At 42.2% G+C, this 115,343-nt stretch carries 110 protein-coding genes, 1 tRNA gene, 1 CRISPR repeat array and 1 riboswitch (2 of these 113 only partly in view); of the genes, 38 read left to right on the top strand and 73 right to left on the bottom strand.

Going from position 1 to position 115,343, the window contains the following annotated elements; all coding sequences use genetic code 11:
- A protein-coding gene (locus tag QTA56_RS01990; RefSeq protein ID WP_267979276.1) for an autotransporter assembly complex protein TamA crosses the window boundary here: on the bottom strand, window positions 1-1,774 show its 5' portion. It extends 950 nt beyond the left edge of the window; only the first 1,774 of its 2,724 coding nucleotides appear in the window; it begins with the start codon at window positions 1,772-1,774; its stop codon lies off the left edge, out of view.
- 163 nt (window positions 1,775-1,937) lie between these two features.
- Here QTA56_RS01990 and QTA56_RS01985 point away from each other — a divergent pair, with 163 nt between their 5' ends.
- Both QTA56_RS01985 and coq7 read left to right on the top strand, forming a co-directional pair.
- Window positions 1,938-3,260, top strand: coding sequence for an MFS transporter (locus QTA56_RS01985; RefSeq protein ID WP_267979275.1), 1,323 nt, complete (start codon window positions 1,938-1,940; stop codon window positions 3,258-3,260).
- 3 nt (window positions 3,261-3,263) lie between these two features.
- Window positions 3,264-3,899 carry a 2-polyprenyl-3-methyl-6-methoxy-1,4-benzoquinone monooxygenase gene (gene coq7 / locus QTA56_RS01980; protein ID WP_267979274.1) on the top strand — a complete coding sequence of 212 codons (636 nt, stop codon included), beginning with the start codon at window positions 3,264-3,266 and terminating at the stop codon, window positions 3,897-3,899.
- Window positions 3,900-3,944: 45 nt separating this feature from the next.
- Here the strand turns inward: coq7 and QTA56_RS01975 are convergent, their stop codons facing one another.
- The 7 genes from QTA56_RS01975 to QTA56_RS01945 form a co-directional block, all read right to left on the bottom strand.
- On the bottom strand, window positions 3,945-4,496 hold the full coding sequence (locus QTA56_RS01975; protein ID WP_267979273.1) for a DUF2799 domain-containing protein: 552 nt from the start codon (window positions 4,494-4,496) through the stop codon (window positions 3,945-3,947).
- 41 nt (window positions 4,497-4,537) lie between these two features.
- On the bottom strand, window positions 4,538-4,972 hold the full coding sequence (locus tag QTA56_RS01970) for a 2-amino-4-hydroxy-6-hydroxymethyldihydropteridine diphosphokinase (protein WP_267979272.1): 435 nt from the start codon (window positions 4,970-4,972) through the stop codon (window positions 4,538-4,540).
- Entirely contained in the window at window positions 4,929-5,309 is a 381-nt protein-coding gene (folB, locus tag QTA56_RS01965) for a dihydroneopterin aldolase (RefSeq protein WP_267979271.1), read from the bottom strand. The genes QTA56_RS01970 and folB overlap by 44 nt, the downstream gene beginning before the upstream one ends.
- A gap of 28 nt (window positions 5,310-5,337) precedes the next feature.
- The gene (locus QTA56_RS01960) at window positions 5,338-6,636 is read right to left on the bottom strand and encodes an ABC1 kinase family protein (protein WP_267979270.1); all 1,299 of its coding nucleotides are present in this window, start codon (window positions 6,634-6,636) and stop codon (window positions 5,338-5,340) included.
- A gap of 57 nt (window positions 6,637-6,693) precedes the next feature.
- Window positions 6,694-7,422, bottom strand: coding sequence for a HesA/MoeB/ThiF family protein (locus QTA56_RS01955; RefSeq protein ID WP_411956078.1), 729 nt, complete (start codon window positions 7,420-7,422; stop codon window positions 6,694-6,696).
- Between the two features lie 277 nt (window positions 7,423-7,699).
- Window positions 7,700-8,808: a CRISPR direct-repeat array (repeat unit 28 nt; unit sequence GTTCATGACGGCATACGTCATTTAGAAA).
- Between the two features lie 268 nt (window positions 8,809-9,076).
- Window positions 9,077-10,108, bottom strand: a complete 1,032-nt coding sequence (locus QTA56_RS01950) for a lipase secretion chaperone (protein WP_267979268.1) — start codon at window positions 10,106-10,108, stop codon at window positions 9,077-9,079.
- Between the two features lie 84 nt (window positions 10,109-10,192).
- Window positions 10,193-11,209, bottom strand: coding sequence for a lipase family alpha/beta hydrolase (locus QTA56_RS01945; protein ID WP_267979267.1), 1,017 nt, complete (start codon window positions 11,207-11,209; stop codon window positions 10,193-10,195).
- 279 nt (window positions 11,210-11,488) lie between these two features.
- On the opposite strand from QTA56_RS01945, the gene QTA56_RS01940 reads away from it, so the two are divergent.
- Window positions 11,489-12,505, top strand: a complete 1,017-nt coding sequence (locus tag QTA56_RS01940; protein ID WP_267979266.1) for an AraC family transcriptional regulator — start codon at window positions 11,489-11,491, stop codon at window positions 12,503-12,505.
- 118 nt (window positions 12,506-12,623) lie between these two features.
- On the opposite strand, the gene QTA56_RS01935 is transcribed toward QTA56_RS01940, so the two are convergent.
- Window positions 12,624-13,394 (bottom strand): 3-hydroxyacyl-CoA dehydrogenase, encoded by a 771-nt coding sequence (locus QTA56_RS01935; RefSeq protein WP_267979265.1) that lies wholly within the window; start codon window positions 13,392-13,394, stop codon window positions 12,624-12,626.
- Between the two features lie 90 nt (window positions 13,395-13,484).
- On the opposite strand from QTA56_RS01935, the gene QTA56_RS01930 reads away from it, so the two are divergent.
- On the top strand, window positions 13,485-14,588 hold the full coding sequence (locus tag QTA56_RS01930) for an AraC family transcriptional regulator (RefSeq protein ID WP_267979264.1): 1,104 nt from the start codon (window positions 13,485-13,487) through the stop codon (window positions 14,586-14,588).
- A 12-nt stretch (window positions 14,589-14,600) separates the two neighbouring features.
- On the opposite strand, the gene QTA56_RS01925 is transcribed toward QTA56_RS01930, so the two are convergent.
- A complete protein-coding gene (locus tag QTA56_RS01925; RefSeq protein ID WP_267979263.1) occupies window positions 14,601-15,194 on the bottom strand; it encodes a TetR/AcrR family transcriptional regulator in 594 nt (197 codons plus the stop codon).
- A 118-nt stretch (window positions 15,195-15,312) separates the two neighbouring features.
- Here QTA56_RS01925 and QTA56_RS01920 point away from each other — a divergent pair, with 118 nt between their 5' ends.
- Window positions 15,313-16,188, top strand: a complete 876-nt coding sequence (locus QTA56_RS01920; protein ID WP_267979262.1) for an alpha/beta fold hydrolase — start codon at window positions 15,313-15,315, stop codon at window positions 16,186-16,188.
- Here the strand turns inward: QTA56_RS01920 and prmC are convergent.
- Both prmC and prfA read right to left on the bottom strand, forming a co-directional pair.
- Window positions 16,185-16,997: a peptide chain release factor N(5)-glutamine methyltransferase gene (prmC, locus tag QTA56_RS01915; RefSeq protein WP_267979261.1), complete on the bottom strand. Its 813-nt coding sequence runs from the start codon at window positions 16,995-16,997 to the stop codon at window positions 16,185-16,187. The genes QTA56_RS01920 and prmC overlap by 4 nt on opposite strands.
- A complete protein-coding gene (gene prfA, locus QTA56_RS01910) occupies window positions 16,997-18,085 on the bottom strand; it encodes a peptide chain release factor 1 (RefSeq protein WP_267979260.1) in 1,089 nt (362 codons plus the stop codon). The genes prmC and prfA overlap by 1 nt, the downstream gene beginning before the upstream one ends.
- A gap of 246 nt (window positions 18,086-18,331) precedes the next feature.
- Between prfA and yiaA the strand changes: the two genes are divergently transcribed.
- The 7 genes from yiaA to QTA56_RS01875 all read left to right on the top strand — a co-directional run bounded on the left by yiaA (window position 18,332) and on the right by QTA56_RS01875 (window position 24,037).
- The gene (gene yiaA, locus QTA56_RS01905) at window positions 18,332-18,796 is read left to right on the top strand and encodes an inner membrane protein YiaA (protein ID WP_267979259.1); all 465 of its coding nucleotides are present in this window, start codon (window positions 18,332-18,334) and stop codon (window positions 18,794-18,796) included.
- 235 nt (window positions 18,797-19,031) lie between these two features.
- Window positions 19,032-19,460: a hypothetical protein gene (locus tag QTA56_RS01900; protein WP_267979258.1), complete on the top strand. Its 429-nt coding sequence runs from the start codon at window positions 19,032-19,034 to the stop codon at window positions 19,458-19,460.
- Window positions 19,461-19,918: 458 nt separating this feature from the next.
- On the top strand, window positions 19,919-20,857 hold the full coding sequence (locus tag QTA56_RS01895; protein WP_267979257.1) for an ABC transporter permease: 939 nt from the start codon (window positions 19,919-19,921) through the stop codon (window positions 20,855-20,857).
- Window positions 20,857-21,732 (top strand): ABC transporter ATP-binding protein, encoded by an 876-nt coding sequence (locus tag QTA56_RS01890; RefSeq protein ID WP_411956073.1) that lies wholly within the window; start codon window positions 20,857-20,859, stop codon window positions 21,730-21,732. The genes QTA56_RS01895 and QTA56_RS01890 overlap by 1 nt, the downstream gene beginning before the upstream one ends.
- Window positions 21,733-21,807: 75 nt before the next feature.
- A complete protein-coding gene (locus QTA56_RS01885; protein WP_267979256.1) occupies window positions 21,808-22,809 on the top strand; it encodes an isopenicillin N synthase family dioxygenase in 1,002 nt (333 codons plus the stop codon).
- On the top strand, window positions 22,809-23,696 hold the full coding sequence (locus QTA56_RS01880) for a hypothetical protein (RefSeq protein WP_267979255.1): 888 nt from the start codon (window positions 22,809-22,811) through the stop codon (window positions 23,694-23,696). The genes QTA56_RS01885 and QTA56_RS01880 overlap by 1 nt, the downstream gene beginning before the upstream one ends.
- A gap of 11 nt (window positions 23,697-23,707) precedes the next feature.
- Entirely contained in the window at window positions 23,708-24,037 is a 330-nt protein-coding gene (locus tag QTA56_RS01875; RefSeq protein ID WP_267979254.1) for a DMT family transporter, read from the top strand.
- 55 nt (window positions 24,038-24,092) lie between these two features.
- On the opposite strand, the gene QTA56_RS01870 is transcribed toward QTA56_RS01875, so the two are convergent.
- From QTA56_RS01870 to QTA56_RS01835, 8 genes are all read right to left on the bottom strand, one after another.
- The gene (locus tag QTA56_RS01870) at window positions 24,093-25,124 is read right to left on the bottom strand and encodes an ABC transporter substrate-binding protein (RefSeq protein ID WP_267979253.1); all 1,032 of its coding nucleotides are present in this window, start codon (window positions 25,122-25,124) and stop codon (window positions 24,093-24,095) included.
- 97 nt (window positions 25,125-25,221) lie between these two features.
- Window positions 25,222-25,659, bottom strand: coding sequence for a CopG family ribbon-helix-helix protein (locus tag QTA56_RS01865; protein WP_267979252.1), 438 nt, complete (start codon window positions 25,657-25,659; stop codon window positions 25,222-25,224).
- 573 nt (window positions 25,660-26,232) lie between these two features.
- Entirely contained in the window at window positions 26,233-29,838 is a 3,606-nt protein-coding gene (gene uca, locus QTA56_RS01860; RefSeq protein ID WP_267979251.1) for an urea carboxylase, read from the bottom strand.
- Window positions 29,831-30,490 (bottom strand): urea amidolyase associated protein UAAP2, encoded by a 660-nt coding sequence (locus QTA56_RS01855; protein ID WP_267979250.1) that lies wholly within the window; start codon window positions 30,488-30,490, stop codon window positions 29,831-29,833. The genes uca and QTA56_RS01855 overlap by 8 nt, the downstream gene beginning before the upstream one ends.
- A gap of 16 nt (window positions 30,491-30,506) precedes the next feature.
- Window positions 30,507-31,244 carry an urea amidolyase associated protein UAAP1 gene (locus QTA56_RS01850; protein ID WP_267979249.1) on the bottom strand — a complete coding sequence of 246 codons (738 nt, stop codon included), beginning with the start codon at window positions 31,242-31,244 and terminating at the stop codon, window positions 30,507-30,509.
- Window positions 31,245-31,292: 48 nt separating this feature from the next.
- Window positions 31,293-31,389: riboswitch (guanidine-I (ykkC/yxkD leader) on the bottom strand.
- Between the two features lie 527 nt (window positions 31,390-31,916).
- Window positions 31,917-33,173: a serine hydroxymethyltransferase gene (gene glyA, locus QTA56_RS01845; RefSeq protein ID WP_267979248.1), complete on the bottom strand. Its 1,257-nt coding sequence runs from the start codon at window positions 33,171-33,173 to the stop codon at window positions 31,917-31,919.
- Window positions 33,174-33,367: 194 nt separating this feature from the next.
- Window positions 33,368-33,943 (bottom strand): hypothetical protein, encoded by a 576-nt coding sequence (locus QTA56_RS01840; RefSeq protein ID WP_267979247.1) that lies wholly within the window; start codon window positions 33,941-33,943, stop codon window positions 33,368-33,370.
- A gap of 114 nt (window positions 33,944-34,057) precedes the next feature.
- Window positions 34,058-34,591 (bottom strand): Mpo1 family 2-hydroxy fatty acid dioxygenase, encoded by a 534-nt coding sequence (locus tag QTA56_RS01835; protein WP_267979246.1) that lies wholly within the window; start codon window positions 34,589-34,591, stop codon window positions 34,058-34,060.
- 106 nt (window positions 34,592-34,697) lie between these two features.
- On the opposite strand from QTA56_RS01835, the gene QTA56_RS01830 reads away from it, so the two are divergent.
- Together QTA56_RS01830 and QTA56_RS01825 are read left to right on the top strand one after the other, a co-directional pair.
- The gene (locus tag QTA56_RS01830; RefSeq protein WP_267979245.1) at window positions 34,698-35,402 is read left to right on the top strand and encodes a Crp/Fnr family transcriptional regulator; all 705 of its coding nucleotides are present in this window, start codon (window positions 34,698-34,700) and stop codon (window positions 35,400-35,402) included.
- A 223-nt stretch (window positions 35,403-35,625) separates the two neighbouring features.
- Window positions 35,626-35,910 (top strand): hypothetical protein, encoded by a 285-nt coding sequence (locus QTA56_RS01825; RefSeq protein ID WP_267979244.1) that lies wholly within the window; start codon window positions 35,626-35,628, stop codon window positions 35,908-35,910.
- Window positions 35,911-35,965: 55 nt separating this feature from the next.
- Here QTA56_RS01825 and QTA56_RS01820 read toward each other — a convergent pair whose 3' ends face one another.
- On the bottom strand, window positions 35,966-36,430 hold the full coding sequence (locus tag QTA56_RS01820) for a hypothetical protein (protein WP_267979243.1): 465 nt from the start codon (window positions 36,428-36,430) through the stop codon (window positions 35,966-35,968).
- 94 nt (window positions 36,431-36,524) lie between these two features.
- Here QTA56_RS01820 and QTA56_RS01815 point away from each other — a divergent pair, with 94 nt between their 5' ends.
- The 4 genes from QTA56_RS01815 (at window position 36,525) to dapC (ending at window position 42,206) form a co-directional block, all read left to right on the top strand.
- On the top strand, window positions 36,525-36,914 hold the full coding sequence (locus QTA56_RS01815) for a tautomerase family protein (RefSeq protein ID WP_267979242.1): 390 nt from the start codon (window positions 36,525-36,527) through the stop codon (window positions 36,912-36,914).
- Between the two features lie 120 nt (window positions 36,915-37,034).
- Complete coding sequence (gene purT, locus QTA56_RS01810; protein ID WP_267980017.1) at window positions 37,035-38,252, top strand: formate-dependent phosphoribosylglycinamide formyltransferase; 1,218 nt, start codon at window positions 37,035-37,037, stop codon at window positions 38,250-38,252.
- Between the two features lie 57 nt (window positions 38,253-38,309).
- Window positions 38,310-40,973, top strand: a complete 2,664-nt coding sequence (glnD, locus tag QTA56_RS01805) for a [protein-PII] uridylyltransferase (RefSeq protein ID WP_267979241.1) — start codon at window positions 38,310-38,312, stop codon at window positions 40,971-40,973.
- Between the two features lie 63 nt (window positions 40,974-41,036).
- Window positions 41,037-42,206 (top strand): succinyldiaminopimelate transaminase, encoded by a 1,170-nt coding sequence (gene dapC, locus QTA56_RS01800; protein ID WP_267979240.1) that lies wholly within the window; start codon window positions 41,037-41,039, stop codon window positions 42,204-42,206.
- 139 nt (window positions 42,207-42,345) lie between these two features.
- Here dapC and QTA56_RS01795 read toward each other — a convergent pair whose 3' ends face one another.
- Window positions 42,346-42,717 carry a DUF4345 domain-containing protein gene (locus tag QTA56_RS01795; protein WP_267979239.1) on the bottom strand — a complete coding sequence of 124 codons (372 nt, stop codon included), beginning with the start codon at window positions 42,715-42,717 and terminating at the stop codon, window positions 42,346-42,348.
- Window positions 42,718-42,960: 243 nt separating this feature from the next.
- Between QTA56_RS01795 and QTA56_RS01790 the strand changes: the two genes are divergently transcribed.
- Together QTA56_RS01790 and QTA56_RS01785 are read left to right on the top strand one after the other, a co-directional pair.
- Window positions 42,961-44,151: an efflux RND transporter periplasmic adaptor subunit gene (locus QTA56_RS01790; RefSeq protein WP_267979238.1), complete on the top strand. Its 1,191-nt coding sequence runs from the start codon at window positions 42,961-42,963 to the stop codon at window positions 44,149-44,151.
- A 1-nt stretch (window position 44,152) separates the two neighbouring features.
- The gene (locus QTA56_RS01785) at window positions 44,153-47,305 is read left to right on the top strand and encodes an efflux RND transporter permease subunit (RefSeq protein ID WP_267979237.1); all 3,153 of its coding nucleotides are present in this window, start codon (window positions 44,153-44,155) and stop codon (window positions 47,303-47,305) included.
- Between the two features lie 60 nt (window positions 47,306-47,365).
- Here the strand turns inward: QTA56_RS01785 and QTA56_RS01780 are convergent, their stop codons facing one another.
- The 3 genes from QTA56_RS01780 to msrB form a co-directional block, all read right to left on the bottom strand.
- On the bottom strand, window positions 47,366-47,818 hold the full coding sequence (locus tag QTA56_RS01780; RefSeq protein WP_267979236.1) for a hypothetical protein: 453 nt from the start codon (window positions 47,816-47,818) through the stop codon (window positions 47,366-47,368).
- A gap of 198 nt (window positions 47,819-48,016) precedes the next feature.
- Window positions 48,017-48,502 carry a glutathione peroxidase gene (locus QTA56_RS01775; RefSeq protein ID WP_267979235.1) on the bottom strand — a complete coding sequence of 162 codons (486 nt, stop codon included), beginning with the start codon at window positions 48,500-48,502 and terminating at the stop codon, window positions 48,017-48,019.
- The gene (gene msrB, locus QTA56_RS01770; protein ID WP_267979234.1) at window positions 48,499-48,918 is read right to left on the bottom strand and encodes a peptide-methionine (R)-S-oxide reductase MsrB; all 420 of its coding nucleotides are present in this window, start codon (window positions 48,916-48,918) and stop codon (window positions 48,499-48,501) included. Before msrB ends, QTA56_RS01775 begins: the two co-directional genes overlap by 4 nt.
- Before the next feature lie 247 nt (window positions 48,919-49,165).
- Between msrB and QTA56_RS01765 the strand changes: the two genes are divergently transcribed.
- Together QTA56_RS01765 and QTA56_RS01760 are read left to right on the top strand one after the other, a co-directional pair.
- On the top strand, window positions 49,166-50,596 hold the full coding sequence (locus QTA56_RS01765) for a pyridoxal phosphate-dependent aminotransferase (RefSeq protein WP_267979233.1): 1,431 nt from the start codon (window positions 49,166-49,168) through the stop codon (window positions 50,594-50,596).
- A 316-nt stretch (window positions 50,597-50,912) separates the two neighbouring features.
- Window positions 50,913-52,037, top strand: a complete 1,125-nt coding sequence (locus QTA56_RS01760; protein ID WP_267979232.1) for a linear amide C-N hydrolase — start codon at window positions 50,913-50,915, stop codon at window positions 52,035-52,037.
- A 68-nt stretch (window positions 52,038-52,105) separates the two neighbouring features.
- On the opposite strand, the gene QTA56_RS01755 is transcribed toward QTA56_RS01760, so the two are convergent.
- The 13 genes from QTA56_RS01755 to QTA56_RS01695 form a co-directional block, all read right to left on the bottom strand.
- Entirely contained in the window at window positions 52,106-54,529 is a 2,424-nt protein-coding gene (locus QTA56_RS01755) for a glucose/quinate/shikimate family membrane-bound PQQ-dependent dehydrogenase (RefSeq protein WP_267979231.1), read from the bottom strand.
- Between the two features lie 15 nt (window positions 54,530-54,544).
- Window positions 54,545-55,873, bottom strand: a complete 1,329-nt coding sequence (locus QTA56_RS01750; RefSeq protein WP_267979230.1) for a carbohydrate porin — start codon at window positions 55,871-55,873, stop codon at window positions 54,545-54,547.
- 18 nt (window positions 55,874-55,891) lie between these two features.
- Window positions 55,892-57,352 (bottom strand): right-handed parallel beta-helix repeat-containing protein, encoded by a 1,461-nt coding sequence (locus QTA56_RS01745; protein ID WP_267979229.1) that lies wholly within the window; start codon window positions 57,350-57,352, stop codon window positions 55,892-55,894.
- 17 nt (window positions 57,353-57,369) lie between these two features.
- Window positions 57,370-58,215 carry a type I 3-dehydroquinate dehydratase gene (gene aroD, locus QTA56_RS01740; protein ID WP_267979228.1) on the bottom strand — a complete coding sequence of 282 codons (846 nt, stop codon included), beginning with the start codon at window positions 58,213-58,215 and terminating at the stop codon, window positions 57,370-57,372.
- 158 nt (window positions 58,216-58,373) lie between these two features.
- Window positions 58,374-59,003, bottom strand: coding sequence for a protocatechuate 3,4-dioxygenase subunit alpha (gene pcaG, locus QTA56_RS01735; RefSeq protein WP_267979227.1), 630 nt, complete (start codon window positions 59,001-59,003; stop codon window positions 58,374-58,376).
- A 14-nt stretch (window positions 59,004-59,017) separates the two neighbouring features.
- On the bottom strand, window positions 59,018-59,743 hold the full coding sequence (gene pcaH / locus QTA56_RS01730; protein ID WP_267979226.1) for a protocatechuate 3,4-dioxygenase subunit beta: 726 nt from the start codon (window positions 59,741-59,743) through the stop codon (window positions 59,018-59,020).
- 10 nt (window positions 59,744-59,753) lie between these two features.
- Window positions 59,754-60,167, bottom strand: coding sequence for a 4-carboxymuconolactone decarboxylase (pcaC, locus tag QTA56_RS01725; protein WP_267979225.1), 414 nt, complete (start codon window positions 60,165-60,167; stop codon window positions 59,754-59,756).
- 15 nt (window positions 60,168-60,182) lie between these two features.
- A complete protein-coding gene (pcaK, locus tag QTA56_RS01720) occupies window positions 60,183-61,556 on the bottom strand; it encodes a 4-hydroxybenzoate transporter PcaK (protein WP_267979224.1) in 1,374 nt (457 codons plus the stop codon).
- A 41-nt stretch (window positions 61,557-61,597) separates the two neighbouring features.
- The gene (gene pcaD / locus QTA56_RS01715; RefSeq protein WP_267980015.1) at window positions 61,598-62,383 is read right to left on the bottom strand and encodes a 3-oxoadipate enol-lactonase; all 786 of its coding nucleotides are present in this window, start codon (window positions 62,381-62,383) and stop codon (window positions 61,598-61,600) included.
- Complete coding sequence (locus QTA56_RS01710) at window positions 62,383-63,738, bottom strand: 3-carboxy-cis,cis-muconate cycloisomerase (RefSeq protein ID WP_267979223.1); 1,356 nt, start codon at window positions 63,736-63,738, stop codon at window positions 62,383-62,385. The genes pcaD and QTA56_RS01710 overlap by 1 nt, the downstream gene beginning before the upstream one ends.
- A gap of 8 nt (window positions 63,739-63,746) precedes the next feature.
- Window positions 63,747-64,961, bottom strand: coding sequence for a 3-oxoadipyl-CoA thiolase (gene pcaF, locus QTA56_RS01705; RefSeq protein ID WP_267980013.1), 1,215 nt, complete (start codon window positions 64,959-64,961; stop codon window positions 63,747-63,749).
- A gap of 17 nt (window positions 64,962-64,978) precedes the next feature.
- Entirely contained in the window at window positions 64,979-65,632 is a 654-nt protein-coding gene (locus QTA56_RS01700) for a 3-oxoacid CoA-transferase subunit B (protein WP_267979222.1), read from the bottom strand.
- 2 nt (window positions 65,633-65,634) lie between these two features.
- Window positions 65,635-66,318, bottom strand: coding sequence for a 3-oxoacid CoA-transferase subunit A (locus QTA56_RS01695; protein WP_267979221.1), 684 nt, complete (start codon window positions 66,316-66,318; stop codon window positions 65,635-65,637).
- Window positions 66,319-66,566: 248 nt separating this feature from the next.
- On the opposite strand from QTA56_RS01695, the gene pcaU reads away from it, so the two are divergent.
- Window positions 66,567-67,391, top strand: a complete 825-nt coding sequence (gene pcaU / locus QTA56_RS01690; RefSeq protein ID WP_267980012.1) for an IclR family transcriptional regulator PcaU — start codon at window positions 66,567-66,569, stop codon at window positions 67,389-67,391.
- 196 nt (window positions 67,392-67,587) lie between these two features.
- On the opposite strand, the gene QTA56_RS01685 is transcribed toward pcaU, so the two are convergent.
- From QTA56_RS01685 to QTA56_RS01675, 3 genes are all read right to left on the bottom strand, one after another.
- The gene (locus tag QTA56_RS01685) at window positions 67,588-68,655 is read right to left on the bottom strand and encodes an amidohydrolase family protein (RefSeq protein ID WP_267979220.1); all 1,068 of its coding nucleotides are present in this window, start codon (window positions 68,653-68,655) and stop codon (window positions 67,588-67,590) included.
- 245 nt (window positions 68,656-68,900) lie between these two features.
- The gene (locus QTA56_RS01680) at window positions 68,901-69,113 is read right to left on the bottom strand and encodes a hypothetical protein (RefSeq protein WP_267979219.1); all 213 of its coding nucleotides are present in this window, start codon (window positions 69,111-69,113) and stop codon (window positions 68,901-68,903) included.
- A 574-nt stretch (window positions 69,114-69,687) separates the two neighbouring features.
- The gene (locus QTA56_RS01675) at window positions 69,688-70,953 is read right to left on the bottom strand and encodes a KGG domain-containing protein (protein ID WP_267979218.1); all 1,266 of its coding nucleotides are present in this window, start codon (window positions 70,951-70,953) and stop codon (window positions 69,688-69,690) included.
- Window positions 70,954-71,662: 709 nt separating this feature from the next.
- On the opposite strand from QTA56_RS01675, the gene QTA56_RS01670 reads away from it, so the two are divergent.
- Both QTA56_RS01670 and QTA56_RS01665 read left to right on the top strand, forming a co-directional pair.
- Window positions 71,663-72,541, top strand: a complete 879-nt coding sequence (locus QTA56_RS01670) for an SDR family oxidoreductase (protein ID WP_267979217.1) — start codon at window positions 71,663-71,665, stop codon at window positions 72,539-72,541.
- Between the two features lie 51 nt (window positions 72,542-72,592).
- The gene (locus QTA56_RS01665) at window positions 72,593-73,561 is read left to right on the top strand and encodes a N5-glutamine methyltransferase family protein (RefSeq protein ID WP_267979216.1); all 969 of its coding nucleotides are present in this window, start codon (window positions 72,593-72,595) and stop codon (window positions 73,559-73,561) included.
- A 51-nt stretch (window positions 73,562-73,612) separates the two neighbouring features.
- Here the strand turns inward: QTA56_RS01665 and katE are convergent, their stop codons facing one another.
- Entirely contained in the window at window positions 73,613-75,793 is a 2,181-nt protein-coding gene (gene katE, locus QTA56_RS01660) for a catalase HPII (RefSeq protein WP_267980011.1), read from the bottom strand.
- A gap of 8 nt (window positions 75,794-75,801) precedes the next feature.
- A complete protein-coding gene (locus QTA56_RS01655) occupies window positions 75,802-77,214 on the bottom strand; it encodes an iron-containing redox enzyme family protein (protein ID WP_267979215.1) in 1,413 nt (470 codons plus the stop codon).
- Window positions 77,215-77,448: 234 nt separating this feature from the next.
- Between QTA56_RS01655 and QTA56_RS01650 the strand changes: the two genes are divergently transcribed.
- From QTA56_RS01650 to QTA56_RS01635, 4 genes are all read left to right on the top strand, one after another.
- A complete protein-coding gene (locus QTA56_RS01650) occupies window positions 77,449-77,925 on the top strand; it encodes a CinA family protein (protein WP_267979214.1) in 477 nt (158 codons plus the stop codon).
- Between the two features lie 240 nt (window positions 77,926-78,165).
- On the top strand, window positions 78,166-78,327 hold the full coding sequence (locus QTA56_RS01645) for a hypothetical protein (RefSeq protein ID WP_267979213.1): 162 nt from the start codon (window positions 78,166-78,168) through the stop codon (window positions 78,325-78,327).
- Window positions 78,328-78,422: 95 nt separating this feature from the next.
- A complete protein-coding gene (locus QTA56_RS01640; RefSeq protein ID WP_267979212.1) occupies window positions 78,423-78,743 on the top strand; it encodes a hypothetical protein in 321 nt (106 codons plus the stop codon).
- Window positions 78,744-78,841: 98 nt separating this feature from the next.
- Window positions 78,842-79,519: a DUF421 domain-containing protein gene (locus QTA56_RS01635; protein ID WP_267979211.1), complete on the top strand. Its 678-nt coding sequence runs from the start codon at window positions 78,842-78,844 to the stop codon at window positions 79,517-79,519.
- A gap of 190 nt (window positions 79,520-79,709) precedes the next feature.
- On the opposite strand, the gene QTA56_RS01630 is transcribed toward QTA56_RS01635, so the two are convergent.
- From QTA56_RS01630 to QTA56_RS01610, 5 genes are all read right to left on the bottom strand, one after another.
- Window positions 79,710-79,937, bottom strand: coding sequence for a hypothetical protein (locus QTA56_RS01630; RefSeq protein ID WP_267979210.1), 228 nt, complete (start codon window positions 79,935-79,937; stop codon window positions 79,710-79,712).
- A gap of 54 nt (window positions 79,938-79,991) precedes the next feature.
- Window positions 79,992-80,423, bottom strand: a complete 432-nt coding sequence (locus QTA56_RS01625) for a hypothetical protein (protein WP_267979209.1) — start codon at window positions 80,421-80,423, stop codon at window positions 79,992-79,994.
- A gap of 309 nt (window positions 80,424-80,732) precedes the next feature.
- Window positions 80,733-81,032: a hypothetical protein gene (locus tag QTA56_RS01620; protein WP_267979208.1), complete on the bottom strand. Its 300-nt coding sequence runs from the start codon at window positions 81,030-81,032 to the stop codon at window positions 80,733-80,735.
- Window positions 81,033-81,091: 59 nt separating this feature from the next.
- A complete protein-coding gene (locus QTA56_RS01615; protein ID WP_267979207.1) occupies window positions 81,092-81,325 on the bottom strand; it encodes a hypothetical protein in 234 nt (77 codons plus the stop codon).
- Window positions 81,326-81,656: 331 nt separating this feature from the next.
- Entirely contained in the window at window positions 81,657-81,806 is a 150-nt protein-coding gene (locus QTA56_RS01610) for a hypothetical protein (protein WP_267979206.1), read from the bottom strand.
- 284 nt (window positions 81,807-82,090) lie between these two features.
- Here QTA56_RS01610 and QTA56_RS01605 point away from each other — a divergent pair, with 284 nt between their 5' ends.
- Together QTA56_RS01605 and QTA56_RS01600 are read left to right on the top strand one after the other, a co-directional pair.
- Window positions 82,091-82,276 (top strand): hypothetical protein, encoded by a 186-nt coding sequence (locus QTA56_RS01605; protein ID WP_267979205.1) that lies wholly within the window; start codon window positions 82,091-82,093, stop codon window positions 82,274-82,276.
- A gap of 269 nt (window positions 82,277-82,545) precedes the next feature.
- Window positions 82,546-83,013, top strand: coding sequence for a hypothetical protein (locus QTA56_RS01600; RefSeq protein ID WP_267979204.1), 468 nt, complete (start codon window positions 82,546-82,548; stop codon window positions 83,011-83,013).
- 138 nt (window positions 83,014-83,151) lie between these two features.
- On the opposite strand, the gene QTA56_RS01595 is transcribed toward QTA56_RS01600, so the two are convergent.
- Complete coding sequence (locus QTA56_RS01595; protein ID WP_267979203.1) at window positions 83,152-83,382, bottom strand: hypothetical protein; 231 nt, start codon at window positions 83,380-83,382, stop codon at window positions 83,152-83,154.
- A 175-nt stretch (window positions 83,383-83,557) separates the two neighbouring features.
- Window positions 83,558-84,091, bottom strand: a complete 534-nt coding sequence (locus QTA56_RS01590) for a glycine zipper domain-containing protein (protein WP_267979202.1) — start codon at window positions 84,089-84,091, stop codon at window positions 83,558-83,560.
- 518 nt (window positions 84,092-84,609) lie between these two features.
- On the opposite strand from QTA56_RS01590, the gene QTA56_RS01585 reads away from it, so the two are divergent.
- Window positions 84,610-85,488, top strand: coding sequence for an IS982 family transposase (locus QTA56_RS01585; protein WP_267979201.1), 879 nt, complete (start codon window positions 84,610-84,612; stop codon window positions 85,486-85,488).
- 31 nt (window positions 85,489-85,519) lie between these two features.
- Here QTA56_RS01585 and QTA56_RS01580 read toward each other — a convergent pair whose 3' ends face one another.
- Entirely contained in the window at window positions 85,520-86,536 is a 1,017-nt protein-coding gene (locus tag QTA56_RS01580) for an AraC family transcriptional regulator (protein ID WP_267979200.1), read from the bottom strand.
- Window positions 86,537-86,650: 114 nt separating this feature from the next.
- Here QTA56_RS01580 and QTA56_RS01575 point away from each other — a divergent pair, with 114 nt between their 5' ends.
- From QTA56_RS01575 to QTA56_RS01565, 3 genes are all read left to right on the top strand, one after another.
- Window positions 86,651-88,138, top strand: a complete 1,488-nt coding sequence (locus tag QTA56_RS01575) for a flavin-containing monooxygenase (protein WP_267979199.1) — start codon at window positions 86,651-86,653, stop codon at window positions 88,136-88,138.
- A 44-nt stretch (window positions 88,139-88,182) separates the two neighbouring features.
- Window positions 88,183-89,025 (top strand): SDR family NAD(P)-dependent oxidoreductase, encoded by an 843-nt coding sequence (locus QTA56_RS01570; protein ID WP_267979198.1) that lies wholly within the window; start codon window positions 88,183-88,185, stop codon window positions 89,023-89,025.
- Window positions 89,026-89,101: 76 nt separating this feature from the next.
- Complete coding sequence (locus QTA56_RS01565; protein WP_267979197.1) at window positions 89,102-89,989, top strand: alpha/beta hydrolase; 888 nt, start codon at window positions 89,102-89,104, stop codon at window positions 89,987-89,989.
- Between the two features lie 10 nt (window positions 89,990-89,999).
- Here the strand turns inward: QTA56_RS01565 and QTA56_RS01560 are convergent, their stop codons facing one another.
- The 10 genes from QTA56_RS01560 to QTA56_RS01515 form a co-directional block, all read right to left on the bottom strand.
- Complete coding sequence (locus tag QTA56_RS01560; protein ID WP_267979196.1) at window positions 90,000-91,700, bottom strand: NAD-dependent malic enzyme; 1,701 nt, start codon at window positions 91,698-91,700, stop codon at window positions 90,000-90,002.
- 317 nt (window positions 91,701-92,017) lie between these two features.
- Window positions 92,018-92,404, bottom strand: coding sequence for a carboxymuconolactone decarboxylase family protein (locus QTA56_RS01555; protein ID WP_267979195.1), 387 nt, complete (start codon window positions 92,402-92,404; stop codon window positions 92,018-92,020).
- Window positions 92,405-93,856 carry an NAD-dependent succinate-semialdehyde dehydrogenase gene (locus QTA56_RS01550; RefSeq protein WP_267979194.1) on the bottom strand — a complete coding sequence of 484 codons (1,452 nt, stop codon included), beginning with the start codon at window positions 93,854-93,856 and terminating at the stop codon, window positions 92,405-92,407.
- Window positions 93,857-94,065: 209 nt separating this feature from the next.
- The gene (locus QTA56_RS01545; protein ID WP_267979193.1) at window positions 94,066-95,238 is read right to left on the bottom strand and encodes a hypothetical protein; all 1,173 of its coding nucleotides are present in this window, start codon (window positions 95,236-95,238) and stop codon (window positions 94,066-94,068) included.
- Window positions 95,239-95,263: 25 nt separating this feature from the next.
- The gene (locus QTA56_RS01540) at window positions 95,264-96,664 is read right to left on the bottom strand and encodes a purine-cytosine permease family protein (RefSeq protein ID WP_267979192.1); all 1,401 of its coding nucleotides are present in this window, start codon (window positions 96,662-96,664) and stop codon (window positions 95,264-95,266) included.
- A 318-nt stretch (window positions 96,665-96,982) separates the two neighbouring features.
- The gene (tgnC, locus tag QTA56_RS01535; protein WP_267979191.1) at window positions 96,983-98,452 is read right to left on the bottom strand and encodes a (Z)-2-((N-methylformamido)methylene)-5-hydroxybutyrolactone dehydrogenase; all 1,470 of its coding nucleotides are present in this window, start codon (window positions 98,450-98,452) and stop codon (window positions 96,983-96,985) included.
- A 10-nt stretch (window positions 98,453-98,462) separates the two neighbouring features.
- Window positions 98,463-99,500: a flavin-dependent trigonelline monooxygenase oxygenase component gene (gene tgnB, locus QTA56_RS01530; RefSeq protein WP_267979190.1), complete on the bottom strand. Its 1,038-nt coding sequence runs from the start codon at window positions 99,498-99,500 to the stop codon at window positions 98,463-98,465.
- A 2-nt stretch (window positions 99,501-99,502) separates the two neighbouring features.
- Window positions 99,503-100,435: a flavin-dependent trigonelline monooxygenase reductase component gene (tgnA, locus tag QTA56_RS01525; RefSeq protein WP_267979189.1), complete on the bottom strand. Its 933-nt coding sequence runs from the start codon at window positions 100,433-100,435 to the stop codon at window positions 99,503-99,505.
- Window positions 100,436-100,465: 30 nt separating this feature from the next.
- Complete coding sequence (locus QTA56_RS01520) at window positions 100,466-101,257, bottom strand: alpha/beta fold hydrolase (RefSeq protein WP_267979188.1); 792 nt, start codon at window positions 101,255-101,257, stop codon at window positions 100,466-100,468.
- On the bottom strand, window positions 101,226-101,828 hold the full coding sequence (locus tag QTA56_RS01515) for an amino acid synthesis family protein (RefSeq protein ID WP_267979187.1): 603 nt from the start codon (window positions 101,826-101,828) through the stop codon (window positions 101,226-101,228). The genes QTA56_RS01520 and QTA56_RS01515 overlap by 32 nt, the downstream gene beginning before the upstream one ends.
- A 151-nt stretch (window positions 101,829-101,979) precedes the next feature.
- On the opposite strand from QTA56_RS01515, the gene QTA56_RS01510 reads away from it, so the two are divergent.
- On the top strand, window positions 101,980-102,645 hold the full coding sequence (locus QTA56_RS01510; RefSeq protein ID WP_267979186.1) for a GntR family transcriptional regulator: 666 nt from the start codon (window positions 101,980-101,982) through the stop codon (window positions 102,643-102,645).
- A 56-nt stretch (window positions 102,646-102,701) separates the two neighbouring features.
- Window positions 102,702-102,989, top strand: coding sequence for a DUF1330 domain-containing protein (locus tag QTA56_RS01505; protein WP_267979185.1), 288 nt, complete (start codon window positions 102,702-102,704; stop codon window positions 102,987-102,989).
- A 98-nt stretch (window positions 102,990-103,087) separates the two neighbouring features.
- Here the strand turns inward: QTA56_RS01505 and QTA56_RS01500 are convergent, their stop codons facing one another.
- From QTA56_RS01500 to QTA56_RS01475, 6 genes are all read right to left on the bottom strand, one after another.
- Entirely contained in the window at window positions 103,088-103,540 is a 453-nt protein-coding gene (locus tag QTA56_RS01500) for a hypothetical protein (RefSeq protein WP_267979184.1), read from the bottom strand.
- A 336-nt stretch (window positions 103,541-103,876) separates the two neighbouring features.
- Complete coding sequence (locus QTA56_RS01495) at window positions 103,877-104,233, bottom strand: hypothetical protein (protein WP_267979183.1); 357 nt, start codon at window positions 104,231-104,233, stop codon at window positions 103,877-103,879.
- Window positions 104,234-104,459: 226 nt separating this feature from the next.
- The gene (locus tag QTA56_RS01490; protein WP_267979182.1) at window positions 104,460-104,681 is read right to left on the bottom strand and encodes a cold-shock protein; all 222 of its coding nucleotides are present in this window, start codon (window positions 104,679-104,681) and stop codon (window positions 104,460-104,462) included.
- Between the two features lie 198 nt (window positions 104,682-104,879).
- Entirely contained in the window at window positions 104,880-105,113 is a 234-nt protein-coding gene (locus tag QTA56_RS01485; RefSeq protein ID WP_267979181.1) for a transposase, read from the bottom strand.
- A 173-nt stretch (window positions 105,114-105,286) separates the two neighbouring features.
- Window positions 105,287-105,363, bottom strand: a tRNA-Met gene (locus tag QTA56_RS01480).
- 185 nt (window positions 105,364-105,548) lie between these two features.
- Window positions 105,549-105,770: a hypothetical protein gene (locus QTA56_RS01475; RefSeq protein WP_267979180.1), complete on the bottom strand. Its 222-nt coding sequence runs from the start codon at window positions 105,768-105,770 to the stop codon at window positions 105,549-105,551.
- A 286-nt stretch (window positions 105,771-106,056) separates the two neighbouring features.
- Here QTA56_RS01475 and QTA56_RS01470 point away from each other — a divergent pair, with 286 nt between their 5' ends.
- A complete protein-coding gene (locus QTA56_RS01470; RefSeq protein ID WP_267979179.1) occupies window positions 106,057-106,512 on the top strand; it encodes a hypothetical protein in 456 nt (151 codons plus the stop codon).
- Window positions 106,513-106,815: 303 nt separating this feature from the next.
- Here QTA56_RS01470 and QTA56_RS01465 read toward each other — a convergent pair whose 3' ends face one another.
- The 6 genes from QTA56_RS01465 to QTA56_RS01440 all read right to left on the bottom strand — a co-directional run.
- On the bottom strand, window positions 106,816-107,151 hold the full coding sequence (locus tag QTA56_RS01465) for a DUF3325 domain-containing protein (protein ID WP_267979178.1): 336 nt from the start codon (window positions 107,149-107,151) through the stop codon (window positions 106,816-106,818).
- A complete protein-coding gene (locus tag QTA56_RS01460) occupies window positions 107,151-108,830 on the bottom strand; it encodes a PepSY-associated TM helix domain-containing protein (protein ID WP_267979177.1) in 1,680 nt (559 codons plus the stop codon). The genes QTA56_RS01465 and QTA56_RS01460 overlap by 1 nt, the downstream gene beginning before the upstream one ends.
- 7 nt (window positions 108,831-108,837) lie before the next feature.
- Window positions 108,838-109,197, bottom strand: a complete 360-nt coding sequence (locus QTA56_RS01455) for a DUF3649 domain-containing protein (protein WP_267979176.1) — start codon at window positions 109,195-109,197, stop codon at window positions 108,838-108,840.
- A 68-nt stretch (window positions 109,198-109,265) separates the two neighbouring features.
- Window positions 109,266-112,127 carry a TonB-dependent receptor domain-containing protein gene (locus QTA56_RS01450; protein WP_326498141.1) on the bottom strand — a complete coding sequence of 954 codons (2,862 nt, stop codon included), beginning with the start codon at window positions 112,125-112,127 and terminating at the stop codon, window positions 109,266-109,268.
- A 199-nt stretch (window positions 112,128-112,326) separates the two neighbouring features.
- Complete coding sequence (locus tag QTA56_RS01445; RefSeq protein WP_267979174.1) at window positions 112,327-113,727, bottom strand: efflux transporter outer membrane subunit; 1,401 nt, start codon at window positions 113,725-113,727, stop codon at window positions 112,327-112,329.
- A gap of 9 nt (window positions 113,728-113,736) precedes the next feature.
- Window positions 113,737-115,343: the 3' portion of an efflux RND transporter permease subunit gene (locus QTA56_RS01440; RefSeq protein WP_267979173.1), read on the bottom strand. It continues 1,501 nt past the right edge of the window; only the last 1,607 of its 3,108 coding nucleotides appear in the window; the start codon falls outside the window, past its right edge; the stop codon is at window positions 113,737-113,739.

Below are 115,343 nucleotides of genomic sequence, written 5' to 3'. Positions count from 1 at the left end.
GAATACGCGCACCTGTATCAGTACCATAACCGACACCCGTTTCCAGACTGTTTAATTTATCCGCATTCAGTGTCACCACGATTGGAATTTTTTTCTCGATTCGGGTTTGCTCCTCAAGCTTCTGGCGCTCCTCATCTTCATCGTCATGATCATGTGAAAGCGGTGCTGCGCGGGCAAGTGAATAGGCCTGTGCAGACTCGCCACCAGAGAATACGGTCTCATCGACCACATTTTGTGTGATCTCCTGTGCAGAGGTAATTTTCTGGCGTGCCAGATCAGCCTTTTGCTGGCTATTCATCAATTGCGACTGCTGAATTTTCTGCTGGTCCACCAATACCTGTAAGTCAGGCGCCAATTCCAAAGGAGGTTGAATCGGGTCTGGCTTGATGGTGTCAACAAGGGTGTAATTGAAATAACGGGTATTGGTCAGGTTATTTGCCAAGGCATTGACACGCCAGAATGCATAGTCATCACCCTCTTTCCACGGAGCCAAACTATCAAGCACTTTTTGGGTCAGCGGCAGTGGCTTGCTTGGGTCACTCATACGGTATTCGACTTTTTTCAGCTTATAACGCTCACCCGTCTCATATTTCAGGTTGATCTCTGCTGTTTTATCAGGCTGCGTAATCTTGACATCATGCAAACGCCAGTAGGCATCAAAGAAACCGTTATCATTGGCTGCACTGACAATTTTTGTTTTGGTTTCTTCGTACTTGCCATGATTAAAGATATCGCCCTCATCCTGTTCTGGAATTAAACGAATCACTTGCAGTTGAGGTAATCTTTCACCCGCTCCCGAAAATTCAATATTTTGCTCTTTAATCAGGATAGGCTCATTTGGTGTGACAATCACCCTGACCCTGCTGTCACTCAGCCGTTCAAACTTATATACCGCATTATAATAACCAACCGCCTGTGCAGCCTGATTGGTCAGAGCCCTTAACTGGGGTAAAGCCACATTGAAGTCTTCAAAGGCCTCTTGAGTAAAGCTGGATAGTTTGGCCTTGATATTGGTGGCAAGTACAGGAGGTGCACCCGTCACATCAGCAGTGATACGTGGGGTTTTCTCCGCATTAAGCAGGTTTTCAGGATGGAACCGATTCCATATCTTTCTAAAAAATCCGACTTTTTCCTGTGATGGGTCAGGCTGGGTCTGGAACTCAGGCAGCGTTCGTCCTGCTTCATTGGCCTCAACCACAATTTTACTGTCGGTCTGGATGTCCTGCATCAATTTGTCAATGTTGACAGGTGCCTTGGTGACTTCCGTGAGTTCAGTTTGTGAAACATCATTGACCAGCACATCAGGCGTTTTTGCCGCATTGTCACGGGAATTCTGGGCTTCGTTTTTCGCCTCTTCAGCAACACGGAAAATTTCATCTGCCATGCCCTGATCAACTGTCATGCTGGGCAAATCTTCCAGATTGTCTTCCAGTTGGATCGGTTTTAATTCTTCAATCTGGTTTGCGGCCTGTTCCTGCTGTTTTAACGCAGCCAAACTGTCTTGTTCTGGTGCCGAAACGGTCTGAAGTTCACTGTCCAATTGTGGCTGAGGTGGTGTGTTTTCAGCAACTGTTTTTGCCTCAAGCTGTGTGGTTGAGGATTCCAGCGCTTCATTTTTAGCCAGCTCCGTGATTTGTTCCTGAGCACAAGCAACTGATATACAATAACTAATCAGAAAACCACCACAAATAAGTTTAGGAAAGCCCTGCATTTTAAAAATTAAATGCATAGAATGACTCAGTGCAGACGGTTTAAACTTTGCTTGAGATGGCATGTGGAACTCTAAACTTATTTTTTAATGTGTCGTTTTTTGTGGATAAAAATTTATTCAAATCTTTGATTTTCATCCAATCAAACATTGAAAAATATCATACATGCATTTCAGCGCATTTTTACAGTTCCTCACATTTTTTTATAAAACACAATGAAGTGAACACATGATGAAACAAGATGACCGCTTAATGACATCTCGTCGGTTTGCACCGATGTTTTTCACTCAATTTTTTGGTGCGCTCAACGACAATGTTTATAAGCAGGCGCTCCTCTTGGTGATTACCTATGGCTGGATTCAACAACAGTCTGCACCCATCAGCACACTCAACAATTTAGCCGCTTTACTGTTTATATTGCCCTACTTTTTTTTCTCGGCCACCGCAGGACAGATTGCCGATAAATACGAGCGTTCTCAACTAATCCGCTTTATCAAGATTCTTGAAATTGTGATTATGCTGATTGGCAGCGCAGGGTTCTTACTGGGTAATTTATGGCTACTGTTATTCGCCTTATTCCTGATGGGAACACATTCCACCTGTTTTGGGCCAATCAAGTATGCCATTCTGCCTGAAATCCTTAAACCACAGGAGTTGATGTCGGGAAATGCGTTGTTCCAGTCGGGTACATCTATCGCCATTTTGGTGGGCATGATTCTGGGCGGTGCGGTGATTGCCTCATCTGAGGGTAATTTGCTGTGGATTAGCATTACAGTGGTAACCATTGCCTGCTTAGGCTATTTATCCAGCCGTTTTATTCTACCGCAAAAAGTGGCCGAGCCTGACCTTAAAATTGACTGGAATTTTTTTCGTACCAGCTTCCAAACCTTGAAATATGTCAAAGGCATCCCTGTGATTTTTATGATTCTGCTTGGCAATTCATGGTACTGGTTTTATGGGGCGACTTATCTCACCCAGATTCCCCAACTTACCCAACAAAATCTACACGCGTCAGAAAATGTGGTTAGCTTATTACTTACCTTTTTCTCCGTCGGCATCGGTGTAGGTTCCTTGCTATGCCGAAAGATTGGTGGGCGTGAGATTAATATTAAAATGGTGCCTTATGGTGCGATTGGCTTAACCCTGTTTGCGCTTTATCTGGCTGCAAGCCTTACTTTTGTGCCTGAACGCACAGGCGAACTGCTTTCATTAAAAGATATGTTTACAGGTGGGATGATATATTACCATGTCATGCTTGCCGTGACTTTACTGGGAATTAGCGGGGGTTTTTATATCGTTCCACTTTATGCCATGATGCAAGCCTATTCACCACGTTCACACCGTGCCCGTGTGGTGGCTGCAAATAACATTTTAAATGCAGTGTTCATGGTCTCTTCTGCAATTTTCTCAATTTTAGTCTTAAGTATTTTAAAAATTGATATTAAAATCTTGTTTATCATCACCGCCATTTTAAGTGCGATTTTCTCAGTTTGGTTATTAAAACGACTTAAACCACTTTTAGCAGATACTTCGAATACTTTAGAGGATTAATCTATGCGTCATTACACGGGTTTCGATAAACTGATCAACTCATTTGACCAGGCACTGCGTAGTTTGGTTCCAGGTGCGACAAGTTCCCAACGTACAAACCCTGCTGCCGATGAACCATCACAGTTATGTGTCAGTGATGCCCGTCATGTCGCAGGTTTAATGCGTGTCAATCATAGTGGTGAAGTCTGTGCGCAGGCGCTTTATCATGGTCAGGCACTGACAGCAAAACTTCCCCACGTACGTCAGGAAATGCAGCAAGCGGCAATTGAGGAGCAGGATCATTTGGCTTGGTGTGAAGATCGTTTAAAAGAGTTGGATAGTCATACCAGCGTACTTAATCCAATCTGGTATGGTCTCTCCTATGGCATGGGTGCCATTGCAGGCATTGCTGGAGACAAATATAGTCTCGGCTTTGTCGCTGAAACGGAACGTCAGGTCAGCCAGCATTTACAGGAACATTTGCAACAACTGCCTGAACATGATGAACGCTCACGTAAAATATTGGAGCAAATGAATGAAGATGAACTGCATCATCGTGATACCGCCTTACAGGCTGGCGGCGTGGACTTACCCGTGCCAGTCAAAATCACCATGACCGCAATTTCAAAATTGATGACAAAAACCAGTTATTATTTATAAGAAATTAAGGGAGTCATATCAAATGGCTCCCGCTTATATCAACGATTAACGTAATCCATGCTCTGCCTTAAACCGTTCCAGATTCCTAACCGCATCCTGATAACGGGATTGCACAGCGCTACTATTTAAACGTAAATCATAGAGACGTTTTTTGTAGTCATCTCGATCTTTTACCGATAAATCTTTACGTTCTAATTCTTTGAGATAATAGTTTAAATCACTTTGCGAACGGTTAAATTCTGAATTCGCCTGATAATAATCATTGGCAAACTGATAATAACTTCGCAAGGACTCACGCTTTTCCAAAGGACAAACCCGAAAATCACCACGCCCCTCCAATGCCTCATTGAAAATGGTTTCAGGTCGGCAATAATAGCTTAAACCTTTCTGGTAGCCTTTTTCATACAGGCCTTGATTTGGAATAATATTGGCTTTTTGGCAAGAGGAATAATACTGGTCCAAACGTGATTCCCGCCCAGCCGCACCATCTTTTTCGCCAACATTTAACCAGTTTGCAGTTTTACATTGTTCAACGCTCATGGCAGCACAGCCAGAAAGCAAGACCATCAAAATAGAAAGTGGTAAAATAATTTTCATACAACTATTCCTATTATTATCAATTTATTTACAGCAAAACATTACATTGTAATGACAGGATAATGAATCTGCTGATCATAAATTAAATCAGCTTGCTGCCATAAATCATAGAGTGGAATTTTGACATCTAGGGCCAATGGTAACTTTTTTGGATTGAATTGCATATCCGTTAAGTTTGTGCCCCATGCAATCACATCGATATCCAGACTAATATGATGCGATGGGCGAACACGTCCCGACTGTGTCTCTAATCGTTTTAAAGTCTCGATAATGTCATCAACCGATAAAGTGCTTCGTAATAGACAGGCTGAATTCCAGTAATCCGCCCCAATTCCATCCCGACATGGAATCTGGTAAATCGGTGAAAATTCCACATGCCCCAATTCTGCAAGTTGAGCATAGGCAAAGGTGAAATTTTGCTGCTGCTGAACATTACTCGCCAGTGCGAGCGCAAAAATCGTTTCTGTTGCGTTCAAAGCGAATTCCTACTGCATTGGCTTGGGCAATTATGGCGGGTTTACGAATGGTAATGCTAATCGATTCAATAGATGGAAATGTAGAAAATAGACAATTCAATACTAATTGGGCAGCGTGCTCAATTAGTTTGGGTTTGGCTTGCTGAATCACTTGTGACGCAAGCTCACAGATTTGGGCGTAGTTGAGTGTATCGTCCAACTCATCTGAACATGCAGCCTGAGTCAGGTCATTATGAATGGTTAAATCCAGCATTAAAGGTTGGATGATCTGACGTTCCCAGTTGAAACAACCGATTACGGTATCGACCTTTAGTCCCTCAATAATAATGGCATCCATAATGACCTTAATAAACCGATAAATAAGATTAATGCTTTAACAATGAAGCAGGTTCAATATTGTGAACCATTTTCAAACGTTGGTCAGCATAAATATCGGTATATGGCGCGAGAACACGCATGAAACGATCAAAATATAACATTTGCTTGAATAACAAGGCAAAGTCACGCGGGAACTTGATACCGTGACGCTCCCCCACGCCAATCATATCCATCATAATGTCATTCAGGTCGGCTGGATTAGAGCTTAGAATTTCCTGCGGGTCTGCCAAGAGCACACCACTAAACAGGCGTTCCAAGTCATCGGCAAGTACCTGAGTATCAATTTTCTGGTGAGTCATGCCCATTTTCAGCATGTTTTCAGCCATTGCCGTATAGTTGGTATGTTGTAGCGCGTCCATAAATGCCATACATGCACTCCAGACCTCTGGTTTTAACTGACCTACAATACCGAAGTCAATAAAGCCAATGCGACCATCTTCAAGTAACATCAGGTTTCCAGCATGTAAATCGGCATGGAAGCTCTTGCACAACATTAGACTTCCAAACCATGTATTCATCGCGGTAATCAGCACTTGGGTTGGGTCTTTTGCGTATTTTTTTACCACATCAAAGTCGGTTAATGAGACCCCATAAAGACGTTGCATGGTCAACACACGACGGGTCGAAAACTGATGATAAACCTTTGGCGCTGTGGCAGCCTGATTACCCGAAACATTCAGATATTGAATGAAGTCATCCAGATTTTGCGCTTCTTCAATAAAGTCCACTTCCCGTACCATACGGGTTTTAATCTCATCAACGATCTCAGAAAGTGATGCGAACTTGATTTTAGGTACAGCACGCTCAAGCAATTTAGTTGCCCAATGCACCACATTTAAGTCGGTATATAGAATGGTTTCCACACCAGGCTTTTGGACTTTGAGCACCACATCTTCGCCTGTAACCAGTTTTGCGGCATGCACCTGCGCGATTGATGCTGAAGCAAGCGGCTTTTCATCAATAAAACTAAAAATTTCATTGAGGTTCCGCCCCTCAAACTCCTCATTCAATACGCCCTGAATATAACTGAAAGGCAAAGTCGGAGTCTGGTCTAGGCAACCTTGAAACTCCTCAACGTATTCACGAGGAAATAAAGATGGTGTGCTGGCAATGAATTGTCCCAGCTTAATGTAAGTTGAACCCAATGATTCAAAGGTTTCACGCATCAATTTAGCATTGCTTGGTTTTTCTGTTGCATATTTGACACCTGCCTGTGCCGCAACAATCACGGTTTCACCTATACGCCCAATGGAACGCAGTCCATCAAATAAAATATTTCTTTTCATAATCTTTCATTGCCTCATAGATGGCGTTAGTTTAGCAAATTTTGCTTAATTTACTGATCAAGTTGCCTGACAAATCGGACAATTTACATCTTTTTCAAACTGTAGAATACGTTGTGAAAGGTTTAAACCATTCCAAAGTAACAATTTTTGCCTGAGTGGCGTTAAACCAAGCCCTAAAAACAGTAATGCGTGATGAGCCTGTAATGCTGCAATTGTGACAGGTGTAGTTGCCAAAACACCAGAGTCTGCACAGCGTAGATTTTCATTGGCATGTTGCTCTTTTGGGAACAGGCACTCATAACATGCTGAATCTGATTCAACCATAAATAATTGCCCCTCAAAGCCAATGGCCGAAGCACTAATCAAGGGAACTTGATGTTTTTTGCATACCGCATTGACTAAATATCGCGTGCTAAAGTTATCACAGCCATCTAAAACGACATCTTGGTGCTGTACCAATTCATCAGCATTGCTTTCATCAAAACGACTATTTTGATAGTTCACCTGTATATGAGGATTAATTTTTTGAAGATGTTTGGCTAAGACTTCTGCCTTATAATGACCTAAATCATTTGAAGTAAATGCGATCTGTCTTTGCAAATTGCTGATTTCGATGGTATCCGCATCGACAATGGTAATTTTACCCACACCTGCCCGCGCCAGCAGTTCCGCACTGGTACAGCCGATTCCACCAGCCCCGATAATCAGCACATTGGCAAGCTTGAGTTTTTCTTGCGCCTCGATATCCCAACCCTCCAATAAAATTTGTCGACTGTAGAGATGCATTTCATCATTACTGAGTTCAAATTCATTTTCTGGATGTTGTGACACGTGGCTTGCTTCTGTATAGCTCAATCATATTACTGATTTTAAGTGGATGTATGTTTTCAGGAAAGTAATAAATTTTATTTTGACAAAAACCTCTTTTTAGCCCAATATTTTTCATATTCTTTAACAGTTAAATAAAATCAATAAGTTAGCAGATAGGCTAAAAACTTTGGGTATTTATTCAAATGTTATTTTAAGCTTATGTTTTAACCTATTTTATTTGTTAAGTTTTATTGTTCATGACGGCATACGTCATTTAGAAAATTAGGCCCCTCAATATCAACGTCAACACAAGGTTCATGACGGCATACGTCATTTAGAAAATAAATATTGGTTGACAAAATGAAGATTTAGCGTTCATGACGGCATACGTCATTTAGAAATGCAATTTACCTACTGCTGTCTCAATTGAATCGTTCATGACGGCATACGTCATTTAGAAATCTAAGTCGTGTACAGGCATCTTGCGCATACAGTTCATGACGGCATACGTCATTTAGAAACAAGTGCTTTAGCTTCATTCGAGCGCGCAACTGTTCATGACGGCATACGTCATTTAGAAAGATGGATTTAAGCGCAATTGAACAGGGGATAAGTTCATGACGGCATACGTCATTTAGAAACAGGATGGTGGACTTAGATCATCTACTTGCCCGTTCATGACGGCATACGTCATTTAGAAAATTTGACTCGTATGTGAGTTGTCTTTGCTGTGCGTTCATGACGGCATACGTCATTTAGAAAAGTGATAGCCCATGACTTGACCGATGCCCCATGTTCATGACGGCATACGTCATTTAGAAAATCATTTGATACAGCTTGTGACAACTGCCATCGTTCATGACGGCATACGTCATTTAGAAATTATAAGCCTCTTCACCCTCACGTGCGACCATGTTCATGACGGCATACGTCATTTAGAAAACCATCGCTGGCATTGTAGGTTGCATATGCATGTTCATGACGGCATACGTCATTTAGAAAGTTAAAATTCCTAGCAGCTACATCAACAATTGGTTCATGACGGCATACGTCATTTAGAAAGCAAACCCAAGTCCCGTGCCTTGCGTGGCTTGGTTCATGACGGCATACGTCATTTAGAAAGCTGCCTGTTATGGATAAAACAGCATACAAATGTTCATGACGGCATACGTCATTTAGAAAAGCACCATCTTTTGGATATTTAAGAGCTATCTGTTCATGACGGCATACGTCATTTAGAAATAAATGTTTGTAAAGCAAAGCATTAATTATGTGTTCATGACGGCATACGTCATTTAGAAATCTCTGATTACAATTAAACTTTTGTTCTATCAGTTCATGACGGCATACGTCATTTAGAAAAATATCATCACGATGATATTAAATCATATGAAATTTATGACGACACACTTTACCTAGAAACCAAACATACAGCTATTCAAGTTACTAAGTCCCTAACTCAACCAAGGAGATACATGATGAAAAACTTAATTAAAGTCATCCTTATCGTGTTTATTTTAATGTTGTTAAAATCTGATAGTGATATGAACCAAGATCACGATGACGGGGAAAATCCACCTAATAAATCGTCATAACTTATGCTTCATGTCACCATGATATTTATATACTTTTATTTACGATCATGCATCATTTCAAAGGATTGTGCTCTTAGTAAATCTTCTTTATTATCAAAAGAACGGCTACGAAGCTCATTAATGGCCTGCTGCTTACTAGCATCATTTGCATCACTTTTTAGAATGTCATCACGGGCAGCCAAATAGCCAGTCACCTGCTTCTGCCAAACAACTTCTTCCTGATCCACTTTTTCCAAACGGTCTGCCGCTTCAGGCCCCAACAAACTCTCGCGCATTGCCCGAATCTCCTGTGCAGTTCCACCCTTTTCCTGAATATCCTTGGTCAACTGCTGCAACTCAGCAAATTGCATTGACACCCGCACCCCATCACCCAACGTAGGTGGAAGTTGATCAATCAGTTTGGCAATTTCATTGGCTTTTTGCTGGGCTGTTAAAGACTTATTGTTATGAATACGCATCTGTTCAATATTAAACTGGTTCAGATTTCTTTCATTCCCGAACAAGGCATTGATCTCTGCTGGCTTAAAAAACTGTTGCTGTAACCTGTACATCTGATCAATAATTTTTTGATATTCCTCTATATCACCATTTTTAAAATTGCCACGGGGTTTCAGGTTCTGTAAGGCATGTACATAAGCCACATATTGATCCAGCAGATAAGTGGCATAGCCTGAGGCAGTTTCAGGTAAGGTTGCTGTTAAATACTGGCGGATGTCTGTAATCAATTGAGATTCTGTTTTTTCGCCGAGACTGGAAAAGAAGTAATCAAAACAGCTACGAATTCCCACTGTTAAAATGAGTTTCCCATTCGAATCAACCTGGATTGGGCAGTCAATTTCTGTACCCTGCAAAGACGGCGCAAGTGCTGGCATTTTCCCATTTATATATCCCGCCTCTCCATTTTTCAGGGAATTACTTTCAGAAAATACCTGAGTGGGTTGATTCACCTCATGTGGCTGATTTTGGGTTTCAGGCTTAAATACCCAATAAATTAAGGCAATTAGAATCAATAAAACCGTAATAGAAATAAATATAATGTTTTTATTATTTAAAAATTTACCGTTCATAATTCCTTACTCTATTTATCATTCATATTTGAAATATTTTTTATAAGTCAGGGAAGTAAATCCATTACTTCCCTGTTATCTAAATTAAAGTCCCTGATTTTTCAAACGGTTTGCATGGGTGCGGTATGGTGTGACTGGATTTTGTAAAAACCCAACCAATCCGAGCACCTGATTCACTTCATCCAGATGGTTGAATGCATAGTTGTCACGGATGACTGTACCCAAATGGCTAGAACAACGTGGCACCAGACCATCATTCTCACTTGGAATTAATAAAGAGGTCGCAACTAACCCATAATCAATCGGGTCCAGAACATTGGTGAGCACACCTGTTCCACTCCATGAGTAATAGCGAGTTCCATTAACCAGTTCTGTACCCGAACCACAGGCTGTTGTTGGTACACCTGCTGGAAAACGCTGGTTAAAATTAGCAGAGCCACGGGTAGTTAGAGAATTCAATCCTGCCAGAGCATCCTGATCATAATAATGACCTGAACCGATTCCAACCAGTGAGAAGAAAGCATTTACTCCTGCCGCGATAACGGGTGCAAGTGCTGGTCCAACTGGAGACTGAGTAATTGAATAGACAACATCAGCGACATCTGAACCTTTGGTTGGCCCACCCACCGCTGTTACCGAAGCAATTTTATTGGGTAACAAGGCGGCAACATAACGAACCGATTGCGAACCATGACTATGACCAATCAGGTTAATTTTCTGCGCACCTGTAATGGCCAATACTTGTTTTGCCTGAAGTAGCAACTGTTCACCACGTACTTCAGAAGAGTTAAAGGAAGCCTGCTGTGCAACAAATACATTTGCTCCATTTTCAACCAGGTCTTCTGTAATACCGTTCCAGTATTGCAAAGGACCCACCGCAGAAAAACCCGCCATCCCATGTGCCAGTAGAATTGGATATTTGGTTTTTGCATAGCTGGATGTCACATTTGTACTACCGCCGACTGAACAAGAATTCACATTACAGTTCTGCCATGATGCCTTGGGTGCCAGAAAGTCAAACAAACCTGCATGTACCACAGATCCGCTACTCAGCAGCATGCCCGCCATTAACGTCATTGCATTTAAATATTTTTTCTTCACGTTTTTGCTCCTAGCATTTTTCATTTTTATGACCACACATCAGTCTTTAAGCTTTGTATGTGGAATCATTCCGAACATACAAATGACTGGCAAAATTATACTCCTTTAAAAAATTGTGTAATTTTTAGACTAAAACAAACCATGCCAAAATCATAACAATACGCGCCAAAATTAAGATTTCCTAAAAAAAATCCGATGAATGTACATTTCCAAATTGCGAGCGCTGCATTATTTTCTGAAACAATTGGATCAGTTTTAAAATGGAATTTGCTTAAAACTATGAGTATCCCCCGCCATCAGCAGCATTTTATTAGTAGTTCCTATGCCCACCTGCTCAGTGAGGTCGTGTCACGCTGGAATATATCGACTGAAGAACTCTTTTGGGGAACGGGCGTTGAAATCGACAAGCTACATGACCTAAGTTATAAAATCAGTCTTGGCTCGTTCAAGAAAGTCATTGCACGTACCATTGAACTCACTCAGGAGGATGGGATTGGTTTTTATGCGGGTACCCAGTTAAAAATTAGTTCCCACGGTTTACTTGGTTTTACCGTTGCCATATCAAAAAATGTGCTGGATGCCATTGAGACCATTAATCAGTTTGTCCGTCTACAATGCTCATTTGTGGAGCTTAACTTCAAGGTTGAGCAGGACCTGTCCTATTATGGAATCACCTATGACAGCTCCATTCTAGATTTTAATGATATTTCAGACACCCAGGTGTATGAGTTTAGTTGTGTCTTCTTTTTAACTGGTTTTATCCATCTGGTGAGGTTGTTCTTTCCAGACTTTAAGCCAAGTATTGATTTGCAGTGTAAATGTCCAGATTACTTTTCCCGCTTCAGTGATATTCTGGCTTCAACTTTTGAAGAAATACGTTATGAACAGCCACATACACGGTTGATTGCCCCTGCCCGATTTCTTGAAATGCCATTGAGTATGGCTGATCCACTGACTTCTGAGAAATTTAAGCTACTCTGTCAGAAAGAGCTGGATGACCTTGATGCGACACAGGATATTTTATACCGTGTTAAACATCTGATTAATGATGAAAATGAGGGTCTACAGAATATTGATCAGGTTGCACAAAAGCTAAACCTCACCAAACGGACCTTACAGCGAATGTTGCAGGAAAAGGCCGTAAGCTTTCAATCACTTTATGATGAGGTTCGCAGGGAAAAAGCCCGAAAGTTAATGCTCAACCCTTTTATCACCAAAGATGAGGTTGCCAAAAAACTGGGATACTCATCCCTGTCGAGTTTTAATCGAGCAGTTAAACGCTGGGAAAATGAATAATTGCTGGTGGTACGTTTTATTTAATTGGTGACGAAGTCAAAGCCAAACTTTAGAACGCATCGCAATAAAAAAGCGATGGTTTATTCCATCGCTTTTCTACTTTTCACAATCTTAAATCTTATTTAGCAGCCATACGAATTGCACCATCCAGACGAATCACTTCACCATTCAGATATGAATTTTCAGCAATGTGTGCAACTAAACGCGCAAATTCTTCAGGACGACCCAAACGTGATGGATAAGGCACCATTTGACCTAAAGCATCCTGTACATTTTGCGGTAAGCCTTTGAGCATTGGTGTTTCCATAATCCCAGGTGCAATAGTCAATACACGAATTGCATGGCGTGCCAGTTCACGGGCAATCGGTAAGGTCATGGCAACCACCGCACCTTTTGATGCCGAATAAGCCGCCTGACCAATCTGACCATCAAAAGCCGCCACGGAAGCCGTATTGACAATCACACCACGGTCTTCATCGTCTGCTGCAACCGTATTCTTGCTCATGGCATCGGCAGCAAAACGTAGCATGTTAAATGTTCCTGTGACATTGATATGCAGGGTTTTAGAGAACATGGCCAAATCATGCACACTTTCTTTACCAATGACTTTTGCAGATGGGCCAATGCCTGCACAGTTGACCAAACCATGTAAACTGCCATGCTTGGCAACGACATCTTTAAAGAATTGCTCTGCTGCTTGTTCATCAGTCACATCCAGCTTTACAAACTCAGCCTTTTCACCCAATGCCTGTGCCTGTTGTTCCCCTGCTTCAACATTCATATCAACCAGCGTAACTGATGCGCCTTTTTCAACTAAATATTCTGCGGTTGCTGCTCCCAAACCAGAGCCACCGCCTGTAATAACAAAATGTTTTCCTTGAATTTTCATGTAAATTTCCTGTTAAATGAACGATAAATTTTTATAAGTGAGAGTAAAGGCAAGCTTTTTCCGATACAATTCCAAAAAGTAGCAAATTTGATGCGACTTTTGAGCATTCATCCTATTTATTCTTCCCAACTTCATTTGCGTATGATCCAGAATCAAAATCCAGACCATAACTCTACCAAAGACACGATCTCAAATGCCTTGATTCGTGAAGCGTTGAGTGTTGCCGCAAGTCGGGGTTTAAATATTGTCCATATTGCAAATAAGGCTGGAATTTCAGCAGAACTGTTGACCTCAACCAAAGCACGCGTTCCTGTGGCCCAGTGCGCACAATTATGGGTTGAGCTTGCAGAAAGCATGAATGATGAGTTTCTGGGAATGGATACTCATCCCATGCGCCGTGGCAGTTATAAGCTCTTGGCAAAACTGGCGTTCAACACTGAAACCTTACAACAGGCGATTGAGGAAATCCTCAGATTTTTAGCTTTGGTTTTAGATGACATTCAGGGTGAACTGGTTCAGCAAGGTTCAAAGGCTTTTTTGATCCTGCATGACCGTGAACATCCAAAACGTATGTTTAGTTATGCCACGTTCTTAATGCTGGTCCATAGCCTGATGTGCTGGCTGAGTGACCAGCGTATCCATTTTCAGAAAATGACGTTTAAATGCCATCAACCTGTAGAAATACAGGATTATCGGGTGCGTTTTTGTGAAAATATCCAGTTTAATGCTGAACTCAATAGAATTGAGTTTGATGCGCATTATCTCAAGCATAAAATTAAGAAAGATAAACAGGCATTGAATGATTTTCTCAAGCATACGCCTTATAACCTGATCGTTCGTTTTAAGAATGAAAATTCCTTAAGCCTACAAATTCGTCGTCAACTGTTATTACAACCGCCGTCTGACTGGGCTGAGCTAAAAGATATTGCCCAGCAGTTGAATATGTCAACCGCAACCATTCAGCGCCGCCTAAAACAGGAGGGGGTCAGTTATCAGCAACTTAAAAATGATATTCGCTGTGATATTGCCATTGAGCGTTTAAGCAAAACCAATGATTCCATTCAAAATATCAGTGATGATCTCAGCTTTCATGACCCAAGTGCATTTCACCGTGCCTTTAAAAAATGGACAGGTGTCAGTCCAGGGGTTTATCGTGCCAAGACACTTAAGAAAACTGTGATGGGTTCCTTATAATAAAAACCAGACTCATTCATTCACAGTTTCAGCCAACATCCGAGCCAATAGCATTTCCAAACCTAGCTCAAAAATTTCATCATAGTGTGCAGCAGTCCAGTACGGCATTGCCTGTACCAATAGTGGATATCGTTCCGCATATTCATCAGCTTTGATAGGATGAACAGCCGAACTCCCCAAGCCATAGCCTTTTGCCTCATCAATTCCCACACCAATTAAGTAATAATTAAGAATTCTTAGAAAATAACTTGCCTGTTGCATGGGCAAGTTGGCATTGTTAAAAATCCTGAGAATCTGGTGCATGAAACGACTGCCAATATCAGTATTCAGTTGATGAGTTGCCAAAATCGGAAAGAAATTGGGATATGTTTTTGCCAATGCCCGCCACTGTTGTGCCACTGAAATAAGTTGCTGCTTTACATTCAACTCTTCATTTTCAAATTGAATGGTTGAAATCAAGGTATCCACAATTTCATCAAAAATCTGGTCTTTATTCTTGAGATGGTAATAGATACTCATCGCTTCACAATTTAATTTTTCGGCCAGCTTTCGCAAACTAAATTTCTCTATTCCAAGCTCCTCAATCATTTCGATTGAAGTTTTCACAATAATTGCTTTCGACAAAGTTCCTTTTGTCTTTACTTTCTGATGAGCAGCATTTGACATGAATATGATTGCCTTGTAAATTCACCTTACAGTGTAAGTTTAATAAAAAGAGACTAAAATGTATCACACTCTACAAAGTTGGCATAAGTCTGGAAAATATTTTTCTTTTAAGAATTTCAATATTTTCTATCAATATTCAGACAAGCCAGCAGCAACTACCCTTTTTCTTATTCATGGTTATCCCACAAGTTCATTTGACTGGGCAAAAATTTGGGATCAACTTTCTGAAAACTATCAGCTTGTAGCGATTGATCTATTAGGTTTAGGATATTCTGATAAACCAGCTTCTTATCCATATTCTGTACAAGACCACGCAGATCAGTGTATTGCCTTAATTCAGCATCTAAAGCTGGAGAATATCCACTTGATCGGACATGATCTGGGCGTGGGTGTTATTCAGGAATTACTGGATCGACAACAGAAAATGCTTTTAGAATGTTCAATCCAGTCAGCAATTTTTATGAATGGTAGCTTGTTTGCAGAAGTCTATCGTCCACGTTTGATCCAGAAACTAATGGCTTCTTTTTTAGGGCATTTGATTGTGCCCATGATTTCATTATCAGTCTTTTCAAAGTCCATGACACAAATGTTTGATCAAAAGCATCAGCCTAGCCCAACTGAACTCAAACAATGGTATGAACTGTTAAATTTTAATCAGGGGAAAAAATGTGTGGTGAGCTTAAATCAATCCATTTTTGCAAGGTTCAAGCATCGTGATCGACTGGTCAATGCATTGATCAACAGCACCATTCCAATGCTATTAATTAATGGCAAGAATGATCCTAACTCGGGTCAACACATGGCTGCACGCTATAAAGAATTGATTCCCAATCCACAGGTCATTGAAATCGAGGACTGCGGCCACTGGACACCGTGGGAACAACCGACCATTGTAGCAAATGAAATTATGCAGTTTTTAACACACCGCGCTTAAAGCTGTGCAAGTGTAACCCGATCATTGCCACCATAATCCTGAATGGTCTGTATTTGGCTAAAACCATACTGCTCAAAGATGTCACGGACTGCCTGCCCCTGATCATAACCATGTTCGAGGGCAATCCAGCCATTTGGCTTTAACCAGTCTTTGCCTTGACTAATAATCGTTTCAATATCCGCCAAACCATGATTGGCTGCAATCAACGCCCGTTCAGGTTCAGATTTCAGCTTTTGCATATGAAGATCATCAGGATCAATATAAGGTGGATTGGAGACAATCAAGTCAAACTTTTGTTGATCCAAGGCTTCAAACCAAGCCCCACAGGCAAAATGAACCTGAGATAATCCATGCTTTAACGCATTTTCTTTGGCAACATCCAGCGTTGGTTGATAAATATCGGTTGCAGTGACCTGCCATTGCGGGCGCTCACTGGCAAGCGCCAATGCAATTGCGCCTGTGCCTGTGCCTAGATCAACAATAGTGGCATCTTGAACAAGCGGAAGATTTAAAACCGTTTCCACCAGAATTTCAGTATCAGGACGTGGCACCAAAGTGTCATGGGTGACTTTTAAATCCAGCGTCCAGAATGGTTGTGACCCTGTGACATAGGCCAAAGGCTCACCCTGCTCAATTCGGGCCAACCCATCCAAATAAGTTTGCTGCTGAATTTCTGTCAATTCCTGTTCAGGCCTAAATTTAAGCTCCAAAACACTGACACCTATAATATGCTCAAGCAGCCAAGCAGCTTCCTGACGTTCATAGCTATCAATTTCGCCTTTCATCTCTAAAGCCTGAGCAATATTCATTAGCCACCATTTTCCTGTGCCAGCATTGCCAATTGATCTGCCTGATATTCACGATGCAGGCTGTCGAGCAATTCAGTTAAATCACCTTCCATAATCGCATCCAGTTTATACAGAGTCAGGTTAATACGGTGATCGGTCATCCGTCCTTGCGGATAGTTATAAGTACGAATACGCTCAGAACGATCACCCGAACCCACCAGATCACGACGCATTTCAGAGGTTGCTGCATCAGCCGCCGCACGTTTTGCATTTTCTAAACGTGATACTAACAGCGCCATCGCTTTGGCTTTGTTCTTATGCTGGGAACGTTCTTCCTGACACTCCACCACCACACCTGATGGAATGTGGGTAATACGCACCGCAGAATCAGTTTTGTTAATGTGCTGACCACCCGCACCTGATGCACGATAAGTATCAATACGTAAATCAGCAGGATTGATGTCCACTGTGGTATCCACATCAACTTCTGGCAAAATGGCAACTGTACATGCCGAAGTATGTACACGACCCTGTGATTCGGTTGCAGGTACACGCTGTACACGGTGTGCGCCACTTTCGAATTTCAGGCGACCATAGACACCCTCGCCATCAACACGGCAGATCACTTCCTTATACCCGCCATGCTCACCTTCATTTTCTGAAAGCACTTCGATACGCCAGCCTTGATTCTCGGCATATTTGCTATACATACGGAACAGGTCACCTGAGAAAATTGCAGCTTCATCACCGCCTGTTCCCGCACGAATTTCCAGGTACGCCGCATTGGCATCATTTGGATCTTTTGGAATCATCAACACATTCAGTTGATCTTCCAGATCCACCAGAAGCTCTTTATTGGCCTTGATTTCTTCTTCTGCCATGTCCTTGAAATCTGGATCAGATTTCATCATCTCGGCTGTTTCAATATCTTCCTCAGCCTGACGATATTTACCCCAAACCTCAGTGATTTCAGTCAGGTCATTATGTTCACGGGACAGTTTACGAAAACGTTTATTGTCCGAAATCACTTCTACATCAGCGAGTAATGCAGTCAGCTCTTCATGACGATCACAAAGTTGATCCAGTCTTAAGCGGAGTGATGCTTTCATGGGCGAAATATCTCAAAATTCAGGTTTGTGCGAATGCAACATATACCGCACAATTAACATTAAAAAATTGCGCATAGTGTACAGATTCTGGGGCTTAAAAGACATAGAGAAACGGGCTAACTTACCCATTCGCCATCATTTCATCATAAATTGTTCAGTTTTGGTTGTGGACACTTGTTCTCGGATTTATGCTCCGATATAAATAATTAGGGACAAATAGAAAGATAAAACAACAGGATAATAGGTATGAATAATTTTATTAATCGTCCAACCTCCGCATTTATTGCGGCAAGTTGGGTTGCTTTACTTGCTGGAGCGGTCGGATTCATGATTGGGCTATGGAATGCCAATATACCATTACACGAAAAAGGCTATTATTTTGTTATCTTGCTATATGGACTATTTTCGGCAGCATCTTTGCAGAAAACAGTACGTGATAAACTGGAGGATATTCCTGTGACTGCCATTTATTATGGACTGTGCTGGGTCTCTATGGCGGTGTGTATCGTATTATTATTGATCAGTCTATGGAATGCTGACATGCTGATGAGCGAAAAAGGCTTTTATATCATGTCTTTTATGATGAGTTTATTCGGTGTAGTTGCCACGCAAAAGAATATCCGTGACTTAAATTATCTACGCCTGCAAACTGAATTAAACCCTCGCCCGTTAAAACTAGAGGACTCATCAAGAGATGAACAGCAAGATTAAATTTAGCTTAAGGAAGTTCGATCAGGGAGCTTCCTTTATGCGGTGACGATATTTACTATCACTATGTTTTATCATCAGTATTTCTCATTTAAATTTATTCACCGAAACAAAACGCTACAATCCAGACACCAAATCGTAATAATTCAGGAAGCCATCTCCACAATTTTCTTCTCAAACTTTGTTACATTTGCCTCAATTACAAAAGATGTCCTATCACTAGGAACATGGAGTCAAAATGAAAGCGAATATTTGGTTATTGGGTGCGATTTTAGCAAGCTCAACTTTAGTGACCACAGCACATGCTGATAATGCTACACGTGTTGCTGCGACGTCTGCACTAGGAAGTGTGGTGGGTACTGCAATTGGTAAAGAGATCGGTGGCAACAATGGTGCCATGATTGGGTCCGCACTTGGCGGTGCTGGTGGAGCGGCCGCGGCAAGTAGCAAACGTACCCGTACTGAAGCTGCAATTGGTGGTGGTTTAGGTGGCGTGGGCGGCTATACTGTTGGTAAGAATGTAGGTGGTACAACAGGCGGTTATATTGGTGCGGCTGCGGGTGCCGCAGGTGGTTCAGCTCTAGGTCGTAAAGTCGGTCAGGACCGCGACTATGACAATTACCAGTCTAAAAAATACAAGAAAAAAAGAAAGCATCGTCATCACTGATATTTTACAAAAGCGCCTTTGGGCGCTTTTTTACGATTAAAATTTCTAAAAGCATTGGATTTTAATGCATTTAATCAATTTCATAATGTTTCTTTTTATACAGATACAATAAGCGCCGAGTGCATCACCCAAGTTTGCAGGTGGAGCATTACGTGCTTTTTTTCTGTGCATGTATAGGTTGTTGATAAAGATTTGAGCTACCCTGCTCCATAACCTGCCATATAAATATCTTTATGATCAGGTTGATGTTTCCACTATGAAAATTTTTCATTTATCGGATTAATTTTTAAATTAAATAAAAATCAAATAGATAAATAATTAAATCTCAATAAATTGATGAAGCTTTCTCATCAGCCATCCTTTAAATAAGTCACTTTATCCTAGTCTCAGGAATGGCATCAAAATTGCTTAAAGTATTACGTTTTTAAGAAATCGTATTACTCGATAGGTACAAACCTATGCATGATTCAGTATTGTCAAAAAAGAAAAAACTTTTGTTAGGTTTGGGGTCTTTCCTGATTCCCATCCTAATCTGGAGTTGCGTCAGTTACCTGCCCTTTATCTGGCATCCACAGGTACAAATTACCGATTCTGGCAGTGTGTCTTATTTGCAGGTCGGTACACGCATTGAAAAAGATGCCTTTTATCGTGAAGCACAGCAGGCAGTCGATGCAGGCAAAACACCGCCAAATGGGATTCTGGTCAATCCAATTTATCTGCCTGCACCGCATGAAGTCGCTAAAGCACTGGTCACGTCATTTACCACACCACCGCAGCAGCCCGATGCTCCGTGGTTACATCAAAGCCTGTGGCATAGTATCAAGATTGTTTTTATCGCTTTCTTTATTTCTTCATTGATTGGTATTCCACTGGGTATTTTGTCTGGCTTTTCTGCCACGATTTCCCGATTGACTGAACCTTTTGTCGAGTTTTTCCGTTATTTGCCTGCGCCTGCATTTGGCGCATTGGCAGTTGCCATTTTGGGCATTAATGATGCACCTAAAATTGCCATTATCGTGATCGGTACCTTATTCCAGCAAATCCTGATTATTGCCAATACCACCCGCATGGTGGATCGTGGCCTGATTGAAGCGGGCTATACACTGGGCACCAATAAAGCCAAAAGTCTGTTCCATGTAGTGATTCCTGCGGCACTGCCTGATATTTACCGTGATTTACGGGTGTTATTGGGCTGGGCGTGGACTTATTTAATCGTATCAGAATTGATCGGGGCCACTTCGGGGATTACATGGTTTATCACCCAGCAGGCTCGTTACCAAAATTTTGAGAATGTTTATGCTGCTATTCTAATTATTGGGGTGATTGGTTTAGTCACCGATGTGATCTTAATGAAAATCGGTGAACGTCTATTTAAATGGAAAGCAGGAGCAAAATAATGGAAACTCAATTTGATGCAGGTCGTTACTTTGAACACATTTATGCCCGTCCTGTGATTCTGGAAGCAAAGCAACTGACACAGGTCTTTTATCATGGCAAAGAGCAACGCACCATTCTCAATCAACTGGATTTAAAAATTCATAAGCGTGAATTTGTCTGTGTGATTGGCCCGTCAGGTTGTGGTAAATCGACTTTTAGCCGTGTAGTGGCAGGTCTTGATCCGTATCATAGCGGAGAGATTTTGGTCGATGGTCAAGCCATTACAGGCACAAGTCCAGAACGTGGCATGGTGTTTCAGGGTTATACCCTGTTTCCGTGGAAAACAGTCAAGCAAAATGTCATGTTTGGGCCTTTGATGAAAGGCATCAGTACCACCCGTGCCGAAGAGATGGCGAGAGAATGGATCAATATCATTGGGCTGGAAAAATATGAAAACCAGTATCCGCACCAACTGTCAGGCGGGATGAAACAACGGGTTGCAATCGCCCGCGCCTTGGTCAATGAACCCAAGATTTTATTGATGGATGAACCGTTTGGTGCACTTGACCCGCATACCCGCCAGAAGATGCAACGGCATTTGATGGATTTATGGCAAAACATTGATATCACCATTATTTTTGTGACCCATGACATGGATGAAGCGATTTTACTGGCTGATCGTATTGTGGCGCTCAAGGCCAATCCTGGCGAAATCAAGGAAATTATTGAAGTGGATTTGCCACGTCCACGCGGTACTGAACTGATGAATACCCCTGAGTTTCAACGCCTGAGAAACAAGGTGGATCAACTGGTGCATGCTCAGGAAGATGAGCTTGATCCTGCCCTGACCCATTTACCAAAAATTCCGCGTATGACGCAGGTCGATGCTGAATAAAGATTTTGTATAACCTTTGGGACGACCCAAAGCGTTTTATTTATGTGCTGGACGACCAGCTAAATGGTGTGACGCATGAAACAGGATTATGTTTTACCCTTGGTCGATATTTCAAAATTGACCAGTCCACAGCTTGAGGAACGATTACAGGTCGCACAGGAACTGGATCAGGCCTGCCGTGAAGTCGGTTTTTTATATATTCGTGGTGATCAGTTACAACCTACGCTCTTTCAGCAACTGGTACAAACCGCACAGCGCTATTTCGCTCAGGATGAAGCGAAAAAAATGCAAAACTATATTGGCCTGTCTGAAAACCACAGTGGCTATGTGCCGATTGGTGAAGAACGTTTTAAAAGCAATACCTACGATTTAAAAGAAACCTATGATGTCAATTATGATTATCAGGCAAGCGAAAATCGTCGCCCCTTGGTCGGCCCAACGCAGTGGCCCGATGATGCAGAATTTAAACAAAATGTCCTGAGCTATTATCAGCATATCAAGGATGTTGGACATCAACTTTTTCATGCCTTTGCATTGGCTCTGGGGCTGGAAGAACAATTTTTTGATGCACATTTGCAATATGCTCCCAGTCAGCTCAGGCTGATTCATTATCCTTATAATCCTGATGCTGAAGATGCCATGGGCATTGGCGCACATACGGATTATGAATGTTTTACCCTGTTATTTCCGACTGCACCTGGCTTGCAGGTACTCAATAAACAAGGTGAATGGACCGATATTCCACTGGTTGAAAATACCATGATCATGAATATTGGTGACATGATGGAGATTTTATCCAATGGGCATTATATCGCCACCAAACATCGGGTCAAACGGGTCAAGCAAGAACGTTATTCATTCCCCTTATTTTTCTCCTGTGATTATGATTATCTGATCCAGCCTGTGATGAAAAATGAAGCTCCCAAATATAAGCCATTAAAAGGTGGTGAACATTTATTTAACCAGACTGCCCAGATTTTCCAGTATTTAAAACAACGGATTGATCAGGGTGAATTGGTGCTGGAAAATGCCATGCCCCTAGATTCTTTTGGTCTGGCTGAATCTGGAGAAAAATAATGGATTTAAATGAATTATTGCAGCAGTTAAATCCAACTGATCTACAGCAAGTCAGTTTACCCCACTATTTACTCGGTAGTTTTAGGCGTAAAAGTATCAGTTTTTATAATGGACTGACTGATGAAAACACCATTGTTTACTGGTTTCAGTCTCGAACATTTACCCTTGATTTGCGCCTATCAGATGCCCACTCTACCCCCATCACCGAAAAACAAGGCTGGATTGGTGACACGGTTTGGGATCATGCACAGCAGTTACTGTCATGGGAGGTTCAACAAAGCTACCAACCACGGATTCAGTGGCCAGAACCTGCCACATTACATGCCGTGGGTAATTGCTTGTTGGAGTTCTCTCCATCCAATGCCTATGTAGAAGATTGGCGACAATTGTCACATACAGGGCCATTGCTCGGTTTACGCTTGTATCAGGTACAACATCTGGGTAATGGTGAACTGTATGCAATGGATGGCGGATTGATTGTGGCAGGAGAACATATTGCCTATGCACAATCCCGACTGCCACAGATTCAGGACAAACTTACAGACTTCTCCAGACTCGATCAGGCATTGGCACAACATGTCATAAATGAAGCAGAAATTGAAAGCTATGAGGTTTCTTTGGCATTAAATGGTCAGGAAATTCAATATAGTACGCAAAGCCAGCGTGTCGGTGAGCCTATGCAACTGACTGGTTTTGAATTGAATGATCAGGGCATTATTACGCAAATTCGCCAAATTCATGGGGAAGATTATCGCTGTTATTTTCAGCTTGACCTGTACCAGCCTGAGTTTCAGTTTGTTCGTCAATCAATTAGCTCTGATGCAAGCCAGCACTGGTTACAGCAGGAACAGGATCATTTGCTTAAAAATGCTCAAGTGGTTGAATAAAGGAGCCTGATTTGCCTTATTTATATTTGGTGATTGCAATTATTGCGGAAGTGATCGCCACTTCTGCACTCAAAGCCTCAAATGGATTTAGCGTTCCACTGCCCTCACTCATTACAGTGGTGGGCTATGCGATTTCCTTGTATTTTTTATCCTTAACCCTAAAATTTATTCCAGTCGGTATTGCCTATGCGATCTGGTCGGGTGCTGGGATTATTCTTATTTCCAGTATTGGCTGGTTTTTCTTTAAGCAGTCTCTGGATCTGGCGGCATTTATTGGTTTAAGTATGATGATTGCAGGCATTATCGTGATTAATGTCTTTTCAAAAAGTACTCATCTTTAAATTTTTGCATAAAAAATGCTTCATCCTTGAAGCATTTTTTATATCAGTCCTTTGATTATTTCAATTCATTCACCAAATCAGGATAAATCAGACCATCGACATCAATTGCGGTTTTATAGATGCCATTGTTTACATTAAACTGATTTACATGATAAGAAGACCCATAGACCGAATCAAAACTGTCATTTTTCACAAAGGCTTTTTTATTGCCCGCCAAATCAAGTAAATGAGTGCCACCCACAAATTGTTCATACTGGGCAGGATCGACCCCGACCCGATTGGACATAATCTTGACCGCATCGGCATGTGTGGCAGGATCATTAATATATTTGACCGTTTTATCCCAGACCTGAATCAGCTTTTTCCATTCCTCTTTATGGGCGGATAAGTGGCTCATATTCACAGATACACCATCATAGATCAGACCTGGCTTATCTTTGGAACTATAGATGATCTTTGAGCCTGCTACAGATTTTAAGGCCTGATTTGCCACAGGTTGCCACACGGCGATTGCAGATACTTCTGGGCTGGCAAATACCTGTGGTAATTCATTGGTGACAGAATTGACCAGTTTAATATCGGTTAATGGAATGTTGGCATCGGTTAAAGCAGTCGAAAGAAGCAAATGATCCACCAACCCTTTTTCGGTTGCCACCGATTTACCTTTTAAATCCGTCACTGAGTTGATACCTGGCTTGGCAATAATCACGTCATTGCCTGCGGAATAATCAGTGACCATGATCATCATGCCTTTAGTTCCACCTGATGCTGTCACCAGATTATCGCCATTGGTGGTCAGTACCGCATCGAGTTGATTGGCAGCAAAGGCATTCAGTGAAGCAGAATAGTCAAACCATTTAAATTCAACATTAAGCCCTGCATCTTTGAGCCAGCCTTTTTCAATCGCCACTTGCCAAGCCACAAAACCAGGCCAGTCGCTATAGCCAATGGTGATCGGTGTACCTGTTGTGGTATTTTTTGACTCTTCTTTCTGGCTGGCCGTCGGTACTTTGGCTGAATTATCGCAACCCGCTACAGCAAAACTCAATAGAACAGAAAGAGATAAGGATGTCATTGCATGTTTCATTACAGAACCCCCGAATAGAATGCAATCAAGATATGGATGATGATTTAGAACCTGAACTTTAAAATTGCGTATTTCATCTTGCTGTGTGTATTTCTCCCTAATCATTCTGCTGGAGCGGTGGCATCACGGCATCCATTAGTTCCAGATGACCCTTGATGACACCTTTCAGTGCAATAAATTGCTGGCTGATCTGTTTTAGATCATTGCTTTTACCTTGCAGTAACATCACTTCCAGAATCTTTTCAGCATCAAGCTGCACACTCAGCGAGCTAATCACCTGTTCCAGATATTGATGTTGCAGATCACCAATCTGTAGACGGATATTTGCCGTGCGACGCTGGTATAACAGCGTCAGTGTGCCGACCATCACGGTATTCTCAGTGGTGTACTGGTGAATCAAATGATGATTGATCATGTCCACAATCGCCTGTGAACGGCTTTCATAGTGTTCTTCCACGATCTTCTGGTCTAGGGCTTCCACTGTATTTTCAGGAACAGTGATGCTGATCCGTGAAAGCTTGGGTTTACTGTTCATGCTCAACCTACTATTTCTTGAGATTGCTGGGTGTTTGCTTGATATATAGACCTGCTCTTACTGTCAGCAGATTAACTAAAAATAACTGGAGCATTTTTAAGTACTGGTTCATGTTTGAATTGTTTTTCATAGCAACCTCAGTATTACTAATTTTTTAATTCGTAATATTTAATGCAGTATCTGTGCCAGTTTTTTATTCAATTAATAAGAGTCTTTTAACCATATCTACTATCGTGGAGGCGACATGGATGCCGCCCGTTTGGCTGTGGTATCAGGGAAGTAGCATCAGCCAAACAAAGGGGTTTTGTTACTTTTGCCCAGTCAAAAGTAAGGCATTGCCTATACAAAAAGCTTTGGATTATTAAAACCTTATGAGGCTGTACTGCATTGCATCACTAATTTTAAAAGTTATTTATAAAAATCAATTTTTAAAACCATACAATTTGAATCCCTCATAAATCCATCTAATAGAATTAAAAACGAATATAAAAACTTAGAGAAAGCACCAAAAATATGAACATAAAAAAAGCCCCATGTTTCAAGATGGAGCTTTTCTGCATCATTACGGAGAGCTTATAAAACAGGAGCTAAGGTAAACAACACCTGTCCTGTTTTAACCGTTTGTGCTTTATCAATCAGAATCTGATCGACCTGCATTTTTGCTGGCGCAACAATTGGGATTTCAATTTTCATGGCTTCAATCACAGCCAAAGTTTGTCCCTCTTCGATGACATCGCCAACAGCACACTCAATTTTCCAGACCGAACCTGGCATGTGCGACTCCACCACCATTCCCCCATTCGGTATGTTAATTTCTGAATCCTCAATAATCGTATCCAGATCTTCAGAAACGTACTCCGCCAAGCCTGCTTCATGCCATCTTTGGCGTTCTGCTTCAAAATTGCTTTGCTGTACCTGTTTAAATGCCTGAATGCTGTCCTGATTCTCCTGAAGAAAAGCATTGTACTCCTTGAGATTCAGCACACCCTCTTCAATTTTCAGTTGCAAGCGACCTGCCTTGAAGTCCTCACGCATTGCTATCAATTCCGATTCAGACACCTCATAAAACTTGATCTGGTCAAAGAATCGAAGTAACCACGGTTGATGTGGCTCAAAATTTGGATTTTGGCGATAGCGACTCCATACTTGGGTCGTCCGTCCGACAAACTGATACCCCCCTGGCCCCTCCATGCCATAGACACACATATAGGCGCCACCAATACCGACGGCATTTTCAGGTGTCCATGTCCGTGCAGGGTTATATTTGGTTGTGACCAAACGATGTCGTGGGTCTAACGGCGTGGCAACAGGTGCACCCAAATACACATCACCCAAACCCATCACCAGATAAGAGGTACTATAAACAATATCCTTAACCGCCTGCTTGGATGGCAGTCCATTGATACGACGGATAAATTCAATATTGTCTGGACACCATGGTGCATCAGGTCGTACCAGTTGCGTATATTTTTCGGTTGCCAATTGCGTTTGTGAATCTTCCCAAGCGAGGGGTAAATACACAGTTCGGGATGGCACCTGCATATTTTCAATATCAGGCAGTTCGGCTTCTGCCACCTGTAATAAGCGCAATAAATCCAATTGATCCAAAACAGTCGAATCAAAATGAATCTGGAGCGAACGGATGCCTGGGGTCAGGTCAATAATGCCCTGAATATTTTGTGATTTTAGCCATTGCATCAAGGCATGAATACGGAAACGCAGATTTAAGTCCAGTACCAGATCGCCATATTCCACCAACAGATATTGGTTACCTGCTGGGCGATAAGTCACGTTTGGTTTATCTGCACCTTGTTGTAGCGTTGCCAATACCGCATTTTTCAATGTAATCGGTTCAGCCTGAATCTTTGCAGAGAAATCAACCTGATTGGTCGTTTCACTCTGCAACGCAGCCTGATAACGTTGTTCCAGTTGCTGTGCCTGATGATAACTGACTGGAATAAATTGAACCTTGTCACCTGCTTTCAGTTGCCCGAGTTTCCACAATTCCGAATGAATCACCACCGCAGGACAAACAAAACCACCCAGACTTGGGCCATCTGGCCCCAGAATAATCGGCATGTCGCCTGTAAAATCAATTGCGCCAATCGCATAGGCATTGTCATGAATATTGGATGGATGTAAGCCAGCTTCGCCACCGTCAATTCGTGCCCATTCAGGTTTTGGCCCCACCAGACGAATCCCCGTACGGCTGGAGTTAAAATGAATTTCCCATTCCTGTGCAAAGAACATGGAAATATCCTGAGCAGTAAAGAAATCAGGCGCGCCATGTGGGCCATACATCACTGCAATTTGCCATGTCTGGGTAAAATCAGGAATTTGTGCGGGTTCTAATGTGGTGGTTTCGGTAGAGTGATAAGCAGAAATCGGCAACATATCACCAATCAACAGATTACGTCCTGCATGTCCACCAAACTGTCCCAAAGTAAAGGTGGCTTGACTGCCCAAATAGTCAGGTAATTTTAGACCATTTTTAATGCCGATATAGCTGCGACATCCTGTGATAATGCGCCCGCATTTCAGCACTTGTCCCTTACGGATATTAATGGTTGTCCACATTGGCACATCGACACCATCCAGTGTTGCCTGCATGTGACCGCCTGTTAAGGCAATTTGACTATCACAATGAAATTTCAGTGTTGGCCCTTGCAAGGTACATTCCAGACCAGCGGTATTGAATGGATTGCCCAACAATTGGTTGGCAACATTCAGGCTTAAGGCATCCATTGCCCCTGATGGCGGCACGCCCACATCCCAATAACCCAAACGCCCAGTCACATCCTGCACAGCCGTTTGAATACCTGCCTGCAATACTTCAACTTTTTCAGTTTTCCATTCAAAGCTATTCAGGAAACGTGTGGTTTGTGTGCCTGCATGAAAAACGTCACAGCCCACGATATTCTGTAAATATTCCAGATTGGTTTCAATGCCTGCAATTTCCGTATTGCTTAGGCTATTTTGTATCGCTGTAATTGCTGATTCACGGTCATCTGCGGTAACAATAATCTTGGCAATCATGGGATCATAAAATGAGGAAACATTGGAACCTGTTTCTACCCAAGTTTCTACCCGTGAATGTGCATCAAACTGCACATTGGTCAGCAAACCTGCACTTGGCTGGAAATTCTTGATCGGGTCTTCGGCATATAAACGTACCTGAATCGAATGTCCTTTAGGTTCAGATAGTTGCGTTGGTACAACCCAGTCACCACTGGCCAGCGTCACCATCCATTCGACCAAATCCACGCCAAACACTTGTTCCGTGACACCATGCTCAACTTGCAGACGGGTATTCACCTCAAGAAAATAGAATTGCTGGGTATCGGTATCCATCACAAATTCAACCGTACCCGCAGAACGGTAGTGCACCGATTGCATCAACTGAATGGCAACCTGTTGAATATAGCTACGTTGTTCTGCATTGAGATGTGGCGCAGGCGTTTCCTCAATCACTTTCTGATTACGACGTTGCACTGAACAATCACGCTCACCCAATGCGAGGACTTTGCCCTGACCATCGCCAAAAATCTGTACTTCGATATGACGGGCATTTTGTACAAATTTTTCTAAATATAAGCCTGCATCTTTAAAATTGGCTTGTGCCAGATAGGAAACGGTTTGATAGGCTTCCTGCAATTCTGTTTCATTCCAGACCAGACGCATCCCGATCCCACCACCACCTGCGGTACTTTTCAGCATCACAGGATAACCAATACGACTGGCTTCAGCGATTGCTTCCGCTTCATCCTTAAGCAGTTGACTCCCTGGCAATAACGGCACGTTGTTTTGAATCGCCAATTCACGAGCGGTATGTTTTAAGCCAAAATCTCGCATCTGTTGCGAAGTTGGACCAATAAAGACGATTCCCTGTTGCTCGCATAAATCACAAAAAGCTGCATTTTCCGAAAGAAATCCATAACCTGGATGAATCGCCTGTGCGCCTGTTTGTTTGGCAACCTCAAGAATTTTATCAATATTTAAATAGCTTTGCTGTGCAGCAGAATCGCCAATAAAGACTGCTTCATCGGCCAGTGTGACGTGCAAGGAATCCCGATCCGCTTCGGAATACACTGCCACCGATTGAATGCCTAATTTTTTCAGGGTACGAATGATACGACAGGCAATTGCGCCACGATTGGCAATCAGAACTTTATTAAACATGGCTCAACTCCTCCGCTTCACGGACAATTAATTGAATAGGCGTTGGGTTGTAGGCATTACATGGGTTATTCAATTGCGGGCAGTTGGAAATCAGGACAATTAAATCCATTTCAGCCTGAATTTCCACAAATTTTCCTGCGGCAGATAAACCATCATCAAACATTAAATGTCCTGCTGGTGTCACAGGCACATTCATAAAGAAATTAATGTTTGGTCCTATATGACGTACATTCAACTGATGTTTATGGGCAATCGGATGCTTGGCAAGCGCATACATGAAATTATTACGACAACTGTGCATCGGGTATTTATCATGGGCATAACGCACGGTATTGCTTTCACAGGAACATGCACCGCCTAAAGTATCGTGTCGCCCACAATTATCCTCAACAATGGTGGCAATTGGACGAGCAAAATTACTATATAAAGTCGTACCTTGCTCCAGATAAATTTGCTGGTTTTGGGTCAGGGTATCGGTTGCGCTATAACGCTCATCAGGATTTTCTGCACTGATAAATAAGGTATCCACCGCCTGATTGCCCTCTAAATCAACGATACGAAACAGTTGCCCTTTTTTGACTTCACACATCCATGCTTCGCCTGCTGGACACACTTGATCTAAAACCGTGTTTTGAAATTGTAATGTTGTCATGATTATTTCCTCAAAATTAAATAGATAAAGCGTAATAGCGCGCATTATTGGCAAAACCACGCTGATTTTGAGGGCATGAATCACGACACACATCGGATTCAGCTAAGGGATTGGCCTTGAATAAACGGAGTTGAACATCGGCAGGTTGATAACTTTCAGAGGTGTCCAGCGCATGTGGTGCAGCCGATAAGAATACTAGACAATCCATTTCGAAACGCAACTCTATACTTTGCTGGGTTTTATCCTCCTGTACATAGGACAATTTGCCTGCCTCATCAGGAATAACCTTAGAAAAGAGATTCACACAAGCGGTTAAATCAGCCTGTTTTAAACCAAACTTGGCAAACTCAACCAACAAGCCATTCAGGCCACTTTGATACATATCATTGCGGGCATCCTGAAAGCTTTGAATGCCAAATTGCTGTTGAATTTGTGCAGGCGTACTTGGACTGCAAAACACATCATTCCAGCCATGATCATCCTGAACAATCGACGCCATGACTCGTCCCAAGTCGGAATACAGTACATGCCCCGTCGATAAAAATGCAGTGTGTTGTGCCTTTAAACTGTCAGGCATATTGAAGCGTTCCAGCTTATCTTCGGCATTGACACAATAGAACGAAACATTGGCATTTGCACCCAGTGCCTCAAATTGCAACACTGCCCCATGCTGAATCCGACCTGACCAGTGATGGCCACCGAGCAATTTTTCTTGCCAAAGCACTTGATTATTATGATAAATAGATGGACGCATAACAAAACCCCTTAAGGATGATTTGACCTCGTTATGGCAAAATGCCGATCCTCCCGGGCTTTTATCCCTCCGTGTAGTTCTGTCGAACCGTTCTCTCTCGGTCCAGTCATGTGCAAAACACATCGGAACCCTAGACAACTTTTGATCTATTTAAGTAAAAGCAAAAGACATGCCATTTTAGTAATACGATTTTTTGGAAAAGTATTACTCAATATAAGTTCGATATAAAATTCTCAATGAATTACGATACGCGGAAACGTCATCCGCAATTGTTTGAGACAGGACTCAATTAATAGAATGTTGTTTTTGCGATTCATTAAGTTAGCTGATAGTAGTCAACGAGTTTTGCGGATGACAATGGTTTTGCTTACTTTTGCCGAAACAAAAGTAAGTCCAGCTGAAAGCTTATGCTGAAATTAGATGAGAACTCGGCAAGATTCCATCAAGATATCTTTTAATATGTTAGAAAAATATTTAAATCGTGTTCAGATTACTTAAATAGCAACAAAATAATGCAAGGAAATAGAACAATGGTTTAAGTGGCACTTTTTTAAGGCAAACTGCCATAAAATGCTTCATTGGATTTTGATGAGTTCATCAATTGTCAGGTATAAAAAAAACACCTCAAACCTAAATTTGAGGTGTTTTTAGAATTTTATTTAGTGAAGCAAATTACGCAGCATAAACAGGGAATTTAGCGCAAACTGCTTCAACTTTCGCTTTTACATCAGCAATCACTTGTTCATTACCTTTACTGTCGATAATGTCAGCGATCCAACCTGCAAGATCACGAACTTCTGCTTCACCAAAACCACGAGTCGTCACCGCTGGTGTACCAATACGGATACCAGAAGTCACGAATGGCGAACGTGGATCATTTGGCACCGCATTTTTGTTGACAGTGATATGCGCAGCACCTAACCATGCATCAGCATCTTTACCTGTCACATCTTCTTGCTTGATCAAAGACAACAAGAATAGATGGTTGTCTGTACCACCAGATACAACATCATAACCACGTGAAATAAAGACTTCCGCCATTGCCTGAGCATTCTTCACCACTTGTTGTTGATAAGTCTTAAACTCATCAGACATGGCTTCTTTAAAGCAGATTGCTTTCGCTGCAATCGCATGCATTAAAGGACCACCCTGATTACCAGGGAAAACAGCAGATTGAAGTTTTTTCTCGATTTCTTCGTTTGCTTTAGCAAGGATTAAACCAGAACGTGGACCACGCAGTGTTTTGTGTGTCGTAGTGGTCGTAACATCTGCGATTTGAACTGGGTTAGGGTAAACACCAGCAGCAACCAGACCAGCAACGTGCGCCATATCAACAAACAGGTAAGCACCTACTTTGTCTGCGATATCACGGAAACGCTGCCAATCAACAACACGGCTATAAGCAGAGAAACCTGCAACGATCATGCGTGGTTTGTGCTCTAAAGCCAAACGTTCAACTTCTTCATAATCAATTTCGCCCGTTTCTGGGTTTAAACCATACTGGACTGCATTATAGGTTTTACCAGAAAAGCTGACTTTCGCACCGTGAGTCAAGTGACCACCGTGTGCCAAGCTCATACCCAAAACGGTATCGCCTGGGTTAAGCAGCGCTAAGTAAACAGCAGAGTTTGCCTGAGAACCCGCATGTGGCTGAACGTTTGCATAATCTGCACCAAACAATGCTTTGGCACGGTCAATTGCAAGCTGTTCTACGACATCAACATATTCACAACCGCCATAGTAGCGTTTGCCAGGATAGCCTTCTGCATATTTGTTGGTCAGTTTTGATCCTTGTGCTTCCATCACTGCTGGGGAGCAATAATTTTCAGATGCAATTAACTCAATGTGCGCTTCTTGGCGTTCGCCTTCAGAAGCAATTGCCTGAGCGATTTCTGGATCAAATTCAGCAATAGAGATATTGGCAAACATTAGCGGGGGTCCTATAAATTAGGGCTTTTAAGCCGTGCTAAAGATTGGTGCGTATTGTAGCACGAAGTTTGCCATTGCACAGATTGATATTTATTTAATTCTTCGTGAATTTTATTCACGTTGAGTATGCGACAAACAAGCCAACCCTCTATAAATGTTCAGAATCTGGATGGACTGGAAAAAGTGATTTTAGATCATTCAGAAGTAAGCAATTTCAACAATTGTTTAGTCACATGCGCCCTTGCCTTTTTTTGTTTAAAAATAGTGGGAATATGCAACAGAAAAAAGGAGTAACGATATTTTTTATGATCACGTAGGTTTTCATTTAAATAATGATAAAGATCAGACGCAGCTTCCTGATGAAATGCCCATAAAGATTGTTGTCTATACATCACTACATAATAGGCATCATTCGGCCAATTCAGTTCATACTTCTGCTTATAACCACAACTTTCACAAATAACACCTCCTTTGGTTATAGAGGAGTATCTGGTTCTCCAGACGCTCTCACCATAATTTTCAGGTAAATCCTGAATTTGCTCTAGATTCCCTGATAAATTTGGATAATAAAGTGCAGCATTCCAGTATCCTCCACAACTATCCTGAAAACGCTGATACTCAAAAGCTGGATGCTGTTGAAAATAACCCACATCTTTTTTAAGTTGAATGTGTGCCAATTTGGCAAACTCAAAACTTGCTTTGTGCTGGCAATCTGGGCATTTAACATCTAACTGTTGAGGCAATGACCAATATTCATAAATTCCTGTCATTTATTTTAAATTCTAAGTGATCTATTTTCAGAGCAACAATCCTACTCAATTTTTCAATAAAAAAGCCGAAACCTGATTGATTTCGACTTTTTTATTTTCATGCCATTCCGATCTTTAAGAAACGGTATGGGCTTTCATATCCATTTCCGCACGTTTCATTTGTGCTTCTTTTAAAATACGTTGATGTAATGGTTTACGCAAACCTAGTAAGAATACAAACTCAGCCAACACAAACAATGGACCAATCGCCAGACCAATCAGGTCATCCACAAAAGCTGGTTTTTTCTTTTCAAAATAATGGCCAACAAATTGGAATACCCAGCCGACCACAAAAATACCAATACTTGCGCCCAACCAACTCCACATTGGTAAGGCGGCAATATTCACTGCAAGTGGATAGACCAGTGCAAATAAAATCAGCATGAGTACACCAAACAGCTTATCAAGCGAAATATAGTAAATGGTACTTAAAACAATCAGAACCATTGCCAGTGTCACTGAAAAGCCTGATATTTCCACCCCAGCGCGGGCGGTTAAACATAAAATTGAAAAAACAATTAAGGGAATCCCCACAAAATGGGTCACAATATTGTTTCGATCTAAATGATAGGCAGCATATTGGCTGAGTAGACGTTCCAGATTTGTCATTTCTCATTCCTCATATAATTCGTTTATGCTGTTAATCTATAAGAAATATCACAATGAAGTTGTCATATAGCTGACAAATGGATTTATTTTTAGCAAAGGAAATTGAGTGTTAGACGCAGCCTACATCAGACAATTACAGCAAAATTCCTGGTTTCATCATTTAGCTGAACCGTTCCAGCAATTTATTATCCAGCATGGAAAAAAGCATACTATTGAAAAGAATGCAGCCGTCTTTAACGCCCAAGACCCTTTTGATGGTGTATATGGTGTACTTGAGGGCTCAATTAGTCTGGGCTATATTGATGTCAATGGTAACGAAGCGATTGCGGCGATTGCAGAACCCATCATGTGGTTTGGTGAAATTTCTCTGATTGACAAGCAACCCCGTTCTCATGATGCGATTGCTCTAAAGAAAAGTGTGGTCTTACAGATTCCTGCCCAGCAACTCACTGAACTATTAGAGCACTCCCCTTATTATTGGTATTATTTTGCCTTGCTCACCAGCCAAAAACTACGCTATGTGTTTTTAGAGCAAATTGCCATTCAAACCCAAAGTATTACCCAGCGTTTAGCCCAACGCCTGTTATTTATTTTAGAGGGATACGGCAACCGTTCCTTTATACAGGATTTAAATATTCAAATCTCGCAAGATCAGCTTGCCAATATGCTGACAGTGTCCAGACAGACCGTAAATCAGGAACTGAACCTATTTGAAAAACAAGGTGTCATTCAGCTTGGCTTTAAAAAGATTGAGGTGGTTGATTTGGAAAAGTTACGTAAGTTGGCATCAATGGGTTATTTAAAAGAATGACAAAGATCAATCGTGATTTATTCCAGTTATTATTTTAAGAGATTTAAAAATGCACTATATCTGCATTATCGTTCTAAACTTAAGCGCAAATTAAAATATAAACTCCCACTATAAAACGACACCTAGCACTCAAAATATTTCACAAAATCATTCTGCTTTTTTTAATGATGGCATTCTACATTAAAGCTAAGCACTATTGCTTATCTCGATGCAGATTATCATCATGAAAAAAGTCGCAACTCTTCTCACAGCAGGCTTATTTAGCGTGTTAAGTGCCAGCGCATTTGCCTGCCCAAAAGGAACTCAGTTACAAGGTGGCACAGGCCCCAACCACAAAGGTGGAAAATGTATTGCCGCTCATGTTGTAAAGGCTAAAAAAGAAACCGCCCAGACTAAGCAAACACTAAAACATGAAACCATGCAGGCCTCATCAAATACAAATAAAGCGGTCAATGCTGCGACACATTCAATCAAGTCGGAAGCCAATAAAGCAGCCAAACCCTCCTAGATCTAATTGATTGATGACTTTAACCACCAAAGCGGGATTTTTCTTCCCGCTTATTTTATTTTGGAGAGGTATTTCCCAGTGCAGGATTATCAATTGCATCCTTACATTGGGCTTTATCACGTTCATAGTCTGCCTGCTTCTGCGCAGGGCTAGATGAACTATCTTTTACATCTCGCGCCCATGTGTCCAGACTGGTCAGTGCCTTACGGCAAAGTGCATATTTGCCTTCTGTCACAGAGTCGGTCATTTTGACATTGATCCGCCAATCCGTGCTGAGCTGGCGTAAAGGCTTTCTGACTTTTTCTTCAATTTCAGAGACTTGTTTATTATAAACAATTGGGTCAATTTCATTAATCAATGTCCACGCCGCATTTGCATAAGTGGTTGCATCATTGTTTAATTTTGGCGCAGGTTTGATTTCAACCTTTTTTTCAGGTTGATTGTCTCCCTGCCCACATGCAGTCAATAAAAAGGTGCTACACAATACGATTATTGCCACACGAGTTTTTGGATTAGACATATCAAGTCGCCAATGAAATATTTCGGCATTATGCTAGTCAATCTGGGAATAATTCTCAATCATTGTTACTTATTTATCATGGATAAAACCACTCATGTCACAAATAAAAATCTATGCGCATCGCAAAACAATAGATCAGTTTAGAGATCAGCTTTCCCAGGCCATCCATCAGGCTTTGGTTGAAAGTCTGAGCTATCCTGTGGAAAAGAAGTTTCAGCGTTTTATTGCCTTGGAACAAGATGATTTTATCTATCCAGATGACCGTAGTGACAACTACATCATTATTGAAATTTCCATGTTTGAGGGTCGAAGCATAGAAACCAAAAAGCGTTTTGTGCAGGCAATCTTTGCCAATATTCAACAGCAATGTGGCATTTCGGCTCAGGATATTGAAATCACGATTTTTGAAACACCGAAATGCAACTGGGGAATACGAGGTAAAAATGCGGATGAATTGGGACTGAACTATCAGGTCAATGTCTAAATAAGCGAGAACGATACAAGGCAGGATTTTTGTCTAACAAAAACCATGTTTTTTGTGTCAATTTAAGCTTAATTCAGCAGAAAGTTCTGCTATGCTTAAACACAAATTTATCAGGATAGGATTATTCGCATGAGCGTTACTCTTGGAACTCCACTTCAATCTTCTGCATTTAAGGTTTTACTGTTAGGTTCTGGAGAGCTGGGTAAAGAAGTGGTGATTTCTTTACAACGCCTGGGTGTGGAAGTTCATGCAGCTGATCGTTATGACCATGCACCTGCCATGCAAGTTGCCCATTATTCCTATACCCTGAATATGGCAAATCCAACTGAATTAAAACAACTGATTGAAAAAATTAAACCGAATTTAATTGTTCCTGAAATTGAGGCAATTGCGACTGAGGTTTTGCTTGAAATCGAGCAAAGCCAAACTGCAACCGTAATTCCATCAGCAAAAGCGGTCAACCTGACCATGAACCGTGAGGGCATTCGCCGTTTGGCTGCGGAAGAACTGGGCTTGCCAACTTCAGCCTATCGCTTTGCCAGCACATTGGAAAGCTTCCGTGCAGCCTGTGATGACATTGGCTATCCAAACTTTGTTAAACCCGTCATGTCCTCTTCTGGCAAGGGTCAGTCCCGTGTTAAGAACTTTGATGAGGTTGATGCGGCCTGGGAATATGCCATGCAAGGCGGTCGTGTCAATCAGGGTACAGTGATCATTGAATCACAAATTGATTTTGACTTTGAGATTACCCTGCTTACCGTTCGAGCCAAAAACCCAGAAACAGGGGAAATCGAAACCCATTACTGTGATCCAATTGGACACCGTCAGGATGCAGGCGACTATGTTGAAAGCTGGCAGCCACAACCCATGACAGCAGCAGCCTTGCAGGAAGCAAAACGTATTGCAAATAAAGTCACAACCGCTTTGGGTGGCTGTGGTATTTTTGGTGTAGAGTTATTTATCAAAGGCGATAAGGTCTGGTTTAGTGAGGTCTCACCTCGCCCGCATGACACAGGTCTAGTGACCTTGGCATCACAGTTCCAGAGTGAATTTGAGCTGCATGCCCGTGCGATTTTAGGTTTGCCTGTGAATACCGCACGTCACAGTGTGGCAGCCAGTGCCGTGATCTATGCAGGTGTTGATGCGAACAACCTGAGCTTCTCTGGCTTAAATCTTGCTTTGGCAAACCCGAACACTGACTTGCGCTTATTTGGTAAACCAGAGGGCTTCAAACGCCGTCGTATGGGTGTTGCAACTGCACGTGCTGAAACCACAGACCTTGCGCGTGAACTGGCACAACAGGCAGCAGACCAAGTGAGTGTAGAAACCAACGCTTAAAATCTCCCTTAATCCCTCTTTTTTATAAAGAGGGAATTTGATAGAAGAACCATTTTCATGATCAATACATCTCCATTGTTAAACTACGTCACCAGTCTTCATGATATTCAGGCCATTAACCAATGGCGTACAGATGTAGAAAAACAATTACAGGAGAGTTATGAAAATGGGCAACCGATTCGTGATGTGATTAGTGCCCGATCTGACTCCATTGATGAAGCACTCATTTTTCTTTGGAATCATGCGGGTTTAGACCAGACCGAGTTGGGTTTATTTGCGGTTGGTGGTTATGGCCGCCATGAGATGCTACCCTATTCTGATACCGACATCATGATTTTGTCAGAGGATGAAATCAGCGAAGAACAAGGTAAGCTGATTTCCGCTTTCATTTCCTCACTTTGGGATGTCGGTAATTTCAAGCCTGGCACCAGTGTCCGTACCATTCAAAACTGTGTCGAACAAGCCAGCAATGACCTGACGGTTGCCACAACCCTGATTGAAGCTCGTTTGATCACAGGTAATGAACAGCTTGCCAAGTGGCCACGCCGTATTGTGGCGCAAACCTGGACGGATAAAACATTCTATGACGCGAAAATGGCTGAGCAAGCCAAGCGTTATGCCCAGCACAACAACACTGAAAGCAATCTGGAACCCGACATTAAAAATGCGCCAGGCGGTATTCGTGACATCAACCAGATTGGCTGGATTGCTAAACGCCACTTCCGCGTCAACCGTATCTATGACCTTGTACATTTAGGTTTTATCACTGAATTTGAGCTTGCTGTACTTGAGGAAGCGGAAAGTTTCCTATGGGAAATCCGTACCCATTTACATCGCTTGGCAAAACGTGATGAAAACCGTTTATTGTTTGAATATCAACGCGATATTGCAGCAAAGTTTGGCTATGTCCGTGAAGAGGGTCAACACGTCAATTTTGCCGTTGAACAGTTCATGAAACGGTATTATCGAACCGCTCAACAGGTTTCCACCCTCAATGAAATGTTACTCGCCTATTTCAATGAGTCGGTGATTACCCCACGTTTGCCTGACTATGAACGCCAGATCGTAGAGATCAATGACCGTTTTAAAATTGTGGATGGCAAGCTTGCGGTACAACACCATAAGGTTTTCTCTGAAGAACCCAGTGCGATTCTAGAATTATTCTATTTATTGGCAAACCGTCCTGAGATTACAGGCATCCGTGCCCGCACCTTGCGTCTGTTGGTACTTGCAGCCAAGCGGATTGACCAGCGTTTCCGTGACAACCCAGAACATCAAGCGTTGTTTATGTCGATCATTCGCTCACCGCATCTATACAATACGATGGTGGCAATGAAACGGTACGGCGTTTTGGGCAACTACATTCCTGCTTTTGGGCAGATTATGGGACTGATGCAATACGACCTGTTCCATATTTATACGGTTGATGCACACACCCTATTATTGTTGCGTAATCTCAGCCGTTTTAAAGAGCCTGAATTTGCCAAGGATTTCCCTGTGGTCAGCTCAGTGTTCCAGCGTATTTCACGTCATGACATTGTGTATATGGCGGCAATTTTCCATGACATTGCCAAAGGTCGTGGTGGTGACCATAGCGAACTTGGGGCAATTGATGCAATTGAGTTCTGCCGTACACATGGTTTTACTGAGCGCGAATGTAAACTGGTGGCATGGCTGATTAACAACCACCTCCTGATGTCACTGACCGCACAGAAAAAAGATATTTCCGATCCTGACGAAGTAAAGGAATTTGCTGAAAAAGTCGGTGATATGGAGCATCTGGATTATCTCTATACATTGACTGTCGCAGATATTAATGCAACCAATCCAAAGCTCTGGAATACATGGCGTGCCTCCCTGATGCGCCAGCTCTATACCTACGCCCGTGACGTGATTCGCTCAGGCTTAGGTCGTCCAGTGGATTACCAAATGCTGATTGAGGACACTAAGTTTGCAGCCAGTGAATTACTGGTCAATGACTTCTCGCTCGCCGAAGTAGAAAAAGTCTGGCAAGAACTGGGCGATGAATATTTTGTCAAGGAGTCTGCCAATGAGATTGCATGGCACACTCAGGCGATTCTACAGCACGGTGATAATCCAGAGCCTTTGGTTTTATTACGCGCACATCGTAATGCCGCAGATGATGCGGTTCAAATCTTCATTTATACCCGTGACCAGCCTAACCTGTTTGCAACCACTGTGGCTGTGCTGGACCGTATGAACCTTGATGTTCAGGATGCCAGAATTATCACCGCAAGCACTGCATTTAGTCTGGATACTTACTTGGTGCTGGACCGTTTTGGAACATTGCTCACCGATCCTGATCGGGAACGTAAGGTTAAAGCGGCGCTGGTTGATGCTCTCAGCCATTCAGACCAATATCCAGGTATTATGCAGCGCCGTATTCCACGTCATTTACGTCACTTTGATGTGCAGAATACGGTTGATATTGTCCTGAATCCAGCCTTACAACAACATATGGTTGAAATCTCGACACTGGATCAACCAGGCTTACTGGCACGAATTGGTGCCCTGTTTATGCTGCAAGGTCTCGACATTCACTCTGCAAAAATTGCAACATTAGGTGAACGTGCCGAGGATATTTTCTTTGTCACCAAGAAAAATGGTGTGTTGCTGACAGATGAAGAAGTAAAGGCTTTTGCGGAAACGCTAAAAGCGGCTTTGGATGAAGTGTCAAATCAGGTTTTTAACCCATCGTAATTCCAATTTTCATCAATACATTGGGCGTAGGCAATACGCCCCTACAGTTTGGTAATTGTTTCAATGAACTCAAGTTTATCTTTATTGCACCCTTATCCTTTTGAAAAGTTAAACCAGCTTTTTAAAGGGCTACAACCTGCCGATTTACCGTTGATTCCACTATCAATTGGTGAACCTAAACATCCAGCACCTGAGTTCGTTAAACAAGCGATTATTGATAATTTTGGGCATTTATCAACCTACCCCAATAGTAAAGGCTTGCCTGAGCTGCGCCAAAGTATTGCACAATGGCTGAGCAATCGTTTCAAGCTGAACCAAATCAGTGCGGACGATCATATTTTGCCTGTTTCTGGAACACGGGAAGGAATCTTCTCTTTTGTTCAGGCGTTGATTAAACGTGAAGATACGCCTTATATCGTGATGCCGAATCCGTTTTATCAGATTTATGAAGGGGCTGCGCTGTTGGCAGGTGCAAAGCCTTATTTTATCAACTGCACTGAAGAAAATGGCTATCTCGGCGATTTTGATGCCGTGCCTGCCGAAGTTTGGGAAAAAACCGCGTTATTATTCGTGTGTACCCCAGGTAATCCAACAGGTACAGTACTGTCAAAAGAACAGTTTAAAAAGCTGATTGCGCTTTCTGACCAATATGGTTTTGTGATTGCATCTGATGAATGTTATTCAGAACTGTGGTTTGATCAGGCACCAATTGGGCTATTGGAAGTTTGTGCTGAGTTGGGACGTGATGACTATAAAAACTGTATCGTGTTCCACTCATTGTCTAAGCGTTCAAACTTGCCAGGTATGCGCTCAGGTTTTGTTGCTGGTGATGCGGCATTGTTAAAGCCTTACTTGCAATATCGTACCTACCACGGTGCGGCAATGCCTGTACAGCATCAACTGGCTTCAATTGCAGCGTGGAATGATGAAACGCATGTAGAAGAAAACCGTCAGCAATATCGTGCCAAGTTTGATTTATTCCAGTCCGAACTCGGTCATTTACTGCCCTTACAAAAACCAGATGCAGGTTTCTATTATTGGCTTAAAGTTGATAATGATGAAGCTTTTGCCAAAATGTTGATGGAAAAAGCGCATATCAAGGTATTGCCAGGTCGTTACCTATCCCGTGATACCGAACAGGGTAATCCAGGCGAAAATCATGTACGGATGGCGCTTGTTGCTGATTTAGCACAATGTGAAGAAGTCGTGAAGCGGTTGAAAGCGATTTTATAATTTTTATTCTGATAATAAAGAAAAGGCTAAATCAGGTTTGATTTAGCCTTTGATTCATCTGAATAGTTTGTTGATCACTGATCTGTATATCCCGTTGCCCATTTAATGGATCACTGATCATTATCTTTAAAACCTAAACTTAATCTTCATACTTTATACTGTAAATCAATGTGCCTGCTAAAACGCTTTCCAGCGTACAAAATAATAGTGGTACTTGCGTTTGCGGCTTTTCAATTAAGAAAGAAATCACTCGCCCCGATGCCATACCAACCAGACTCGCTGCAATCGTCAGTTTTATGCCTTTTTCGATGTGTGGGCAATGGTTGCTAGCCAACAATAGGCTTGCAACTGCAAGCCCAAAACCGCCATAAACCGCCCGAACTTCGTTACGCATATCCGCATCAATATAGTTTAGCCCAAAAGTATTGACCACCATTGAGGGCTTAACTAAAGCCACAATACCCATACCTGCAAAAAAGCTGGTATTTAACAAACAAAACTTTTCTTTCATAAAAGTCCATTCCTTGTCAAAATTAGAGTAATTACTCTAATTTAGTATTTGAATAATTTTTTGTCAAATTCTTTAAGTGCATACCTCCGCTATTCAATACAGATATGTTTTGTTGAAGAAATTTGCACTCCCTATATAAAAGATAAGATACAGATTCAAAACTAATATTCATCTTTCTGTTTTAACCATCGGTTGAAATCTTCGTCTATACTTAAGCCATCAATTTAAATTGACTATGGAAAGATGACTTCTCAAACTCCCCAGAAAACAAAGAAAAAAGTTTGGTTCATTTTGGCAATCGTGATTGTATTGTTGCTTGTCGTATTCCTGCTCTGGAAGTCAGGCAGCTCAAACAAAACCGCTGCGACAGAAAAACCAAACAATGCAGAAACAACCGAACAAAAAGCTGCCTTAACGGTAACGGTCGTTCAACCTGAACAGCAAAACTGGAAGCAGACATTCACGGCAAATGGCAACATCGCAGCATGGCAAGAAGTGGTGATTGGGAGTGAATTGTCTGGTCAGCGCCTTACTCGCGTCAATGTCAATGTCGGTGATGAGGTTAAACGCGGACAGATTTTGGCAGAGATTAACAGCGATACCATACGTGCCGATTTGACGGCGGCCAAAGCCAGCTATGCCGAAGCTCAGGCGGTACTGGCTGATGCCGTGACCAACAATAAGCGAATTCAGCAGCTCAAGAATACAGGTGCAATCTCGGCTCAGGAATCGACTCAATATCAAACCTCGCAAGCTACTGCCCAAGCCCGATTGGATGCTTCTAGAGCACAGATTGAAAGCTATCAACTACGTTTGGCACAAACTCAGGTGATCTCACCTGACAATGGTGTGATTTCAGCCCGTACCGCAACTGTCGGTTCTTTGGCTCAGACTGGACAGGAACTGTTCCGCCTGATTCGGGATCATCGTCTGGAATGGCGTGCGGAAGTCACCACTTCGGATTTGTATAAACTCAAGCAAGGAATGAATGCGCGTATTTTCTCGCCTGATCCTGCCCAGCCTGCCATTACAGGTAAGGTTCGGATGATTGCCCCTGTGATCGATCCTCAAACCCGCTATGGATTGGTCTATGTTGACTTGCCAGCCACTCAGGCGGTTCGTATGGGCATGTTTGTAAAAGGTGAATTTGATTTAGGTGAGAAACAAGCACTGACCATTCCACAAACCGCCTTGTTGTTACGCGACGGCTTTGCCTATGTGTTTATCGTGGGTAACAACAATCGTGTGGCACAGCAAAAAGTGACTGTTGGGCGACGTTTGGCTGATCGTGTTGAGATTCTGGACTTACCTGCAAATGTAAAACTGGTTGCGTCTGGTACAGGTTTCCTCACCGATGGTGATTTAGTGACTGTCGCAAAAGACATCCCTGATACGCCATTGACCAAACAACTTGTGACCACACAGGGGAATTAAAATGAATTTCTCTGCCTGGTCAATCCGCAATCCTATTCCAGCCATTTTATTATTTATTATGCTGGGATTGACGGGTCTAATGTGTTTTAAATGGATGAAAATACAGCAATTTCCCGATATTGAATTGCCAATGGTGACTGTGACCGCAGCCCTGCCAGGTGCTGCTCCACCACAGCTGGAAACTGAAGTTGCCCGTAAAATTGAAAATTCAATTGCAACCTTACAAGGTCTAAGAAACCAGTACACCAATATTCAGGATGGTGTGGTTACCGTTACAGCCGAGTTCCAACTGGAAAAACCGCTGCAAGAGGCAGTGGATGACGTTCGTAATGCGGTTTCTCAGGTGCGTTCAGACTTGCCTGCCGATTTACGTGACCCCATTGTCAGTAAAATCAATTTATCAGGTTCACCTATTCTAACCTATACCATCCAGTCGCCAAAAATGGATGAAGAGGCATTGTCATGGTTTGTGGACTATGATATTTCCCGCGCCATGCTACAGGTTAAGGGTGTAGGTGCAGTCGCCCGTGTGGGCGGTGTTACCCGTCAGATTGAGGTTGAGCTTGACCCTGAAAAATTACTGGCCCTGAATGCCACCGCAACCGATATTACCCGACAACTGCGATTAATCCAGCAAGATGCATCAGGTGGTCAAACCAAGATTGGCGGTAGTGAACAGTCCATTCGTACCATTGCAACGGTAAAAACAGCCGAAGAAATTGGGGCAATGGATATTGCACTCAGTGATGGCCGTCATATCCGTCTTGATCAGGTCGCAACCATTCATGATGGTATTGCCGAACGCCGTTCTGCTGCATTGCTGAATGGACAGCCTGTGATTGGCTTTGAAATTACCCGTAGTAAGGGTGCCAGTGAGGTTGATGTTGAAAAGGGTGTGGTCGAGGCATTGGATAAACTCAAGGCTGCACATCCAGACATTAAGATTACAGAAGCATTTAACTTTGTTAAACCCGTTGCTGACAACTATGAAGGTTCGATGTCACTGCTTTATGAGGGTGCCATTTTAGCCATCTTGGTGGTATGGTTGTTCCTACGTGATTGGCGTGCAACCATTATTGCCGCAACCGCCCTACCATTGTCAATTTTACCAGCCCTGATTGGGATGTACTTTTTTGGTTTCACCCTCAATACAGTTACCCTGTTGGCGATGTCGCTGGTGGTCGGGATTCTGGTCGATGATGCGATTGTTGAGATTGAGAATATCATTCGACATCTCAGGATGGGTAAAACACCGTATGAAGCGGCAATGGAAGCTGCCGATGAAATTGGGCTTGCCGTGATTGCCACCACATTTACCCTGATTGCCGTATTTTTACCGACCGCCTTTATGAGTGGTATTGCTGGTAAATTCTTTGTGCAGTTTGGCTGGACAGCAGCATTGGCAATTTTTGCCTCCTTGCTCGTGGCACGTTTGCTTACCCCAATGATGTCTGCCTATATCCTTAAACCCTGGGTCGGCAAAGTTGAACCTCATGAAGATACTGACCAACCTGCCAATGATCAAGGTACAGCGACTTTAGCGAAAGACCGTGCCAAAGATGGCAAAGTTATGCGTGGCTATATGCGTCTGGTAACGTGGTGTTTAAACCATCGCTGGATCACGCTGTTTGGTGCAATCGCCTTTTTTATTGGCTCAGTTATGCTGATTCCACTATTACCAACAGGATTTGTGCCACCACCCGACACTGGACAAACGCAGGTACGTCTGGAATTGACCCCAGGTTCACAATTTGCTGATACTTTAAAAACAGCAGAATATGCACGAAGCTTAATTAAGGATCATCCTGAAATTAAAAGCATCTATACTACCATTGGTGGAGGTGCAGCAGGAAGTGACCCTTTTGCTGGTGGTGCATCTAGTGAACCTCGTAAAGCGACTCTGACCATTCAAACCACTGAACGTGCTGACCGCAGTGCCAGCCTGCAAGACATTGAAGACCAGATTCGTCAACGTTTAGCACCATTGCCAGGCGCCCGAATTCAGGTCGGTCTGGCGGGCAATAATAGCCAATATCAACTGGCACTTTCAGGTGATGACCCTGAAGCTTTGATGTCAACAGCCCGCGCACTGGAACGTGAATTACGCACCATTCCGAATATTGGCAGTATTACTTCAAGTGCGGCACTGATTCGTCCTGAACTGGTGATTCGCCCTGATTTTGCCAAAGCCGCAGATTTGGGTGTGACCACTTACGATATTGCGGAGACCCTGCGAATCGCAACTGCGGGTGACTTTGACCAAAATCTGGCAAAACTCAACCTTTCACAGCGTCAGGTGCCTGTGGTGATTAAATTGCCTCTTGCTGCCCGTCAGGATCAGGAACTGATTAAACGCCTCATGATCAAGGGTAGTCATGGTCCTGTCATGCTGGGAACGATTGCCGATGTGAATATTGAAAGTGGACCATCACAGATTGACCGCTTCAACCGTCTGCGTAATATCAACTTTAATATTGAGCTCAACAACCAGCCTTTGGGTGATGTTGCAGCGAAAGTTGATCAATTACCAACCATGAAGAATCTACCACCTACAGTAAAACGTACCAATATTGGTGATGCTGAAGTGATGCAGGAATTATTCTCAAGCTTTGGCTTGGCAATGCTGACGGGTGTACTGTGTATTTATGTGGTGCTGGTGCTTTTATTTAAGGACTTTTTACAGCCAATCACCATCTTGGTGGCATTACCGCTGTCTTTGGGTGGCGCTTTCGTGCTGTTACTTTTGGCAAAAAGTAGCTTTTCAATGCCAAGCTTAATCGGTTTGATCATGCTGATGGGAATCGCAAGTAAAAACTCAATTCTCTTGGTGGATTACGCCATTATTGCCAGAAAAGAACGAGACTATTCACGTTTCAATGCCCTGCTTGATGCCTGCCATAAACGTGCCCGCCCCATTATCATGACTACGCTGGCAATGGGTGCAGGTATGTTACCAATTGCATTAGGTATTGGAACTGATCCAAGCTTCCGTGCACCAATGGCAATTTCAGTGATTGGTGGATTGATTACCAGTACATTCCTGTCTTTACTGGTGATTCCTGTGGTCTATACCTTTATTGACGATATTAACCGTAAGCTTCATGGATTGAGGAAAGTAAGTGAACCTATTACTGTAAAATCTCCAAATTTATAAAGCAAAAAAGAGACGATTTTATAATCGTCTCTTTTTTTAGGGGATTTTCAAATAAAGAATTTAATTCGAGTTTGGAAAATAACCAAAGTTAAGTAAGGATGTGGTTGCAGTAATAGGCACTACAACTATCCAAACCTCTCCCGTAGGTAACTTCCATTCAGCCCGAGCGGAAAGCCCATATTCATTTGCTACACGCCTATTTGCAGCTACACCATATCGGGATTGAAAACCCTCAAATATCTGGTTAAATGCTTTTAAATTTGATTCGTTTGAATCATTCATAGGCCCAGAGAAGTTAACACGGTGAAACCTATCCCCTAGAAAAAAGAAATTTGCGGCAAATTTCTTTCCTGCAACATTGACTGGACTGACCTGTAATAGTCCACGGGCACCATTGCTCAGAGAGGAATAATCCCCATTCTTGGCTTGTGGCACCATACGTTGAACCTCAGCAACACTCAAACCACTTTTTAAGTTTGTCCATAAGTTTGGAGATGCGGAACCCATCGCCATTTTGGTTGACTTACTTTTGGTTTCACATGGACTCTGTTGATAACTTATTTTCCCCGCATTCTCACACTTATACACTTCTGCATGAGAAAAAGAGGAAACACCTATACAAAGCGTAGCAACCATCCATATGTTTTTTCTTAGCAATAAAAGCTTTGGATTCATATTGATTAAGCAAAGACTCATCGTTTAATCTCTGCTCTATGCCTTTAATGCTTTCTCAATATCCGCTTCCAAAGCCTCAGGCTTGGTAGTCGGTGCGTAACGTCCTAAAACCTCACCATTACGTCCCACGAGGAATTTGGTGAAATTCCATTTAATGTTTTGGCTTCCCAAAATGCCTTTTGCCTCTCGGGTTAAAAAACGAAAAATGGCATGTGCTTCAGGCCCTTTTACATCAACCTTGGCGAACATTGGAAAATTAACCCCATAGTTACGTTGGCAGAACGCCCCTATTTCTTTATTTGTTCCTGGGTCTTGCCCACCAAACTGGTTACATGGAAACCCCAAAATTTCCAGACCCCGTGGTTTATATTTTTCATAGAGTTTTTCAAGTCCTGCAAACTGTGGGGTAAAACCACACTTGCTTGCAGTGTTTACAATCAGCATGACCTTGCCTTTATAGTCGGCGAGCGCCTTTATATCTCCCTCTAACAATTCAGCTTCAAACTGATAAATGTTACTCATGGATATGTTTCCTCGTCGTTCTTTTCTTGTGTTTTAAGTTGTAGTGATGCTGAATTAACGCAATAGCGCAATCCTGTCGGCTGCGGGCCATCCTCAAATACATGCCCCAAATGCGCGTCACAATCATGGCAGACAATTTCCGTTCTGACCATACCATGCGACAAATCTTCGTGTTCTTCTATTGCAGTGCTGTCAAGTGGTCTAAAAAAGCTCGGCCAGCCACACCCGCTATCATATTTGGTGTCCGAGGAAAATAGTTCCGCACCACAGCAACGGCACACATAGGTTCCATGCTGCTTAGTGTTCCAGTATTGTCCAGTGAAAGCAGGCTCTGTGCCTTTTTGACGGGTAATCCGATATTCTTCTGGTGACAGTTCTCTTTGCCATTCTCGGTCAGTTTTATTGACTTTTCCCATGACCTGCTCCTTTTATTCTGTATTTTAAAAGTATTTGGTGATCAGTTTTTATATTTACGCGATTCCCAATAAAAACTCTAGTCTATCGCTGCAAAATTTATAACAAATTAAACATTTACCCCACAAATAGCAAATAGTAAGCAAAATAGGTTTTATGGTGAGCATTTTATTTATAGGTTTATCTTTCAAGTAAGCAAAGATGATGCTATGCTGATACCACACCGCTGTCTGTTGTACAGGACAAAAAATGTCGCAAAAGAAAAGTGTGGTTTTTCAAAACCTATTGCCAACCATCAGACAATATCAACAATTGGGTTTTACCCATGAAAAAATTGTTGAATTACTGAGAGATCAGCATGATCTTGATCTGGTTACCGTTGAAACCTTTAAAAGTTATTTATACCGATATGCAAAAGTGAATCCAGCTATGTCTAAAAATACTGCTATTCCCCACTCCGCTCAAACCACTAGAGAAATCAGGAAATCCTCTAAGCTTGAGCATGTTTGTTACGACATTCGTGGACCAGTATTACGCGCCGCCAATGAAATGGAAGAGCAAGGACATAAGATCATCAAGCTGAATATCGGTAATCCTGCGCCTTTTGGTTTTGAAGCCCCACAAGAGATTATCAACGACGTTGCCTTAAACCTGCCAAATGCGATTGGCTACACTGACTCCAAAGGTATTTTCCCTGCACGCAAGGCAATCTGCCAGTATTACCAGCAGAAAGGCATTTTTGATATGCATGTCAATGATGTGTATGTCGGCAATGGTGTGTCTGAACTGATCGTGATGGCGATGCAGGGTTTGCTGGATGACGGCGATGAAATGCTGGTGCCAATGCCTGACTACCCATTGTGGACAGCGGCAGTCAACCTTTCAGGGGGTACGGCAGTTCACTATAAATGTGATGAAGAGAACTACTGGTATCCTGACATTGCCGATATGGAAAGCAAAATCACGCCAAATACGCGTGGGATTGTGGTGATTAATCCAAACAACCCGACAGGCTCAGTCTACCCTCGCCATGTATTGGAACAGATTGTTGCCCTGGCAAAAAAACATGACCTGATTCTGTTTGCTGATGAAATTTACGACAAAATCATTTATGACGGAATCGAGCATGTCGCATTGGCGGCACTGGCAGGCGAACAGTTATGTATTTCGTTTAATGGTTTATCCAAAGCATATCGTATTGCGGGTTACCGTGCTGGATGGATGGCGATTACAGGTGACAAAGCACGTGCGGCAGACTATATCGAGGGTCTGGACATGCTGGCTTCCATGCGTCTGTGTGCCAACCATCAGGCGCAATATGCCATTCAGACTGCGTTGGGTGGTTATCAGTCCATTAATGACCTGATCCGTCCAGGTGGGCGTTTATATGAACAACGCAATATTGCATGGGAAATGTTGAATGAAATTCCTGGTGTCAGTTGTGTTAAACCTGATGGTGCCATGTACTGTTTCCCTAAACTTGACCCAGAAATTTACCCAGTTGAAGATGACGAAAAATTCATGCTGGATTTATTAAAGGCTGAAAAAGTTTTACTGGTTCAGGGCACGGGCTTTAACTGGCCAACACCTGACCATTTTCGTGTGGTATTTCTACCTGCCGAAAATGAGCTACGTGAGGCAATTAACCGTTTAGGCCGTTTCCTCGCTAAAATACGTTAAGACCATCTCCAATCCCCCTTTGATACATAAGGGGGATTTTTTATATTTAAAATAAAATTTTTACACTACTTATTATCTTAAAACATAAGAATAATAATCAGCTTAAAACACATATTCATTAAAATAATAAAAAATTCATTTTAAATAAAATCTAAATTGATTTATTAAAAATCCGTGAATTGACTTTAAAAATATCATCTGCTAGTTTTCAGGCTCATCTGATCTTATTAATTTTTAGAAAATCTATATAATAAGATTAGATAATAAAGCCAACAAACAACAATGGCTCATTCCAATAATCAAAAGAGAAAATAATATGTGTACCGAGTTTATCCTACCCCAAACCACAGGTTACCGCATTTCTGGACGCACCATGGATTTTGCCGCCACCTTTACATGGCAATTGGCAGCTATTCCACTGGCAACTTCCTTAAAGGCGATTGATACCCTCAGCCCATCTGCTCCTGCCTATCAATGGCAGGCAAAATATGGATTTATGGGGATTGGTATAAAACTGCCACTGAATATACTGGATACCAAATTATGCGATGCCATGAATACCGAGGGGTTTTCTGCTGCCGCACTATGGTTACCACCCTCCCTTTATCCTAAAAAGGCTGATGCTCCGCAAAATGCCAAGCTGATTTCCGCACTGGATATTTGTGGCTGGGCAGCCTCCAACTATTCCTCGGTTGAAACTTTAAAAAATGATTTATATGCAATTCAGCAAGGTAAACCCACTTCATTAGGTGAAGTATTATATTTCTGGGATCCACTACAATTTTCTGAACAAAGTGAATTAAATAAAACTGATGAGCTTAAAAACCTCATTCCCATCCATTTCCAGTTCCATGATAAAACTGGGGCGAGTCTGGTACTTGAATTTAGGGATGGGCAATTATCCATTACCGATAATACCGATATTGGTGTCATGACCAATACCCCATTTATTGAATGGCATCGTACCAATCTGGAAAACTATCTCGGTGTAACCAATGTCGAAACAGCCAGTAAAACCATTATAGGCATGAATGTTAACCGAGCAGGCAATGGCGGTGGTTCAATTGGCCTGTCCTCATCTGCGCTACCATCAGACCGTTTTCTACGCACAACCATGACCTTGAACTATTCAATTCCGTGGTTGAATCAGGCTAAACGTCCAAGTAATACTGCTGCAATTGCACATGCGATGAATGTGATTAAGGGCATTTATGTCACCCGTGAACAATGTATAGAGCAAGCTGACAATATCAAGGGTGACTATACCCAATGGGAAATTGTCCGTGATCATAATAATCAGGTGTTCTATATTGCCACAACTGCAAGTCTGGGTTTCTGGCAGGTGAATTTTTCAGATTATCAACTGGGGCAAAATGCCCAACCACAGTTTGCGGTGATCTCTGACGCAACACAGATGCCTGTTCTGACTGCTTCCGCTTAATTTCCTGAAATAATAAAAAACGGCAACCACTCATGATTGCCGTTTTATGTTGCTTAATCATTCAAGGTTTAGTTCAGGCTATAAGCAATCACATAATCGCCATGATCAGGGGATTGACGAGCACCGCCCGCAGTGATCATCACATATTGTTTACCGTTTTTAGGTGAAACATAGCTGATCGGTGTACCCTGGCTACCCACAGGCAGGCGTGCTTTCCAAAGCTCCTTACCTGAAGATGAATCCAATGCGCGCAGGTAATAGTCTTGAGTTGCGGCAAAGAATACCAAACCACCCTGTGTTGCCATTGGACCACCAATGGTTGGCATGCCAATCGGCACAGGCAAGCCCATCTTAATTCCCATTGGACCCGTATCCTGCACTGTTCCCATTGGCACTTGCCATGCAACCTGACGGGTTTTCATATCAATTGCAGTCATGGTGCCATACGGCGGTTTTTGACATGGAATCATCAGCTTCGACCAGAAACGGTCTTTATTCACCTTGTATGGTGTGCCTTTCATTGGTACGGCGCCCATACCTGTGTTGACTTTTTCACCACCATTCGCCTGCACAGCCAAGTCTTCTGGGGTTTGTTCAATCAACTGAATCCATAACCCTAAACGCATGTCATTGACAAACATATATTGATGACTTGGATCAAAGGCGATACTGCCCCAGTTCATACCACCCAAAGAACCTGGGAAGCTGAGCGAAACATCTGTACCTGGCGCGGTAAACAAGCCCTCATAGCGCATGGTTTTAAAGTTTATACGACACATTAACTGATCAAATGGCGTTGCACCCCACATATCTGACTCAGTTAGGGTTTGGTTGCCAATTTGTGGCATTTCAACTGAACGAGGTTGTGTTGGGCTGTATTGTTCACCTTTAATATCCGCAGGTTTTACAGGCTGCTCAACCACTTTGGTTAAAGGCTGGCCTGTGGCTCGATCCAGTACAAAGAACTGACCTGATTTGGTTCCAATCACCACAGCAGGTTTATTGCTGCCATCTTGCATTGGGAAATCGACCAGACTTGGCTGCATTGGCAAGTCAAAGTCCCAAAGATCATTATGAACTGTCTGATAGACCCACTTTTCCTTTCCTGTAGTCGCATCTAAAGCAAGAACGGATGAGTTGTATTTATGGTCCAATGGTTGACGGTTTCCACCCCAGACATCCACAGATGAGCTACCCATTGGCAGGAATACGGTATTCATTTGCGGATCATAAGACATTGCTGCCCATGAGTTTGCCGAACTGCGTTTATAGGTTTCACCCTCTTTTAACACGTAGTTTGGATCAGGATTGCGTGGATCAAACGCCCAGCGTAATTCACCTGTAATGACATCGTAGGCACGAATAACACCACCAGGCATATCTGCGGCAAAGTTATCGGCAATACGGCTACCCACCACAATCACACTACCTGCAATGGTTGGTGCAGAAGTGACTTCAAAGCGTGGCGCTGTTGTACCCTCACCCAAGCCTTTCAGTAAGTCCACTGTTCCATCGACACCAAAGTCTTTACAGCGTTCACCCGTATCAGCATTCACCGCAATTAAGCGACCATCTGGCGTATTGGTATATACACGGCGTAAACATGAGGTATTGCTTGCCACTGCATTTACAGGGGTTGCACCTGCCAATGTTGGCTGTACCAACGGCTGAGTTGAGTCAAAATAGGCAACACCACGACAACGCTCCCATGCATCCGACTTGGAGTTGACCTCAGCTTTCCAAAGCTGCTTACCTGAATCGGCTTCCAGAGCAAAAATATTGTTATGTGGCGTACACAAAAACAGCTTGTTGCCGACCTGTAACGGGGTCATCTGATCTTCCGCCCCATTACCTGTACCCGTAGTGAAATCACCCGTACGGAAACGCCAGGCTTCTTTTAACTGATGTACATTGTCACGGGTAATTTGGTCCAATGCGGCAAAGCGGCTACCACCTGAATCCTGCCCATAATGTTCCCAGTTGGTTTGCCTCATGTCTGTCCTGACAGGAACCAAGGGTAATTTCTCACCCAATGCCGCAACAGTTGGATGTGGCTGGAACATTTGATAAAGTCCGATCACCATTCCCAAAACAGTCAACACACCTAAGCCATAGGCGGGTAAATCCGCACTTGGTTGAAACTGATAACGGCGAATGGCAGGCAAGGTAAACATCAGTGCCGCAAAAACGCCTGCGGGGAACATCAATCTTGAGAATAAAGGCCAGAACTCCCAGCCTGCATCAAACAAGGACCAAACAATTGTTCCGACAAAAACCAGACTGAATAACCATACCCCAAGTGCATTTTTCTTAAAAATGAAAAATGCCGAGGCAAGGGTTAATAAACCAGCGATCACGAAATACCATGATCCTCCGAGTGTCGCCAGCTTAAAGCCACCGAGTGTAAAAAACAGTCCAGTCAGCAACAAAGCCAGTCCTAGAATAAAACACCATATTTTCAGTATGGTATGTGAGCCTGTAGATTCAGACATAGCTCATACTCCTTTTTAGAAATTCACACGCATACTTAAACCCGCAACCCACGCATCATTCACCTCTTTAACACCAGCAGGTTGATGAATGTATTGCAGGTTTGGTCTGAGCATCACCGCAGGTGACCATTGATAGGTATAGTTCAACTCAACATTGAGTTCATCACGCTGAACAGGTACATAGTCGGCTGCAAGCACATCATATTGGTCATAACCACGACTGGTATTGGTGGCAATTTGACGGTCTTTATAACGATCATTGACCAGATAATTGGCAACACCAAAACCGATGGAATCATTGGGACGGCTATCAAATGCACCTCTGTACCAGAACGCAAGCTGTTGGGTGCTTTGCACAGCCGTGGTGGCCTTATCATTGATCACAGCATTAAAACTGGCGAATAAGCCACGTTTTGGATCGCCATCTTTTTGTGTAAGCTGTTGCTGGGTATTCAACCAAAAGCTGTGTTTGCCATCATGGATTTTGCCTGCTGTGGCAATGTCATTGGCTTCAGCAGTGGAATATAGCGCACCAACCTTATATTCACCTGCCAACCCATTAAAGGCTGCCAACTTTGGTCGCCATGCCAGTTCTACTGGAATGGTTGCGCCTTTGACATGATCCATATCCAAGTTAAAACCATCACTGTCTTTGTCAGTTTTGGTATTGTCAGGATTGACCTCATAAACACCAACACCAAGTGTCCATTCAGGTGCAAATTGATATTTAACATTGGTTCCCCATAGTCCTACAGGGAGGTTGTACCAAATCGAACCAATGGATTTTCCAAGCTGTCCACCACATAACAGCAGGTTCTGGAATTCACACTGCGAGCCATTGAAGTCGTCAGACATGCCCATGCGTCCAATCTTGAATTGAACAGTATTGTCAGCAAATCCTGTTTTCACCCATGCCTGGGTTAAACGCCAGATTTTGCCGCGTCCGTAGATTTCCTGCGAATTGCCTAATGCACTGGAACGCGGATCTTTAATTCGATCAAGGGTCAGGGCATTGCCATCACGCTTGGTAATTAAAATATTGGCTGTGGTATTTTTCCAGCCCACGATTTTTTCCAGATCAAAATTCGCGCCCAAAGCCAGTTGAGCCGCATTTTTAAAGGCATTGTCATCATTATAGCCACCATCCAGATGGGTTGCCGATTGACTCATCATCGCTGCGGTAAATTTATAACCGTCTTTTTCAAGTTGTTGGCGCTGTCCATTCCAGTCACCCAATAACCATTGACGGTCTTGAGACCACGGCTGATCAGCAAAACTGCTTTGCACCGCACAGATGGCAATCGCTAGACAGCTCATTTTCAGGAGTAAAGAATGTGTATTCATGTCAAAATCTCCCTACCATTATTTCAATTTTACTGCTGAACTCAGTTCAGAAGTTGCACCGAATTGATCTGTAACATTTGCAGTCAGAGAGGCGGCTTTCGTGGTTGGTTTCCACGCCACAGTGGCAATACCCTGCGCATTGGTCACCGCAACGCTTGAACCTAGATAAAACTCAGCCTCACCTGAATTGGCTGATGAATTACCAAAGAACTCAACTTGATAACGCTGGTTTGGTTGTCCTTTCACTTCAACCACAACCTGACCTTTGGATAGGCTGAGTTTAGGTGCCTGAATACTCTGGTTTGGTTGTTGGTTACAGCCCTGTTCATTTGGCTGTTGGCAGGTTTTTTGTAGGTTTGCAGGGTCAATTTTTACGCCATGTCCACGAGAACCGACAAAGTGGGCATGTTCCAATCCTGGAATGTCAAAAATAATTGCACCTAAACGCTGGTTCGGTACACAACTTCCGCCTGCCTCACAGCGCTTGATGTCTTTGCCGTTATTCCAGATTTGGTTTTTGGTCAGTGTAATTCGTGCATTGGCATCTTTTTCAGAGCGAATGGCAATCCCGACGCGGTTGCCATGTACCTTATTGCTGTCAAAGATATTGCCATCGCCTGTCAGGTTAAAGCCATTGGAGTTATTGGTCAGTTCGTTATAAGCGATATAGTTACGTTTGCCCCAATTGATCTGTAAACCATCTGAGTAGTTTTCAAACTTGTTGCCAACAACGGCGTTGTCATTACCCCAAAGAATTTCGATCCCTTGCGATGGTTCAGGATTGGCAGCGGTTGAAATAAACTGGTTATTGGCAACCAAGTTAAATGCTGCACCACGGGTCAGTTCCAAGCCATCGCCATTGTCCTGAAAATAGTTGTCGATCACCTTGTTGTTATTGGTGGTGGTTGCAGTTGGATTACCCTTGCCATCATCACCTGTCAACATCACACCTGCACCACCATAGTTGTGCATAATACGGTTATGCTGAATCAGGTTATTGCTGGCACGATTCATTAAGATACCAATACAGAAATGGCGAATTTCCAGACCTTGAATGGTCACACCATGAATGTCACGCAATACAATGCCAGGTAAAGTGGTCGTACGCACATTGGTTCCAAACTGCCCCTCAACCGCACCTGGACAGGCTTCCACACCTGTGCCCTTGATATAGCTTGATCCATCAATAGCGATAAACTCGCCTGTTTTTGCCCACTGTGTCCCAATAATTTTGACAGGCGCCTTGATTTCAGGAAGTGGACTTTTGACTTGAATGACATAAGGTGCCTTACCCACCGCCTGAACCTGAATTTCACTGGTTTCTGTTGGTTTGCTATTGGCCTGTTCAATCGCCCAACGGAATGAACCTTTTTCAGAATCATCCTGATAACGGTCAACAATATAGGTTTCTGCTGCTGCCATGCTTGAAATTGCCAAACCGACTGCCAATGTGCTGAGACGTAATGAGATTAATTTCATTTTGATATTCCTTTCAATTATTGTGTCGGTTGAACCGTTTTTAAGAACTGCTTGAGTTGGGTCACATCAATCTGACCTGGCGCAGATGCCTCGCCAATCATGCCAAAGCTAAAACTGCCGCCCATATTGGCAGTGGCAATCCGTGAAATGGTGCCAAGTTTGCCCATCGACATGGTGAGTAATGGCTTTTTAGATTGCTGACTGACTTTTAAAGTCGCATTCATTAAGGTGAAAACATCCTGTTTGCTTTGTGGCATCACCGCAATTTTTAAAATATCCGCACCCAGTTCATCCTGCTTGAGTAGGCGTTTAACAATTTCATCTTCACTCGGTGTTTTTTGGAAATCGTGGTTTGACATCACGATCAGCACTTTTTTGTCATGCGCCAGTTTGACTGTATTTTTTACCACCTGCTGATCACGGAACATTTCCACATCCAGCATATCCATGAATGGTTGTGGTTGATTTAAGTAGGCTTGATAGGTTTTGCCATAGTCAGCATCGCTAATGGTCAACTTTCCACCCTCGTTATGGGTACGAATGGTTGCAATGATTGGCTTTGTAGCTAAAATCTGGCGCAGCTCCTGACCAAGTGCAATCACCTGTTTCGTGTCATTGGCAAAATCCAGTAAATCAATCCGAAATTCAGCAAGATCAGCATCAGGATTGGCCGCAATGACCTTTGCCTGGGCGATTGCCTGTTCCTTGGTTTTTGCCGTAATTGGCACGATGGTTTTTACAGGAAGTTTGGCAAGTTCAGTCAACTCCACTTGTTTTTGTGCATTGTCTTGTGCCTGTGCGATTTGAACCGCAAGCAATGGACTCATTGCCAGTAATATTGCTGCTAATTTTTGTAATTTCATTGTCATCATCCTGATTGCGTAGTTGTTAAATGTTTTGGCTCACTATCTCTTAACCTCTCCCTAACCCTCTCCTAAAAGGAGAAGGAATATCCCTAGCGTTTGACTTGTAGAATTTTCCCTCCTTGTAGGAGGAAGATTTAGAGGGAGGTCTTTAAAACTTAAATATCAAAAAATACTGTTTCATCTTCGCCCTGAATACGAATATCAAAGCGATAGACTATTTCCCCATCGACTTCACTACGTTTAGCGATGAGTGTCTGACGACGGGTTGCCCATTCAATGCTGTTTAAAACAGGATCATTGGCATTGGCTTCGGTTTCATCCTCAAAATAGATGCGGGTGTGTAAACCAATATTGATACCACGAGCAAAGACAGCGACAGCAATATGTGGTGCCTGCGTTGACCCTTTGCGCCCTGCCACAGCAGCAGGCTTAATGGTGTTAAAGTGCCAAAAACCTGTTTCAAAGTCCGCACCTGTACGACCCCAACCTAAAAAGTTTGGATCGGCAGTTTTGCCCTGAGTATCGGCCTGGCTTGGATAAGCACCATTGGCATCGGCCTGCCAGATTTCCAGTAATACATCTCTTAATGGCAAACCCAGTCCATCAAAGACTTGCCCCTCGATTCGGATACGTTCGCCCTGAGTTTTTTCATTCACCAACTGGTTATCAAAATTATGTGCAAACACCTCAATATTGGCCTGTTGGGGTAATAAGCCAATATGTACATACGGTCCACCTGTCTGTGATGGGGTTTCTTTCAATTCCTGAAAATTCCATGTGTTCATTGTCTTACTCCCAATCAGGTCAAATCATTTTCAAAGTAGGTTGCACGGCGACCACGCAGGGTGATGTCAAAGCGGTAGCAACGGCTATCTGACTCGATAAAATTGTTTTTATCTTCCAAGGCAATTAAGGCACGGCGTTGCTGTTCCGACGGAATAGTTTGAATGATCGGGCATGAATCAATCAGCGTATCACCCTCAAAATAAAACTGTGAAATCAAGCGTTGCGCCCAACCATCAGCGATTAAGGAGAAATGGATATGGGCAGGTCGCCATTCATTGATACGGTTACGCCACGGATAAGGACCTGGTTTAATGGTACGGAAAATATAGAAGCCATTTTCATCGGTCAGGGTACGGCCACAACCGCCAAAGTTAGGGTCCATTGCACCAATAAACTTGTCATTTGGATGACGGTAACGACCTGAAGCATTGGCTTGCCACACTTCCAGCAAGGCATTTTTAACAGGACGGCCAAACTGGTCACGCACATAACCATGCACAATGATACGTTCGCCCACAGGTAAACCCTCTGTGGCGTAATTCAGGATGAGGTCATTGTCTTTTTCACCAAAAATACTCGGTGCAAAATGCGGTGCTGTGACTTCTGTCAGTGTTTCAGCAATTGAAATCAGTGCATTTTTGGGTGAACGCAACACACTGGTCTTATAACCTGGCGCATACGCAGGTGGATGATCGTCTGTATTCCGTTGTGCATAGGCACCTAAAGTATGTTTTAACATGGTTATCTCCTTAATCCTGTTCTTTCGCTGAAACAGGCTGTACCTCAATTCCGAGTTCCTTAAACACCTCTTCCGCCATGTGCATGGCAGCATTGGCAGCAGGCAAGCCCGCATAGAGTGAGCTGTGTAAAATCAGCTCTTTTAATTCGTCTTTGGTCACGCCGTTGTTAAAGCAGGCTTTTAAATGCATCCGCAGCTCTTCCTCACGTCCCAATGCCAATAGAATCGCAATGGTGACCAGACTACGGGTATGGCGTGGCAGCCCCTCACGGGACCACACCTCACCCCACGCATAACGGCTAATAAAATTCTGGAAATCCTGATTAAAATCATTGAGGTTTTGCAGTGAACGTCCCACATGCGCTTCGCCTAATACTGCGGTACGAACCTCAAGCCCTTGCTGATAACGTTGTTCATCATTCATTGACTTTTTCCTCAATTAAGTTGCATCGGTATGTGCAACAATAGATTTCACAAAAATGGCGACGGCGGCGGCTGTTGCAGGAATAAACAACATGCTCAGAATCATGGTGAATGACCAGTGATTCCCCAGTAACACCGCACCGATCCATGCACCAAACACCGCACCGAAACGACCAATCCCTGTCATCCATGCAATACCTGTGGCACGGCATTGGGTTGGGTAGAAACGGGCACTTAAGGCTGGCATGGAAGATTGTGCACCGTTGATGGCAATCCCTGCACACAACACTAAAACAGCAAGTAAGGTTGAATTTCCAAGACTCTGCCCCACTGCGATTGCAAACAATCCAGCGGCAAAGTAGAACCCTGCAATAATGCGGTTTGGGTTAAAACGGTCCATCGCCCAGCCAATGAATAAGGCACTCAGCACGCCGCCGAACTGGAACAATCCACCGATAAATGCGGCACGTTCCAGGGTTGCGCCTGTTTCACGCATCAGGGTTGGCAACCAACTGGTCAACAGATAGATCACCACCAGACCCATAAAGTAGGTTGACCAGAGTAAAACCGTACCTTTGGCATATTGTTTTGAGAACAAGATACTGAATACGTTTTTCTTTTCTGCCACTTTGGATTGTTCTTCGGGAATATGAAATGCTGTTGCGCCCTGAATTTGAGTCGGTGCAATATGCGTTAAGATTTTGCGAACTTTCTCAGGATTTCTGCCTTTGACGATCAGGAAGCGATAAGATTCAGGTAAGCAGAAAATCACCAGAAGCATCAAGATCAACGGTGACCAGCCACCCAATAAGAACAGGCTATGCCAACCAAAGGCAGGAATCAGCCAGCTACTGATAAAGCCACCTGTTGCCATGCCCAGGTTGTAGCCACAGAACATACAGGTCACCATCAACGAGCGTACCCGTGTTGGGCAATATTCAGAAAACAAGGTGGTTGCGTTTGGCATGGCTGCGCCTAAACCAATACCTGTCAGGAAGCGCAACACCACCAATTGATCTAAATTCTGTGCATAAGCAGACGCAAGCGTAAAGCCACCAAAGATCAGCATGGAAAACGCAAGTACAATCTTACGCCCGAAGCGGTCTGCGGTTGGGCCTGACACCAATGCCCCAATGATCATGCCACCCAGTGCAGCACTCATCACAGGGCCAAGCTGGGAACGGTCAATGCCCCAGTCCTGTGTCAGGGCTGGTGCGATAAAACCCATTGCGGCGGTATCAATACCGTCAACAAAAACAATGAGAAAACAAACAATTGCAATCATCCATTGATATTTACTGACTGGTGCATTGTCAATCAGTGCCTGTGCATCCATGCTGTTATTTTTTGCAGCACTATTGTTTTGAGCGGCATAGTCCTGAGACGCCATATCTGCCTCCTTAAGGCGAAATCCTTTCTTAAACAAACCGTTTATATTTTTTTGATAAACTTTGTCAGTTCCTGAGTAAATGCCTGCGCTTGCTCAATATTGGATAGATGTGAAGCAGGCAAAACCTCAAACTGGCTATGGGGAATAGACTGATGCATCAATTCTGCATCCTGAACTGTCGTCACAGGGTCATACTGACCTGCAATAATTAAAGTTGGGATTTGAATCTGTTTAAGCTGATCCCGCAGATCGGCATCTGCCAAAGCCCGACAACTGTTGGCATAGCCTTGAGCTGAGCTAATTGCTAGACTTTGAATGGTTTTTTGTGCCAATACATCGTGGGCATAGTCAAAATGTTCGCTAAACCAGCGCGTATGTGTGGTTTTCACAAGTTCAGCCAAGCCATGTTGCTCCACACTTTCAGCCCTGCTATTCCAACCCTCTGTGGTCCAGATTTTTGCAGCAGAGTTCGCAACCGTAATACTGTGAAAACGGTCTGCATGATGAATTGCTAAATACAAAGCAGTGATGCCCCCCATGGAAATCCCACAAAAATGAGCTTTCTCAATCGCTAGAGCATTGAGAATATCCACCACATCTTCTGCAAGATTCTGCAAAGTGGTATGGGCAATCACTGCGCTGTCACCATGACCACGCGTGTCATAAGTAACCACCTGATAATTTTCTGCCAATGCGGCAACCTGAGCCTGCCACATGCCATGATCTGTTCCAAGTGAATTGGAAAACATCATCACAGGTGCATCTTTTAAACCGTGTACCTGCACTGCAAGTTGATGTCCCTGACGATTATTTACCACCTTGATCATCATTTCGACGCTCCTTGTGCTGCCTGCAATACCGCATCAATTTGTTGCTGAATATTGCCCAAATAAGATGCTGGCTGAAAAATCTCATCCAACTGCTGGACAGAAAACTGGGCAGTGATCTCATCCATTCCTGCCAAAATATCTTTTAAATGTGTATGCTGTGCCACGGCTTGCCGACATGCCTGCTCCACCAGGTGATGTGCATTTAAACGCCCAATTTTTGGCGCAAGCGCCATCATCACCGCTTCCGCCATGATCAGGCCATGCGTACAGTCAAGATTTCGTTGCATGGCATCAGCATTTACCTCGATGCCCTGCAATACTTCATTGCTGCGCTCCAGTACACCTGCACATAACTGAAAAATTTCAGGAATTGCCAGCCATTCGGCATGCCATGCACCTAGGGCACGCTCATGATCCTGTACCATGCTTTGATAGATACTTGACATCAATGCAGGAACACGATTGGCTGCTGCAAGAATTGAGGCTGCCGCAACGGGATTGCGTTTATGCGGCATGGTGGATGAACCACCACGACCTTTTGCCGTTGGCTCGAATACCTCAGCAATTTCGGTTTGCATGAGCAGCGACCAATCTTTTGCCATCTTGCCGACATTTCCGACAATGATGGCAAGTACACTGGCAATCTCAACCATACGGTCACGTTCGCCATGCCAGGTACATTCAGGTGCTGTGAGTTGCAATTCCGCTGCAAAGGCTTTAACCATAGCCGAACCCTGATCCTGCAAAGAAGCCAATGAACCCACTGCTCCACCCAGTTGTGCGGTCAATACCCGATCTTTCATCGCTTGCAGACGCTCAAGATCACGCTGCAATGCGGCTGCATAACGTGCGAACTTATGTCCCAACGTAATCGGCAAGGCCTGCTGTAACCACGTCCGTCCAATCATGACCTGATCACGGTAACGCTCAGCTTGTTTTAGGGAAATGTCATAGGCGGATTGCAATTGCCTTTCGATCAAGGCCAGCGCATCGCGACATTGCAAAATGGTAGCTGTATCAATAATGTCCTGACTGGTTGCACCCCAGTGCACATAACGGGCGGCATCCTCATCCTGTTGCTTCACGATGGCTGTGAATTGCTTGACAAATGGAATCGCAATATTGCCAGCCAAACCAGTCGCCACTGCCAAGTCATCGAAATCAATTTTTTCTAAAGCCGATTGCCCAACCTGTTCAATGATCGTTGCGGCAGATGTAGGAATCACATTGACCTGAGCCTGTGCTTTGGCCAAAGCCACTTCGGCTTGGATCATATAACCTAATAAGGCATGATCACTAAATATGGCAGTGACATCAGGCTGATAAAATAGGCTGGCGTATAGCTGGCTCATGGTACACCTCACTCAACTCGCTGGATAATCAGGGCAATCCCCTGACCCACACCAATACACATTGAACATAAGGCATACGTTCCGCCTGTCTGCTCAAGCTGGTTTAATGCTGTTGTCACCAAACGCGCGCCTGATGCACCCAATGGATGACCTAGGGCAATCGCACCACCATTCGGATTAATACGAGCATCATCATCGGCTAAACCTAAATCACGCGTCACTGCTAAAGCCTGAGCAGCAAATGCCTCATTTAACTCAATCACATCGATCTGATCCAAAGTCATGTTGGCGTGTTTGAGCAGTTTTTTAATTGCAGGCGCAGGTGCAAAACCCATGATGCGTGGTTCAACACCAACTGTAGTAGCGGCAATGATCTTGGCACGTGGTTTCAGTTGATACTGTGCAACCGCTTCATCTGATGCGATCAACAATGCTCCCGCACCATCATTAATGCCCGAAGCATTACCTGCAGTGACCGTACCCTCGACTTTCACAACACCTTTGAGCTTGGTTAGTGCTTCCAACGTGGTTGATGCACGTGGATGTTCATCGGTATCAATGACAATGGCATCACCCTTACGCTGTGGAATGGTTACTGACACAATTTCATGCGTAAAAAAGCCGTTGGCTTGCGCTGCTGCTGTACGTTGTTGGCTCACCAAGGCAAACTGGTCCTGATCGGCACGGTTGATATTGAACTGCTCCGCCACGTTTTCTGCGGTTTGTGGCATGGTATCCACACCATACATTTGTTTCAGTTTTGGATTGATAAAACGCCAGCCCATAGTGGTGTCTTCAATCTTCTGGCTACGGCCAAATGCACTGTCAGATTTGCCCATCACATAGGGTGCACGGCTCATGCTTTCCACACCACCAGCGATAACAAGATTGGCCTCGCCTGCCTTAATGGCACGGGCTGCCATCGCAATGGCATCCAGTGATGAACCACATAAACGATTGACCGTGGTGGCAGGTACTTCGACGGGCAGGCCTGCCAATAATGCTGACATACGTCCAACATTACGGTTGTCTTCACCCGCCTGATTGGCACAGCCATAGATCACATCATCAACCTGTGCCCAGTTAACGCTTGGGTTACGTTCAATTAGTGCAGCGATCGGTATTGCACCTAAATCATCAGCACGTACAGCAGCCAATCCACCTGCATAACGTCCAAATGGGGTACGGATCGCATCAATGATGTAGGCATTTTTTAAAGTCATATTCATGTTACTCATCCTTAAGCCTGTGTTGCATCAGTTAGTTTTGCACCTGTTAAGGACTGCAATTCCTCAAAGCTCAGGCCATCCACTTTTTCAATGACTTTTAAACCATCCTTGGTCACATCAATCACACACAGGTCGGTATAGATACGATCCACACACTTCAAACCTGTTGCTGGATAAGTCAATTCTTCTACAATCTTGGGTTCACCCTGCTTAGTGGTATGGTCGGTGGTGATAAAGACTTTCTTTGCACCCACCGCTAGGTCCATCGCACCACCCACCGCAGGAATCGCATCTTGAGCACCTGTATGCCAGTTGGCGAGATCACCATTGGCTGCCACCTGAAATGCACCAAGTACCGCAATATCCAGATGCCCGCCACGCATCATGGCAAAGGAATCACCGTGATGGAAAAAACAGCCGCCTGTGAGCATGGTCACGTATTCCTTGCCCGCATTAATCAATTCAGGGTCTTCTTCACCCTTGGCTGGCGGTGGACCAAAAGCCAACAAGCCATTTTCAGAATGTAGAAACACATCTTTATCAGCAGGCAGATATTTCGAAATTTTGGTTGGTAAACCTATGCCCAGATTGACATAGGCACCGTCTGGAATATCCTGTGCAACGCGTTCAGCAATCTGGTCACGACTTAATTTTTGATAGCTCATGATTATTCTCCTGCACCATTTTTCGCATCAACAGCAACCACATGCTGAACAAAAATTCCTGGGGTAATGATGTGTTCAGGATCAAGCTCACCCAATTCCACCACTTCAGCAACCTGCGCAATGGTGACATCCGCAGCCATCGCCATGATTGGGCCAAAGTTACGGGCAGATTTATTAAAAACCAGATTGCCCCAACGATCGCCCTTATAGGCCTTGATCAGTGCAAAGTCGGCCTTGATGGGATATTCAAGGACGTAGTCTTTACCCTCAATATGGCGGGTTTCTTTACCCTCAGCCAATAATGTTCCAAAACCAGTTGGGGTAAATACTGCGCCCAAGCCCATTCCTGCCGCCTGAATACGGCAGGCGAGATTACCCTGCGGCACCAGTTCAAGTTCAATCTTGCCTGCATGGTAAAGTTCATCAAATACCCATGAGTCGGACTGGCGTGGAAAAGAACAGATGATTTTACGAACCGCACCTGTTTTTAATAATTTGGCAAGGCCATAATCACCGTTACCTGCATTATTATTGACAATCACCAAGTCCTTGATGCCAAGTTCAATCAGTCCATCAATGAGTTCTGCGGGTTGTCCTGCGGTACCGAAACCACCAATCATGATGGTCGAACCATCCTTGATCTGGGATAGCGCTTCGGTTAATGAGGTGGCACTCTTATCAATCATCTGACTACTTCCTGTACGATTTATCACTCATTGCTTCATCCTGTAAAACCGATGAAACGAAGTTGAGTGTTTTGTTCGGATTTGTTCTATTCATTCTTGATAAATTTTTTGCTGACTTCTAGGCTTGAATATGTATTTTGTTCGATGATTATTTTTTATGTTCGATCATCGAACATTATCCAAGTAAAATAGTCATGTTTCCATTAGAATAATAAATAGGCATTGATTTGGGATAGAGTATTAAAATGATGGAACAAGATCAGGACAAGAATCCACGGTTGATTCACCATATTGAAAATAAAAAAACCATTCGACATGAGGACTTTATTGCAGGAATCGCCAAAGGTCTGGCCATTCTGGAATGCTTTGGACCTGAACGGCATCGCCTGAATATGAGTACGGCTGCGGAAAAAACAGGCATGACCCGTGCCGCCGCCCGACGCCATTTACTGACTTTGGAATACTTAGGCTATTTGGAGTTTGATGGACACTATTATTATCTGACCCCAAAAATTCTTAAGTTCTCAGGTGCCTATCTGGATGGCTCTCCACTCCCCAAAATCTGCCAGCCATTGCTAAACTTGCTCACCAACCAAACCTCTCTGATTTATTCCGTGATGGTTTTAGATGGCTATGAAGCGATTACGATTGCCCGTAGTGCCGCACATCAGCAAACTGACCGTGTAAATCCATATGGTTTGCATTTGGGGAATCGACTCCCCGCCCATGCCACTTCTGCTGGAAAAATTCTACTTGCACACTTGAGTAAAGAAGAACAAAAGCAATGGTTGGAGAAATATCCCTTAAAACGTTTGACCAAATATACGCATACAGACCGTAATGAATTTTTAACATTGCTACATGACATTAAGGAACAGGACTGGTGTTATTCAAGTGAGGAACATGAGCTGGGAGTCCATGCCGTGGCTGTTCCAATCTATGATTCCAATGCCAGTGTGGTTGCCGCATTGAATATTGTGTCCCCCACCATGCGCACCACAAAGGATTATTTAATCACCCATATTTTACCGTTGTTACAGGAAACCGCGCGTGATTTACGTCACGTGATTTAATTCAAGGCAATTGCTTAAAACACTTTAAGCTGGTCTAAAATTGTCGAGGCATAAAAAAAGCCACATCTGGAGAATGTGGCGAAAGGTGTACTGCATATACGGTGATGCCGTGTCCTTAAGTTAATCAAGCTAGCTTAAATGAACATTAAACTTTTAAAGCCAAGTAAAATAATTCTAAAGGCTGTGGATTAGACTTCTAATCCAGACGATAGAAATTGGCTGCATTTTGTCTAAAGACTGAATACAGTGCCTGCTCACCATAAGGTGCAATGATTTGAAGATAGGCCTGAATCATGTCATTCAAGGCAGCATTGGCTTTGTCCATGGGAAAATTTGAGGCATACATAACTCGATCCACCCCAAACACAGCAATCGCATGCTGTATCAGTGGCGTTAATAAATTCACTATTTCATCGACTGTTGCTGTTCTATGCTGCTTATAGAAATGATGCCCCAGTACAGGCATCATCAGGCCAGAAATCTTGGCATAGACATTTTTCTGCTCTGCCAAAAGGCCCAAATCATGTTGCCATTGCTTAAAGATGTCTGCCCGCTGTGAGGCAGTCTTTCCAGTTCTTTTACCGACCGCGCCAAACAGGCCAGCAGGTGTTGCAAGATGATCTACAACAATACGCGTATTTGGAAAAGCCTTTGCCAGAGCAGTTATTTCATTTAGCTGGGTTGAATAGCCCCAGGCATCAAAAGTCAAATCCATTTTTGCCAGTTGCTCAAAACCTTTTAAGAATTTTTTAGAGCCATATAAATGTGGCTTGTCACACCAGCGATAAATGCCCTCATCCTCATGCCAGGCAGCCATTTTACGAATACCGCAAAACAAGGGACTGGCCTGTTGATGTGCCTTAAGTATCTTTTTAAACTTTCGGTCTCGTGGGTCGGCGGTTCCCACAATCGCCCCCAGTTTGATTCCCTGTTCGCTAAATTTTAACTGGCTGATCCACTGGGTTTCCTCAACCACGCCAAGACCTTTATGGTGATGCCAATTGGCTTCAACATGCACCACACTTTCCACAGAAAAATGACCTACATCAGCCTTGTAATGTTCTGGCAGATATGGACTGAGCGCATACTGGGTGACTCCCAAGCTATCTAACAGTGCCCTTGGTTTGACTAAACGTATGACTTTATCCATCACTGTGGGATATTGCCCTAAAGCCTTGACCAGTAATGCCGCTGAGTGTGGTGTATGGTATGGATCCCATTGGTGAAGATGGGGATCAATAATCGCAAAATCGAGTTGTTTCATTACTTGGCTCTATCATTCTGGAAAATCAGGTGTTGAATTTTTATATTCATCCATGACATTGATTTTCAATTATTAGATTTTTTTGAAGTATTTGAGCGTAACGCATAATAGGTCATGTATAAAATGATTTATTCTAATCAGGCAACCTGAAGATCATTCATTTAAATATTTCCTATTCACCATAAAAAATCCCATAACTGAGAGTTATGGGATGTTGTGAAGTAATGAAAGATTAAAGAAAAAGTCTAGTTCACTACTTCTATAAATCGGTAGATGCGGCCATCTTTGGGATTCTCGTAGAGCAACTCCATATTCGGTAAAATAATGTCCCCCGCGATTTCGATATGCTCTATACGCTTGAATAATGGGATATTCTGATCATTGGCCTTGCGAATCAGGGCAACAGCTATATTCTCAGCCTCAAACTGATCTTTCACTTTGATTTTTATATTGTTCATTGAATAACTCCCTTTTAAATAAAAAAACACAACTGCGATAAAATTGGAATAATGTGGTTGCCGATAAAGAAAGCGGCATAGCAAAAAAGTTAAAATAAAAGCAGTTGTAGGTTATAAATTACCAATCCAGCAATACCTTTGCTGGATTACGCAAATGGACTATGGCAAATAAAAACAAGGCTTGTCGACCAAAGCGTTGTAACGAAAAATGTAGCACTTATAATTTTTATATAAAAAACAGTAAATTAAATAATCAAAACCCTTGGTCTAAAAATTAGGTAAATCATCGTAAAAATGTGATAAAAATCACACTTAAGTTGTTTTATTACATTTCCATGCTGTCTAAGACAGTGCAATATTCTGATTATTTTAGGAATTTTAAAAACCCATAGTTGAATTTTTTTGGAAGTAAAAACTACCCTCCGTTGCTGTTCAAAGGATGACTCTATTCCCTTAACTGCTTATATAAAAAAGATACTGAATAGAATTCCATTCAGTATCTTCCAATTTTAAATGAGACAAATCATTTAAAGCGGCATGTATTTAAACAGGTAAAATCTTAAATGAAGTTTCATTAAGATGTAAAACGTCCATATTCATCACGTTTTTGATTGCTATTACCACGGCCTCGACCACCCGAACGATTGTCATAATCATCGTCATCATTACGGCTACGGCCTCGGCCGCCAGAGCGATTGCCGCCACGATCATCGTAGTCATCATCGTCATTACGGCTGCGACCTCGGCCACCTGAACGATTGCCACCACGATCATCATAGTCATCATCATTGCGGCTGCGACCACGACCACCTGAACGGTTGCCACCACGATCATCGTAGTCATCATCGTCATTACGGCTACGACCTCGGCCACCTGAGCGGTTACCACCACGATCATCGTAGTCATCATCGTCATTACGGCTGCGACCTCGGCCACCTGAGCGGTTGCCACCACGATCATCATAGTCATCATCGTCATTACGGCTACGACCTCGGCCACCTGAACGGTTGCCACCACGATCATCGTAATCGTCGTCATTACGGCTACGACCTCGGCCACCTGAACGGTTGCCACCACGATCATCGTAATCGTCGTCATTACGGCTGCGACCTCGGCCGCCTGAGCGGTTACCACCACGATCATCGTAGTCATCATCATTGCGGCTGCGACCGCGTCCACCTGAGCGATTGCTACCTCGGTTGTCATAATCATCGTCATCATCATTGCGACTGCGACCTCGACCACCTGAACGGTTGCCACCACGATCATCGTAGTCATCATCGTCATTACGGCTACGGCCGCGACCACCTGAACGGTTGCCACCACGATCATCGTAGTCATCATCGTCATTACGGCTGCGGCCACGACCACCTGAGCGGTTGCCGCCACGGTTGTCATAGTCATCGTCGTCATCATTACGGCTACGACCTCGGCCGCCCGAACGATTGCCACCACGATCATCGTAGTCATCATCGTCATTACGGCTGCGACCTCGGCCACCTGAGCGGTTGCCACCACGGTTGTCATAATCATCGTTATCATCACGACCGCGACCACTAGAACGACTTTCGCCACGGTTATCATTTCTGTGGCTTAATGAACCTGCCTCACGGGCTTCCTCCGAGGTAAATTCGTGTGCGTTACCCCGTTCATGGGCAATTCTTCCAGCTTCACGTGCTTCTTCTGAAGTGAATTCATGTGCATTTCCACTTGCATGGGCAGCACGTCCACCCTTGCTTGCAATTTCCCTTAATCGTTCTGGATCCATACTTGCAAATCCACGGTTTGAGGTACCTGAGTTATTATCCTGATCGTCGCGTCTTGAATCTTGATTAGCCATGATTATCTCTTCCTCTATTAAAATTATACGAATTGCCATTTATTCATTGGCACCATTCACCATAAGAGATAAAAACTTATTCGACTAACCTAGCAATGTTTCAATCTTTTTAAATGTAGCAAAATGGCGAGGAAAATAATTTCATACCTATTTGTTATAAATAGATTTTTTAATAAGAGGTTTAAAAAATAATGCTTTAATATTTGCTTTAATATTTACTTTAAAAATAATCTAAAAAATAAAGTATCATTAAAGATAACAAATAAATATTGCCTTACAATGAGAATATAAAAATAATCTTATTAATTAAAAGCAAACAAACATCACGTTCAAGTAAACACTTCAATATTGGACAATCATTTTCTTATTGCATATTGCTTTAATTAAAGATGGTATTTTAAAAATAAATATTAGAAAGATGCCAGCAACAACCGAGGTCAACGTGAACTATATGATAGTGCCTGTACCAGAAATCCTGTTTTTCCAGTATTGACCTCAACCCTAATGACTGGATGCAACATGATGCTGAATGGCAATGCAAGGTGGTAGAAAACCATCTCAAGATTCTGTTGATTATATAGGTTTATATTTATTTACCACCTTATACCTAAAAAGTACAAATCAAACCAATATAAACATAGACCCCACCAAAAAGAACATCTTTTTAAAAGATCATAAAAAAATAAACTAACTGTTAAGGACGCTGAAGATGAACCAAACCACAGAACATTATCCAACTTCTGCCCCCGCTCAGGAGCAGCAACACCAGCCTGGGGAACAGGAGATTATGCATCCTGAACCAGAGATTATTAAATCAACCCATCAGGGAAGTTCCAAGCTTAAAAACAAGGTTGCGCTGATTACTGGTGGAGATAGTGGTATTGGGCGCTCGATTGCGGTTTTATTTGCCCGTGAGGGTGCGGATGTCGCAATTATTTATTTGGAAGAACAGGAAGATGCTGAAAAAACCAAACAGCTTGTGGAAGCTGAGGGACAGCATTGCCTTTTATTCAAAGAAGATATTACCGACCCAAGTGTTGCCGATCAATGTGTGGCAGAGGTTTTAAAAGTCTTTGGCAAGATCAATATCTTAATCAACAATGCGGGTGTACAGTTCCAGCAGCATGACATTGTGAACATCAGCAATGAACAACTGGAAAAAACCTTTAAAACCAATATTTTTTCCATGTTTTATTTGACCAAGGCAGTGCTTCCTCACTTACAGGAGGGAGACAGCATTATCAATACCACCAGCATTACCAGCTATCATGGTCATGACGCCTTAATTGACTATGCCAGTACCAAGGGTGCCATCACCACCTTTACCCGAAGCCTATCCAATAACCTGATGAAACAGAAAAAGCGCATTCGGGTCAATGGCGTGGCGCCTGGACCAATCTGGACGCCGCTGATTCCAAGCAGCTTTGATGCGGAAACAGTCGCCAAGTTCGGCAAGGATACCCCAATGGGAAGAATGGGACAGCCCAGTGAGGTCGCCCCCGCCTACCTGTTTTTGGCTTCGGATGATGCCAGCTATATTACAGGACAGGTCATCCATGTAAATGGCGGTGAAATCGTCAACGGTTAAGCTGAAAAACCTCCATCAAAGGAGGTTTTTTTACATTTAAAGGGGCCACCCATGAACCAATATTTTGACATGCAACTGTTACAGCAACATGCCTTGCTATTTTTATTAAATTTTCTAAAAGAAAGACATTACCGCTTTACCGTGATTACACCGCTTAGCCATGAACGCATCATTATACGCAAGAAAAATCAATCAACCAATTTAAGAAATCTCAAGGATATTTTTGGATGGAATCTAGCATTCCACCCAGAGGATTTGGATACACAGCTGTTTAATACCCTAAAAAAAGCCCACCTGATCCGTATTGAAAATAACCAGTGGATCAGCAATATACGGGTAGCCTCACTGGAAGATGAACTCTTTATTCACTCCGCTTTTCCAACCCTGGAAAATGATGCGGTCTTTTTTGGGCCAGATACCTATCGTTTTTATTATCACCTGAAGCAGCATTTATTGACCCGTCCCCAACCGTTGCAGCGTAGCGTGGAATTATGCTGTGGGGCTTCCCCTGTCGCACTGGCCATTGCCAAGTCTTTTCCAGCCATGTCAGAAGTGTTTAGTGTCGATATTAATCCCAAGGCACTGTTTTATAGTCAGGTGAATAAAAAGTTTGTGGGGCTAAACAATGTCTACCCAATCGAAAGTGACCTATTTTCAAACCTGGAGGGCAATTTTGACCTGATCTTTGCCAATCCGCCTTACTTAATGGATATCCATGAACGCCAGTACCGTCATGGGGGCAATGAACTGGATGGAACTGACCTGTCCTTTAATATTTTAAAGGAGGGCATCAAAAGACTTACACCAAGCGGAAGCTTATTTTTATATACAGGCATTGCCATAAGTCATCAGGGCAATAAATTTTTGGAGGCAGTGCAAAGCTGGATAAAAAATTACCCAACCTTTAAATGTAACTATGAGGAAATTGATCCCGATGTATTTGGTGAGGAACTGGACCAGCCCGCCTATCAGCATATCGAAAGGATTGCCGTGGTTCTGGTCAAGCTCAGCGCCATTTAAAACGTGCAGATATAAGAAAAGCCCTTGTTTAAGGGCTTTTCCTGTTTTGGCTTAGGCTGGAATGGATTCAATCACTGCTTCCCTTGACCAGATCCGATGATGGCGCAACAGTTGCTTAAACTTCTCCGCCACATATTTAAAGTCATCTCCAATCAAGGTGCCCTCATCAGCAGACAATCCCAGTTGCTCCAGTAGCTCAGATTTATTACCTAAAAACACAATCGGCTTTAAATGTTTATAGGCCTCAAGCAGATAATGCTTTGCAACACCATCCTGCAATACCTCCTCAAGGTTATCGCCATCGGCAATAATCACCGCATCATAGGCAATGGATGGCTCAGCCTTTTGCATGCCATCAGAGGCAGCCTGTTCCCCCCTGATTCCTTTTACGGGCGCTGGTGTTGGTGTAAGCAAATGAACGATGGCATTTTCCTTAATCACCCAGTTCTGGATGGTATATAAACTTTCAGCATTGACCTTGTCATGAATCAGCACGGCTATTTTCTTTCCCTGAATATCTTCAGGAATAAAGGCCTGCATGGAAAGTTTTCCAGACTTTTCAATCATGGCATGTTTGAAGTTTTCTTCCAGATCAGGCACGGTTATACCTAGATTATCACCCACTTGACGAGCCAGATCTGTATCAATATTGGCTAGGATTTCCTGAACTTCTCGTTCACGAATATGCTGACGCTGCACCTTGCTTAATTCAAAGGTGTAGGCATCCACCACGTGTTTCTGTTCATGTGGTGCCAAACTTCTATAGTACAGGCGAGCCTGTGAAAAATGGTCAGAGAAAGATTCACTGCGCACACGAATCTTGTGCCCATCAATCCGTTCCTGATAACTTTCAAAGCCCCCATTCTGGGCGGCTGGCGGTATTTCAATCGGCCAGTTGTTGTCGATGGAGTTGGGCTGATAGGAGGCCTGTCCCTTATGGATTTCATGTTGGTGCAGACCATCACGCTGGTGGTTATGATAAGGACAGACTGGCTTGTTGATTGGAATCTGGTGGAAATTTGGTCCTCCCAGACGGCTTAGCTGGGTATCGGTATAGGAGAATAAACGTGCCTGTAGTAATGGGTCATTGCTAAAGTCGATACCTGATACAATATGTCCTGGACAGAATGCAATCTGCTCGGTTTCAGCAAAAAAATTGTCCACATTGCGGTTCAGTACAAATTTGCCTATCGGTGTGACGGGAACCAGTTCTTCAGGAATAATCTTGGTGGGATCAAGTAGGTCAAAATCAAAACTCATCTCATCCTCTTCCTCCACGATCTGCACACCCAACTCCCACTCTGGATAAATGCCCTGCTCAATCGCCTCATACAAATCCCTGCGATGAAAATCTGGGTCTTTACCTGCCAGCTTTTGTGCCTCATCCCAGACCAGTGCCTGCAATCCCTGTTTAGGTGTCCAATGGAACTTGATAAAACAGGCTTTTTCATGGGCATTAATAAAACGGAAAGTATGTACACCAAAGCCCTGTATGGAACGGAGGCTACGTGGAATTGCCCGATCAGACATCGCCCACATCACGGTATGGGCGGACTCAGGAACCAGTGACACAAAATCCCAAAAGGTATCATGCGCTGTGGCACCTGTTGGCATTTCATTATGGGGTTCAGGTTTTACGGCATGAACAAAATCAGGGAACTTAATCCCATCCTGAACAAAGAAAACTGGTGCATTATTACCCACCAAGTCAAAATTGCCCTCCTGCGTATAGAACTTGATGGCAAAGCCACGAATATCCCGTACAGTATCGGCGGAGCCACGTGGCCCCTGCACTGTAGAAAACCTGACAAAAATCGGGGTTTGCATGGTTGGGTCCGTTAAAAAACCCGCTTTGGTAAACTGTTCATTGCCCTCATAGGCCTGAAAATAACCATGCGCCCCTACACCACGCGCATGAACAATTCGTTCAGGAATCCGCTCATGGTCAAAATGGGTAATTTTTTCCCGTAGAATAAAATCTTCAAGTAAGGTGGAACCCCGAACCCCTGCCTTTAAACTGTTCTGGTTATCTGCAATCTTGACGCCCTGATTGGTGGTTAAGGCTTCATTGGTGGCATCACTTCGAACCTGATCCAACTGGGCTGTTTTTGCCGTAACATTCTGCTTGTCTGGAGTGTCGCCAGCTAATGCACTTTTTATTTTGTTCTGGTCATTGGTATTGTCGTTCATTTGGCTACCTACTGATGGATGGCTAGAAAATAATGGTTTTATTCAAGTTTTTATCGGCTTTGCGAGCTGCTTAAATAGGGAAACAACAGCTCCACATATTTTTGTGTACTCCATAGACCTATACTTTTATGGTGTGAGTCTGGAGCCAAAAATGGGATAAGTTTGCAAAGTTTCAGTGCAAGGTTCTGGGTCTGGTTTACCCGTGTCTGCAAGCTTTCCAGTTCACCATCAGAAATATAGCTAAATAAATACTGGTGAATATGCTGCTCATTATCTATGTTGGGTTTATAAGGCAGATAACTTGATGAATATTGCTCACCTGCAATCCAGTCGTGAATAATCTGTTTTTCTGTGGAATTAAATACGCCATACATTTTTCCATCTTCATGACTAATTAAACGCCAGAACAGACTTTCCTCTGGATCAGTATTCAGCTTAATCCATTTATTTTCAGTCAACTGACGTATGAAGCTGCCAATTTCATGGGGATTTGCAAGCCATTGGTTAACTGTTTTACATCCAATCTGATGTTTCTCATTGTGAACCAACTGCCCAACCAAGGCCTTGCGTTTTAGAATTTTATGGACAAACTTTTCCAGATCAAGATTATCAATGATTTGACGTGAGCCAATACCATGTTGATTTAAAGCGTAGCCACGCTTCAACTTATCAAGAAACAGTTCTTTGTCCTTATATTTTTTATAAATATTTTCCAGGGCTTTTATTGATTTATGTGCATGGCCATTGTCCAGATTATCAATGGTAATATGCAGGTTAAAATATTTTGAATCTATTCCCAACTCGGCCAGTTCATAGTTGGTAATGAGTAAATGTAATGGTAATTGCTCATAACCCAGATTAAATCCAATAATCTCTGGAATAAACTCAGGAGGTGCATAACCCAAGGCCAGCTGAATTGCGGCATGATGATAATATTCATCATCAAGGAACAGCTCAAAATCATCCAAACCTAAAGCACATAATAGGTCATCATAAATACATACATGGTTTGATTTCGCCTGCCCCAACCCCAACTCTTCCAGGTAAATCAAAATCAGGTCATGAAAAGTAGGATCATTCCAATAATTGACAATACTGTATAACCACGAACCATCCACTTTTTTTATTGGAGCGACCTTGATTAGAAACTCAAAAGCCTGTCCCAGATTTTTAAAATATTCCCGTTCTCCACCTGACTGGCGGCGTTTAATATAATCCTGATAGATTTGACCCACTTTCTGGTTTTCAGTGAAATACCAATCTTTCATGTCACTGATTTTCTTTGGTAGATCAACCTTGTTCAAACAAATCTTTTCAAATTCCTTATTCAATAGGCTGACCGCTTTTTTTTCTTTTTCAAAGTTGGAAATGTCTCCATCCATAAAGAAAGCAACAAGCTCATAATAATTTTTTTGATCATCCTGTAATAAGTCAAGCAATCTTTTTTTTACTAAAACTGGCATTTTCATTCTCCGAATTGAAAATATAAAAATACATTACGTGGCTGGCGCTTTATTCCCATCAACTTTTTGTTAAAAGAAGTTATAAAAAAAACATATGAAAATAAAATTTCTTTTTATTCAATTAGTTGTTTTTGCATATTTTTACAGTTTAACATTTTGAATTATTTATCTTTCACGTTATCCATATGAATAAACAATAATTTATTTTGATTGTACTTATACAATGGAGTTCCTATGTTCAAAAAATCCTGTGAGCGATTGGCTGAGAAAAAACTCACGATTTCTTTTCTTGAGAGTGCCTCCGCAGGCTATCTTTCCTATCAATTCTCATTAAGTCCCTTTTCTGGAAATATTCTAATTGGTAGCCTAGTCTGTTACGACTTAAAGGTAAAAGAAAAAGTTTTGAAGATTTCTCCATCATTTATCAAGAAGCATACTGCTGAATCTATGCAAGTAACCAGGGAAATGATTAAGAAAGGAAAGAAACTGTTTCAATCAGATATTTACGTGTCATGTACTGGATTATTAAAGCGAGGTGGTTCTGAAACCAAGGAAAAGCCTGTGGGAACATTCTTTTACTGCATATATTATAAAGGCAGTATTTATGAGTTTCGAACTGTATATTCAGGTCAACCCAAGAAAAAACTGGAAAGCCTACTCAATGATATATGTAATAAGCTTATGAAAATTATAGAAGAAGAAAAGTGCTAGAAAACTTTTGTTTTTGTTTCATCATGTAAGTTAGATATAAAGAACTATTAAAAGTGTTTTTATTTAAAACTACTATTATTCTTTAACCCTTTATAAATACATAAAATTTACTTTATTTAGACGTTACATTTAAATATTGGGAAACATGCAAAGGCTTATCACAATCAAAATTTATGTTTTAATTAAACCATCTGATTTACTCAGATAATATCCATAGCTAATAAAATGAGGAATACCATCATGAGTAATGCAAATAACCAACGTAATAATCAGCAACAACAACAAAATGATGACAACCGTCAACAGCAGCACCAGCAGCAAAATGACAACCGTCAGCAACAAGGATCTAATCAAAAAGATTCTAGCAACCAAGGATCAAACCAAAATAACCAACAGAAGTAATTTCTGGTTATTTTAAGGTCCAAGCATATTTAGGAGAATAATGAAAATATTCTCCTAAATTTTATATAAGAATTATTTTTGGCTGGAGAATTCCAATGACTGATACCAATAATGCCAATTCAGGTAATCAAGGTTCCAATGTCAATGTTAACCCTCATGATTACTGGCGCGAAAGCTACCTTACCCGTCCCTATTATCAGGAAGCTCAACTTGACACGCCTGACCTAGATTACGATCGTGATTTTTCCAAAGCCTATGAGCTAGGCAGTCGTGCACGAACTGAACATGATCGCAACACTCAATTTGAGGATGTTGAGGGGGGCTTGAAAGAATCTTGGGAAGAACTCAAAGCCGAATCAAGATTAAAATGGGAACAGGCTAAAGAGGCAATTAAAGATGCCTGGGATAGATTATAAAATGCCTTTCCCCATAAATAAAATGAGCTTATTGAATAAATAAGCTCATTTTATTTATAAAGTATAATTTTATCCATTATAAAAAGAGTAATTTATCCATGAATATAATTGATATTTTTCTCTATGACACAACCTGGGGTTTTATATTTGAAATCATGATCCGTTGCTTTGTCATGTTTTTCCTTATTCTTATCTTTCTAAGACTTTCAGGCAAACGGGGTATTCGACAGCTTTCCATATTCGAAGTGGCCATTATTCTGAGCCTGGGAACTGCGGCTGGCGATCCCATGATTATTGATGATGTACCGATTGTCCAGGCATTCGTGGTCATGAGTACCATCATCATTCTCTATCGGCTAGTCACCTGGGCCATGATGAAAAGTGAAAAAATTGAATTATGGGTGGAAGGTAAACCCCTTTATATTGTTGAAGATGGCATGATGGTGATTCAGGATATCAAGAAAGAAAAATATTCCCACGATGAGTTTTTTGCTGAAATGCGTCAGCAAAGTGTGGAACATCTAGGACAAGTCAGGGTGGCTTTGCTTGAAACGGATGGCTGTTTAAGTATCCTGTTTTACACTGAGCAGGAAACCAAATGGGGGCTCCCACTATTTCCCAAAGCCTACCAAAAGTCAGTTCACTTAAATACTGAGAATTACTATTCCTGCATGTACTGTGGAATGACCCAGCATTTACTTCATCTGGAACAGGAGTGTCCTCGTTGCCAAAATAAAGACTGGACTGAATCCTTGTCTGTTCCCTATATTCATTAACATTAAACGTGGAAGATCTTGTTGGTCACCTGATGACAGTTGCATCGTAAAGTTATGTGTCAGACAAAGGTTTATAGATTGGATATCCTGAAAAGCTTTTTTTTAAACTGTAGTAATGTCCTGCCTGATTTAGATGACCCTAGATAACCACCTCAACAATATTGTTATTGTTGAGGTGCCTCCTGCCTGTTTAGCTCATCAGCTTGAACAACTTGCCTGTTCTTGGGTGTACAAAGGTAAAATCATCATTCAAGGGAATCACCTTGTCCGTGATCACCACCTTGAATAAAGGCGCCCATAACATTCCAGTATTGATTAAATGTGGATTCAATGTCTTTTCAAAAATCTGTTCAACAATGATCCTGTCTCCTGTTTCACTACTCGCATCAACTTCTTTCAACATATATCGTTTAGACATATAAAACTCCTTTTAAGAAATCGTCATTTGAGAATGATTATTTGCTTAGCTTATTTAGGGAACGGCTTCTTGACTTTTAAAGTATTCAACAATTTCCTCTCCCTTATTATCAGATTTATTCACAATATTACCTGAATCATCATAATAATAGGTTGGTAAAACCACCTTGCTTTTCTGACAAGTCATATCTTTTTTATCGGAATAAGTAATTTTCTGAATAAACCCAGCAAGCCAGAGTATATATTCATCAGAGTTTTTACTTTTCGGCAGAATACTTAAATCAAAGTTTATTGATAATCGACCTGAATTCATCAATAACTCTTCAAAGTTAATATAGTTGTATAACAGCTTAAAATCCGTTTTCTTAATTTCCTTTCTCAACTCTATCATTAAGTTATTAAGATCCTCTACAGGCTCATCAGTGAAACCTTTCGATGTTTTTACCTTAAAGTATATTTTTTCTGCAAGTTTCAAAAATTGTGGCATGACTTTATTCCTGTAATTTTTCTTACTGGAATTTTGCCTAATTTAATGTAATTAATTGTTAATATTCTTTTGAATTGTGAAATAATTATGATTTTTAACAACATAAAAATTACACAATACTTGAATCAAGAAACAAAACAAAAATTCTATGTGATGCAAATCACAATAATTATGTAAATTTACCATTTCTTCTTTAAGTCCTATTTAAGAAGAAATTATATTGAAATAATAAAAACTATTTTTTAATAGTGGTTAAATATTATTCCTAAAGAGTTAACCACTATATTTAGTCATTTAAATAATCTTTATTTAATCAGGGCGAGTTCTACTAGATAAACTCGAACCTGACTTTTCAGGTACGACTCCTGATGCATCATTTTCGATGAATGCTGGGGTTGAAGCACCATTATTATAATCATCATGTAATTGATCATTATTTAACTGATCACTATTTAGCTCGTCTGTATTTGTAGGGCGACTTTCCATGGAATGAGGAGAGGTATTTGCCTCATCCTGTTTCATCATATCTGCATCCCTGTTTCTATCGCATCCAGCTAAACCAAGTATAAAAGTTAGTGCTAGGCTTGTTAACATTAGTTTTTTCAACATGGTGTACCTCACTGTTTCATAAAATTAATCCATAAAATTTAAGTAAATTTTAGATATACTCATCTGCAAATCGCAGCATTTCGTTTTTTTCTTTCACTGGCCAACTTATTTTTACGTCGTCCAATAAATTCTTTATCATTTCCTTGATCGTATTCTTTATTATATTTGGAATTAGATTTATACTTTTCATCAAGCATCATTTCCCATTCCTCCAAGTGAATACTTCTATCCAAGCTTGTTACTGAACCGTAAATATCTTTTGCAATCTGCTGTGAATTACCTTTAATCTTCATTTGTATTTCCTTTTATTCATGAGGCATAACCTTTAAATATTAGATAACCTGTATAAAATATATTTCATAGATCTATAAAAAAACCTTTATCATGTATCTTTTTTTATCAACGTACACAACCACAAAATAAATTATTGTTTTCAATTAAATTTATATTTATAAAAAATAATATTTTTACTTTTTATTTACAAGAAAACAAAAAATTTACACAAACAAACACAACAATATATTCTTACATTAAATTATAGAATCTGATCCAAAATAGCTTACCAACAAAAAAAGAAGCTTAAATTTAAGCTTCTTTTTTACTTTAATAGATTAATTCAGGTATTTACTTAATATTCTTTTTCTCTTTGGTATCATGGGATAAATGATCATTACCATGATGCTTATCATCAGAGAGTCTAGTTTTATCCTTATGGGATTTATAATAACAGCCTAAAGCCACACCTGTTCCTAAAGTAATAATGGTTTTTAACATGGTACACCTCTTCAAAAATGAGAACATTTCTATAAATAACATCTTTTTTGTTAATTTAATGAGTCATTTTTCTATTTTCATTTTAAAAAAGAAAATTTATGTAAAGATATAAATTATAAAAAACCCTATAATTCAATAGATTATCAGATCAGCATAAAAAATAGAATATTTTGAAACAAACCAATGGGATAAAGATATAAGAATTAAAAATTTTAAATTATCTTGACAAAACCTATAAAAAATCTGGAGTATAATTATCCTATTAATTAAATCAGGAAAATAATATGGCTAAGATCAAGTCCTTTGAATCCAATTCTACTGAAGAAATGGAAAATAAAATCAATGAATGGTTAAGAGAAGAGCTTTCTCATCACCACAATAAAATTAATATAAAGCAAATTAGCCATTGCTATATCAATAATGACAACTCATATAGGATTAGTGCCCTGATCGTATATGAATATATATAAATTAAATTTCTTATCTTAAAAACCCGATATTTTGAATATTTTTATTTCTCCCAGTTGCTATTTAGTATTTATTAATTTTTATTTTATCTATTTGGAATTTATAACAAATTTAAAAATAATAATATAAGAAATCAAAATTCATTAGTATTCCTAAACAATACTTGTTTCATAAAAGTCTCATTACTCACATGAATGTTCACAATGAATACATTTAGAAACATAAAATCCTACATAATTTCTAAAAGATAAGGATTTCATAGGAGGAAAAAATGCCACAGATATTACGCATAGCTGAAAAAATATATAAAAAACTCAATGAGAATAAAGAATTTAGCAATGATCCTATAGAGAATCTCAATAAACTGATTGTTGAGATACGCCAAGAAATCAAGGGTACAAAACTAAAGCTACTCTACAATTTTATTGATTTTGAAGAATGTTTAAACAAACCAAACCATGATTGTAAGGTAAAACTCGATATTAGTCTCATTCCGATCATCAAGAATGAGGGCGAATTTATACTTTGGCTTGCGGGCTTTATAGAGAAAATTACAACAGACGGTAAAAGAAAGCTCCCTCCCTTAAGAAAAGATATCCCACCAGATTTTACATTTAGCACCCAAAAAGAATTAAAAAAACCAGTCACTAGTCGAAATGAATATTCACAGACAGGAGAACAGATTAACTCCTATTTCAAGTCTGAAGAATTTATAACTGCCTTTAATAAGGGGCATTAGTTTGTAATGATAGAAGTGTGCTCCTGACCGTTCGCACTTCTATTATTTTGCTGAATTATTTCAGCAACCGCCTGTACGGGGCGGTTTTCTTTTAACAATGAATATAGATTTAATGAAATAACTTGAAGTTAAAACTGATTACAGATTAAATCTTTTATCATTAACAGGTGAAACCAATTTATAGACCTTACCATCGGCTTCATCCTCAAATAATAGGTCTATATTTGGAAAAATAGTTTTTCCCTCCACCTCAATATATTCAACTCTCTTAAAAAAAGGAATATCGTTGTCTTCCAAGTCATTTAACTTTGCAACGACTATAGATTCATTTTCTTCCTGATCCTTGACGATCACAGTAATCTTATCCATATCCTGTATCCTAAAAATTTATTTAAAATAAATATGTTATTTTTCCATAGATTTGTCGACCTATTGTTTGTAACAAGGCTTATAATTATTATACTGTCTCAATATTTTGTAAAAAAATATAAAAAAGAAAAGCCTTAATAAAAGGCTTTTCTTTTTTCAAATTAAGTTAATCTGATTATTTACGATTACGATTCCAAGCATCACGGGAAGCAAGTTTTGCCTCATCCCAAGACAAGCGCGATTCAGCTCTTGATTTTTCCCAATTGACTTTTAGCTCTGGCTCAATCTCTTCAAATGCCACATCAGGATCATAAATTACATCATTGTCATAACCTAAACGATACGCCTGCTGATAATCCCGTTCATAATTCAGGTCTGGATAATTCGCCTTGCTTGTACCATAGTAAGGCTGATTGATGTAGTTTTCACGCCAATAGGCATCTTCAACCGTTGGATCAATTGCTTCACCAACCGCACTACCAGCCAAACCACCCACGACAGCGCCAACTGCTCCACCAACCAATGTACCCAATGGCCCACCAACACTACCTACAGCAGCTCCTGCCGCCGCTCCACCTACAGCACCCACGCCTGTTCCTACGGGATGTGAACCAGGTTCACCAGTGATTGGATCAGCATTCAACTCTTTTTTAACCTCATCTGGAGCATTCTTAATTTGCTCACGATCAAAATCATCTGCATGTGTCATTTCTATTCTCCTTAAAATGGATAAATCACTGTAAGAGTTACATTCTTAATAGAATCTTCAGTGAAGTTTAAATTGTCTATTCCACACTAAAATAGGATTTTGTTAAAAAACAGGCCTAATATTTTCTTAAAAGTTAAAATTTATAGTGTTTAGTAACAGAAGAAACATATTGAAATACTAATTTCTTTGTTGCATTTCATATAACAACATATTAAAAACAGATATTCTGCAACAACATTTTTTAATTACAAAAATATTTTTTTAGATTATATACAAAATCATTCAATACGTTATTTATAAATAGTATGGTTTTATTTAGTTTTTCAAATAAAATATATTCATTAGAAATAAATCAATTCTTATATTTCAATAAAGTAATAGATAACATTTAAGTATATATATTTTATCTAAGAATAAAATTTTAATATAACCTGAATTACGGATAAGAAATTGACTTGAAAAAAAAGTAGTTAGAACAATTTAGAAAGTTACGACACAACCTAAAAGCTCTAACTACCATGTACGATTTTACAGAAATTTTTTGTAGTGTTGATGATTTTTTCAAAAAGTTTGAACCTATCTATTGGCAATTCCTCAAACAGGAGAAGAAACGTCAACGTATCCGACAGGCCAAACTCTCCTTGTCTGAAATTGTGACGATCTCTATTTGCTATAAAGCTTCTCAAATGCATAACTTTAAAGCTTTTTTCCAACTTCTATGTCAATGTGAAAGCAGGTTGTTTAAAGAGTTACCTTGTTATAAAAATATACTTACTCTTATCAATCAACATCAGCTTGCGATTCATGCTTTGCATTATGCGTTAAATCAGCATAAGGAAGATTCATATCTATGGATTGATTCGACACCTTTGCCTGTATGTAAAAATAAAAGAATTCCTAAAGAACATCATGCTTTAGATGATATTGCTTCTCGTGGTAAAAGTTCTATGGGGTGGTTTTATGGTTGTAAATTACACCTGTTGATGAATCATCAAGGGGAGATTGTAAATTCAGATATCTCGAATGGACATATTGCTGATATTAGAAAGGTAGAAAAACTAGTTGATGGATTATCAGCAAGAGTCTATGGTGATCGGGGATATATCAGCCAAGCACTAAAAGAAACTCTTAAAGAGCAAGGCATTGATTTAATTACCTATCCTAGAAATAATATGAAAGTTATGCTATTACCATTTTCTGATGAATTTCACTTACGTCAACGAAAAAGAATTGAAACGTTAATAGGTTTACTGAAAGAAAAATACCATTTGGTCACAGGAAAACATCGTTCAATTGCGGGTTTCTTATCAGGTGTATTTTCCTCTTTATGTGCTTATCAGCTTTGTCAGAAGAATAAGCCTCAAATTCATGTGGTTAATTCTTTGGCTTATCCGTAACTGGGGTTAATATAATTAAAACCTTAAAAAATTATTTCCTATTTAACCGAGCGGCATGAGGTGTTTTTCCATACCAGCGCTTATAGGCATGAATAAAACTTGAGGGTTCTGCATATCCAAGCCATTCAGAAATTTGCTCAACTGAGGTCTGTGAAACAGACAAATAATAGTCTGCAAGAATCTGTCGCACCTCTTCCCTGATTTTAAGAAAGGTCGTATCTTCCTGAGCCAGATGACGGCGCAAGGTTCGGGAATTAAGATGGAGATGATCAGCCACATTTTCCATTGAGGGAATTTCTCCTTTGGCATTCATTAATGCCTGCCGTACCTGATGGGCATATTTTTTTTGAGATTGCCGTTTATCCAATATTTGACGGCATTGTTCTTCAGCGGAATATAAAACCAGCTCATTTGCCATTCTTAGTTTTTGGTCGACTTTCTCCCCATTCAATACCACATAATTTTTTGAGGTGCCAAATTCTGGAACCACTCCAAATAAATCGATATACGGTTGTATATCGCCTTGAGGCTGAAATGAAAACGCCAATTTCTGACAAAAGTTATCCTGGATTAAATCTCGTTGAACTGTCAGTAAGGCGGCGGCATCCCGTTCAATAATAAACTGCCAAAGTGTATGGGGAATTGCCTCATCGACCTTAAGATCAATTTGAATTGCATTTTCCTGTTGTGAAACAATAAACTGGGTAAAAGCAAACGTTAATGGAAAGTAGGCCAGTGCAAAATTCAATGCTTCACGGATGTTGGCACTACTGATCAGGGCCAGACCAAGTGAACCAAAGGTGGTGAAATGATAACGCGTCCCCACTTCCAACCCCAGAAAAGGCCGATCTGCACATTGTTCAACGAGGTTACGAACCAGTTGTAATTCCTGCTGGGCAGAAACTGTCATGTTGGGGTCGAGCAGTTGCTGTTGTTGCAGACCTGTTCCTTTTAGGATCAATTCATGGCAGACTCCGAGTTCCACCGCAAAATCTGCCATCAGCCGAACACTATGGATGCTGCGCTCATACGTCCATAAGTACTTCAATGTACATTTCCGTTTGTCCTCTAATCACAATATTTTGTCCGCATCCATCCTCTAAATCAACAGGTGAAACGACTATTCTGCACTCAGGAATCTATATTTTATCCAGAGCAGGTTATGTTTAAACAGGGATCACATTCAAATAAAAATATTCGTATCGCAATTATAGGAACTGGGTTTGGTGGGTTGGGACTTGCAATTCGTCTCAAACAGGCTGGATTTCAGCAATTTACCTTATTTGAAAAGGCCAATGATGTTGGCGGGGTCTGGCGTGACAATACTTATCCTGGTGCTGCCTGTGATGTGCCCTCTCATCTCTATTCTTTCTCCTTCGAGCAGGATCTTGGCTGGAAAAACCGTTATGGCTCATCACAGGAAATTCATCAATATCTACGCCACTGCACTGAGAAATATCAGCTTTATCCACATATTCAATTTAATACAGAAATTGCCAGCGCCGATTTTGATGCAACTCAGGGCATTTGGCATATTCAAAGCACAACAGGCGAAAAGTTTGAGGCTGAATTTTTAATTGCGGCAGTAGGTCAACTGAATCGTCCTGCCTATCCAAAAATTAAAGGTCTGGAAAATTTCAAGGGTAAAACATTTCATTCAGCCCGTTGGGATCATGACTACGAATTAAACAATAAGCGTGTAGCCGTTATTGGCACTGGTGCAAGCGCCATCCAGTTTGTTCCTGAAATTGCCAAGCAGGTGGCGCACCTGGATATTTATCAACGCTCCGCACCCTATGTCATTCCAAAACCTGATCGTCTCTATTCACCCATTGAGCGCAAGGCATTCCAAAAACTTCCTGTGCTGCAAAGCCTCGATCGTATCTTTCAATACAGTTATAACGAGATTCGTCTAAAAAGCTTTACCACAACCCTCAATGAAATGCCGTTGGCAGAATATATTTTCCAGCGTCATATCCGAGAGGAAATCAAGGACCCTCATTTCCGTCACCGTTTAATGCCAGACTATCCAATTGGCTGTAAACGTATCCTGATTTCCAATCACTGGTATCGCAGTCTGGTTCGCCCGAATGTTGAAGTTATCAATGCTGCCATTCAGGAAGTCACTGAAAATGGCATTATAGATCAGGATGGGAACTTACGTGAGGTTGACACCATCATTTATGGCACGGGCTTTACCGCAACCGACTTCATGGCACCGATGCAGATTAAAGGTCTGAATGGCATAAGCTTAAAAGAGGTATGGCAAGATGGCGCGGAAGCTTATTTAGGTTTAACCGTCAGTGGCTTTCCTAATTTCTTTATGCTGTATGGACCAAACACCAATCTTGGACATAATTCAATTGTGTATATGATCGAAAGTCAGGTGAACTATATTCTTGATGCAATTCAAGTTTATCTAAAGAAAAATTTACGCTTTGCCGATCTAAAGCCTGAAAGCCAGCAAAAATTTAATCAGGAAATTCAGGAAAGAATGAAAAGCACCATGTGGTCACAAGGCTGTAACAGTTGGTATCAAACTGCCACAGGAAAAAATACCAATAACTGGCCTGGTTTTACCTTTGAATATCGTCAACGCACCCGCCGTTTTGATATTGAAAATTATGCGCTAACACCAAGGCAATCTTAATCATTAATGATATTTGTTTGATTCAATAATATAGGGAAACTTAGATGAAAAGCTTTAACAATAAAGTTGCCGCCATCACAGGCGCAGGCTCAGGCATCGGTCAGGCAATTGCAATCGCATTGGCCAAACAGGGATGCAACCTTGCCTTATCAGATGTTAATGAAAATGGACTAGCCAATACTGTTGCCTTATTACAGGCCTATCCAGTTAAGGTCACCAGACAAGTGGTGGATGTGGCAAAACGTGAGGAAATGGCAAGCTGGGCAAAATCTGTGGTTGATCAACATCAACAGGTCAATCTTATTTTTAATAACGCGGGTGTTGCGATTGGTAGCACTGCCGAGGGTGTGAGTTACGAAGACCTTGAATGGCTGATTGGCATCAATTTCTGGGGCGTAGTTTATGGCACCAAAGAGTTTCTACCCTACCTAAAACAGAGTGGCGACGGACATATCATCAATATTTCAAGTATGTTTGGCTTGACTGCCCAACCGACTCAAAGCGCCTACAATGCCAGCAAGTTTGCAGTGCGCGGCTTTACCGAGGCATTACGTCAGGAACTGGATATAGAAAAGTTGGGCGTTAGTGCAACTTGTGTTCATCCTGGCGGTATCCGTACCAATATTGCCAAGGCAGCACGGATTAATAACAGTGTAACGAGTTTAGGCATGGACCCTGCAAAAAGTCAGGATGCATTTGACAAAATATTGCGCACTCCTGCTGAAGAAGCCGCAGCGCTTATTTTAAAAGCTGTACAAAAAAATAGCCGCCGCTTACTGATTGGTGCCGATGCCAAAGCCGTGGATATTCTCCAGCGCCTTATGCCACAGGGATATCAGAAAATATTTGCAACAGCGACCGCTTTGCAGGCACGTTTTCTTAAATAAGTTTAAGATCACTTTTGTTCATTGACCATCCATAGATGGTCAATCTTTTTTTAATAGCAGATATGAGTCGTTATTTATGAAGCAAGTTCTCGCCTGGACCATCAGCCATACCTTGCGCCCTGCCTTATCGCCTAAAGTTCCACTGAAGATTCAACGTTTATGCAGTGATCTGGCAAGCACCATCTTAATGGGTCCATCTGGTTATAAAACACAGAAACAAATGATTGGTCAGATTCCCACCCTCGAAATTCAGCCTAAAACCACATTAGAGGGTTATGGTGTTTTATATTTGCATGGTGGTGGCTATGTGGTTGGCAGTGCCAAAAGTCATGCCAAACTGGCAGCACATCTTGGTCATGCCATTCAGGCCAAAGTATGGCTTCCTGAATACCGCTTGGCTCCAGAACATCCAAGCCCTGCCGCAATGGAAGATGCCTTGTTTGTGTATAAAACACTGTTAGCGAATGGACAGGACCCAAACAAATTAATCATTGCTGGGGACTCTGCTGGCGGTGGTTTAAGTCTATTAACAGCAATAGCGATTCGTGAAGCTGGACTGCCACAGCCTGCTGCACTGGTGCTGCTCTCTCCCTGGGTCGATTTAAATTTATCAGGGGAAAGTTTAAAGACTCATATTGCCCGTGACGCAATGCTGAGTCCAGAATGGTTGCAATGGTGTGCACAAAATTATTCTGGCAAGCAACAAGCAACCTCTCCATCCTGCTCTCCACTTTATGCCGATCTAAGCGGTTTAGCACCCACCTTAATTCATGTGGGTACAGAAGAACTGTTGTTGGACGATGCAAAACGCATCGCACAAAAACTAGAGAAAGATGGCGTAACTGTTCAATCTAAGATCTACGATGGCGTGGGGCATGTTTTCCAGTTTCATGCAGGAATTTTAAAAGAAGCCAACCAATCTATACGGGAAATTGCTGACTTTGTGCATCAGTATCTTAGCTAAATGTTTTGAGCTAAAATACCACCCGACGATAATTTCGATACTCAGGTGTCCAGAAATTGTGTTCTATTGCCAGTGCCAGCGCATCATTACTCATGGGTACAGCCAAGCCATCCGCCATCGCAGCTTTTGCCACCTTAAACGCAATAAACCTGGAAACTTGCTGAATATCGTTGATATTTGGCAATAAATCGGCTGCCGCATTCTTCAAGCGTGGTGAACAGTCCGCCAAGGCGGTACTTGCAGCCATTAACATCGCATCGCTGATATGGCTTGCTCCACATGCAATGACACCCAGCCCTATGCCAGGAAAAATATAGGAGTTGTTGCACTGGGCAATTGAATAATATTTTTCCTGAAAATAGACAGGTGCAAATGGGCTGCCTGTCGCCACAATTGCTGCACCTTGTGTCCACTCAATAATATCTTTAGGCTGTGCTTCCACTTGGGAGGTTGGGTTGGATAGTGGCAGTATAATTGGGTGCTTATAATATTTAGCCAAGGTCTTGATCACCTCTTCGCTAAATAATCCAGCCTGTCCAGAGACACCGATCAGGATGCTTGGTTTGGCATTTTTCACCACATCCAGAAGTGAAACCAATTCACCTGAATATTCCCATGCTGTAATGGTATGAACTGGTGTGGCAAGTTTTTGCTGGAAATCCAGCAGGTTTGGCTGCTGATCTGTCATTAGGCCAAAACGGTCCACCATAAAGATACGTGAACGGGCCTCATGGTCGCTTAGGCCCTCATCAATCATTTGCCTTACAATATGTTCAGCAATTCCACAACCTGCCGAGCCTGCCCCCACAAAGGTAATGGTTTGGTCCTTGAGTTGTTTACCCTGTGCCCGCGATGCTGCAATGAGTGTCGCAACCGTCACCGCAGCCGTACCCTGTATATCATCATTAAAACAGCAAATTTTATCCCGATACTGGGTGAGTAACGGCATGGCATTTTGTTGGGCAAAATCTTCAAACTGGATCAGAACATTTGGCCAACGAGCACGCACCGCAGCAATAATTTCTTCAACAAACTGGTAATATTGCTCACCCCGAATACGTGGTTGCTTCCAGCCCATATAAATTGGATCGTTGAGTAATTCCTGATTATTGGTACCCACATCAATGGTGATTGGCAAGGTATAGGCTGGGCTGATGCCACCACATGCGGTATAGAGCGATAACTTTCCAATTGGGATTCCCATCCCGCCAATGCCCTGATCACCTAGGCCAAGAATACGTTCGCCATCCGTGATCACGATGACCTTTACATTTTTCTTATTCACATTATGAATAATCTGGTCAATGTATTGGCGTTCAGGATATGAAATGAAAATGCCACGATGACGGCGATAAATATCTGAGAACCGCTGGCAGGCCTCACCCACTGTTGGGGTATAGATGATCGGCAGCATTTCATCCAGATGCTGGCCGAGCAGGCGATAGAAAAGGGTTTCGTTGGTGTCCTGTATATTTCTTAGATAAATATGCCTGTTTAGGTCGTTGTCGAATGAAAGGTACTGCTGATAGGAACGTTGTGTTTGTTCCTCAATGCTTTCAATGTTGTAGGGAACCAAGCCATGTAAATTGAAATTTTCCCGTTCCTCTTCAGAAAAGGCAGACCCCTTATTTAATAAAGGAAGTTCTAAAAGAGCATTTCCAGCATAAGGAATATACAAAGGTTTTTTAGTTTTACCAGAATTCACAAACATACCGTACTCTTTAAATGTTCCGTCACATATCAAATTTTATTCACTTAAGTTCCGCAGGCTTTTAATATTCAAACAGACCCGCTACAAAGAACTTTGGCTGGGCAATAATTTACACCATTACTGCCCAAGACTGCATATACATGCCTATATACCAAGCCATTCACTATTTAGAAAATAAATGATCTATCAGCATAATCATGATTTCAGTTTAAATCATAGTGAATGATGTAAATTCTTTTTGCATTTGTAGATTTCTAAACCATGTCCTTGGGCAAATCTCACATTTATTCAAGTATGATCTCTGCCCAATAATTTAATCAGCTATTTTCCTGTTCATATTCCTTGATCGCTTCCTTGGCGATACGGAAGCTATCTACCGCCGCAGGCACACCACAGTAAATGGCGACCTGTAACAGTACTTCACGGATTTTTTCTTTCGGCACGCCATTGCGCAATGCGCCCTTGACATGCAGTTTCAGTTCATGAGGGCGGTTCAGTGCAGAAATCATCGCCAGATTAATCAGGCTACGTTCAGGCTTACTCAGTTCCTCACGTCCCCAGACCGCACCCCAGCAATATTCCGTCACCAACTCCTGCAAAGGCAAATTAAAATCATCGGCATTATTGATGGAATTATTGACATATTCCTCACCCAAAACCTGTTTACGAATTGCCAGACCTTTTTCAAACTTTTCATTGCTCATTTAAATGCCTCCAAACAAGGTGTATTTAATTTCCAGATAGTCATCCATACCATATTTTGAGCCTTCACGCCCCAAACCTGACGACTTAACTCCACCAAACGGCGCAACCTCATTGGAGATCAATCCCTTGTTAATCCCGACCATTCCATATTCAAGCTGCTCACTCATGCGCCAGGCTCGTCCTAAATCCTGTGTATAGCAATAGGCGGCCAAACCAAACTCAGTGGCATTCGCCATTTCAAGCGCCTGCTGTTCAGTCTCAAATTTAAAGATGGCAGCCAAAGGTCCAAAGGTTTCCTGCGTCGCAACATCCATTCCGCTTGTAACATCAGCAATAATGGTGGGTTGATAGAACAATTCACCTGCACTATGACGTTGGCCACCTGCAATTAAACGGGCTGATTTTGCCAACGCATCCGCTACATGCGCCTCGACTTTTTTCACCGCATTTTCATTGATCAATGGACCAATCTCATTGCCCTGCTGCAAGCCATTACCAATTGCAAAGGCTGCCACTTTTTCTTTCAATGCGGCAATAAATTTCTCGTAAATACCTGCCTGAACCAGAAAACGGTTGACGCAGACACAGGTCTGTCCTGCATTTCGGTATTTGGCAATGAGTGCCCCTTCAATTGCAGCATCCAGATCAGCATCATCAAACACGATAAATGGCGCATTGCCCCCCAATTCCAGGGACACCTTTTTCAGGGTTTGTGCTGAACGTTGATACAGCAATTTGCCCACTGGTGTTGAACCCGTAAAGGTAAATTTACGCACATCGTCACTTTCAAAAATCGCATCGCCAATAGTGACCGCATCTCCTGTAATGACCGTAAAAATCTCCGCAGGAACACCTGCCTGCACCGCCAGATCAACCAAGGCCAATGCGGTAAACGGCGTTTCAGGTGCAGGTTTGACAATACACGGGCAACCCGCCGCCAATGCAGGTCCCACCTTACGGGTAATCATGGCCGCAGGAAAATTCCACGGTGTAATGGCGGCAACCAGACCAATCGGCTGTTTACTGACAACGATACGGGCATCTGGATAAGGACTTGGAATCACATCGCCATAGACCCGTTTAGCTTCTTCGGCAAACCATTCAATGAAACTCGCGGCATAGAGAATTTCCCCCCTTGCCTCGGCAAGCGGTTTACCCTGTTCACTGGTGAGGATAAATGCCAACTCATCCGCGTGCTGCACCATCAAGTCAAACCATTTTTTTAAAATGATGGAACGGTCTTTGGCAGTTTTATTTTTCCATGCTGTCCAGCCATTCACCGCAGCCTGAATTGCCCGTTCCGCCTCAGCCTTGCCCATATTGGGCACAGTCCCAATAATGTCCTGTGTCGCTGGATTATAGATGTCTGTGGTCTGCTGGCTGTCAGCATCACACCATTGCCCAGCAACAAAGGCTTGCTGGTGAAACAGGGGCATTTGATCGAGTTGCATAAATCACCTTTCCATACAGTGTCCATCAATCAGTTTAAGAACAGCATCAACAATGGTTAAGCCTGCTGGTTCTTTCTAATTTCACGACTAAATTCTTATCCCATTTAAGCATTTTCGTTAAATAGGAAAATGGTTAAAATTTATTGTATTATGGCATACCATAAAAATCTTGAAAAATTTTTTCGGTATGCCCGACGTATTGCTTTGCCTTAGAAATAATAGAATAAAGTCAAATTCAGCAACTTATTCCATTTGTTGTCATCGCCCTGCGCCAATGAGCTTGCGGTTCCACCAATAAACGGGTCATTTTTGCCCATAATGTATTCCGCCACCAATGACAGTTGTTTATGATCAACCGTCACGCCAATAATATTACGGATGGAATCCTTGGCCGCATCCATATCCTTGTCATAACGGCTATGCATAAGGTATGGGGTAATATTACCAATCCTGCCTACATTCTTAAAACTATAACCTGCATCTACGGTGTAATAGCTGGCTTTATTGGCAACCTGATATTCACTGTCATAAGAACCCATCAATGATGCATCTAGCTGAACAAGGTCCTTATTGCTCACATCATTTTTGCCACCCGTCAGGGTCACACCCAAATTGCCATAATTGACCTTGCCAAAGACTGCCCAAGCGTCACGGCGACCTGTCTGATCAGTGCTGTTATTGTCAATGTCGGATCTCCAGTAGGACGCTCCCACCTGTGTACCCAAGCCATCAATACCCAATGCAATATCCTGGCTGATGCGTGCAATCCACATATTTTTTTCCTGTAGATCGGTTTGGGTCGGATCATCGGAATGGACATAGTTTGAGGTATAGCGTCCTGAATCAGGGGTGTACTGACCTGAGTAATGACCACCATCAATCGCAAAATACCCCACATCAAACTTGGTTGCTGTTGGCAACTCAGCATGATAGTTCACACCGACATTGTGTACATCTTCCAGCCCTGCGGTGGTGTTGATGCTGCCATATAAACTATTGCCCCAAAAGCGCCCCGCACCAAATGGAATCGGCTGCATTCCCACCACAAGCTGGTCAGTTTGATTAAGGCGGTAGCCCACATAGGCATCAATCATGGTGGAAAAATCGCAGAGACGTTCATATTGGTAGCAACGGTATTCCGCATGGCCAAACAGGTCACCACGTTCATAATCCAGTTTCAGTTGCGCCGCGTCAAAACGAAGTTTCTGGTCGTCAGCATCCTCACCATAATGCTTGAGCTGGTAATTGCCGCGTACATAACCTGCAACGATGAGTTTGCCTGTTTCACTGTTGGCTTCACCAAAGCTGATGCCTGCATAACCTGGTGTGATCATTGCGGTTAGTGCAGAGGCCAATGCAAGCTGTAAATAAGTTCTTTTCATGTTCTAGATTCCTTTCATCTTATGTTCAGTGTTGTGCCTTGGCGTTGAATGCTGGACTTGCGCATTTAATCTTTCCCAGATTAAACAGGTAATACACAACAAAAGTGACCACCAAACCAATCACCCATGACACATCCACATCTGGAATCAGGTTGGCAAATGGTCCTGTGAAAAACGCATTGGTCAGGAAAGGAATTTGAACCACGATACCAATAAAATAGGCAGTGAGGGCTTTGGCATTAAACTTGCCGTAAACGCCACCGTCCTGTGCAAAAATGGATTGGATATCATAGGATTTCCTGTTGATGACATAGAAATCCAGCAGGTTAATCGCCACCCAAGGCACTAGAATAAACAGCAAGGCAAAAATCACATTCAGGAAGAAACTGATGAAGTTGCTTGAAGCCCACAATGCGGTGAATGTGGCAAGAATAAGTACAACAATGGACAGCGCGATACGGACATTTTTACTGGGTATCCATTGCCCTGCAAAGGTCTGGATTGAGGTGATACAGGACAGAACCGCGCCATACAGGTTCATGGCGTTATGGCCGATGATGTTGCAGAGGAATAAAATCATCAGTACATAACCGAATATGCCTGTGCCTGACTTGACCGCCTCCATCGCATCCGTACCTGAACCGATGCTGACCGCAACCGTACCAAAGCCCATCGCAAAGATGGTTCCCAGTGACGCACCGAGATAGGTATAGATAAAAGGTTTATAAATCCCGATACTTTTAGGTAAATATCTTGAATAGTCTGAGGTGTATGGCGAGAAACTAATTTGCCAAACCGCACACAGGCCAAACATGGCAAACCAGCCTTTCATGTTGAAAGCGCCCTTTGCCAATACATCGGCATTGATATGCGGAATCATGATCATCAGACCGATTAACAATGACCCACCCATAAACCAGGTGCCAATCTTGTTAAATTTATGAATGAGGTGATAACCCACAATGCCAATGGTGGTGGCGGCAATTGCCCCAATCACGGTGGCGGCTGGAATGGGAATGGCTGGAACAACGGTATGCAGGGTTTTTCCAGACAGGATAATGTTGGAAATAAAGAAACCGAGATAAATCAGGGTGGTGAACAGCACCACCAGCAAAGCACCATAACGCCCAAACTGCGCACGGCTTTGAATCATTTGTGGGATACCGACCTGTGGCCCCTGTGCAGAGGTCAGTGCCAGAATCGCGGCACCAAAAAAGTGCCCACAGCAGATCGCCACCAAGGCACTGATCAAGCTTAAATTAAAGGTTAACATTGACATTGCACCCGTAATAACCGCCAAAGGTGCAATGTTGGTACAGAACCAGAGGGTGAACAGATCGCGAACCTTGCCGTTGCGTTCTGATGGATCAACATAATCAATTGAATGGCTTTCTATCGCGAAAGCATTTTTTTCATTTTGGCTCATATCCTTAATCTCTCTTTGAGGAACTCATTTTCCTCAATATCAATCTATTTGTGAGAGTAAACTTAGGTTTCACAACCTGCCTGGTCAGTGCCATATCCAGATGACCTGACCTCTATTTCTGTCGTTGTTACACACTGGTTTTCAGCAGTTTTGAGGAATAAATGGCAAAAAAAGATAAAGTGAACACGGTTGATGCGTTTTAAGGCCCAACAACAACGATCTTTTTTAAACCACGATTCGGTTTATAGGATTCTAAAATTCAGTATCTGCATAAGTTCATCCCTGAAACTCAACATCCTTTCCTCTCTCTTTACAGTGCTATCGCATTACAAAGGGATCATCAATCGGCTGGTCTGAAGTGCGCAGCCACACGGTTTTAGTGGTGGTGTAATCCAGCACCGCATCGGAACCACCCTCACGCCCGTGACCAGACAGGCCATGACCACCAAAAGGTGCAAGCGGTGATACGGCACGGTAGGTATTCAACCAGACAATGCCTGACTGAAGCGCCTTGGTCATACGGTGGGCACGGCTTAAATGATTGGTAAACACACCTGCGGCAAGCCCATAAGGCGTGTTGTTGGCTTTATGGATGGCTTCTGCTTCAGTGCTAAAACTGACCACAGACAATACAGGGCCAAACAGTTCAGTCATGACACAGTCCGCCTGTGGCACATCACTACAATCTAAAATCGTTGGCGGATAATAATAGCCCTCACGATCCAGTGATTTCCCACCCGTGAGCAGTTTCGCGCCTTGATGAATGGAACTTGCCACCACCTGCTCAATCTTCTGGCGCTGGCGTAAGGTACATAAAGGACCATATTCGGTTGCCATATCATCAGGTAAACCAATTTTGATACTTTGCACACGTTCAACTAGACGCCGCACAAACTCATCCTTGATGCTTTCCTCAACCAGTAAACGGGAACCTGCGACACAGCTTTGTCCAGTAGCGGCAAAGATTGCGGCCACCTGTGCATTGACTGCGCTTTGTAGGTCTGCATCTGCGAACACGATAAATGGAGACTTTCCACCCAGCTCAAGGGACACTTTGGCAAGGTTTTCAGCCGAATTACGCACAATATGGCGTGCGGTTTCGGGACCGCCCGTAAATGCTACATGCGCCACATCTGGATGGCTACTCAGTACCGCACCACATTCAGGACCAAAGCCCGTAATGACATTGACCACACCTGCTGGAAATCCTGCTTCATGAACCAGACGGGCAAAGGCAAGTAACGGTGCTGGTCCCTCCTCCGAGGCTTTCAGTACAACCGTACATCCCGCAGCCAGGGCTGGGCCAACTTTAACCGCTGACAGAAATAGCTGGCTGTTCCAGGGAACAATCGCAGCCACCACCCCTACAGGTTCGCGGATGGTCCAGGCCTGCATATCCTGCTTGTCGATGGGTAGATAACTGCCCTCAAGCTTGTCCGCAATCCCTGCATAGTAACGGTAGTATTCCGCCACATAGGCAATCTGGCTGGAAGTTTCACGAATGATCTTGCCTGTGTCACTGGTTTCATACTGCGCCAGTTGTGGTGCAAACTTTTCAATCAGGTCGGCAAGTTTATATAGCAGCTTGCCACGCTGTGATGCGGTCAGGCCTGCCCACGCACTATCCTGTAAAGCCTGTGATGCCGCAGCAACCGCACGGTTGACTTCATCAGTACGTGCCTCTGGCATTTTTGCCCAGACCTTACCTGTCGCTGGATTGATGCTGTCAAACTGCGCAGCACCATCCTCAAACTGACCATTAATGTACAACTGGAATTGAGAAGTCATGTCTTCTCTCCTATGCAAATGCAGGCATCACTTCATTGATCATACGTTCCAATGAGGCTTTCTTACGTTCAAAGCTCATGCCCGTATCAATCCAGAATGAATATTCGTTATAACCCATTGCCTCATAGGCCTTTAAGCGGTCAATCACTTCCTGTGCCTGACCAATCACGTTATTTTTACGCATAGCTTCTGGTGTATAGAATGGATGCTGGGCCATTTCTTCCTTGCTAATCGGCGCGATCAAGCCTTGGGTAATTTCACGCTCATTTTTAAACCATGCACCAAAATAATTATAGAAACTGTTGATTTCATCAGCCGCCAACTGCGCGTCCTGTTCACTGTCCGCCACATAGGTATGACGCAGCAGCATGATTTCAGGGCGTGGCACATCGGCAAACTTCTCACAGGCCGCATTGAAATGACCCATCAATTTCTCAACTTCATCATCACCGAAATGCAACGGTGTCACCTGCACATTACAGCCGTTCTGTACCGCAAATTCATGGCTGTTGGGATCACGCGCCGCTACCCAGATAGGCGGATATGGCTGCTGCAATGGTTGTGGTGCAGATGTTGTTTTGGGGAACTGCCAAAACTCGCCGTTATGTTCGTAATCGCCTTTCCACAAATTTTTAATTGCTGGGATCATTTCACGTAAACGCTGGCCCGCGCTCCATGCATCCATACCTAGCACCATGCGTTCATATTCAAATGAATAGGCTCCACGCGCAATCCCGATATCCAGACGACCATTGGTGATAATGTCGGTCATGGCCGCTTCACCCGCCAGCTTGATCGGATGCCAGAATGGCGCAACCACCGTTCCCGTACCCAAACGTACATGCTGGGTTTTGTTGGCAAGGTCAGCCAGGTTGATAAACGGGTTTGGCGCAATGGTAAAGTTCATGGCATGGTGCTCACCTGTCCAGATGGCATGCATGCCACCACGGTCAGCAATCTGGCACAGCTCGATCATTTCATCATAAAGCTGCTTTTGCGTTTGCTGGTCAGAAACACGTTCCATGTGTACAAATAATGAAAAGCGCATGGTTAAACTTCCTCTTTAACAATTTGACGAACCGTTCCACTGGTTTGATTACCGTAATAAACCCCATAGGTTTTCAGATGATTTTCCTTGCGATAGCGCATCAACATGCTCTGCAACGCGCTGTCCACAAAAGTCAGCTGTTCAAGCTCATTCAGGTCCACAAATTGACCTTTATGCGCCGTCGGTACAGGCGTATTACAAAGGAAAGCGATATATTGCTGCTGCGTGGTCACATCATCATAGACAGAGTAAATAAAACTCGGTGATGCCTCTGGCTGGTAGGCCGCAAAGATTTTTTCCAGCGCTTTTTCCGCGCCATCCTTATCCACCAGCAAATGCGGCAATGTCCATTTATTGTCAGCCGTTTGCTCAAGCAGAATCTGGTTTTCATGTCCAATTAACGCCATCATCATCACTTTCATGCCTGAAATCACATCGGTGGATGATTTGGCTGGGGTGAAATATGCACCACGGTAATAACCGAGGCCTGCAAAGCCTGCTGAGGCGAAATTCTCAACCTGACCAATCAGGATGGCATGATCGCCAGCATCCACAATTTGATACGTGGTGCAGTCAAACCATGCACTCACACCATCAATCAATGGATTCTGATTTTCACTTGTTGACCATGCAAAATTGGCAAAACGGTCATCACTTGGGCGAGCAAAGGTATTGGACACATCCTTTTGCTCTTCCGACAGGATATTGATGGCAAAGTGTGATGCGCTGGCAAAGTTATGGTAGTTGCTGGATGTCTTGGCAATGCTCACTAAAAGCAGCGCTGGGTCCAGAGACACCGAAGCAAAGGAGTTTGCGGTAAAGCCTAATGGTGTTCCATCCTCTTTACAGGTGGTCACCACTGTCACGCCCGTCATAAATGATCCAAAGGCATCACGAAGCTCACGTATTTTATTGACAGTTTCCATTTCACTCATTGTCATATTCCTTCATTGATGTGTGGCAATCTAGACGCTGGTTTCCAACCATGCCTGCATTGCATTGTTCACTTTGTCTGGTGCGGTCAGGTTCACCATATGGCGTTCATTCTCAATCACAACCGCCTTGCCATTTTTTGCCTGACTGGCCATCTGGATTGCCATTTCCGCAGTTGAGTTGGGATCACCCGTGCCTGTTAAAATCAGGGCTGGACAGTGAATGTTTGACCATTGATCCGCATATACCGCATCACCTCGTGCAAAGGCTGAATAGGCCGTTGCATAGCCAGACATATCAACATCCTCCAACCATGATTTCACCTTGCGTGCAGCCTGCTGCTCAATTTCACTGTCGCCAAACCAGCGCTGCAATGGTGTCTCAATGTCAATATGACCTGTCTTCAATTCTTCCGCCCGCTGGATCACGGCATCCTTTGCCTCTGGAGTACGTTTATACACCCCGTTCAGCACCGCCATCCGTTTTACCAGGTCTGGTCGGGTGACGCTTACACCTGTGGTAATCAGCGAACCCATTGAATGTCCCGCCAGATTCACCGCACCTAAACCCAGTGCGCTAATAAACTCGATGGTCCAGTTTACAAAGTCCTGCAACGGCGCATCATCCGCCAACTTGGTGCTTTGTCCATGACCTGGCATATCCACGGAAATCACTCGGTAATGCTTTGAGAAATACTCAATTTGTGGAGTCCATGCCGCCGCCTGCATTCCAACACCATGAATCAGAACCAGTGGTTCTCCCTCACCCTGCTCAAAATAATGAGCAACACGGTTATTTGACAGCTGCTGGATTTTCGAGATCATGACCTAATTCCTTTAAATCCTGATAACGGTCGCCAATACGATGGTGTGGACGACCACTTGTAGCAGCACCAATCACAACCACCAACTCATCAGCCGCGGGTGCATCTGGAATGGCAAACTGTAGGGTCAAATAGTGTGAACGGCGGCCCTCATCATTTTTATCCATCATGGGAATCAGGATCGGTGCATTGGCAGGACCGCGTGTGTTGTTAAAGGCTAGATAAGATTTTGCGCCAACCGCGCCACGGTAAGTGTTACCAAAATGTAAGGTATGGATAAGCGCGGATGCATGTTCAAGCTCGCCATCCAGCCCCACCACCGCACTTTTACCAAATGCCTCCACAGCTTCACCTGAACCAACCTCATCAATAATCAGTTTGGTGAGGTGCTCACTTAAGATAGGTGCAATACGACGAATTTCAGGTGTCAGGTTTTCAACATAGCCCTGCCCCGCCCACGGATTTTTAATCACAGCCGCAGCCGCCACCATCTTTAACGGTGTTGCTGCTTCTTTACCGCCATCGACATAGGTCGTTTCAACGTGAAGTACTGTTTTACGGATTAGATTCATGGCATTTCCTTGCGAGTGAATTTATCTTTTAACTTGTATTATGGTATACCATAATACATAATGAAAAAAAAGCAAGAGTTTGCTATGCTGTTTTTAGACAAGACAGATGTAACAAAATTTGCATAATGAAATTGGGAACGATTGGTTATCTATGAATCTAAAAATTGAAAATCCACCTGTAACCCTGCGAGAGCTATGTTTAGGAAAAGTCCGCAACGCCATTATTACGGGCTACTTTCCTTCAGGTAAAAGGCTGGTTGAAAGAACCTTATGTGAAGAGCTGGGGGTCAGCCGTTCTGTGGTACGCGAAGTGATCCGCTATTTAGAGGCAGAAGGCCTGGTGGAAATTCTGCCAAATAAAGGCCCTATTGTTTCCCTGCTAAATTGGGAGATTGCATCGCAAATCTACGAGATTCGTCTTTTATTGGAGCAAAGTGCAGTTGCGGACTGTACAAAAAACCTCACGGAACAAACCAGTGACACCCTTAAGGAATTATTGTCAGAACTGGAACAGGCCTTTGCCCATGATGATATTAATTTAATTATTTCAACATCGGCAAAACTTTACGAAACCATTTTTACCACAGCCAAGCACCAGATTGCCTGGGAAGTGGTACAACGTTTAAATGGACGGATCAGCCGCCTGCGTGCCATGACCATGAAATCCACCAAACGTGAAATTTCAGGCTATCAACGCATTAAAAATATGTGTGAAGCGATCTATTTATATAAAGACCCTGAAAAAGCCAAACAGGCTGTGGCTGAACATATCGCGGAAGCGGCAACCGTTGCTAAAAACATCTTAAATAATGTTTAATTTTTTTATGAGATACAGAAGATTATCAAAACTTTAAAAATCAAGGAAGAAAATCAATGTCTGCCTACTGGATTGCTCACGTAACCATTCACGATCTGGAACAATATAAACAATATATGGCTCTGGCACCCTTGGCCTTTGAAAAATATGGGGCTAAATTCCTTGCCCGCGGTGGTGAGTCCGTCTGTATGGAGGGGCCAGAATACCAACGCCATGTCATTATCGAGTTTTTTGACTTGGCAACAGCGCAGGCTTGTTATCATTCAGAAGAATACAGCAAGGCCAGAGCTGCCCGCCAAGGTTGCGCTGAGGTGATGATCAGTATTGTGGAAAGTCTTGGCTGATCCCAAAAACATTTACAGAAAGAAAGACTCCAGATTCTCTCTTTTTATAAATATGATTTTCTGCTTCAAACCATAAAAAATCTCTATCTCCTTGGAAATTAAATATTCTTAATTTCCTCAGCAAAATCATCACTTCTAAAATAGGAAATAATGCGTTCACCACTGTGCTCATTTCGTATATCTAAAATCACATTTGGATCACTTTGAAAGGTAAATTCTGGTGGTATGTCCTGATGTAGCGGCGGCAAACGCTTGACCCCGCCCTCAGTAATTTTTTCAATAAACCCTGCAAGCCATAGAACAAACTCATCCTTATGCTTATAGCTGGGGATTAGACTAATATCCAGACTGATTTTCCCATCTGTTATAGGCCTGTTAAATCCATCAGCGAAATCAATATAGTTATAGAGCAGCTTCAAATCCGTATCGACCAACTCCCTACGAATCTGTTTGATAATTAGGTTTAAACATTCCTGTTTATCAGCCACAAACTTATCATTTTCCTGAAAGTTCCTGTACACATTTTCAGCTATTCTTAAATATTGAGGCATTATTATTTCCCGCAGTTGTTTTCTTAAATTATGACAGCGGTATTATTTCAGATTGTAATGATTCTTATTCATTATGTCTTTTATATAGCTTTAATGATAAAAATTAATCTTTTGTTACGTCATTGATAACAAAGAGTTCTGGAACGCTTACCCCTACTATATAAAAAATCTAGAGTTTCATATGAGTGCCATGTTTATCAATCATAATCGAACACGCTTGCTACTGATTACCACGAGGGCTAGCCATCGGAACCACTCAAGTTTATGCTATCAGCAAAGCTCTCATTAGGAGTATATGCTTTTAGCTCTATCCATCTTTCAAAGCATCAATGATCTTTAAGAAGTTATGGCTTTATTCACGATCAAATGATGACAATCAATTCTAAGCTTATCTTGATAGTAATGCATGGTGAAATCGAGCTCATTCAATAAATTTTCTTTGTTATATTTTTCTGGAACAACTTTTAATAAGGCAGGTATATATTCATATCTATATAGATGAGGATAACTTGTACATAGTATTTTTACTTTTTCTTCTTTAGCAAAATATACGCTATCTAAAACATTTAAATAATCTAATATTTTCTTGTTAACATGATTAAACTCAAGTGTACTGTAAATATTATCTGTTTCTTTTTGACACCCCAAGATTGATAAAATCATGACAACTGGAATAAAAATATTTATTTTCATTGCATTATAATCATATATTTACCAGAATTTAAAATAATGATGAGTAAAAAACCCACTCTAGTAAAAAGTGGGTTTTTGATCGGCATGATGCGATCTCATGCTTTGCGTTATAATTTGAACCTATCATTTATAGTCTGACATAGACCAATTCAAGGAATACGCTTATTCTCTTTACTGCTCAAATATACCGTATCGCCTACGGATTCGATCAAAACCATGTCTGCAATTAAGAGCTTAAAGGCATCACCGTAATATTGCTTGCCTGAAGCCCTTTCTTGCCTTGCATTACGTCAAACTTAACACGTTGCCCCTCAAACAGGGTCTTAAAGCCATTATTTGCAATTTCACTATAATGGGCGAAAACATCCTGACCATTATCCGACTGGATAAAACCAAAACCTTTGGTTTCATTAAACCACTTTACTGTACCATTCATATAACTAGACATAACTATATCCTTTCTCTTTTAGAGAATATATTAATAAGATTTTTAACTTTAAAATAATAGACTTTGAAACTAAAATATCAAATAAGCAAAGATAAAAATTAAAACTGCATAATAAGAATTTTAATGAGACAAAAATATTTTCCTATCGTCTTAATTCACTATACGCCCTTATCTACCATTTGCAATCTTTATTTAAAATTAAGTCAAATGATACAGATTATTTACAGAGGTATAAAAACTTCGACCATCCAGATTAAGCTCAACCTCCTGTCCAGAGGATAAAAGCACTTTCTTTCCAACTTCCACCCATTTAAAGCCATTGATGGTGCTCTGCTGGCGTTTCAGGGGGATAATTTGCACACTAATTTCATTGCCATTACAGGCTTTTGCAACATACCATTCATTAATAATTTTCAAAACAAAATCACTCATTACTGAGCTCAAGCGATTTATTTGGATTTACTACAACACTAGACAGATGAGGAAATAGAACGACATTTCTAGAATTTAATAATTTTTAGCTTTATTTAAGGTTATCTAAGCTAATCTGGTCAATTATCCATTGAATAATAATGACCTTACAAACATCACAGAGCAAAAAATATTGGATGCGGGGGTTGGATTTGAACCAACGACCTTCGGGTTATGAGCCCGACGAGCTACCAGACTGCTCCACCCCGCATTAGGGAGTTAGCGTTATACTCCTTATTAAGGATGAGGTCAAACATTCATTTAGCTATTTATTTTAAACATTTAATTTTCCAGGAATAAATAAATATTTAAATCAATACCATAGACTAAAAACAAAAGGTTTTTAAATATTCCCAGTACTATATTTTAAAATATTGATTGAACATTTTGTGCTCTCTACCTTTGAATCTTTTGTATTTTTATCAAATCAATTAAATACGTACCTGTTTCAGACTCCTTATGGGTATATACAATTTCCAATACCCTTTTTGTTTCAAGATTTCTAAGATAGTGAAGTATGCTTTGCATTTCATTAATATTAAAATCACGGCCGACAAACAAGAACTCACCTATCCCGAGTTGAGTAATTTTCTCTTCAAGCTTCATAATTTTTAACATTTTTAATCCCCTTTTAAGTCAGCTCTACTCCTTTTATAATACAAAAAATTATTCTTTAAAGTTAAGTAATACAAATCCAAACACTTTTTTATACAACACAATGATAATTATTAAAAAAATTACAAAGCATACCCAGTTCGATAACCTTAATAAAACTAAATTTAATAAGTAATAAAAAACTACAACTCATCATATGATTAACAATTTAACTGTTAAAATTAATTCAATTTCACAATTAATCAGTTTTAATAATAACTAATGCAAATGACTTAAAGAAAGAAATTATATGGCTTATCAAAATGAGGTCGAAAAACTGACTATTATTGCAAATGAGTTTCGTGATGCTTTAGATCATGTTACCAATGGCTTTATCACTGGAATATTTAGTAAGTTCCCCAAGGAATGTGGTGCAGATGCCTGTGAACTATTGCAATACTACTTATTAACTGTTCATCAAATTAAACCTGACTATCGGGAAGGCAAGGTTCAGGTAACGTCCAGAATGCCAGAAATATCACACTGTTACCTGATTGTGAATGGCATCATCATTGACATTACCGCAGACCAGTTTGATAAGGATAAATTCCAGAAAGTAATTGTCTGTGAAAGTAATCTCTACCCTCTCACACCTTATTTTAAGTATGTGCGAAGCAAATCTGGTCAGGTTCTGACGCCATTAAATGATTATCTGGATTCGATCTATAAACTGGTGCTCAAGCGTCTGGAGAGCCGTCAAAGATGATTTTTAACCTGTATCATCTTTTAGGATTATTCTCTAATTCCTGAAAAAATATATTTGTATTCAAATTTCAGCCATCTAAATTTATTCTGGAATTTTCATCAGATGAATTTACTGTGGCTCTCCCAGAGCCTACATGCATAAGTTTTAGGCAAGTTAAGTATTAACTTTTGTTGAATCTATCTAATTCTATTTGGAAATGTATTTCGCGATCATATATTATCGCCAGACCAAATTACAGTCATCCCCACACCCTTGAAAAAGAATGTGGGAACATTCACTAAAAATAAAAGCAAATAAATCACTTTAAATCAGGAATACAATCAAGAAAATGATGAACAAACCCGCAACCACCCCATTTAACTGAAATAGTTTTTTAGGGTAATAGGTCAGTGTTAAACCCACTGCCAAGGCAGCAAAAGTCAAACAGCCCAGCCATTCGGCCATACCAATGGAAGCACCTTTCCAGAACAGTACAAGCAGTGCTAAAACAGCAAGGACAACCCAGCCAACAATTTGAAATAAAAGGGTTTTCTGTTCAGTCACCTTAGCTGTAAAAATGTCTCGCTGATGCTTGTTCATACCACATGCCAGACTACTGAAAGCAAAAACTGAGATACACCATAAAATCCATGCAGACATTAGGCTTGCTCCTCTTTCTTTGCCACTTTCTTCGCTTTGACAGGCAGGCCTTGATAGCGCTTTAACTTATAATAGCCATAGGCAAACAGCATACCTAGAATCAGGCATATAAGGTCAAAACTTGCCACCATCCATTGCCCATGATAAATACTGCTCCATAAAGCGCGACCACCTGTAGCAATATTCAGGATTGGGGTAATGAGATACATTGCCGCCGCCAAAGCCAATAACTCAAGCCATGCCTGACGATGCTGTCGGACAATCGCATAAATTAAAGTGGCTAACCATGTATAGAAAAATACCTTGATCTCAATAGGTGAACGCTCAGCAATTTGTACTGAAATGAAACGGTTTGACCAGAAATATGCTGCGCAGGCAATAGGCAATCCAATAATCGCCGCGACGTTCATCACCTCAACGAAGCGATGCCCAAATGGTTTATAACCGAGTTTCTGTACATCAGGCGCCCGTTTGACGGTCCATAGTATTAGCCCTGTTGCCACCATCATTGTGCCAAGCACACCTGACAAAAACAGTAGCCAGCGTAATACCGCATCCACGCCATGCGCCATATGCAGCCATGTCACCAAGGTATAAATTGCTTTTGGTATCGAGTTTACAGGTTGGGCTTCATCAATCACCTGCCCTGTTACTCCATTAAACTTAAGCGTTGGGATACTTTCACGGTCAAGTAATGTGGTGGTGCGTGTCGCATTGAATTCAATGTGTGATTCTACCGTATTTGGTTTATTCACTCGAATATAGGCGATTGGATTATCTTTCCATTGCTGCTGAACTGAATGATTCAATGCAAGAATATCAACCATGGGTGCTGGGCTAAGCTCAGGCTTTTTGGCTTGATCATCACCCCGTCGCTCACCTCGACCACCGCGTTCCTGGGCCTCTTTACGTTTCTGCTCGGCCAATAAACGTGCCTGCTCAGGTGTTTTGGCCACTGGTTCATTGATGACCTGGTAAAATGCCTGTCCATCGCCATAGTTACTCTTCATTGACCAAGGCATGAATAAATACATCAATAATAAAAGGCCACTAAAGGTAATCATGATATGAAAAGGCAATGCAAACACGGCAGTTGCATTATGGGCATCTAGCCAGGAACGCTGTCCCTTTGCGGGACGAAAAGTAAAGAAATCCTTAAAAATCTTTTTATGGGTAATAATGCCACTGATAATGGCAACAAACATAAACATTGTGGCGATCCCCACAATCCAGCGTCCCCAAATGCGGTCCATACCATACAGTTCAAAATGGAAACGATAGAGAAAACCTCCACCCCGTGTTTCCCTTGCCTTGATTTCCTGTCCTGTTGCGGCATCCAGATAAATTTCCCCACCACGGCGGCGGCCTTCCCCTGCCTTACGAATATTTAAAGTAATGGCGGGTTGGCGTTCATTGGCAAATCGGATATTCCAGCTTTCGGCTTTTTGTCCCTTTTCATTCAGGTATTGCAAAGCATAACTGAGTTGCTGTTGCTGTGAGGTATAATTGATTGATTGATGCAGTTCAGGTTTCATCCAGACCGTGATTTCATTCTGGAAAAAACTCAGGGTTCCTGTTAAAAATACGGCATAAAGCAGCCAGCCAAGCAACAGGCTGATCCATGTATGCAGCCATGACATCGACTGGCGTGCGCCCTCGTTCTTACCATCAGTACGCATAATACACTTATCCCTTGATCAGCCAGTAAACCACGGTCATCAATACACTAGGCAAAATAACACCCAACCATGCCTTTAAAGTCGAGTTGACCATAAACACCCAAATGAACACACCACAATGCAGGATAAAAGCCAGCATGGTGGCACTCATCACTGCATTGGCTTTTAAAGGTTCGGTATGAAAAAACTGGCCCATCAACATGGCTGCAATTGCGGCAAAATAATAACCACCAAAGAGAGCCAAAATAAATCGGAAGAAAATCATAACGCGATAGCGAATGATTGACTTCTTATTCGTTTTTACTTTTTTGGAGGATATTTTGGTTGGAACAGGCTGTTCCACGGGAGCGATCAGATCAGTAGTCATAAAAAAGATTCCAAAAATAAAAAATGACTACTATTCGAACGATAATAGTCATTTCATTTATTCACTGATTAGAAAGAGAATTTAAGATTCAGATAGTATTGACGACCACGTGGATCGCTATATTTGCTGATATATCCAGATGAACTGGACATATCCACGGTGTAGTCATTAAACAAGTTTTGGATACCAAAACCTACTTCTGCCGCTTTAACCATGTTTCGTTTTGATAAAGGTAATTTTGCTTTTGCAAACACATCATGGTAAATCTGATCCTTGATCTTTAATTCAGTTGCATTCTGACCTGTCTGATTCAGAATCGCTGAGGCACTCTTAATGATGTAAGCACCATAATACTGAGCAGCCCAACCAAAGCCCCATGTATCATTTGGCTGTAAATAGATTGAAGCATTGGCACGATGTTTTAACGGATAGTCTGCACTACTGCTGCCAATAGACACAAAATCAGTTATAGGGGAGGTGACTGAATCCTGTTGTAGATATTCTTTTACATAGGTATACCCAAGATTCAACGAGGTATTCCCAATTAGACTATCAAAAGCATAATTGAGATTGGTATCAATCCCCTTGGTCTTTAAACCTAAAGCATTAAATGAAGCAGTATCAATCGATTCAACATTACCATTGGCATCACGCTTTACCCGATCAGCGTACTTCCCCTGATTATCCAGAATGTATTGGGCTGCAACAGAAGTAATATTGTTGGTTTTTTTGATTTGATAATAGTCTACAGATAAACGCAGGTTCTCAATCATTTCAGGGGTTAAGACCATACCAAAATTATAACTTTTTGATTTTTCTGGCGTGATATTCGGATTCCCACCAGAAATAATATCAGTGTCTGTACCCAGCATCTTACCTGTAACAGGGTCTTTTAAAGAGGTACTGGTATTTTCAGCAATTGTTGGCAAGGCTAATTGACCAACCGTGGGTGTTACAAAACCCTCACTATATGATGCACGGAACATGACTTGATCATTTGGTACAAACTTAAAACCAATGGTTGGTGTAATCGCATCAAACTTAGCTGTACCAGAGTCGCTATAACCCAATAAGTTAGACTTATAACCTGTGGTGGAGTCAGCTTTAGAATCGTATTGAGGTACTTTTGCCGAAACTTTGAAATCTTCATAGCGTGTTGCCAATTGCATCTCAAGCGACTTGGCAAAAGGAATATTTTGTTCAGGTGAAATCAATGGCACATTAAATTCTGCATAAACACTTGATGCCTGGGTTTTTCGCTCTGTTGGTTTAACCCATGGATTGTCTACATATTGATGGTCAGCAAAACCCTCACTTTCATAACGACGATGTTCAATCCCTGTTGCCAGTTGAATATCCCCCGCGTACCAAATGGCAATTGGGCCTGTTGCACGAATCGACATATCATTGAGGGTTTGCTGGGTATTGTTTTTGGTGTAATGCCAATATTTCTGGATCAGGTCTGTTGACTTGGTTGTATAATCCTCAATAAAGTCAATTGAATTACTTGCGGTATCCTTGTTCCACTGCACCGCTTTTGGATTTGTTGTTCCTTTGCGAATATAACGTTGGCGAATATCAGATTTACTCCACGCATAATCCGCAGACAGCAGCCATTCAGGCGTTAAATCAAAAGTAAAACCCGTGGCAACTTTGTTCTGTGTTGTCTGGAAAGTATCTTTAGACCATGCGCCAAAACTATCTGCACCAAGAACATAGTTCACCAGAATATCCTTGCCAAAGGGATTGTGTGGACTATTTTTACTGACCGTGACCACACCATAGCCATGTGGTGCATCATTATAGCCCCAACCCTTTTCTCGCTCATAACCTGCTTCAAGAAAGACATTTAAGCGATCAGTAAAATCACGATTGATGGAAAGCCCCACAGATTCTGTATCAGTATCATATAGGATTGGTGAATTTCCAGACCACGCTGTTACTCCCGAACCTAACCCCAATGCATAACCCTGACCCAGGTGATTTACATTTCCATCCCAACCCGCTGGAATATGGGCAATGGAAGATCCCCATCCAGACATCAACTCTGACCCATCCTTTGTACGAATGTTGGTTAGATTTCCAGGAGGAGGATTATTGGCCACAGTATTGCCTTTATTGTCTTTTGTTGTCCCATAAATCACATCTGGATTATTTTTTAAAATATTCTGACGCTCTTTATTTTTATAAGGACGCTCCCTAGCCAATAAACCATCCTGATCTTTTTTAGAGGCTGTCAACATGACATGGGTACGGCCATCTTCCAGGGAAAAACCTGAAACCACATTCAATGACTTAACAGGCTGCTTGTTATCCGTCGTATCTGCATAGCGCAAATCAATATCGGTACCCACATAATCCTTGCGCAGAATGACATTAATCACCCCACCTACAGCTCCACTTCCATAAATCGCTGCTGCTGAGGTGGGTAACACTTCAATACGTTCAATCGCTGCCAAAGGAATATTATTTAAGTTGGGTTGCTGGGTTGACTCTGCTGTACCACGGTTACCTGTACCTGCGCTACGGCGGCCATTAATCAAGACCAAAGTCTGGCTTGCCCCCAAGCCCCGTAAGTTAATTTGGCTGGAGGTTGCGGTGAAATAACTTGAGTTGTTGGTTGAAGTTGCCATGGGTAGTAACTTGGCAATCGCTTCGGTGACAGTGGTTGCACCTGATCGTTCCAGTTCTTCCTGGGTAATCATGGTATATGCCTGCACATCATTTTCTGTACGGGGAATATCCATATTGCCAGACTTATAGGCAACTTCTTCCTTGCCTGCGGTCACAGCAATTGTTGGTAATGTTGCCGTGCCTTGCTGGGCATCCTGGGCACATGCCATGGATGAAAAAATAACCCCTACAACAGAAATATAAAGTTTCGTTCTTAAGAAAGTAGGAGGAATGAGAGAGAGGTTTTTATTGATCATTACATCAACCTTAAAAATTGCTTAAAAAGTTTCATAAATCATACATTAAATAAATAAAATAACAATATAAATGATAATCATTATTATTAGTTTTACATAAAAATTCTATGATTTTGTCATAATTGCTCCACATGATTTAGAACTTCTGGTAAAAAACATTGTTCTGTCTATCAGTTCAAATGTTTAATCATGATTAATGTTATTCAGGAATAGACATTCCTCCCCCCAATGCAGCCACCAACTGAGCAGAGTTTTTTATATGAGATTGTTGTAGTTCCAATAGGCGCTCTTCCGCACCCAATCGCAAGTTTTGTGCGGTTGCCACTTCCAGATAGCTGACTAAACCCGCCTTATAACGCTGGGTTGCGACTCGCTCATTTTCAATTGAAAGCTTTAAAAGCTGCTGTTGTTCTTCAAGTTGTAATTGAAAGTTCGTTGCCTGAATCAATCCATCTTCAACCTCTTTCCAGCCCGTTAAGACAGCATGTTTATAGGCTGCAAGTTTTTCCTCATAATTGGCTTGCGCCTGTTTAAGCACCGCATTGCGTTTGCCACCATCAAATATCGTACCCATGGCTTTGATGCCAATCGACCAGACCGACTGAGGCGACTGAAATAGCGTACTAAATACCTCACTATTCAGTGCGGTATCCAGACCAATGCTAATATCAGGCAACCATGCAGTTTGGGCCAATCCTAGTTGGGCATGGGTCAAAGCGAGTTCCCGTTCACTACGAATCACATCGGGACGTTGGCTCAAGAGACGACTAGGAATCTGTGTGGGGATTTTCGGCGTATTAAATTGGTAAGCAGCTTTATTCAAATCAAAGTCAGCCACACTTTGCCCAAGTAAAACAGCCAAGATATTTTCTTGTAAGTAGCGGTTACGCTGTGCTTCTAATTGCTGAGTCATCACTTGCTTAAGCTGGGTTTCGGCTTGAATCACATCTGCACGTGCAATCAGTCCAGCTTGATATTGTTGTTGTAAAATGCGTACTGAACGTTCATAACTCTGTTGTGTCTGTTTAAGTACCTCAAGTTTTGCATCGTACAAACGAATGTTCCAATAGCTATCTGCTGCCAGTAACTGTTGGCTCAGTTTTATTGCAGCCACATCCGCAGCCGAAGCCTGCATATTGGCCTGTTGCCCCTCGACGGCTTTGGCAACACGTCCCCACAAATCAGGTATCCAACTGGCGGTTAAATTGGTACTAAATTGGCGATTTTTCCCTAGATTTTTAGTTTCACCACGATTTGCACCAGCCGCCAAATTCAACGTTGGCGAATAAGCTGCACCTTGTTCATCCACCAACGCGATGGCATGTCGATATCGTGCTTCAGCTTGTTGTACAGTTAGATTCTGCTGATTGAGTTGCTGTATCAATCCTGACAATATCGGATCATGGTAAATTTCCCACCACGCCTGTTTTTCAGTTGAAAGTGTTGATACTTCAACCCATTTCAAATCTGCATATTTATATTGCGCTGCACTCTGAATCACTGGCTTTTCATAGGTCACAGGCCTGAGTGTTGAGTGACAAGCGGTCAATAACATGACACAACTCAGGCTCATAGAAAGTGTGAATACTGTTTTTTTCATAAAGACTTCCTATTTGCTCCAATGAAAAACATTAAATTTCATCATCAAGTTTTTAAACAACTGAGCAATCTTTTCCAAAATTAAATACATCACAGGTGTGGTATACAAGGTTAAAAGTTGCCCCAAAGCCAGTCCACCGACAATGGCAACACCTAAAGGCTGGCGCATTTCAGCACCCTCACCCCAACCCAATGCCAGCGGGATTGCCCCCAATAAAGCAGCCGTGTTGGTCATCAGAATAGGACGAAAACGTAAAGTCGCTGCCGCAATGACGGCATCCATCGCCGTGTGACCTTGACGGCGTTGTTGAATAGTAAAATCAATCAACAATATGGCATTCTTCACCACAATCCCGATCAGTAAAAACAGGCCTAATAAGGCAATCAGACTAAACGGAATGTTAAACAGCCATAAACTGAATAAAGCCCCCAAAGCAGCCGTTGGAATGGTCGATAGAATCGTAAATGGGTGCACAATACTTTCATAAGTCACACCAAGAACAATAAAAATCAGCATGATCACTGCAACAATCAAAGCAGGTGTGCTCAGCCCTGCCTGTAAGCTTTCACTTTCTACATCCCGATCTGTGGTTATAAAAATCTCTTTAGGCAACATGATTGTGGGTAACACACTTCGAATCGCGGCATCAGCCTGTTCATAGCTATAGCCCTCTTTTATCACATAGCCAACACCCATTGCTGCATATTGATTACGGCGATGAACTCGATCGTTACTAATCCCATAAGACCATGTGGCGAAATTGCTTAAAGGCACAGAGTCGCCTTGTTGATTAGGTACTTTGACATCTGCCAAGGCCTCAGGATGTTCAGTAAAATGACGATCTACTTCCATCACCACATGAAACTGATCATTCTGATCATAAATGGTGGAAATCTGACGCTGTGAAAAGGAGTTATTCAGCACACTGGCAATACTTTCAATATCGACACCCAAACGCTTTGCTGCTTCACGATCAATATCCAACGTGACATGCTGTGCCCCCTCATCGCCCTGTGTTTCGACTTCGTCTAACTCAGGCAGTTTTTTCATGGCTTCAGCAACTTTAGGCGCCCATTCACGCAGCAGCCCCACATGATCCGATTGCAGCAAGAGTAAATATTCCTGAGCATTGCCACTAGCAAAAGGATCATCCAACTGTAAATCCTGTTCTACACTGGCAGAAAAAACGGCACCTGCTTGCCAAGGTGCATTGCGCTTTAACCGCTCAACAACTTCTTTGGAGCTTAATCCATCTCGTTCGGCTTTCGGTTTAAGACTCACCATCAGAAATGAGTTGGTCATCCCACCTCCACCGCCAGAGGTACCCACCACATCCTGAACCGCAGGATCAGCAATCAGGGCTTGAGTAAAAGCAGCGATTTTGGGCTGCATAATTTGAAAAGAAAAACCATCATCGCCCCGAATGAATGCCCCAACACGCCCTGTATCTTGTTCAGGCAACACACGTTTGGGCAGTAAATCATATAAGTAGACCGAAGCAATAATTGCACCTAACCAAAACACCATAATGAGATAGCCATGCTTTAACACCCACCTTAAAGAACCAATATAAGACTGGGTCAGCTTTTGGATAATGTCATGACTATAACGATAAA

The organism is Acinetobacter thutiue (assembly GCF_030385805.1).
In the GTDB taxonomy this organism is placed as follows: domain Bacteria; phylum Pseudomonadota; class Gammaproteobacteria; order Pseudomonadales; family Moraxellaceae; genus Acinetobacter; species Acinetobacter corruptisaponis.
This window is presented reverse-complemented; position numbering and strand designations above follow the sequence as displayed.

What these genes read in the sequence shown, in the direction of transcription:
- QTA56_RS01985 (WP_267979275.1), top strand. Translation starts at nt 1,938, where the DNA reads ATGATGAAACAAGATGACCGCTTAATGACATCTCGTCGGTTTGCACCG.
- coq7 (WP_267979274.1), top strand. Translation starts at nt 3,264, where the DNA reads ATGCGTCATTACACGGGTTTCGATAAACTGATCAACTCATTTGACCAG.
- QTA56_RS01975 (WP_267979273.1), bottom strand. Translation starts at nt 4,496, where the DNA reads ATGAAAATTATTTTACCACTTTCTATTTTGATGGTCTTGCTTTCTGGC.
- folB (WP_267979271.1), bottom strand. Translation starts at nt 5,309, where the DNA reads ATGGATGCCATTATTATTGAGGGACTAAAGGTCGATACCGTAATCGGT.
- QTA56_RS01960 (WP_267979270.1), bottom strand. Translation starts at nt 6,636, where the DNA reads ATGAAAAGAAATATTTTATTTGATGGACTGCGTTCCATTGGGCGTATA.
- QTA56_RS01955 (WP_411956078.1), bottom strand. Translation starts at nt 7,422, where the DNA reads ATGCATCTCTACAGTCGACAAATTTTATTGGAGGGTTGGGATATCGAG.
- QTA56_RS01950 (WP_267979268.1), bottom strand. Translation starts at nt 10,108, where the DNA reads ATGAACGGTAAATTTTTAAATAATAAAAACATTATATTTATTTCTATT.
- QTA56_RS01940 (WP_267979266.1), top strand. Translation starts at nt 11,489, where the DNA reads ATGAGTATCCCCCGCCATCAGCAGCATTTTATTAGTAGTTCCTATGCC.
- QTA56_RS01935 (WP_267979265.1), bottom strand. Translation starts at nt 13,394, where the DNA reads ATGAAAATTCAAGGAAAACATTTTGTTATTACAGGCGGTGGCTCTGGT.
- QTA56_RS01930 (WP_267979264.1), top strand. Translation starts at nt 13,485, where the DNA reads ATGCGACTTTTGAGCATTCATCCTATTTATTCTTCCCAACTTCATTTG.
- QTA56_RS01920 (WP_267979262.1), top strand. Translation starts at nt 15,313, where the DNA reads ATGTATCACACTCTACAAAGTTGGCATAAGTCTGGAAAATATTTTTCT.
- prmC (WP_267979261.1), bottom strand. Translation starts at nt 16,997, where the DNA reads ATGAATATTGCTCAGGCTTTAGAGATGAAAGGCGAAATTGATAGCTAT.
- prfA (WP_267979260.1), bottom strand. Translation starts at nt 18,085, where the DNA reads ATGAAAGCATCACTCCGCTTAAGACTGGATCAACTTTGTGATCGTCAT.
- yiaA (WP_267979259.1), top strand. Translation starts at nt 18,332, where the DNA reads ATGAATAATTTTATTAATCGTCCAACCTCCGCATTTATTGCGGCAAGT.
- QTA56_RS01900 (WP_267979258.1), top strand. Translation starts at nt 19,032, where the DNA reads ATGAAAGCGAATATTTGGTTATTGGGTGCGATTTTAGCAAGCTCAACT.
- QTA56_RS01895 (WP_267979257.1), top strand. Translation starts at nt 19,919, where the DNA reads ATGCATGATTCAGTATTGTCAAAAAAGAAAAAACTTTTGTTAGGTTTG.
- QTA56_RS01890 (WP_411956073.1), top strand. Translation starts at nt 20,857, where the DNA reads ATGGAAACTCAATTTGATGCAGGTCGTTACTTTGAACACATTTATGCC.
- QTA56_RS01885 (WP_267979256.1), top strand. Translation starts at nt 21,808, where the DNA reads ATGAAACAGGATTATGTTTTACCCTTGGTCGATATTTCAAAATTGACC.
- QTA56_RS01880 (WP_267979255.1), top strand. Translation starts at nt 22,809, where the DNA reads ATGGATTTAAATGAATTATTGCAGCAGTTAAATCCAACTGATCTACAG.
- QTA56_RS01870 (WP_267979253.1), bottom strand. Translation starts at nt 25,124, where the DNA reads ATGAAACATGCAATGACATCCTTATCTCTTTCTGTTCTATTGAGTTTT.
- QTA56_RS01865 (WP_267979252.1), bottom strand. Translation starts at nt 25,659, where the DNA reads ATGAACAGTAAACCCAAGCTTTCACGGATCAGCATCACTGTTCCTGAA.
- uca (WP_267979251.1), bottom strand. Translation starts at nt 29,838, where the DNA reads ATGTTTAATAAAGTTCTGATTGCCAATCGTGGCGCAATTGCCTGTCGT.
- QTA56_RS01855 (WP_267979250.1), bottom strand. Translation starts at nt 30,490, where the DNA reads ATGACAACATTACAATTTCAAAACACGGTTTTAGATCAAGTGTGTCCA.
- QTA56_RS01850 (WP_267979249.1), bottom strand. Translation starts at nt 31,244, where the DNA reads ATGCGTCCATCTATTTATCATAATAATCAAGTGCTTTGGCAAGAAAAA.
- glyA (WP_267979248.1), bottom strand. Translation starts at nt 33,173, where the DNA reads ATGTTTGCCAATATCTCTATTGCTGAATTTGATCCAGAAATCGCTCAG.
- QTA56_RS01840 (WP_267979247.1), bottom strand. Translation starts at nt 33,943, where the DNA reads ATGACAGGAATTTATGAATATTGGTCATTGCCTCAACAGTTAGATGTT.
- QTA56_RS01835 (WP_267979246.1), bottom strand. Translation starts at nt 34,591, where the DNA reads ATGACAAATCTGGAACGTCTACTCAGCCAATATGCTGCCTATCATTTA.
- QTA56_RS01825 (WP_267979244.1), top strand. Translation starts at nt 35,626, where the DNA reads ATGAAAAAAGTCGCAACTCTTCTCACAGCAGGCTTATTTAGCGTGTTA.
- QTA56_RS01820 (WP_267979243.1), bottom strand. Translation starts at nt 36,430, where the DNA reads ATGTCTAATCCAAAAACTCGTGTGGCAATAATCGTATTGTGTAGCACC.
- QTA56_RS01815 (WP_267979242.1), top strand. Translation starts at nt 36,525, where the DNA reads ATGTCACAAATAAAAATCTATGCGCATCGCAAAACAATAGATCAGTTT.
- glnD (WP_267979241.1), top strand. Translation starts at nt 38,310, where the DNA reads ATGATCAATACATCTCCATTGTTAAACTACGTCACCAGTCTTCATGAT.
- dapC (WP_267979240.1), top strand. Translation starts at nt 41,037, where the DNA reads ATGAACTCAAGTTTATCTTTATTGCACCCTTATCCTTTTGAAAAGTTA.
- QTA56_RS01795 (WP_267979239.1), bottom strand. Translation starts at nt 42,717, where the DNA reads ATGAAAGAAAAGTTTTGTTTGTTAAATACCAGCTTTTTTGCAGGTATG.
- QTA56_RS01790 (WP_267979238.1), top strand. Translation starts at nt 42,961, where the DNA reads ATGACTTCTCAAACTCCCCAGAAAACAAAGAAAAAAGTTTGGTTCATT.
- QTA56_RS01785 (WP_267979237.1), top strand. Translation starts at nt 44,153, where the DNA reads ATGAATTTCTCTGCCTGGTCAATCCGCAATCCTATTCCAGCCATTTTA.
- QTA56_RS01780 (WP_267979236.1), bottom strand. Translation starts at nt 47,818, where the DNA reads ATGGCGATGGGTTCCGCATCTCCAAACTTATGGACAAACTTAAAAAGT.
- QTA56_RS01775 (WP_267979235.1), bottom strand. Translation starts at nt 48,502, where the DNA reads ATGAGTAACATTTATCAGTTTGAAGCTGAATTGTTAGAGGGAGATATA.
- msrB (WP_267979234.1), bottom strand. Translation starts at nt 48,918, where the DNA reads ATGGGAAAAGTCAATAAAACTGACCGAGAATGGCAAAGAGAACTGTCA.
- QTA56_RS01765 (WP_267979233.1), top strand. Translation starts at nt 49,166, where the DNA reads ATGTCGCAAAAGAAAAGTGTGGTTTTTCAAAACCTATTGCCAACCATC.
- QTA56_RS01760 (WP_267979232.1), top strand. Translation starts at nt 50,913, where the DNA reads ATGTGTACCGAGTTTATCCTACCCCAAACCACAGGTTACCGCATTTCT.
- QTA56_RS01755 (WP_267979231.1), bottom strand. Translation starts at nt 54,529, where the DNA reads ATGTCTGAATCTACAGGCTCACATACCATACTGAAAATATGGTGTTTT.
- QTA56_RS01750 (WP_267979230.1), bottom strand. Translation starts at nt 55,873, where the DNA reads ATGAATACACATTCTTTACTCCTGAAAATGAGCTGTCTAGCGATTGCC.
- QTA56_RS01745 (WP_267979229.1), bottom strand. Translation starts at nt 57,352, where the DNA reads ATGAAATTAATCTCATTACGTCTCAGCACATTGGCAGTCGGTTTGGCA.
- aroD (WP_267979228.1), bottom strand. Translation starts at nt 58,215, where the DNA reads ATGAAATTACAAAAATTAGCAGCAATATTACTGGCAATGAGTCCATTG.
- pcaG (WP_267979227.1), bottom strand. Translation starts at nt 59,003, where the DNA reads ATGAACACATGGAATTTTCAGGAATTGAAAGAAACCCCATCACAGACA.
- pcaH (WP_267979226.1), bottom strand. Translation starts at nt 59,743, where the DNA reads ATGTTAAAACATACTTTAGGTGCCTATGCACAACGGAATACAGACGAT.
- pcaC (WP_267979225.1), bottom strand. Translation starts at nt 60,167, where the DNA reads ATGAATGATGAACAACGTTATCAGCAAGGGCTTGAGGTTCGTACCGCA.
- pcaK (WP_267979224.1), bottom strand. Translation starts at nt 61,556, where the DNA reads ATGGCGTCTCAGGACTATGCCGCTCAAAACAATAGTGCTGCAAAAAAT.
- pcaD (WP_267980015.1), bottom strand. Translation starts at nt 62,383, where the DNA reads ATGATCAAGGTGGTAAATAATCGTCAGGGACATCAACTTGCAGTGCAG.
- QTA56_RS01710 (WP_267979223.1), bottom strand. Translation starts at nt 63,738, where the DNA reads ATGAGCCAGCTATACGCCAGCCTATTTTATCAGCCTGATGTCACTGCC.
- pcaF (WP_267980013.1), bottom strand. Translation starts at nt 64,961, where the DNA reads ATGACTTTAAAAAATGCCTACATCATTGATGCGATCCGTACCCCATTT.
- QTA56_RS01700 (WP_267979222.1), bottom strand. Translation starts at nt 65,632, where the DNA reads ATGAGCTATCAAAAATTAAGTCGTGACCAGATTGCTGAACGCGTTGCA.
- QTA56_RS01695 (WP_267979221.1), bottom strand. Translation starts at nt 66,318, where the DNA reads ATGATTGATAAGAGTGCCACCTCATTAACCGAAGCGCTATCCCAGATC.
- pcaU (WP_267980012.1), top strand. Translation starts at nt 66,567, where the DNA reads ATGGAACAAGATCAGGACAAGAATCCACGGTTGATTCACCATATTGAA.
- QTA56_RS01685 (WP_267979220.1), bottom strand. Translation starts at nt 68,655, where the DNA reads ATGAAACAACTCGATTTTGCGATTATTGATCCCCATCTTCACCAATGG.
- QTA56_RS01680 (WP_267979219.1), bottom strand. Translation starts at nt 69,113, where the DNA reads ATGAACAATATAAAAATCAAAGTGAAAGATCAGTTTGAGGCTGAGAAT.
- QTA56_RS01675 (WP_267979218.1), bottom strand. Translation starts at nt 70,953, where the DNA reads ATGGCTAATCAAGATTCAAGACGCGACGATCAGGATAATAACTCAGGT.
- QTA56_RS01670 (WP_267979217.1), top strand. Translation starts at nt 71,663, where the DNA reads ATGAACCAAACCACAGAACATTATCCAACTTCTGCCCCCGCTCAGGAG.
- QTA56_RS01665 (WP_267979216.1), top strand. Translation starts at nt 72,593, where the DNA reads ATGAACCAATATTTTGACATGCAACTGTTACAGCAACATGCCTTGCTA.
- QTA56_RS01655 (WP_267979215.1), bottom strand. Translation starts at nt 77,214, where the DNA reads ATGCCAGTTTTAGTAAAAAAAAGATTGCTTGACTTATTACAGGATGAT.
- QTA56_RS01650 (WP_267979214.1), top strand. Translation starts at nt 77,449, where the DNA reads ATGTTCAAAAAATCCTGTGAGCGATTGGCTGAGAAAAAACTCACGATT.
- QTA56_RS01645 (WP_267979213.1), top strand. Translation starts at nt 78,166, where the DNA reads ATGAGTAATGCAAATAACCAACGTAATAATCAGCAACAACAACAAAAT.
- QTA56_RS01640 (WP_267979212.1), top strand. Translation starts at nt 78,423, where the DNA reads ATGACTGATACCAATAATGCCAATTCAGGTAATCAAGGTTCCAATGTC.
- QTA56_RS01635 (WP_267979211.1), top strand. Translation starts at nt 78,842, where the DNA reads ATGAATATAATTGATATTTTTCTCTATGACACAACCTGGGGTTTTATA.
- QTA56_RS01630 (WP_267979210.1), bottom strand. Translation starts at nt 79,937, where the DNA reads ATGTCTAAACGATATATGTTGAAAGAAGTTGATGCGAGTAGTGAAACA.
- QTA56_RS01625 (WP_267979209.1), bottom strand. Translation starts at nt 80,423, where the DNA reads ATGCCACAATTTTTGAAACTTGCAGAAAAAATATACTTTAAGGTAAAA.
- QTA56_RS01620 (WP_267979208.1), bottom strand. Translation starts at nt 81,032, where the DNA reads ATGTTGAAAAAACTAATGTTAACAAGCCTAGCACTAACTTTTATACTT.
- QTA56_RS01615 (WP_267979207.1), bottom strand. Translation starts at nt 81,325, where the DNA reads ATGAAGATTAAAGGTAATTCACAGCAGATTGCAAAAGATATTTACGGT.
- QTA56_RS01610 (WP_267979206.1), bottom strand. Translation starts at nt 81,806, where the DNA reads ATGTTAAAAACCATTATTACTTTAGGAACAGGTGTGGCTTTAGGCTGT.
- QTA56_RS01605 (WP_267979205.1), top strand. Translation starts at nt 82,091, where the DNA reads ATGGCTAAGATCAAGTCCTTTGAATCCAATTCTACTGAAGAAATGGAA.
- QTA56_RS01600 (WP_267979204.1), top strand. Translation starts at nt 82,546, where the DNA reads ATGCCACAGATATTACGCATAGCTGAAAAAATATATAAAAAACTCAAT.
- QTA56_RS01595 (WP_267979203.1), bottom strand. Translation starts at nt 83,382, where the DNA reads ATGGATAAGATTACTGTGATCGTCAAGGATCAGGAAGAAAATGAATCT.
- QTA56_RS01590 (WP_267979202.1), bottom strand. Translation starts at nt 84,091, where the DNA reads ATGACACATGCAGATGATTTTGATCGTGAGCAAATTAAGAATGCTCCA.
- QTA56_RS01585 (WP_267979201.1), top strand. Translation starts at nt 84,610, where the DNA reads ATGTACGATTTTACAGAAATTTTTTGTAGTGTTGATGATTTTTTCAAA.
- QTA56_RS01575 (WP_267979199.1), top strand. Translation starts at nt 86,651, where the DNA reads ATGTTTAAACAGGGATCACATTCAAATAAAAATATTCGTATCGCAATT.
- QTA56_RS01570 (WP_267979198.1), top strand. Translation starts at nt 88,183, where the DNA reads ATGAAAAGCTTTAACAATAAAGTTGCCGCCATCACAGGCGCAGGCTCA.
- QTA56_RS01565 (WP_267979197.1), top strand. Translation starts at nt 89,102, where the DNA reads ATGAAGCAAGTTCTCGCCTGGACCATCAGCCATACCTTGCGCCCTGCC.
- QTA56_RS01560 (WP_267979196.1), bottom strand. Translation starts at nt 91,700, where the DNA reads ATGTTTGTGAATTCTGGTAAAACTAAAAAACCTTTGTATATTCCTTAT.
- QTA56_RS01555 (WP_267979195.1), bottom strand. Translation starts at nt 92,404, where the DNA reads ATGAGCAATGAAAAGTTTGAAAAAGGTCTGGCAATTCGTAAACAGGTT.
- QTA56_RS01550 (WP_267979194.1), bottom strand. Translation starts at nt 93,856, where the DNA reads ATGCAACTCGATCAAATGCCCCTGTTTCACCAGCAAGCCTTTGTTGCT.
- QTA56_RS01545 (WP_267979193.1), bottom strand. Translation starts at nt 95,238, where the DNA reads ATGAAAAGAACTTATTTACAGCTTGCATTGGCCTCTGCACTAACCGCA.
- QTA56_RS01540 (WP_267979192.1), bottom strand. Translation starts at nt 96,664, where the DNA reads ATGAGCCAAAATGAAAAAAATGCTTTCGCGATAGAAAGCCATTCAATT.
- tgnC (WP_267979191.1), bottom strand. Translation starts at nt 98,452, where the DNA reads ATGACTTCTCAATTCCAGTTGTACATTAATGGTCAGTTTGAGGATGGT.
- tgnB (WP_267979190.1), bottom strand. Translation starts at nt 99,500, where the DNA reads ATGCGCTTTTCATTATTTGTACACATGGAACGTGTTTCTGACCAGCAA.
- tgnA (WP_267979189.1), bottom strand. Translation starts at nt 100,435, where the DNA reads ATGAGTGAAATGGAAACTGTCAATAAAATACGTGAGCTTCGTGATGCC.
- QTA56_RS01520 (WP_267979188.1), bottom strand. Translation starts at nt 101,257, where the DNA reads ATGATCTCGAAAATCCAGCAGCTGTCAAATAACCGTGTTGCTCATTAT.
- QTA56_RS01515 (WP_267979187.1), bottom strand. Translation starts at nt 101,828, where the DNA reads ATGAATCTAATCCGTAAAACAGTACTTCACGTTGAAACGACCTATGTC.
- QTA56_RS01510 (WP_267979186.1), top strand. Translation starts at nt 101,980, where the DNA reads ATGAATCTAAAAATTGAAAATCCACCTGTAACCCTGCGAGAGCTATGT.
- QTA56_RS01505 (WP_267979185.1), top strand. Translation starts at nt 102,702, where the DNA reads ATGTCTGCCTACTGGATTGCTCACGTAACCATTCACGATCTGGAACAA.
- QTA56_RS01500 (WP_267979184.1), bottom strand. Translation starts at nt 103,540, where the DNA reads ATGCCTCAATATTTAAGAATAGCTGAAAATGTGTACAGGAACTTTCAG.
- QTA56_RS01495 (WP_267979183.1), bottom strand. Translation starts at nt 104,233, where the DNA reads ATGAAAATAAATATTTTTATTCCAGTTGTCATGATTTTATCAATCTTG.
- QTA56_RS01490 (WP_267979182.1), bottom strand. Translation starts at nt 104,681, where the DNA reads ATGTCTAGTTATATGAATGGTACAGTAAAGTGGTTTAATGAAACCAAA.
- QTA56_RS01485 (WP_267979181.1), bottom strand. Translation starts at nt 105,113, where the DNA reads ATGAGTGATTTTGTTTTGAAAATTATTAATGAATGGTATGTTGCAAAA.
- QTA56_RS01475 (WP_267979180.1), bottom strand. Translation starts at nt 105,770, where the DNA reads ATGTTAAAAATTATGAAGCTTGAAGAGAAAATTACTCAACTCGGGATA.
- QTA56_RS01470 (WP_267979179.1), top strand. Translation starts at nt 106,057, where the DNA reads ATGGCTTATCAAAATGAGGTCGAAAAACTGACTATTATTGCAAATGAG.
- QTA56_RS01465 (WP_267979178.1), bottom strand. Translation starts at nt 107,151, where the DNA reads ATGTCTGCATGGATTTTATGGTGTATCTCAGTTTTTGCTTTCAGTAGT.
- QTA56_RS01460 (WP_267979177.1), bottom strand. Translation starts at nt 108,830, where the DNA reads ATGCGTACTGATGGTAAGAACGAGGGCGCACGCCAGTCGATGTCATGG.
- QTA56_RS01455 (WP_267979176.1), bottom strand. Translation starts at nt 109,197, where the DNA reads ATGACTACTGATCTGATCGCTCCCGTGGAACAGCCTGTTCCAACCAAA.
- QTA56_RS01450 (WP_326498141.1), bottom strand. Translation starts at nt 112,127, where the DNA reads ATGATCAATAAAAACCTCTCTCTCATTCCTCCTACTTTCTTAAGAACG.
- QTA56_RS01445 (WP_267979174.1), bottom strand. Translation starts at nt 113,727, where the DNA reads ATGAAAAAAACAGTATTCACACTTTCTATGAGCCTGAGTTGTGTCATG.